The organism is Streptomyces olivochromogenes, assembly GCF_001514115.1.
GTDB classification, from domain to species: Bacteria; Actinomycetota; Actinomycetes; order Streptomycetales; family Streptomycetaceae; genus Streptomyces; species Streptomyces olivochromogenes.
Genome location: NZ_KQ948453.1, coordinates 277,462 through 389,428 on the forward strand (window position 1 = coordinate 277,462; position 111,967 = coordinate 389,428).

A 111,967-nucleotide genomic window follows, 5' to 3' on the forward strand; every position below is an offset into this window, starting at 1 on the left:
CGGATATGCGTGGAGGCGTACGAGCTCATCAAGGCGCTCGACCTGCCTGACGTCTACTGGCCACCGGACGATGACGAGGTCGACGAGTGAACGCCGCCGAGCGCCTGCACGGCCGCTGGTTCGCGACGGTCACCGAGGCCGCCGAGGTGCTGCACGTCGACCGCCGAACGGTCTGCCGCGCGATCGACCGGGGTGAGATCCCCGCCGTGCGCGTCGGCCAGCAACTGCGCGTGCCGGTCGCGTGGATACGAGAACGCGCGATGCTTGAGGGCTGGCCCCCAACGCCCGCCGCGCCACACGAGGTTCAGGAAGAGACAGAGGAAGCCGCCCTCAACGGGGCGGCTTCCGCCGTTTCAGGCGGTGTTAGCGGCACCGTCCTCAACTTCATCAATGGGAGCTGATGATGACCCAGCGTAACCTGCTCGCCCCCGCCGCGAACCTCGTCACCGATGAGGCCCTGGCCAAGGCTCACCGACAGGCCGTCGTGGACGAGGCGGAGACCGCCGTGTCCGTGGAAATGCTGCGCCTGACGCTGGCGCAGCTCGGCAAGGTGCTGCGCCTGACCGAGGAGGCCGACCAGTGAGCCGCGGGGTACACGTCAACCTCGACACCGTCGCCCGCTACTGCGCGAAGGCTGGCCTCGGGTCCGTCGCGCACTGCCGAGACTGGCTTGAGCGGGAGTTCAAGGCGAAGCGCCGCGTCGTCATCAACGGCCGCTCCCTCGCGGGCTACCGGGACGTGAAGGGGAAGTGGTGGTGCCTGACGAGCCGCATGGTCAAGGTGTTCGGCCTGACGCTGAGCCAGGCGAACGCCCTGCGAGGGATCGCGGAGTCACGGCGTGCCCCCACGTTCCCGCCGACCACGAAGCGCCTCAAGCGGGGTGACTGCGTGGCCTGCGTCGGGACGTGCAGGCAGCGGGTGTTGATCGAGATGGACGCGGACCTGTCGTGGGACGGCCGGCCAAGCGCCTCCCTCGTGGCGGAGCTGACGTATCACCGCACGGTGCCGCGGGCGATGACGGTGCGGATATCGCCGCGCTGAGCGGAATTGGTAAAGGCATATCGCCGATATGCCTTTACCGTGAAAATTGATAAGCGCTGGTCACTGTATTCCGGGTTTTCCCGATCACTTGCAGGATAATATAAATCTCGAAGGAGGCCACCAATGACCACCCGAGTAAACGCCCGCGGCGTGACGGTCTATCACGTCAACTTCGACCTCGCTGAGGACGTCGTCAAGGACCTCGACGCGGAGGCCGGTCGCACCGGCGACACCCGAGCGGCCGTGCTGCGCCGCGCCATTCACGAGTGGCTGGAGACGCGACCGAAGCGAGAGGCGCTCAGCGTCTAAGACCCCCCGCGCCCCACTACGGCGCGGCAGCAGTACCCAGGAATGCGGAAGGCCCAGGAATCGACCGGTTACCAGCCGGTCGGCCTGGGCCTTCTCTCGTTCTACGACACCACCAAGTTCAACCACCGCGGCGAGCCACCACAACTCACCCGACAGCCGCGCTCACACCCGTCATCGCTCAAGGCGAGAGGACGACCGACCCGGAAAGGGAGGCGCTCATGTAGCCACCGCCTCAGCGAAGAGAAGCAGTGACCGTATTCAGTTGAAAGGGAGACTTCATGTCTTCAATCACGCTCTGTGCCCATTTTACCGCGTTTCGGGCGCAGTTGAACATCCAGGGGCGCGAGGTGACCGCGTGAGCACTCACTCGCAGCCGCGTCACTGGGACTTGTCATGGTCACACATCCCGGTGAGCCGGAAGACAGAGAAGCATGCCCGGCAGGCACTGGTGAAGCTTCCAGGACGTGCCCCCAAGGACAAGGTCAAGTACGCCAAGCTGTACTGGTCCGGAGACGTCCGCGCCACCTGGCCAGACCTGCAGACCGAGGTGCGGCGAGGCCGTGACGTCGGCATCCTCTCTGGTCAGTCCGGGTTGGTCTTCGTCGACTGCGACGTCAAGCACACCGACGCCACCTTTGAGGGCCAAGGCAACACCCGTCGGTTGATCCCCGGAGCCACGCTCAGCGGCCTGGACGACCTTCACCGAGTCGCCGCCGAGCACGGTGAGACGGTGCCGGAAACGTACGTCATTCAGACGCCAAGCGGTGGCACGCACCTCTACTTCCGGCAGAACCCTGGCCAGGAGGTGTCCACCAAGCACCACCGCCGGGGCTGGACGATCGACGTCATCGCCGGTCAGAACCTGTGGGTAGCGGCGCCCCCAACTCAGGGCTACGAGGTCGCGAGTGACCGCGAGGTGGCCGAGCTCCCGCTCTGGCTGGCCCAGTTCATCCAGGGCGTCAATCAGCGTCTCCTGCCCGTCGGTGGCCAGCGTCAGCAGGCTCTCCTGGACGCGGCCCGGGAGGCACGGAGCGCCGTCAAGGTCGGGACCACGGGCTCCCTGCTCGACCGCTGGGTACGGGCGGAACTGGACGTCGTCGCGTTCGCCCAGGAGATCCGTCGCGGTTGGAATCTCGCCATATTTCAGTGTTCATGCAACTTGTTCGAGTACGGCTACGCCTATGAGGACGTCAAGAAGGCGGTCCTCGACGTCGCTGAGCCCGACAACGACCACGAGGCCGACAAGGCCATCGACACCATCGACTCCGCTTGGGATCGCAAGAAGGGCGGCTACGCGCTGTGACTGAGAACGTGAACCCGCTGGCGGCCGCCCTCGTCCTGCCGCCGACGCCCGGCACGGAGGCGGAGGTTGCCCTGATGTTCGCCACCGAGTGTCTCCAGGGCCGCTACGTCCACACCACCACGCTCGGCTGGCTGATGGACGACGGCCAGCGTTGGAAGCCCGTCGCCGACAAGACGGCGCGGGAAGCCGCTCGGCAGTGGGTGGCCAGCGTCGTCAACCAGGCGCTGCGGGTCGAGCTTCAGGCTCGCGAGAACGGTGACCAGCCGACGGCCTCCGCCGCAGCCAGCGTGGCGGGCATGTGGCGCCGCTACGAGACCGCCGCCAAGCTCAGCAACCTGGTCTCCCTCGCCAGCGCAATCGACGGCGTGGCGGGTGACGCCTCGGACTTCGACTCGCACCCCGACCTGCTGAACACGCCGAGTGGAGTAGTGGAGTTGAAGACCGGTGACCTGCTGCCGTATGAGTCGTGCTACAAGTTCACGAAGATGACCGGCGTCGCGTACTTCCCGGGTGCCAGGCACAACGACTGGCGGGTTGCCCTCCAGGCGATTCCCAAGGACACCCTCGCCTACATGCAGCTTCGCCTCGGCCAGGCGATCACCGGCCACCACGTCAACGACGACACGGTGTTCTTCGGCACCGGCGGCGGTGCCAACGGCAAGTCCACCCTCTACCAGGGCGTCATGGGTGCGATCGGTGACTATGCGGTCATCGTCAACGAGGTCCTGATCGGTGCAGAGTCGGACAAGCAACACCCCACCGAGATCATGGACCTCTTCGGCGCGCGTCTGGCGTTGATCGAGGAGCTGCCGGAGGGCAAGCACCTCAGCGTCCGCGCGATCAAGAACCTGACCGGCAGCCAGCTCAAGGGCCGACGGATGCACAAGGACTGGCTGACCTTCAGCAGCAGCCACTCCCTGTTCGTGAACGCGAACTACCTGCCGATGGTCTCGGAGACCGACCACGGTACGTGGCGACGACTGCTCCGTCTCCACTTCCCGTACACGTTCCGCAAGCCGTTCGACTACGACCGTCTCGCCGAGCCCAGGGTCACCGATCGGCGAGGCGATACCGGCCTTCGCGACCGCATCAAGGACGGTGGCAACGGCCTGTGGGAGGCGATCCTGGCCTGGTTGGTGGAGGGCGCGGTGCGGTGGTACCAGGGTGACGAGGACCGCGAGCTTCGGAGCCTGGGTGAGCCGTCCCAGCGCGTCATCCGAGACAGCGAGACGTGGCAGGAGCGCTGTAACCCGCTGGTGGCGTACGCGAAGGAGTACCTGATGCCCGACCCAGGGCGGCACGTGCACGCCGAAACGGTGGCGGCAAACGTCAACGCCTTCATCGAGGGACGCGGCCACCACCGTTGGTCAGCCCCAGTCGTCAACGAGCGGCTGGCGGCGTACTTCGCGGCCCAGGGCGTGGATGTCGAGAAGAGGAAGGTCAAGAAGTCCGGCAAGCTGTCCACACTGATTGCGGACGCGGACCTGCCTCCGAGCTACCAGGCGTGGGTGGGCCTCCGCTGGCGGACCCCAGTCGATGACGCCGAGACGGTCGAGAACGCGACTGGCGAAACGGCCCAAGAGGTGCATTGAGCGAAAAAGGTTCCAGCGGTTCCAGCGCTTTAGGTAATTCCTCCTGTTCGCTCTACGGGAGGAGAAACCTAGAGGCTGGAACCGCTGGAACCGCTGGAACCGAGCTGGAACCGGACCAGTGCCGTCCACATCCTTACCGGGTGGGACGGCACTTTGATGCGTAGGCCGACCACGCCCCGTATCACTTGAAGTAACCCTGGCCAGCCACGTAGCCGCCACCCCTGGCGAAAGCCATGCGGCACCGCCGTCACGACGGCTTCACCCCCAACGCCCGTGCTGCGCCCGGTCGCCAGCCACAGGTTGCTGAGGCACCTGCCGCGCAAGGCGACCACGTGACCGTGCAAGATGTCCCCCATGGCACAGCAGTGGGGAACCGTGGTGGCCGCTCTCATCGGCGTGGGTGGCGCCTTCGGCGGCATCTTCTTGGGGCGGAGACAGGTCACCGACCAGGCCGCGGTGGAGCACGGCCAGTGGCTTCGGGGGCAGCGCCAGGAGGCGTACGTGGCGCTGTTGGAGGCCTGGGACACCGGCGTGAAGCGGTTCGACGAGCGGGTTGAGAACTGGGAGGACGAGCACTACGCCGCGGAGAACTTCGAGGGGAACGGGTGGGAGGAGAGCGAGAAGTCGATCTACCACCGCACCCACGAGATCGCTGAGACGGTGCAGCGGGCGATCGAGCGAGTGGAGCTGCTGGGCCCCAAGAGCGTCGATGACGCCTCCGTTCGCCTCACAGACGCGCTGGGCGCGCTGAAGGACGCCGTGCGCTCGAAGGCGGGTGGCGAGGAGTGGCCGGACTGGACGGCGTACCGCGAGGCGACAGAGAAGACAGACGCGGCGCGTCGCGGCTTTCTGATGGCCTCGCGAGAGACGATGCGCGCGGCCCCGCGGCCGTAGGCGGCGGCGCTACCGCTGCGCCCTGACCCTGGTTCGTTCGAGTAACCCGAGGGCAGGCACCGAGCGCCGCCCCCTCCAACGGTTCGTATCCGTACAAGCGATACGGAGCCGGTCAGGGGTCCGTTGAACGGACACCTGGCCACGCAAGCGACCGTCGCCGTGACGGTCAGCGCTCGACCGCCCCGCTCACCGCCAGCCTCGCACCAACGGGACGCTGCGCCCTCCTGGCCGGCCAACCCCTGGTGACGGCTCGTCAGGCCCGCTCGGGCCACTCGCGGGCATCTCGCCGCGTCACCTGCTCGCCCTGGGGTTACAGACACAGGCCCGTCGAGAGGGACTGAGAGGGGCACGAGGCGACTTGGCAGCTTTGGTATACCAAGCAGGTTGCTACGCGCAAGGTTCTTCGCCACGCTCACGGCCGCTCAGGCGGTCTCGCCCCTCACGACCCTCCCCCTCGTCCGCTCTCGCGTCTCAGTCGTGAGCACCCCGTCAGATCAATGCCGCCGCCGTGGCGATCAGCGTGAGACCCGCGATCACCGCGGAGACGAGGGCGATGCGGTCCCCGCTGGATAGCCGCGACCAGGTCGACCCCCACTGGACGTCTTCCGTCACCTTGAAGACGGGGCGGTCAGCCCGGCCGTTCACCCATTCCCTCACCAGCTGCGTGCCGCCAAGGACCAGGACCCCGACGCCCGAGATCTGCGTCAGGTAGTCGTAGAAGTCGCGGGGCCCGGCATACGTCATGGACGGGACCCAGATCATCAACACCAAGGCCATGAGGAGAGCCGTTTGACGGACCTGGGGTATGCGGTAGCGGTGCTCCGCGGCGCCGTGGGCCTCCTCCAGGATCTCGCCCAGCCGGTGGGCCTGGCCGTGGGTCCAGATGGGGTCGCCGGAGCGCACCGTCACCGTGACGACGCCGTCCTCGAACTCGATGCTGACGTACCTGGCTGCTCCCTCGTCCCGCTCGAAGGTAAGCGCGGTCCACGGTGTCCGGTCGGACACGTACGGCAGCGCCGCGCGGGCGGCGTTGAGGTCGTCGAGCGTGTCCTCCTGGAGATGGGCGTTGCCCACGGTGCACCTCACCGACACCGTTCCCGCGGGCGCGCCCTCACCGGCCACCAGGAACACCTTGTCGAGCTCGGTCCGCCCGACGCGGGCGTGAAAGTAGGTGGCGGTTCTCGCGATCACGGGTGGAGCGGCCATGACAGGAGTATGCCGATCTGACGGTCCGACCGCGTCCACGTGACCACTCCAAGCGGCGGCAGGTGACCGTTTCGTTACCGACTGGCCACGGGTGAGGCTGAGTTGCGCCGGGCGTCGCGCGTCCCGCAGTCGGATCGGTCGGTGACGCTCAGCGCCCCGCGCTGTCACCGGGGCTCTCAACTCCCGCTACGCTCCCGCCTCATGGGAACACCCTGGGCCTCGATCATCGCCGGGACGACGGCCGTCTTCAGCGCGGTCGCCACAGGCGGCGCCTGGCTTGCCGCTCGCCGGGCCAACGCCACCGCGGACGCGGTCGCCCGCATCGAGCGCGATCGCTGGCACGCCGAGCTGACGCCGCAGTTCCGGATCACGCTGGAGCGCACCAACAACCGCACCGACAGGTTGAGCGTGCACCTGGCGGGCCCACTGTCCCTCGGGTCGCTCGACGAGATCCGTGTGGTCGTCATGTCGAGCGACGACATGGACCGTGCGCCCCGGCTTGCTGGGCCACCCACCCAGGACGAGGTGGACGCGCAGGTGTGGGGTCCGTACAGGTTCACGCACGGCGCGGACGGGGCGGACGTCGACGGCCGGACCATCGCGCCCTTCGCCCTGCGAGTTGGCGCGGGCCGGCCGTTCAGCATCGAGAAGACGTCGCCGCCGCCCTGGCAGGAGGGCAGCGACCGGGTGGAGCGCTGGCGGGACCAGTGGCTCAACAAGCCGATGCGCCTGGTCCTCACCTGCCGCCGGGGTGGCCTCGACCCGTGGGTGGTCCCGTACGAGGTGGAGGTGCCCCAGGCGCCGCGGGTGCGAACCCTGTAGCTGGCCGACCATCGGCCGGTGAGGGGTCCTCCTCAGGCCCGTTCCGCAGACGGCGAGACGTGAGGCGGTGGTTGAGCACCACGCGCCACCACTCCAGCCGGTCCGCCGACTCCTGCGGCAGGGCACGGACGAGGAGACGCGCCAGGGTGACGAGCGCGCCGGTGATGGTGGTGAGGACGACGAGGGACGCCGCGGCCCAGGATGGGACCGCTGAGAGGTCGGGCAGCACGGGAGGTCGGCTTTCCGGAGGCACGTTGGCGAGGCCTGCGACGGGCCTCACACGGTCTTGCCGAGGAGCGTGGTGCTGGCCGAGCGGTAGTGCTGGGTACGCCCATGCTGTCGGGAGATCGCTCGACTCGGCCCCGCTTGCGGTGGCCCGTCACCGGGTTCGGCATGCCGGTGACGCCGTTGGCGCCACGCCCGCCATGCCAACCCCCGGATCTCTCACTGTCTCCGTCGCCCGGTGCATTCCCCGGGCGGGTGATCCCTACACTCCCGCCGCTGACCGGTACCGCGCACGGCACCATTTCCCGCGTGGGAGAGCAGTGGGGCCACGTCGTGGTCGCCGTCATCGGGCCGGGCGGCATCGTCCTGGACTGTTGGCTGGCATCCAGCCAACAGTCAGTCGCGTGAGCTGCCTTGGCCGTCGCCGTCGTCCGCGCTGATGCCTGCCTCGTCCGTCTCAGGAGAACGCGATTGACTCGCGTCCTTAAGCCGACGCTCCATCAATACGGGGGTAGCGCCAGCATTCAGCCACGTCATAGCCACGAGATTCACGAGGCAGAAGAATGACAGAACGACGGCAATTGGGACCCTCAATACGTCGGTGACGCTAAGGACAATTAGAGCGAGGGAGACCCCGAACTCGACGGTGAGCGCCACGCTCGCGCGGCGTCCCCGCCTGCCTGGCCGTCGCTTCAGCTGCCGGTCGATCGCCGCCGCCCAGCTGATGACCTCCCGTCGGGAGCGCGGTTGGAAGGCCGGTGCCTGGCGCGTGTACACGGCGATGACTCGTCGGGCAAGAGAGGTCGTCATGGCGTTCAGCTCCCTTCCTGCCCACTCGGGTCCGGGGAGGCGGCGGGCGGGCGAGAGCCCGGCTGCGCCTGCCTTTCAGCCGCCGCCTGTGCCTGCATCACCTTGAAGCCTTCCCGCGTCACGCCGACGAGGAACGGCACGAACAGCGTGATCTTCTCCAGCATGAACGGCACGGCGCCACCCACGATGAAGGCAAGCCACGGGGTCATCGCGTCGCCGCTGGAGGCCGTGATGGCCGCGGCGCCAACGAAGCCCACCGCCACCCTGAGCCCCGCGGCGATCAGGTAGGCAACGACTCCGGGGGAACCGTCGTCACTGGCCGCGCTCTGAGGCGCGGGCGCGGCCTTGGGGTCGTTCAGGCTCGGCGCGCCCACCTTCCACGGCAGCTTCCGCCAGCGCCTCACCGCGATCATGTAGTCCACGGCTTCCACGGCGAAGCCCCCGACCGCGCCCCATAAGGCGCCCTCCAGCCAGTCCATCCGCTGAGCGTAGGGGTGACGAGGTCACCCTCACCACCGGTTCATCCCGGTTCCTGCGAACTGCCCTGCTCTGCGGCGCACGTTGAGAACGGACATCTCTCGCAGTGTGGTACAGACTGGCCCATCAGGGTAAGATCGACTTGTCATGAACGCGACGACAAGTGAGGTGATGGCGACGAACACGACGGACGGCGCGGGCAGCGTCCTCGTCCGGCTGACGACGTACGTGCCGGTTGAGCTCCGGAACCGCATCGACGCCCAGGCGGAGCGGGAGAACCGCACGCGGGCGAACCTCACCCGCCGCCTCCTGGCCGAGTGGGCGAGCGAGGTCCCCAGCGGCACCGAGGGGAGGAACGCGTGAGCGACGACGTCATCCAGACCCACCGTGAGTGTGGCCTCACGGTCTACCGCTACCCCGTGAACGCGGCGCGCTCCACGGTCACCTGGCGGCGGGTCAACCTCGACGCGGTGGCGCTGCCGGAGCCGGTGGGGGACGCGGATCTCACCGCCGAGGATGAGGCGGTCGTCGGCAACACCGGGACGGGGATCTACACCACGCACCAGTGCCCGGCCCGCGTCGTGCCCTGCCGGAGGTGCGGTGACCCGATCATCAAGGTGACCCGCCGCTACGACGGCTCTTCCTGGCGCTTCACGCTTCTCGACGCCACTCCCGACCCCAACGGGACGGTCACCCTCGACGAGAACGGCCACGCCACCACGGACCTGGCCGCCTACCCCGACGGCGAGCGGTACCGCGTTCACCGCGACCTCCCGACGCAGCAGCGGCCGCCCACCTCGCCCAACCGGAGCCTCCGATGACGCTGACGCCTGACGCCCCACCACTCACCTCACCCCTGCCACCCTCGGTCACCGCGGACCCGCGCCGAGCCGAGGGCCTCGACCGCGTCCGCCGTCAGGTGCTCGCGGGCTCCACCAGTCGCCGCGTGGAGACGCGCGCCGACGAGGCCGCGGCGATGAGCCTGCTCCTGGCGGCTGCCGCCGACGGCGATGAGGCCGCCCGGACGACGCTCGCCACGCTCGGCCAACTGCCGTGCACCTGGCGGGAGCTGCGGGCACGAGTGACCGCCTCGCCGCCCCGAAAGGGCAGCCCGGTAGATACACCTGCCCTGGCCGGCTCGCGCCCGCTCGCGGTCACTCGGCCCCGTTCTCGGGTCAGTGGCAGCCAGTTGCCAGCGGGGGTGACCGCGTGAGCGCCGCCGTGACCCGGGAGGTCTACGCCCTGGTCGACGAGAGCGGGACGGTTCGCTACGTCGGGCAGTCCGCCAACGCCAGGGCGCGGACGGGCAAGCACCGCTGGGACGCCCTCCACAACCCCGGGGACGGCCGCCCCGTGGCGGCGTGGCTGCGCTCCCTGGACGCGACGCCGACGGTGCGAGTGCTCGCCACGGTTGACGCGGCTGACGCCGTGGCCGTGGAGAACCGGTGGATCCGCCAGCTGCGGCGGGACCCAGCCGCCCAGCTGTTGAACCTCCGCCCCTACGAGGACCTGGCCGGCCTTCCCGGCGTGGACCCCGCAGCCGTGGCGCGGATGCGCTGGTCCCTGGCCAGGGTCCCGAGCGCTCAGCGCCGCGCGCGGGTCAGCGCCGTTCTGCGCGGTCACCGGGTCAGTGCCGAGACGCGGCGCCGGATCGGCCTCGCCACGCGGGGCCGTCCAAAGTCCCCCGCGCACCGGGCGGCGATCTCAGCGGGCGTCACCAGCTGGCACGCCCGCCGTCGTCTCAAGGAGGCGCGCGTCGACGCCCGCTAGGCCGGCCACCCGGCCCCCGCCGACCTACACGCCCCACCGTCCGTTCCCAGCGGACGCGCTCTCAGGAGAAGAACGTGACTCTCCCTCAGCCCAACTCCGCCATCACCACGGCCAACCTCATCCCCGTCCCGTCCAGCGCCACGAACGTGACCCTGTTCCCATAGGCGGGGTCCGGCAACGCCCGCGTCGTCTGGAACGACTCCACCGCGACCCTCTACCTGAAGTTCGGCGCCACCGCCGCCACGACGGACTTCACGGTGAAGCTCGCTCCGGGCGCCTACTACGAGTTCCCGCAGCCCCTCTACGTCGGCCGCGTCGACGGCATCTGGGACAGCGCGAACGGCTTCGCGCGTCTGACGAGCTGGTAAGGGAGAACGAACATGCCTCTGTACCCAGACCAGTTCAACGGCGCCAGCATCGCTGGCAACCTCACGGTCAACGGCAGCTCAACCCTGACCAACCCCGTCACCGTCAACGGCCAGCAGGTCGCCCGTACCGTCGACCTGCAGATCTTCACCGCCAGCGGCACCTGGACCAAGCCCACCAACGCCACGTCCGTCTCCGTCCTGCTCGTCGGCGGTGGCGGTGGCGGTGGCTCCGGCCGCCGCGACGCGGCAGGCACGGTCCGCTGTGGCGGTGGTGGCGGTGCCGGTGGTGGTGGCTTCCTCAAGGTCTTCCACGCCTCCGACCTCGGCGCCACCGTGTCCGTCACCGTGGGTGCGGGCGGCGGCGGTGGCGCCGCTCAGACCACCAACGCCACCAACGGCAACGCCGGTACAGCTGGTGGTGTCAGCAGCTTCGGCACGTTTGCCCGCGTCGGCACCTCCGGCGCGGGAAGCGGTGGAACCGGCGCCTCGGGAACCGGTGGTTCCGGGGGCGTTGGCACCTCGGCAAGCGGCGCTGGTGGAGCCGCGTCGACCACCGGTGGTGTCGGCGGCGTCGGCAACCCGGGGGTCATGCCCGGCGCGGGCGGTGGCGCGGGTGGTGGGATCACCTCCGGCGACAGCGCCTCAAACGGCGGCTCCGGTGGTGGAAACGCGGCCAACCAGAACGGAAGCGGTGGCGTCGTCGACAGCACCGCACCCACCTCACCCACCGACGCGGCTGCCAACTCCGGTCTCCCTGGCGGTGGCGGCGGTGGCGGGGCCGCGTCCATCACGACCGCGGCGCAGGCTGGCGCCAACGGTGCCCTGTACGGCGGTGGTGGCGGCGGTGGTGGCGCGTCCCTGAACGGCAACAACAGTGGTGCAGGCGGAGCCGGGGCCAACGGCATCGTCATGGTCTTCACGTACTTCTAGGAGGAACGCGGTGAACCACTACGTCGTGTAAGACGAGAGGGTCACGCCCCACGGCGTGGCCCTCTTCGCGTCTGAGCACCTCAGCCCGGATTTCCCTCGTGATCAGCGATCTCACCGATCGTCTGCTGGATCATGTTGTCGACCACCGGTTCAGTGATCCCGTCGCAGGCGCGGTACACCGGCTCTCGGTGCCAGTTGGTCGGGTCGATGAGTTCAGCCCGAGCCTCGTCGATGATCAGCGTGCTGCACCCTGGGGTCTTCTCCGGGGGTGGCGGCGTGCTGCAGTCCATCAGCCTCGGGTTGCATCGCTCACCTGCGCCATTGTCACCCCCAGTCGACGCGCAGCCGGTCAGGCTGAGCGCCAGGGCGGCCACCGCGACCCACTTCAACCGTCTTCGGTTCACTTTTCGTCCTCACGTGACGACCGGCTGACCATCAGCTGTCCCCGTTGTTCCAGTCGTCCCCGAGAACCCAGCGCAGCGCCGACAGCTCGCCGAGGAGGTACGCGACGTTCCACTGCTCGTGCTCGTCGGCGGCGATGATGAAGCTCGGGTCGTCGGCGTACTGCTTCTCCGTCGTGCGCATCGCGGCTCTCATCACTCGGTCGATCTTCGGTTTCAAAGGTTCTCGTTGACCGGTCTCGATCCGGTTGATGAGTACCTCCTTGCGGTAGTACCAGAGCTTGTCGTTCCGCATCTCCTCCGCCGCGAGGATCTCCGCCTCAGTTCGGGGCCGGGCGTCGACGTAGCGAGCCACAAACTCGGGGACGTTCTCCAGCAGTTTCCCGAGCTGCGGGCGCTCCCAGTGCTTGACGCGGAAGGGCGGACGGTTGTTCTCCTCGTACGCCCTGATGAAGTCCTTGCAGGGGTTGGAGAGGAAGCTGCTGGCGATGACGAGGGCGACGTTCGCCCGCTCCGCGGTGGCCCAGGCGAGCAGCCCGGTGATCTTGTCCGGCGGGACGCCCTTCGTGTACTTCTTGCAGTCCACGAACCAGCGCTCCACGTGCACCGAGCCGTCGACGTCCGTGACGTGCCGCTCAGCGACGATGTCCCGCCCGCTGTCCGAGGGACTCGCGTTCAGGCCGGTCCCCTTGCGCCAGTCGACGTTCACGAACCCGAGCTCCTGCATGAGCTCAAAGCAGAACTTCTCGAAGTCGGTGTCCGTCATGTCGTCGTACGGCATGTATGCGTCATCTGCCACGCGATAAGCGTAACGATCGCCACTGACAACGCGCCCCTCTCAACCGACAGCGTTTGAGGACACGAGCGGTGGCGTGAGCTGAGTGATCGTCGATGCAGTGACCAATGCTTATCGACTTCGTGAAACCAGGTGACACTGTGTGGTTATTGGTGACGCTCAGTGATATAGTTCATGTCATGGACATGATGACGACAGAACTGATGACGCGTCAGCAGGCTGCTGACCGCCTTCACCTGTCGCTCTCGACCGTCAACCGGATGTGCTCTGACGGACGGCTGACCATCGTCCGCCCCAGCGGAGCTGAGGGCGGACGGGTGTTTGTCACCGCCGAGAGCGTCAACAAGGCACTGACACCCGTCATCACCAAGGCTCAGACGACTCATCCGGAGGGTGAGACCGCATGAGGTTGCGATGCCCACGTGGCTGCGCTGGCAGCCGCAAGACCAACCGACTTCGCCAGTGCCCGCTGTGCGGCATGAAGCGGACACCGGTAGTCAAGAAGTCCCACCCGATCGCGTCCGATTCCTGGCTTCCACTGGCGGTGCCGGTGCGAGTCCCGAAGCCGCTGGTGGTGCCAGCGCACGAGGCGCGACGAACCTGAGAGCCAACCCCAGCATGACCCTGCCGCCAAGCGGTGAGAGGGGATCAAGTGAGCAGCAAGAAGAGCAAGGGCGCGCTCAGCAGGCGCCAGCGGATGATTCAGAAGAACATCCGAATCGCCATGCGAGAGTGCGTCAACGGCTGCGGCCGGGGCAAGGCTGGCGCCCGGTACTGCGTTGACTGCGGCACCGCGCTTCCCATCGCGGGTGGCGTGACCAAGAGCGTGCCCGCTCCCACGCCTTCCGCCCCCGCGTTCCTCGCCAAGAGCCGGGCCTCCACCGACGCGCTGTGGTTCGGTCACCGCGACGACAACGACCCTGACCCGGCGGCCCGCGAGGCGGCCTGGCAGCGACAGTTCAACGGTCTCGTCATCAAGTCCCAGGCGCCCGTGGCTGAAGACGCGCCACTCCGCTGGGACCCCAACAGCGCCGACCCCGCTGAGCGTGAGCTCGCGTGGCAGCAGGTGTACACCCACGCATCGAAGGGACGGTGACCAGCCATGATCGGACTCGTCACTGAACTCGCGCGCCAGCAGCTGGCCGCCCAGGAGGCCGCCCTGAAGGGCGCCCGATACCGCGAGGTCGAGGAAGCGGACGGCACCACCCGTCTCATCCCCGCCCGGATGGGCACCGCGCCCCTGCTCGCCGCCAGCGACCCGGAGGCGGACGAGGAGATGGACGACAAGGCTGAAAACGGCGCTTTCAAGGCCATGGCTCCCGGCGTCTCGTCCAACCCGCGCGCCACCTTGGTGATGCAGGGCCACGGCCCCGCGGTCGACGCGATGGCCGGCCACGTCTACCGCATGCAGCGCAACGCGCAGATGCCCACCCCCCTGGCCGACCTTCAGACCACCGAGCCAGCCGCGTACGCCGGACCCACGTTCGCACCGGGCACTGCGACCGTGCAGCAGCAAAACCACCGCACGCCGACCGGCGTCTTCCCGCAGGCTCACGCCCCGGGCCAGGTCCCGTTCCACGTCGCCCCGAACAACATCGGTGGTGCCCGATGAGCGAGACTCCCACGCAGGACATCTCCAAGGTCATCGCCTCAACCGCTGAGCTCGTCGAGGCGGCAAGCAACGTCGCTCGCAGCAACGGCGCCAACGCTCGCGACGTCGAGTGGTTCAGTGACACCCTCACCCCGAACCTCCTCCGCGCCGAGGCGGTGAAGCGGCAGCTGGAGGCGGGAACCCTTCTGGACCGTGCCGACGAACTGGAGATCAGGGCCAAGCTTCGCGAAGCCGTCCTCCAGCTCGACGCGCCGTTCGAGGCGGCCCTCCAGGAGGAGGACCGACTGGTCAAGGCAGTTGAGGCGGCGATTCAGGCTGAGCGCGAGGCGGAGGACGAGGCTCGCGACGCCGCGGAGAACTACCGCCTGGCGACTGAGGCAGAGCGCGAAGGTCAGCTCCGCAAGCTGTCGGCCGCGGACGAGACCGCGCTTCTGACGATCAAGCGCGCAGCGGCTGACGTCGCCACTCGGCGTCAGGCCACCGCGGAGGGCGCCAAGACCAACCGTGAGTCCCTGGAGCGACGGCTCACCGCCGCGCGCCAGGAGGTGCGAGACCGCGAGGCAGCGTGCAACGCCGCCAGTCAGTTGGCGGCGAACCCACCGATGGTGCCCACGTCCGCTGTCACTGCCCTTCTCGACGGCGTCCGACGACTGATGTGGGGGCTGCCGCTCGACGAGACAGCGACGGCCGTCGTTGCCGAGCTCATCGGTGCCGCAGCGGGCATGACCGGCGTCGCCCGCCAGATCAAGGCGAAGGCCGTCGATGAGCACGACCGGGAGCTCGCCAACCGCGCCTTCGAGCGGAACATGCCCGCCAAGGGCCACCCGTTCCGTCCGAGCAACCCCACCTCCCCCGTCTTCGCGGTGAGGCCACCCACCGGGTGAGAGATCGTCCGCGGGCGGAGCTGCCACTCGGCTCAGTCCGCGGATGCGTGGACCACGACCCACGCACCGCCGTTCCCGTCCCGATCCGTTCTCCCTTTCGTCGGGAGTCGGGACGGGAGCGGCACCACCCTTCGCTCAGAGACCCACGGCGACAGCGCCCTCGTAGAGACCAGTGAAGCCATGCCATATCTCGTCGGATTCAAGACGCCGCAGGACTTCGGCGCGGTCGGCGACGGGGTCACCGATGACACCGCCGCCTTCCAGGCTGCCGTCACCGCCATCGGCAACACGGGCGGTGGCGTCCTCTTCATCCCCGCCGCCACGTACGCGCTCAGCGCTGCGATCAACGTGCCCAACGAGGTGTCGCTCCTCGGGCAGGGCCAGGGTGCGAGCATCCTCAACCAGACCAGCACGACCGCCAACGTCCTCAGCTACGCGGCAACCAACCTCGGCAACATCCAGGTTGAGAAGCTTCAGATTCTCGGCCCGGGTTCCGGTACCGGCAAGGGCCTGGTCATGTCCGCCAACGGTGGCGTGAACCCGGTCGTGAGCTGCGCGTTCCGTGACCTGGTCATCGAGAACATGGGTGGCAACGGCGTGGACATCGCCGTCTTGATCACCTCCACGTTCGAGAACGTGGAGGTCGTGACGTGCGGCAACCACGGCTTCCAGCTCAGTGGCGGCGGGACCAGCGTCGCCATGCTGAACTGCTACGCCAACGGATGCGGCAGCCACGGCTACAACCTGGCTCAGATGAACTACACGAGTCTTAACGGCTGCGCCGCCGACTCGTGCGTCACGGCGTACTTCCTCGATACCTGCAACAACGTCGGTCTCTACAGTTGCGGCGCCGAGGCGAACAGTGGCAACGCCTACGTCGTCACCGGCGGCGTCGGCAACAACCTCGTGTCGTGCTTTGTTGCCCAGAACAACGCTATCGGCGCCTACTTCACCGGCAGCGCGCTCTCAGCCTTCATCACCGGCTTCCGGGAGAACGCCCCCACCGGCAGCGCCACGGCTAGCGTCAAGGTCGACAGCGGCAGCCGCGTCCTGTACGGCGCGAACACGGTCGTTACCGCGACGAGCCTGGACGTCAACGGCACCAGCCAGGTCAACGGCAACGAGTTCTACTGCGCGGGCAACGGTGGCACCTCGTCCTTCCAGCTGAACCGCGGCGCCACAAGCAACTTCGCGACCTATCAGCTGCTGACGAACGGCGTTGAGGAATGGGTCGTCGGCGGCTTGATCAACGACGGCACCAACGACCTGCACATGCAGGACGCGGTGAACGGCAAGGACGTGTTGATCGCCACCCAAAGCGCGACGAAGCCGAACCTTCAACTGCTCAGCGGCACCAAGGCTTTCGGCGGTGGCGTGGGTGTGGTCGGCTTGGCCAACGCCAGCACCGTCCCGAGCACCACGATCAGCGGTGGTCTCGCGTTCTACGGCAGTGGAGGCCAGCTCGCGCAGGCCAACAGCCAGGGCCTTCCGCAGGTGCTGGGCGGCGTGGTCCAGTCCCAGACCTCCACCGTCACCGTGGCGAACACCGTGAGCGCCACCGCGCTCACGAGCTTCACGTTCCCGGCAAACGACGTCGCCGCAGGCACGGTCTACCGGCTCACCGGTTACGGCGTGTACTCCACCACCGGTACCCCCACGCTTCAGTTCATCCTGTACTGGGGTGGTACCGGCGGCGTTGCCCTGGCCACGATCCCCGCCATCACGACTGCCACGCTCACCAGCGCACCGTTCTGGTATGACGCCGAAGTCACGTTCCGCTCCACGACCAGCGCCTTCGGCGCCCTTCGTCTCGAACTGGGCACGTCCACGACCACGGACGCCATCTCAGCGTTCGTCAACACGCCCAGCGCGTCCACGACGATCGTGTCGAACGTCACCAAGTCCCTCGTGGTCGGTGTCACGTGGGGCACCGCCAGCGCCTCAAACACCATCAGCCTGCTCGGCGGTCACGTGGAACGCATCGCGTAACCCGCACCACCCGAGGCTGGCCTCATCCCTCTGGGAGATCACCGATGACTACCCCCGCCACCTACCGGGATCGCCTGGCCGGCCACCTGGCCCAGGTCGAGAGCTGGATCCTGGGCGCCGAGTTCGATGTTCAGGAGTTTGAGAGGCAGATCACCGAGGCCGGTCAGCACCTGGCCAACGCCACTCGTCAGTTCGAGGCTGCCACGGCGAACGTGCACACCCTCCTCAGTGACGGCCCCGACTCCGTGACGTTCCGCAGTGACGTGGATCGCCAGGTCGCCACCCTCCTGGCGACGATCCAGCTGCGCACCACCAAGACCAACCTCCGCACGTGCCAGCAGGCCCTTGAGACGCTCAAGGCAAAGCAGGCGAACGCCGGGGCAACCCTGCCGCAGGCGCAGGCGCTCAAGCGGCGGATCGAGCTCGCGATGCAAGCGGACGAACTGCCATCCATTGCCGATGAGCTCGAAGCGCTGCTGGAGGACTGATGACGTTCAATACCCCCGCCAGCGCGGCTGAGAACGGCCTCCCGGGCAACCTCGACGCCATCAACCACGCCAGCCAGCTGAACCAGTTCCTGGGCACTCCCCACGTCAACGTGATCTACCACGGCACTGAGATCGTCACTGCCGATCCCGTCTTCTCCTCCTGGACCGGTGACAGCACGCCGAACGAGTACACCCAGCCGTTCACGATGCCGATCGGCCACACCAGCATCGGCCGCGTGACGGTTCCCGTCCGGCCGGTTGGCGCCGGGGCCGACCTGTTCGTCGCGCTGTACCCGGATGACGGCAGTGGCAACCCGAAGACCAGTAGCCCACTCGCCTCAACGGTCGTGCCAGCCTCCTGGATCACCGACCTCGCGGGCGAGACAACCGTGAACGGCGGCTCCCCGAACGCGACCGCGCTCTTCAACAACATCCAGAACGACAACCTCACCCTGGTGCCCTGGAGCACGCCCCTGGTCACCAGCAGCAGCGAGCTGAACTCGGCGACGACCGTTCCGAGCGGCAACTACATCATCCTCGCTGGCGGCGGTGACCTTTCCGGCAACAGCCTCACCGACGTCGTCCTGGTCTTCTACGACGGTGACGTGCCCACGGCGGTACCCGCCACGCGTCTCCCCGTCGGTCTCTACCACGCGGCCCTGGCGGCAACCAGCAGCACGGTCGCCATCATCGGTGGCTCCACGTCGGTGGGCTCCGGCTTCGTCTCCACCACGTACACGGCGTCCTGGGACCCGAACACCGGTGCCCTCGGCGCCTGGAGCCAGCAGGCGTCGCTTCCCGTCGCCCTCAGGGAGGCGAGCTCCTGGGGCCACACCAACAGTGCTGGCGCCGAGATGATCTACGTCGCCGGTGGCACGACGAACACCGGCATGACCGCGGTGAACACGGTCTACTACACGCCGGTCTCAAACGGACAGCTCACCGGTTGGGTGGCCGCCCCGTCGTTGCCCACCGCGGTCTTCTGGCCCGTTCTCTTCGCGGTCAACGACTGGCTGTTCTGCGCGGGTGGCCTCGTGAGCGGTGGCGCGTCTGCCACAAACGCCTCGTTCTACGCCAAGATCAATGACGACGGCAGCATCGGCAGTTGGCTTCCCACGAACAACAAGATGCGACAGGCTGTGGGCAGCTTCACGGCGTACGCCACGACCGGCAACGGCGCCATCGTGGCTGGCGGTCTCACCGACCAGACGGGCCCGACGTTCGTCAACGGCATCCAGACGCTGACCGTCTACGAGAACGGCCCCGGCGAGTGGCAGATCAGTGCAGACGTTGGTGGCGGGTTCGACCTCGCAACTCTCGTCGTCACCACCGAGGACACCAGCGACTACGTCCTCTTCCTGCTTGGCAACCTGGGTGGCGTGGAGTCGTACGTCACGATCCCCGAGTACAACGTGCCCACGATGTCGGTGCCGCTCAGCGTCAGCGGGCTGACCGCTGGCAGCACCTACCACGTGTTCATGCGGCAGACGAACCAGCCCGGTCCCGGTAACGACCCGACCAGCTACCTGGAGTTCCTCAAGGGCTCAGCCGGTCTGCCGAGCCCCTTCAAGTCCCGCTCCCGCTACGGCTCCGGCGCCTGGACCGCCGACACGTTTTCCCTCAACGTCAGCGTCTACGACCAGACCGCTGGTGGCAACTTCCTGCACTTCTGGCAGGACCCGAGCAGCTCCAACCTCGCGGCGGCGACCTCCACGTTCGCCTGGAGCTGGCAGGGCCAACTGCTCGGGTGTCTGGAGGCGATCCTCTTCCCGAACGACCCGCTGAACTCGAACCCGACGTTCGTCAGTGGCACCTCACCGTGGACGGCGACGAACTGCACGCTCACGCAGTCGAACGCCCAGGTTCACGGCGGCTTCACTGAGTCGGGGCTCATCACCCCGAACGGCACCTCAGCCACCGTCTACGCCTCGTCGGAGCTGATGAGCGTCACCCCTGGTCACTGGTATCAGGCTCAGGGCTGGCTCTACTCGCCGCCCGGCTGGTCGAACGTCTCACTCAGCGTGAACTGGTTCGACGCCAGCCAGACTTACCTTGCCACGTCGAGCAACACCGTCTCACTGGCGGCGGCCACCTGGACCCAGCAGGTGAACAACTTCCAGGCACCGAACGGAGCCGCGTACGCGACGCTGGTGCCGACCGAGGATGGAACCCCGAGCGCCGCGACGACGCTCTTCCTGTCGAACCTCACGCTCGCCAACGCCGACCCGAGCGCGCTCGCCAGCGTCGCGCAGCTGAACCGCGACAACCCCACCTGGCCGCCCACGGGTCTCACGCAGTTGGACTGACGACCGGTCAAGCCCTCTCAGCCCCATCTCAGGCCCGCTTCCGGCGGGCCTGACTGGTTCCCAGGTTGAGCCCGGCCACAGCCGCTCGCTGTCACTCAACCCCGTTCTCGGGCTGTCCCCGGGCTAGGCCGGCCAAGCGTCCGACGCGCGGCAAGTCCAGGTGACGACGTTCGTCTGAAAGCGCCTATGGATGTTGTCGGTTAAACCGGGTGTCTTGAGGCATCTGGGACTGCGATGCTCTGTGGATGCATCCGCTGTTTCACGTGCCTTCCACTGAGGTCACCCTGGACCTCGTCCAGGACTTCATCAACCTAAAGATCCGGGAAAGCCTCACGGTCGAGTACAAGCGCGCCGGTGACAAACCGATCGAAGCTGTAGCCGCGCTCGCGAACACGTACGGTGGCCTGCTTTTCGTGGGCGTCGACGAGGGGGAAAAGGGCGTGCCCTCCGAGATCAGGGGCGTGCCTCTCGGCGAGAAGGAAAAGCTGGTTAACCAGATGGGTACGGGCTTCGACCCGCCGTGGTCACCCGAGGTGATCGAGGTGCCCTGCAACGAGCAGGGTGACAAGGTCGTCCTGGTCGTCCGCATCGACCGGGCAACCGTCCCGCGGCCCATCGTCCTCAACGGCTCGATCTTCGTGCGGCTGGACGCCCGCAACGAGAAGGCGAACCGGCAGATGATGCGGATGCTGCTGGATGACCCGAACTCGCAGCCTGAGCCCCGGCCATCGACGGCCATGCGGGGCCTCAACAGCCACGAGTCCCCGTTCCGACACGACGCCAATGACCCTGACGTCGTCCTGCGAGCCGTGAGCGTGATGAAGCTGTGGAAGGGGGAGGAGCGTACGCGGTTCCCAAGCGGGCTGGCGGCGGGGGTCATCCAGGCCTTGCACGGGACACGCGCGCACCCGTTGCTGAGCCGCTTGGGGCTCGACCTGGTGGGTGGCGGGCAGGTCGTCACGACGCCGTGGCAGCTTGTGGACGCCACGAGCCGACGGCTGCGGCTACGAATGTCCACCTGCGGCACGGACGGGTCCGCTCCCTCGCGCCCAGGCGCGCAGATGATCTGCACGGTCTCCCTGGCCGGTGGTGAGCCAGCTTCCGAGCTTGAGGTGTTGTTTGACACCGCCGTGTGGCTTCTCGACGGTATCCCTCTGGGGCTGGACTACTTCCTCCAGGTGTTCTACGACAGCGTTCCGATCGTGGCGAACATGCTCCTGCCGCTCGTCGCCGAGGCGACAGTCGGCCTCAAGGCGATGCCGACCCCGGTTACTGAGATCCACGCCGCAGCGGGGGACATACCCAACGAGTATGGCGATCCGACTGACTCCAGCTTGGAGGACGTCGTGTCGATGACCTCGCTGGGCCAGAGGGTCGGAGGGCGGTCTATCAGTCAGGGTGGTGAGGTGCTGTTGCGCAGCTTGGTGGACCCGCCGCGGTGGGATGAAGCCGTGCGGGAGGCGCTGGTCACGATGGCGATGGACTGGGGGTTCCCGGAACCCAAGTTCCCCTGACCGCGTTTTCGCGACCCGAGCTTGAGGGAGTGCGCGGCTGGCCGGCCCCAGGACCAGGGGTCGGCCTTCCCCTGTCTGCGGGGTCGAGCGCCCGTCTGAGGCCCTTGACCGGCTGCGCCCTGGTCGCGGTCCCAGGACCGCTCGCCCGGCCCGAGACGGGCTTGAGTGACCTTCGGGAGCGATCAGGTCACCGCACCACGTCACCGACGATGCGTGACTGATGAGCCACGTCACGGTGACGGTTCGTGATGACTCGTCACCGGCTGTACATGCGGTGAGCAATTGGGTTCAATTAGTCGCATGAGCACAGAAGATGAGCGGAACCAGGGTGAGTTGGGTGATTCCGCTCACGATGCCCGAGGTTCAAGCCGAGCACGGTCCGTTGAGGCCACGTGGCGGGACTCGGAGGTGCGCGAGCGCCGCCAGTCGGCCATGCGCGCCAGCAGCCGCAACCCGGAGACGGTGGAGCGCCGTTCGGCGGGACAGCGAGAGAAGTGGCGCCTGGCCAGGGAGCGTCTCGTCACGTGCTTCGTCTGTGGGCGTGGTCCGGAGAATGACGACGTTCGCGTCCAGGGCATAGACGGTGAGGTCTCGTGATGGCCTCAGCGCACGCGAAGCCCAGGGGGCGGTGGAGGCGTCGCGTCGTCGCCTGCGTGACCGTCGCAGTCGTCTCGCTGTCTGTGGTGTCCGCGAGTGCGGCGGTCAGCAATCACGCCGCACAGCCACGACCCGTTGAGGACGAGTGGCACTACGTCTCCCACCCCGACCTGACCCAGAGCCTGCCGTACAACTGCATCCCCACGTCCGCGTCGATGGCGCTGGCCACCCTGGGCGTGCACCTGACGCCCACCGAGCTCGGTCGGCAGATGCGCATCATCCCCAACTGGGGTGTCAGCGGCGACCACTTGATGCGGGTCTTCAACGAGGTGCAGCCGAGCGGGCGAGAGCTCACGTACGAGGTGGTGACCAGCGGCAGGCAGGTCGAGGCCGACCTGTCGGTTGACCTGCTCCACCACGTGGCGGTTCCGGCGCTCGTCATCGCAGCCGGTCTTCCCTGGCAGGGCGGCGAGATCACCGGTCACGCGGTCGTCGTCGACGGCATGAACCCAGCGCGCCACCTGGTCAGGGTCTTCGACCCAGCACCGCGCAACGGTGGAGAGCACGTTCTCACGAGTGAGCAGCTGCTGAACGCGCTCCAGATGGAGTCGGGCGTCCGGCACCTGCTCGTCGACTAGGGGTTGTCATGGACCTGATCGAAACAAGTGACCTGAAGCTGAGGCTGCTCGCCCGCGAGGTCATGGCCATGCGCCTGGGCCTCGCACCGGAGGCCGCGCTGAGCGTCACCAGGGCGGCCGCCAGCCGCCTGGAGGCGGACGCGCAGGCTGGCCGGCCGCTGACCGCGCTCAAGGCCGCCGTGCTGGACGAGGTGTAGCAACGGCAGGCCGCGTGCGCGGTGGAGGTCGCCGACACCCTCCAACCCGGCGACGGCTGGGATGAGTTCACGGCCAGGCTGCGGCCCGCGTATGAGCGGGTGGTGGGCTACGTCCCGTCACCGGAGGCGATGCCACGGCTCATGCACCGCCTCGTCCGAGAGGGCGTCCTCGTGGTGGCAGACGACGGGGACTGGAACGTCTCGCCCAGGGCGCGGAAGGCTGCCAGCGCACTGCCATCAGCTGCCAGGGGGAGCAAGGCAGCGGTGCCAGGCCAGCCGACGGTCTCAGAGGCCGCGAGGCGGGCCCTCGTTGAGGCCGACCTGCTGGCCCACCCCGACGACACCGTGGCAGCCCGTGCCAGGCGCCTGGGCGCGCAGATGGGGCTGAAGGACCGCGCTGCCAGGGGGCGGATCAGTGCCATAGTCAGTGCCTTGCGGACTGCCACGTAGGTAGCTGTTGTGCTACCGATCTTGGGGTCTGCCGGTCGATGGGAGTCCCGTCCGGGTGGTCGCGGAGACGGCGCATACGAGCAGGGGTTGCTGATCCGTTCGTTGACGGGGTTCCCGGACCGCCCGGCTGCGAACCGGGTAAGCAACAATGCCGCTGTCGACGCAATGAGCGGGCGCCCCGAGGAGCAGCAGTGGCAAGAGATCGCAGCGGCCGTAAAGGCAGAATCGCGCATAACCAGCTGGTGGCTGGTGCGGATACCAGCCAGATAGTTGGCGCGGCAGTCTTCTTCGGGTTCTTCGCGTGGGGACTGGCCGACCTGACGCACGACTACTCGTGGGTGGCGTTTGCCTCGCTGCTCGTGGCCGGATGGGTGTGGGATACCCGCATGCACAACCGTGTGGTGTTTGCGTGGAACCGCCGTGTTGTGGCGGATAGCGCCATCGGTATAAGTGGCGCTCCGACTCCCGCGGCTTGCCTGGACGCCAAGATCGGTGAGCGGCATGCCGTCGGGACGGTCGTGCCCACATATACGGGTGGCTTCCACTTCTTCGCGGAGCGCGGCGGGTCCCATCAGTTCCCGCCTGTGGAGATCGTCAAGATCGACCGGAGCTTGCCGTACAACCGGATCCAGATCACCACGACCAGCACGGTATGGAAGACGATCGTGGTAGAGCCGCAGACCTGGAACATCAAGGCGTGGGAGCTTCTCAAGGACCGGAAAACCTACCAGGCAGACCAGTAGGACCCGCCACAAGAGCGGCTTCTAAGAGGCGCAGACACGGAACTGGCCGGCCTCCACCTGGAGTCCGGCCAGTCGTCGTTTCGTGCCGCTACGCCCCCGATCCCACCAGGCACCGGTACTCGTGTCCGCTGTCGGCGTCGACGAGCGTGCCCTCGATGCTCTTGAGAGCGGTGAGCGGCACCGGCACGTTCATGCCGGTGACGTAGACCGTGCGGTTGTGGCTCGTGTCGGCGTACCAGGACTTGTCGTAGGTGTGGCCGTTCAGCGCGGTCGCCAGCAGCTCTACCGTCCCGGCGCGGGAGGCGAACACCGCCCAGCCAGCCGTGGAGTGGTCACCCGCCCGGTAGCGGATGACGCAGTTGGTCAGCCCGTCGCCCTGGTGGTCGAGGCGCGGCAGGTCGCTGGGCTGCGCGCTGGGTGTCGGCTTGGCCGCCGCGTGAGCGGACGGTGACGGGTGGCGCGCCACGTGGGTAGTGGCGGCAGTGGCGGTGGTGACGCTGGGCGTCGCGCTGCCGGTCGCGTCCTCGCTGCCGTCCCGCTTGGCCACCCTGGAGTAGATGACGCTGACCACGCAAAAGGCCACCACGCAGGCGATGACGGCCGTTCGTCGGTTGACGCTCACGCTTCCGGGCTCCCCTCAGGCGCTGAGGCGCGTCGCGCCTGCCGCCACGCCTGGTAGAGCTCCTCGGCCTCGTCACACGTGGCGTTCGCCCGGTGGTCGTAGTCCTCGACGGTGCGGCAGGCCAGGCAGGCGACGCAGTGGCCAGCGAGACGGGCCCAGGCCGCCTCAACCGGGCCCGTGGGGTCCGCGGGGTTCGCGCTGACGGGCTCGGCCGGGTCGTCGTGGACCTGGACGCGCTGACGGTACGCGGGCCCGGAGGGGCGGTCCCGCCACTGCCACTCGATGCGAGAGCTCATCGGTCGCTCCCGCTGAGGTTCTCGTAGTGGTCAACGAGCGCGTTAACCGAGCGGGCGAGCCGCTGCGCGTGCGCGATCCCGGCGGGCAGACCCGGACCGGGTTCGAGGCTGAGCCGCATGCGGGCCTCACCGACGCAGGCCAGCGCGCAGGCCCGCGGCACGTCGTCCTCGGGGAGGGCGAGGGCCATCGTCTCGACGTCCGGCACGGCGACCGCAACGTGGCCGCGGAGCTGAGCGGTGAGCGTGCTCAGCTCGTCGGCGGTGAGCGGCTCGGCGTCCTCGACGAGGAGGCGACGCGCGCCCTCCCTCATGGTGTCGACGTCCAGGGGGTGATGCCCCTGGCCTTGGACGGGTGGTGGTTGGACGGTACGTTGCGTCACGTTGGCGCTCCCATCAGCGTCAGCCACGCCCCCGGAGGTCTAGTCCACCTCGCGGGGGTCTCTCCTTAGAACTGCCGAGGCTAGAACCTGGGGCTGGCCAAAGCCAGGGATGTGCAGAAGTGTGCAAGGACCCTCACCAGGCTGGAGGTTGACGGTGCATCGGGGGTTGACCAGCTCCCCACGCCGGGGAGACTGGGACGCACACATCTGCACACCCGAGGTGAGGGAGGCCACCGTGCCGCTACGGTTCATCGGCATCGACCCGACCACCGGCCAGGACAAGAGTCCGACCGTGTTCATCGACGAGGAGACGAACGACATCGTGATCCAGGGCTTCAAGCCGGGCGGGGAAACGGAGGCGGAGGTCGCCGCGTTCGAGGTGCCGGGCCACGCGGTCGGCATCCCCGACGACGAGGCGGTCATCCGCGTCCCCGCCCGCATGGCGCCGTTCCTGAGGGAGGCCTGTGATGCCGTCGAGCGAGCCGACGTTCGCTGAGCTCCTCGCCAGCTGCGAGCGGTCCGCCGTTCACCTGGAGATGCGCGACAGCTACGCGGTGGACGAGGAGGCGGACGACCTCGACACCTGGCGGCGCACCGGCCAGCGCGACGCGGACCCCGCCTCCGCGTACTGGGCACCCTGGGTCGACCTCATCACCGGCGCGGTCACGCGCGGGGTCACCGTCCGCCGCGTTCGCGTCGTCTCCGAGCCGGTGAGCGAGTACATCCGGTACGAGCACGCCGCCACCGGCGTCAACGTCGCCGCGGGGGAGCGGGTACGGTGGCTGCCCCGTCGCCGGGCGTCCGACCTCGCCCTGCCCGGCAACGACTTCTGGCTGCTCGACGACCGCCTGATCCGCTGGCATCACTTCAGCGGTGACGGGGTGTGGGTCGGCCAGGAGCTCGCGGCGGACCCGGCGGCCGTCAAGCTGTGCGCGGACGCCTTCGAGGGCGTCTGGGCCCGCGCCACGCCCCACGACCAGTACGAGATCCGCTAAGAGCAGGGAACGTTAGGCCAGAGCTGATGTCCGTCTCCCCGTCCTCCTCCGCCCAGGCCGCGCGTGAGGCCGTCGCCCGACGCCTGCGTGACCTCCGGCGGGAGGCGGGGCTGACGGTCAAGGAGCTGGCCGCCGCGTGCGGCTGGCACCACGCCAAGACCTCCAGGGTGGAGAACGCGCTCACCGCGCCGTCCGCCCGGGACATCCGCGCCTGGTGTGAGGCGACCGGCGCGGCCGGCCAGGCCCAGGACCTCATCACCCTGTCGCTCAACGCCGAGTCGATGTACCGGGAGTGGCGGCATCAGGTCCGCAACGGCCTGCGGCACCTCCAGGACAGCGCGGCGCAGTTCTACCGGGAGACGGAGCTCTTCCGCCTCTACTCGTCCACCGTTGTGCCAGGCCTCCTCCAGACCGAGGGCTACGCTGCCGCCGTCCTCCGCACCGCCGCGCGCTTCCGGGACCTGCCGGAGCACGACAGCTTGGACGCGGCGCGGGCCAGGGTGGAGCGCTCCCGAGTGATCCACGAGCCGGGGCACCGCGTGGTCGTCGTGCTAGAGGAGCACGTGCTCCACTGTCAGATGGCGGACGCGGAGGCGATGGCGGCGCAGCTCGGCTACCTCCTCACCGCCGGGGCGCTGCCTGCGGTGTCGCTCGGGGTCATCCCGACGGCGACGAGGGAGCGCGCCCAGTGGCCGGAGGAGTCGTTCCACGTGTACGACGACAGGCTCGCGTCGGTGGAGCTGGTCTCGGCTGAGGTGAAGGTGACCCAGCCCTCGGAGGTCGCGCTCTACGTCAAGACGTTCGAGCTGCTGCGGGGCATGGCCGTGTACGGGGCGGAGGCCAGGGAGCTCGTCCTCCGGGCGATCGAGGCGCTGTGAGGCAACGTGTGGACGCGCTTACGTGCACGGGGCGAGCACCGAGAGATAGCGCGAGAGGGGCGACGGTTCGTGCACGGTGATATGAGCTGATCACGAATTAGGTCTTTCAAGATCCGAGATGCAATTTCCGGGAGGTGTCCAGCCTCCACAGCGCCCTACAAGATCACTGCCTGGGCCCTGCGCCACACTCACCGTCTCGCTGCTCGCTGCCTCACCTTCTCGCGCATCGTCGCCTCACCACGCTCGTCTCACCCGACCACGATCAGCGCGTGAAGCCGTGAGCCTCAGCTTCTCCTCGCCTCGGTCTCGTCTCACTCTCGCTGCGTGTGTGCGTGCGTGCCCAGCCAGGGCGCGCCGCCCTGTACCCACTCGCTCACCGGCATGGTCGGCGATGTCGGTGGTTCCCACCTCTCCGCGCAACGAGAAGCGGCGTGACGCGCTGCTCCGCGTCACGCCGCTTGGGAGGTGGGTGCTACTTGCTGGTGCGCTTGGCCGCGATCTTGTCGCGGACGCGGTACACCAGCTCGTTCGGGTTGTCGGTGCGGCGACGCTGGAAGGTCAGCTTGGTCTCCCGGTCGAAGCAGTAGCGACGAGCCTGCTTGAAGACGCGCTCAAGCGCCTCGGGGCTGCTGAGGGTCACGATCTGCCACGCGTTCTTGTCCTTCTGCCAGGCCTCGTAGGCGTTCTCCACGAAGGTGGCGACCTCCTGGGGGACGGTGTTTGCGCCCGCCTCGTACCGCTGGGGGGTCAGCAGGGCGGTGAGGTCGTCCGCGACCGGCGCGGCGGGCGTCTCGGGGGCGGCGGTGTTCTTGGTGGCCTTGGCGGCCGGGGTCTTGGAGGCTGCGGTCTGCGTCATCGTCTCTTCCTCTTCCTGTTCCGGGGCGGTCACCGCTTGGTGACTGCCTGTAGTTAAATATTACGGTGAGTAGTCACGAGAGTCCACACCAACTGCCGCTTCGTTCACGGGAGTTGACGGGAATCCGCAGGCCAGGCCGTGATACCGGGCGTGATACCAGTCGGCCGAGGTGGGCCACGGCTGAGGCGGGTCCGGGAGGCGGCTCGCTCTGCCGAACTGCCTGGTCAGGGTGCCTCTGGGTGTCCTCGCTGGTACCGGTCTGCCGACCGGAGGCATAAGCTGGCTTTATGGGTGTGAGTGCTGAGGGATCGACGGAGGCCGGCCGGTCGGGGGAACCGGTCGCGGTCGGGATCGCGCATCGGGTGCCCGACCTCGGGGCGCTGGAACTGCTGCTCGCGGTGGCGCGGCTCGGGAGTCTCGGGCGGGCGGCGCGGGAGCTGGGGATCACCCAGCCCGCGGCCAGCAGCCGGATCCGTTCCATGGAACGGCAACTGGGTGTCGCGCTCGTCGACCGCTCGCCCCGTGGCTCGCGGCTCACCGACGCCGGGGTGCTGGTCACGGACTGGGCGCGGCGGGTCGTGGAGGCGGCGGAGGCGTTCGACGCGGGGGCGCAGGCGTTGCGGGACCGGCGGGACTCCCGGCTCCGGGTGGCGGCGAGCATGACGATTGCCGAGTATCTGCTGCCGGGGTGGCTGCTCGCGCTGCGCGCGCAGCGGCCGGACACGGCGGTGTCGCTTCTCGCCGGGAACTCGACGGCCGTGGCGGAACGTCTCCTCGCGGGCGAGGCGGACCTCGGTTTCGTGGAGGGACTGTCCGTGCCGCCCGCCCTCGACTCGACGGTCATCGCTCACGACCGGCTGATCGTGGTGACGGCGCCGGGGCATCCGTGGGCCCGGCGTCGCGCGCCGCTCGCGGGGGCGGAGCTGGCCGCGACGCCGTTGATCCTCCGGGAGGAGGGGTCGGGTACGCGGCAGGTTCTCGACGCGGCGTTGGGTGGGTTGGCGCGGCCGTTGATCGAGCTTTCCTCGACCACGGCGGTGAAGGCGGCGGCGGTGAGTGGGGCGGGGCCCGCAGTCCTGAGCGAGCTGGCCCTCGGCGAGGAGCTGTCGACGCATCGCCTGGTGAGCATCCCGCTGTCCGACGTCCAGCTCCGCCGGGCCCTCCGGGCGGTCTGGCCCACGGGTCACCGCCCTACGGGCCCGGCACGGGAACTGCTCTCACTGACACGGGGCTTGTAGGCCACCGGCCTGAACGGCCTCGTCCTCGAACGCCGGACGGGCTGAGAACGAGGGCGAGCCGAGGCTTTCAGGGGCGCGGCGAACTGCGCGCCCAGCCCCCGCGGCCCGCAGCCGACACACTCACCCGGGGGGTCCGGGGGCGGAGCCCCCGGGAACGGATGGGACGGGTAGGGGCGGCGGGGGGCGGAGAATTTGGTGGCGGTCGGGGGCAGGGGCCCCGCAGGATGCGGGGCATGACTCCGACCGCTCCGCCCGCCGCGGGCCCCCGCACACCCTGGGAAGAACTCCCTCGCACGCTCCGGGACGCCGTCGCGGACGTGCTCGGCGCGCCGGTGCGGACGGCCGTCACGCAGGAGGGCGGGTTCTCACCCGGTGCTGCCGCCCGCGTGACCACCACGGACCACCGCCGTGCGTTCGTGAAGGCGGTCAGCGCAGAGACGAACCCCGACAGCCCCACCCTGCACCGAACGGAGGCGAGAAACGCCTCCGCGCTCCCGGCGAACACCCCCGCTCCCAGGCTCCTCGGCACCTACGACGACGGCACCTGGGTTGCCCTCGTCTTCGAGGACGTGGCGGGCCGTCAGCCTCATGTCCCTTGGCTGGAGGGTGAGTTCAGACGCGTGCTCGACGCCGTCGAGGAGTTGGGTCGCGCCCTGACACCGGCACCGTTCGACGCCCCGACCGCCGCACAGTCCCTGGCCCACGCCTTCCAGGGGTGGCGCCAGCTCGTCGACTCCGGGGACACCGGGGGCGAGGGCCTCGACCCGTGGACCGCGGCGCATCTGCACGAACTGGCCGAACTCTCCGCCCCGTGGACCGAGTTCGCCACCGGCGAGACTCTCGCGCACGGCGATCTGCGCGCGGACAACGTCCTGCTCACGGAGGACGGAGGGGTCGTCTTCGTCGACTGGCCGCACGCCGTGCGTGCCGCCCCGTGGTTCGACCTGCTGCTGATGCTCCCGTGCGTCCGCGCCCAGGGCGGCCCCGACCCGGAAGAGGTGTTCACCGCCCACCCGCTGGGCCGCGACGCCGATCCGGAAGGCGTCACCGCCACCCTGGCGGCCCTCGCGGGCTACTTCGTCCGGCAGTCCCGTCAGCCGGCGCCCCCGGGACTGCCGACCCTGCGCGCCTTCCAGCACGCCCAGGGCGCCGCCGCCCTCGACTGGCTCAGGAAGCGGCTCGCACCAACGCCCGCATGACCCGCAGGTCCTCGCCCATCTCGGGATGCCACTGCACACCCAACACCCAGCGGGAAGAGGGGAGTTCGATCGCCTCCACCGTTCCGTCGAGCGCGTGCGCCGAGGCCGTCAGTCCCTCTCCGAGGCGTTCGACCGCCTGGTGGTGATACGTCGGCACGGCGCATGTCTCCGGCACGACATCCCCGTACAGACTCCCCGCCACCGGCGTCACCTCGTGCCGACCGAAGACCCCGACGTCCTTCACATGCCCGTCGATGTGCTGGACGAGCGTGCCGCCGAGGGCGACGTTGAGGAGCTGCATGCCCCGGCAGATGCCGAGGAGCGGGGTGCCGGCCGCCAACGCGGCGTCGATCAGGGCGAGTTCCCAGGCGTCACGGGCCGCGGCCGGCGGTCCGGTCCGCGGGGAGCGCTCGGCGCCGTAGTGGACCGGGTCGACATCGGGGCCGCCCGCGACCACGAGGCCGTCGAGACGGGCGACGGTCGACGCGGCGTGCGAGGGGTCGTCCGGCGGCAGCATCGCGGCGAGACCCCCCGCCGCCTGGACGAGCCGCGGATAGCCGGCCGGCAGTAGAGCGGCCTCCAGCTCCCACACACCCCAGCGCGCCCCGGCCTCCAGATACGTACTCACGCCGATCAGCGGTCTGCCCACGCCGCTCACACCGCCCACGCCGCCCGCACCGTCCGTACCTCCCACGCCGCGCTCCCTGTGAATTCAATGGAATGCAGTCATACCTTTGAAGTCTTTGTACGGTACCGGCAGAGGGCTCACGCCAGGAAGCCCCGCAGAAGCGCCGCCGTCCCCGCGCAGTGCTCCCGCATCATCTCCCGCGCCCCGTCCGCGTCCCCGTCGAGCACCGCCTCGACCAGCGCGGTGTGCTGGCGCTGGGAGTGCTCGAGGTTGCGGACCAGGAGGGGGATGCAGTCGAGCAGGTCGTTGACGGAGGCGCGGACGGCCGCGTACTGGGCCGTCAGCGACGGCGAACCGCTCAGCTCGGCGAGGGTGAGGTGGAGCAGGGTGTCCAGGCGCCGGTAGTCCGCCAGCGGCGCCTCGTGCGTGCGGGCCAGCGCCTCGCGCAGCCGCTCCGCCTGCTCCGGGGAGAGCCCGTGCGTCGCGCACAGCCCCGCCGCCCCCACCTCCAGCACCTCACGGAAGCGCAGCACGTCCTCGATGTCGACCTCGGCGAACCGGCGCCGCAGCTCGTCCTCGCCGGGGGTCTCGGCCCTCGGCGCCACGAACGTGCCGCCGTACCGGCCGCGCCGCGACTCGACAAGACCCTGGTCCTGGAGCACCTTCAGCACCTCGCGCAGCGTCACCCGGCTGATCCCCAGCCGCTCCGCCAGCTCCCGCTCCGCGGGCAGCCGTCCGCCGCCCGGCACCAGCCCCAGCCTGACCACCTGGAGGATCTGCTCCAGTGCCTCCTCGAAACCGTTGCCCGCCCGCACCGGCCGCAGCACCGGCGTCAGTCGGTCGTCCACACCACCGTCGGCCTCCGCCCGCGTCATCTGGTCGTGCCCCCTTCCCAAGCAATGGTTCTCCGCAATACCTTATGGCTCTCGGCTGACCCAAGGAGGCTTTTCCGGTGGCAGACCGCACACCCCCGCTCGCCGTCGAGGAGCTGCACGCCCTCGTCGCGGGCGGCGAGATCGACACCGTCGTCCTGGCCTTCCCCGACATGCAGGGGCGGCTCCAGGGCAAGCGGTTCGCCGCGCGCTTCTTCCTCGACGAGGTCCTCGAGCACGGCACGGAGGGCTGCAACTACCTCCTCGCCGTCGACACCGAGATGAACACGGTCGACGGATACGCCATGTCCTCCTGGGACCGGGGCTACGGCGACTTCGCAATGCACCCCGATCTCAGCACCCTACGGCGGGTGCCGTGGAACGAGGGCACCGCCCTGCTCGTCGCCGACCTCGCCTGGAACGACGGCTCCCCGGTGGTGGCCGCGCCCCGCCAGATCCTGCGCCGCCAGCTCGACCGCCTCGCCGAACTCGGCTACACCGCCCAGGTCGGCACCGAGCTCGAGTTCATCGTCTTCAAGGACACCTACGAGCAGGCCTGGGACGCGCATTACAAGGGGCTCACCCCGGCCAATCAGTACAACATCGACTACTCGGTCCTCGGCACCGGGCGCATCGAGCCCCTGCTGCGCCGCATCCGCAACGAGATGCAGGCCGCGGGGCTGACCGTCGAGTCCGCCAAGGGCGAGTGCAACCCCGGCCAGCACGAGATCGCCTTCAAGTACGACGAGGCCCTCGTCACCTGCGACCAGCACGCCATCTACAAGACCGGAGCCAAGGAGATCGCCTCCCAGGAGGGCGTCTCGCTCACCTTCATGGCGAAGTACAACGAGCGCGAGGGCAACTCCTGTCACATCCACCTCTCGCTCACGGACGCGGACGGCACGAACGTGATGGCCGGCCCGGCGCAGGACCCGGGCGGCATGTCCGAGGTCATGCGGTACTTCCTCGCCGGGCAGCTGGCGGCCCTGCGCGACTTCTCGCTCCTCTACGCGCCCAACATCAACTCCTACAAGCGCTTCCAGCCCGGCTCCTTCGCGCCGACCGCCGTCGCCTGGGGATACGACAACCGCACCTGTTCGCTGCGCGTCGTGGGCCACGGCCGCTCGATGCGCTTCGAGAACCGGCTGCCCGGCGGTGACGTCAATCCGCACCTGGCCGTCGCCGGGCTCGTCGCGGCCGGCCTGTACGGCATCGAACAGAAACTGGAGCTGCCGGAGCCGTGCGCGGGCAACGCGTACACCGCCGAGTACGCGCACGTGCCCACCACCCTGCGCGAGGCCGCCGAGCTCTGGGAGAACAGCCCCATCGCCAAGGCCGCCTTCGGCGACGAGGTGGTCGCGCACTACCGCAACATGGCCCGCGTCGAGCTGGAGGCCTTCGACGCCGCGGTGACCGACTGGGAGCTGCGCCGCTCCTTCGAACGCATGTGAGAGGTCCTTCCTTGTCGAACGAGATCGATCTCCAGGTACTCAACCCGGCCACCGAGGAGGTCCTCGCCACCGTCCCGGCCGCCACCGCGGCCGACGTGGACGCCGCCGTCGTACGCGCCGCGCGGGCCCAGGCGAAGTGGGCGGCCCTTCCGCCCGCCGACCGCGCCCGCCTGCTGCGCCGCTTCGCGGCCGCCGTCGACGGACACCTGGAGGAACTCGCCGGGCTGGAGGTGCGCGAGGCCGGACACACGGTCGGCAACGCGCGCTGGGAGGCGGGCAACGTCCGAGACCTGCTCGACTACGCGGCCGGGGGAGTGGAGCGGCTCACCGGCCGCCAGATCCCGGTTCCGGGCGGCCTCGACGTGACCATCCTCGAACCGCTCGGCGTCGTGGGCGTCATCGCGCCCTGGAACTTCCCCATGCCGATCGCCGCCTGGGGCACCGCCCCGGCGCTCGCGGCCGGGAACGCCGTCATCCTCAAGCCCGCCGAGACGACCCCCCTGACGGCGCTCCGGCTGGCCGAGCTGGCTCTGGAGGCCGGTCTGCCCGAGGGGCTCTTCCAGGTGCTCCCCGGCCACGGCCCGGTCGCGGGCAACGCGCTCGTCGAGCACCCCGGCGTCGCGAAGATCGTGTTCACCGGGTCAACGGCCGTGGGCAAACAGGTGTTGGCGAAGGGCTCGGCCCTGCTCAAGCGCGTCACCCTCGAACTCGGCGGCAAGAGCCCCAACATCGTCTTCGCCGACGCGGATGTCGAGGCCGCCGCCGCAGCGGCTCCGATGGCCTTCCTCGACAACTCGGGCCAGGACTGCTGCGCCCGCACCCGCATCCTCGTCCAGCGCTCCGCCTACGACCGCTTCGTCGACCTCCTCGCCCCGGCGATCGAGTCCGTCGTCGTCGGCGACCCCGCCGACGAGCAGACGCAGATGGGCCCGCTGATCTCCCGGGTGCAGCTGGAGCGCGTGCGCTCCTACGTCGCCGCCGACACCCCCGGTATCCGCGGCAAGGCCCCGGAAGGCCCCGGCTTCTGGTTCCCGCCCACCGTCCTCACCGGTGTCGAGCCCCACGCGCGTGTGGCCGTCGAGGAGGTCTTCGGCCCCGTCGCCGTCGTCCTGCCCTTCGAGGACGAGGCGGACGCGATCCGGCTCGCCAACGCCACCGAGTACGGCCTCTCCGGCTCCATCTGGACGCGTGACGTCGGCCGCGCCCTGCGCGTCTCGGGGGCCGTCCGCGCCGGGAACCTGTCCGTCAACTCCCACTCCAGCGTCCGCTACTGGACCCCCTTCGGCGGCTTCAAGCAGTCGGGGATCGGCCGCGAACTCGGCCCGGACGCGCTCACCGCCTTCACCGAAACCAAGAACGTCTTCATCAGCACGGAGGGCCCCGCACAGTGACCGAAGCCACCGCAGGCACCGCAGGCACCGAAGCCACCGCGGACGCCGAAGGAATCATCTGCCGCCGCCTCGTCGGCCGTACCGCCGTCATCACCGGCGCCGGCAGCGGCATCGGTCTCGCCACCGCCCGCCGGCTCGCCTCCGAGGGTGCCCACGTCGTCTGCGGCGACGTCGACGACGCCCGCGGCAAGGCCGCCGCCGACGAGGTCGGCGGGATCTTCGTCAAGGTCGACGTCACCGACCCCGAGCAGGTCGAGGCGCTCTTCAAGACGGCGTTCGACACCTACGGCTCCGTCGACATCGCCTTCAACAACGCGGGCATCTCGCCGCCCGACGACGACTCCATCCTGGAGACCGGCCTGGAAGCCTGGAAGCGCGTCCAGGAGGTCAACCTCACCTCCGTCTACCTGTGCTGCAAGGCCGCGATCCCCTACATGCGGCGCCAGGGCAAGGGCTCCATCATCAACACGGCGTCCTTCGTGGCCCGGATGGGCGCGGCCACCTCGCAGATCTCGTACACGGCCTCCAAGGGCGGTGTGCTGGCCATGTCCCGTGAACTGGGCGTCCAGTTCGCCCGCGAGGGCATCCGGGTCAACGCCCTGTGCCCGGGACCGGTCAACACCCCGCTGCTCCAGGAACTGTTCGCCAAGGACCCCGAGCGTGCCGCACGCCGGCTCGTCCACATCCCCGTCGGCCGGTTCGCCGAGGCCGAGGAGATCGCCGCGGCGGTCGCCTTCCTCGCCAGCGACGACTCCTCCTTCGTGAACGCCGCCGACTTCCTGGTGGACGGGGGGATCTCGGGCGCGTACGTCACGCCCCTGTAGATCACCCCGGTGTATGCGCGTTCCATGCGACATCGATCCGTTCATGTCACTTTCGCGTGGACCCTGGTCGCGGCCGCCACCCGGGCGGCCGCGCCACCCGCCTCCTTCGGCACCCGTCCCGACTGCCCGCGGCTTTCCGCGCGTTGGTACGGCGACAACCGCGCCCACAAGACCACATCCCTCGGGTGCGGCAGGAGCCTGCGAAGCAGGAACCCGTGGTGGCACCGCCAGCGCCTACAACGCGACCGGCGGCCGCGCGGAACCCGTCCTCGGGGACGACGGTTCGGTCGTACCCGACCAGAAGGACACCGTCCACGGAACAGCCGTGTACTGGCGTTCGGGGCGCGCCTAGAGTGCCGGAATGAGCATGACGCCTCCGCCCGGCTGGTACCGCGACCCCTCGTACCCGCTCGTCGAGCGCTGGTGGGACGGCACCGCCTGGACGGACCACCGGCGAGGACCCGAGGCACCCCAGGTGCCCCCGGCACCGCCGCGACCCGTCGGCGGCGGCTCCGGGCGTGCCAAGGCCGTGGCGCTCGTCACCGCCGGAGTCGTCCTGGTCACCTCGATCGTCACGGGCGCCTTCGTGCTCGGCAGGGAAGGCGGCGGGGGCACGGCGGCGACACGGACCACCCCGCCCGCCGCTCCCGCACCCGCACGGACCACCGGCTCCCCGGCAGGCCCGTCCTCAGGCGACCCGTCCGTCGTCGTGGACGAGCTCAACGGCATCACCCTGCCGCTGCTCGACGGCTGGGTCCGTGCCCAGGACGTCGCCGAGGACGACGTCATGATGACCACCCCCGGCACCTACGACTGCCCGGGCGACCCCGGTCTGTGCCGGCACGGGCGGGTCATCTCGCGCACCGTCACCGCGAACGACGAGAGGTCCCCGCAGGCCCTCGCCGAGCACGACATCGCGGACGCCGCGAGCTCCGCGTACGACCGAGACCTCCTCGACAACCGGCCCTTCCACGGCGTCACGTCCCACCGGCAGCTGCGGGCGAGCCCGGTCGCCGTCGCGGGCAGCGTCGGATACCTCGTGCGCTGGCAGGTGAAGACGGGGGTGGGCCCAGGAGGATACGTCGAATCGCTGGCGTTCCCCTCCGGCGTGGGCTCACGGGCCCTCGTCATCGTCCGCTTCGTGTTCGACGCGGGTGCGGACGGGCCGCCGCTCACCGACATGGACCGGATCACCGAGCGAATCCGGCCGGCGGGCACGCGGTGAGCCCGGCTACAGGGGTGAGCCCGGCTACAGGAAGGTGTGGCCCTCTCCCCGGTACGTCGGGACGGTCGCCGTCACCCTGTCGCCCTCGACCAGGTGCAGCGCGTCGAACCGCTCGCACAGCTCCCCGGCCTTCGCGTGCCGGAACCACACCTTGTCGCCGATGAGCAGGTCGTCCGCGGGGGCGCCGAGCAGCGGCGTCTGCACCTCGCCGGGGCCCTCCTGGGGGTCGTAGCGCAGACCCTCCGGAAGGTAGGGGACCGGCAGCCGGTCGGGGCCCGCGGCGCCCGAGGCCGGGTAGCCGCCGCCCAGCACCGTGACGACCCCGACACCCGGCCTGCGCACCACCGGCTGCGCGAAGAGCGCGGCCGGACGCCCGCTGAACGACGTGTAGTTGTCGAACAGCCGAGGAACGTACAGCCCGGAGCCCGCCGCGATCTCGGTGACCGCGTCCTCGGCGGCCGTGTGCTGCACACTGCCCGTCCCGCCGCCGTTGACGAACTCGAGGTCCGGCTCCACGGCCCGTACGGCACGGACCACCTCGGCGCGCCGCCGCGCGAGCTCCTTGCGGGCGCCGGCCTGCATGAGCCTGACCGCACGCGACCGGAAGGGCCGCCCCGCGACGGCGTCACCGACACCCGCGACGTGCCCCTCGTACGCCATGATCCCCACCAGCTTGAACCCGGGCCGACGGACCACGGCGCGGGCCAGGTCGGCGACCTGGGCGGGCGAGTGCAGCGGCGAGCGCAGCGCCCCGACCCGCACCCGGCCGCCGAGCAGCTTGAGGGAGGTGTCCAACTCCAGGCACACGCGCACCACTTCGGTGCCGTCCCCGCGGGCCGCGTCGATCAGGTGGAGCTGGGCGGGGTCGTCGACCATGACGGTGACGGCGGCGGCGAGCTTGGGGTCGGAGGTCAGCTCGGCGAAGCCCCGGGTGTCCGCCGAGGGGTAGGCGAGCAGGATGTCGTCGAAGCCGGAACGGGCCAGCCAGATCGACTCGGCCAGGGTGAAGGACATGATCCCCGCGAAACCGTCCCGCTCCAGGACGCGCTCGAGTAGGGCGCGGCAGCGCACCGACTTGCTGGCGACCCGGATCGGCTTGCCGCCCGCCCTGCGGACGAGGTCGTCCGCGTTCGCGTCGAAGGCCTCCAGATCCACGATCGCGAGAGGGGCGTCGAGATGAGCTGTGGCCCGGTCGTAGCGGGCCCGGTCTGCGGCGCGGGCAGTCATGACCGAAGCCTGCCAGACTCGATTACCGCAGGGTAGGGGGATGTTCCGGGCAGATGCCGCGGGCGCGCGGACTGGTTCCCTCCCTGCCCACGTCAACCCGTAGAGTGACGCGCACGCAGGGAGGAACGACCTTGTCCGGGCGGGTCGTGCCCGGGATGACGGTCCGTCGGTACGGGTATGGGTGCTCGTGACGGGTGAGTCGCCGAGGTGGTTTCTTCCGTACACGTGAGCGGCCCGGCGGATTCCGGGCCGGGTCGGTAGCCCGGGTACGAGGAAACGGGGGGTGCATGAGCACGGAAGCGCGCCGCGCCTCCATCCCGCCACGCCCGGCCACCCCACCCCGCCCGGCACAGCCACCGGGAGAGTCCCCCGAGGGCACCGGCCTCGCCGAGGGAGCGGCGTCTCCCGCGCAGGACACCCCACCGCCTCCCACGGAGGGCCGCACCGGCTCCAGGCCCTCCCGCCCGGCGACCCCACCACGGCCCGAACGGGCCCCGACGAGCGGGGAGCGCGTGCCGTCCGTCCCGGCGACCCCGCCGCGACCCGACCGGTCTCAGGCGAGCGGGGAGCGCGAGCCCTCCTGGTCGGCGACCCCGCCCCGGCCTGAACGGTCTCCGAGGAGCGAGGGCGGTGTGCCCTCCCGCGCGGCGACCGCACCGAGGCCGCAGACGTCTCCCGGGCGTGGGAATCCGGTGCCCCCGCAGAGGCCCGAAGCGTCGCCCGTGGGGGGCGTCACGCCGTCGCCGCGTCCGGCGACCCCGCCGCGACCCGAGCAGTCCCCCGTGGGCGGGGACGCGGTGCCGCCCCGCCCGAAGTACCTGCCCTCGGGCGCCACTTGGCGGCCGCGTCCGGCCGAGCCGCCCGTGGGCGGCGAGCCCTGGTCGCTGCCGAGCCCGCAGGAACCGCCGGCGGCCACCGCCCCGGGACCCCGCCGGACGGACCCGTCCGTGGTGGGCGAGCCCTGGACGCTCCCCGACTCCGGGGACCTGCCCCCGACAGGCACCCCGCGCCGCCCGGCGGAGCGGCCCACCACCGCCGACACACCCGCCGCGCGCGCACCCCGCCAGAGCCGCCCGTCCCCGGCGGACGACGCCATGACGCCGCCCCGCGCGAGCGCCGCCTCCCAGTCACCCGGCCCGTCCACCGCCGGGACACCGCGGTCGGGCGGCGCGTCCCGTACCCCGTCGTCGCCCGACGCTGCCGGGGCGCCCCGCGCGGGCGGTGGCTCCCGGCGACCGGTGTCGACCGGTTCCGCCGCGGACGCGGTCCCGCGCTCCGGTGAGGCGTCCGACGCCTCCGGCGATGTCATGGCGCGCCCGGACGCCGGCGGTACCCGGGCGGCGCGCCCCTTCCGGCTCGCGCACGACCCGAAACCATCGGCGGGGTCGTCCTCCGCCGCTACGACGCCCGCACAGGCGCCAGGTGCCACCGGCACCCCTGAGCCCCCGCGCCACGAGCCGACGCACCCCCGCTTCCCAGGCCGGCGCACCACCCCCGCGTCCCCGCCTCCGCCCCCGGCCTCCGCCCGCTTTCCCGACGCCCCGCCGGCCGGTCGGCACCCCGGAGTGCCGCACCCCGGCCCGGCCCGGCGGACCCCCGTACCCGAGGAAGGGATCACGGAGACGACCACGCGGCTGCGCCCCGTCCCCGCGGAGCGGCCCGTCGCACCGTCCGCCCCCGCGAGCCCGGCCCCCGGCACGGCACGCCCGTACGTCTCGTTCGCGGAGCCCGACACCTACGACGACACCACGCGCCCGCGCCACGTCGGCGCGCGCACCCGGCCCCGGGCGGCAGCGGCCGCGGCCTGCGTCGTGCTGGGCCTCGGCCTCATCGGCGGCGCGGCGGCCGGAAGCTGGCTGACCGGCGACGGGACGGGCACGGACGGTGCGCGCAGCGCCTTCGTGGCGGCCGGAAGCCTGTGGCACAGCGTGCCCGTGGACCAGCTCTTCCCGCCCACCGTGCAGGGCCAGGGCGCGGGCCCCGGCGGCGCCGACCGCACCTGGACCCGACTCGCCGTCGCCCCGGACAGCGGCTGCGTGAACGCCTTCGATCCGCTTCTGAGCAAGGCGCTCGCCCCGGCCGGCTGCCTACGGCTGCTGCGGGCCACGTACATGGACGCCACCCGCAGTCAGGTCACCACCGTGGGCCTGCTGTTCACCAAGGCGGACCCGGCGGCCATGACCGCGCTGAAGAACCGTTTCCAGCAGGAAGGTCTCGACCGGCGCACCGATCTGATGCCCCGTCCGTACGCCGCCAGGGGCACCGTCGCCGCAGGGTTCGGCGACGCCCAGCGCGCGTCCTGGACGGTGTCGGTGCTCACCGACGCGCCCGTCGTCGTCTACGCCGTCTCCGGCTTCGCCGACGGCCGTATCGTCACCGCCCCGCAGCCCGCCGCGGACGCCATCAAGCCCGGTGTGACCACGGCCCCGGCCCAGGCGGGCCTGGGCCACGACGCGCAGGGCCTCGCCGACCGCATCGAGCGCAGCCTCCGCAAAACCGTCGGCTCGGCCACGGAGAAGCCGTCATGATCCGCAGGGCCACCAGCAGCAGGGCCACCAGCAGCAGGGCCACCACCAGCAAGGCCACCCACGCGGCCGCCCGTAAGGCAGCCCGCAGGGCCACCCGCAGGGCCGGAGCCCTGAGCGTCCTGCTGGCCGCCTCCCTCGCCCTGCTCCCGTCCACCGCCGCGCACGCCGACGGCATACGCGCCCAGCAGTGGGCCCTCGACGCGATGCACACCCAGCAGGCCTGGCGCACCACGAAGGGCCAGGGCATCACGGTCGCGGTCCTCGACACGGGCGTCGACGACCAGCATCCGGACCTGGTCGGCAACGTCCTCGCCGGAAAGGACATGGTCGGCTTCGGAGCGCAGCGCGGTGACCGCGCATGGGCCCGGCACGGCACCGCGATGGCCGGGATCATCGCCGGTCACGGGCACGGCGTCGGCAACGGCGACGGAGTCCTGGGCATCGCCCCCGAGGCGAAGATCCTCCCCGTCCGCGTCATCCTCGAAGACGGCGACTCGGCCCGCACGAGGGCCCGCAACACCCGTGGCAACGCCCTCGCCGAGGGCATCCGCTGGGCCACCGACCAGGGCGCCGACGTCATCAACCTCTCCCTCGGCGACGACTCCAAGTCCGCCCATCCCGAGCCCGCCGAGGACGCCGCCGTCCAGTACGCCCTGAAGAAGGGCGCGGTCGTCGTCGCCTCGGCAGGCAACGGCGGTGAGAAGGGCGACCACATCTCGTACCCGGCGGCCTACCCGGGCGTGATCGCGGCCACGGCCGTCGACCAGAACGGCACCCGCGCCTCGTTCTCCACCCGCCGCTGGTACGCCACGGTCAGCGCCCCCGGCGTCGACGTCGTGATCGCCGACCCGGACGACAAGTACTACGAGGGCTGGGGCACCAGCGCCGCCTCCGCGTTCGTCTCCGGCGCGGTCGCGCTCATCAAGGCGGCCCACCCGGGCCTGTCTCCGGCGCAGATCAAGAAGCTCCTGGAGGACACCGCCCGCAACGCCCCCAGCGGCGGCCGCGACGACTCCCGCGGCTTCGGCTTCATCGACCCCGCGGCGGCCATCGAGGCCGCCGGCCGCCTCAAGCCGGACAGCACCCACGCGGCGGCGTACGGCAAGAAGTACTTCGGTACGGGCCCCGACGCCGCCCCGGACGACAGCCAACCGTCCGGCTGGGTGGGCCCGGCGGCGGGCGGCGCGGGCGTGGTCCTGCTGGCCGCGTCGGTGATCCTGTGGCGAGGCCGCAGGTTCTCAGCGCAGGACGCATCGGGCGACATGCCCCTTTAGGGGCGCGGGGCTGTGACCTGTGCGGCCCCGCCGCGCGGGCGCGCCCAGCCACGACGCACCCGCACCCGAACGGACACCCCGCACCTTTACGGACCCCCCGCACCTTTACGGACCTCCCCGAACTCACGCGGAGCGGAACGCGGCCACCGCTGCCTTCGCCGCCGCCTCCACCACCGAGATCCCCTTGGCCTTGGTCGTGTTGCCGTTGGACAGCGTCGCCACCAGGTACTCGTCCCCGTCGACAGTGACCCGGCCGATGCTGTTGATGTCCCACAGCACGGTCGAACTCCGCGCCAGCCACCCGTTCTTGAGGGCCCACTGCGTGCCGTCGGCCGCCGCCGACACCCCCCAGTGCTGATCGGCGGCGATCTCGCCCATCAGCCCCTGGAGATACGTGCGCGAGGCCTTGCCGAGTTCGGAGTCGTCCCCGAACACCTGCTGGAGCAGGGTCAGCTGGTCGGCCGCCGTGGTCTGGGTCAGCCCCCACAGCGCACCGTCCCCGCCGGAGGTACCGGTCAGCCCGAACCGCTTGTTCGCGGCGTCGAGACCGTCCGCCTGCCCGATGATGTCCCACAGCGCGGACGCGGACGTGTTGTCACTGTTCGTGATCATCGCGGTGGCGTACGTCTTCTCCGCCGCCGTCAGATGCCGGTCCGCGTCCTGCGCCTGGAGCAGCAGCGTCGCGAGGATGTCGACCTTGACGATGCTGGCGGTGTCGAAGGCCCCCTCGCCGTAGGCGGCGCCCTCGCCGGAGTCGATGTCGAACACCGCGACCGAGACCGCTGCGCCGTTTTCCAGCGCCACGGCCTTCATCGTCTTGGCGAGCTGGGCGTCCCGGTCCACCGTGGGCTCCGTCACAGGTTCCACCGATGCCTCCTGGCTGGGGGACGACGACGCGGCCGAGGCCGGCGACGACGTACCCGGCGATGCCGAGGGGGAGGATACGAGGCTCCCGCGGTCGTGCGCCTGTGCCTTCACGTACACGGCACCCGCCGCCGTACCGCCCACGAGGACGGCGGAAGCCACCACGGTGTAGACGAGGGTCCTGCGTCCGGAGCGGCGGGTGCGACGCCGACGAGCTCTGTGAGGGGCCATCCCGCGATGCTCGGGGCGGTGCCTGTGCCCGGCGTTAGACGCATGTTAGAGGTGTGTCAGCGAATGCTGAGAATCCCGTGAAAGCTGTCAACGCCATGTTTCAGGGCCCGCACAAGCCCAGCAGCATCCCCCCGATAGGGTCGGGGACCGTGGCGAACAAGAACATTCCCGACTCCGGCTTCCCCGACGACGACGGCTCCGCCGATCCCCGGCTGAGCGCGGCACTCGCGGCCTGGGCCGAGGACCGCACCGCCGTGGGGCCGGTCCTGGAGGCGCTCAAGGGCGCCCGGCTCCTCGTGCCCGTCGTGGCCGTCCTCGGCGAGGTCGAGGAGGACAGCAAGGAGGGGCGCGAAGCTCCTTGGAGGGGTGGTGGCGGGAGACGGGAGGGCGGGCTGCGTCACGAGAAGACCAGTGATATGGCGGTGCCCACCCTGAAGGCAGGCCACCGCACGGCCCTGCCCGCCTTCACCTCCACCGAGTCGCTGGCTCGCTGGGACCCGGCGGCCCGCCCGGTCGCCGTACCCCTGCACCAGGCCCTGCAGGCCGCCGCGCACGAGAAGGCCGACACGGTCGTCCTCGATCTGGCCGGTCCGGTGCCGTACGAACTGACCGGCTCGGCGCTGCTCGCCCTCGCCGAGGGGCGTACGACGGCGGACCCGCTCGCCGATCCGGCCGTGGTCGAGGCGGTACGCGCCGCGGTGGCCGCCGAGCCCGCCGTACTCCGCGCCCACCTGGGCCCCGGCCAGGCCGACGGCACGCTCGCGCTGGTACTGGACCCGACCGCGGCCCCGGCCGAAGCCGCCCGCGCGCTCGCCGGGCGGCTCGCCGCCGACGAAACACTGAGGGCCCGCCTGGTGCGCGGTCTCGACCTGGCACTGCTGCCGGCCGGGACGACGCCACCGGGCGAGCCCTTGTACGTACGTCAGTAGAAAGCGGGAGAGGAAGAGGAAGAGGAACCGAGGCCTCTCCGGCGGATAAGGCCCTAGCCGTAGATCGGGCCCGTGTACTTCTCGCCCGGGCCCTGGCCCGGCTCGTCCGGGACGATCGACGCCTCGCGGAACGCCAGCTGCAGCGACTTCAGGCCGTCGCGCAGCGGGGACGCGTGGAAGGAGCTGATCTCGGTCGCGCTCGCGTCGAGCAGTCCGGCCAGCGCGTGGATCAGCTTGCGCGCCTCGTCGAGGTCCTTGTACTTGTCGCCCTCCTCGGTCAGACCGAGCTTCACGGCGGCGGCGCTCATCAGGTTGACGGCGACCGTCACGAGGACCTCGACCGCGGGGACCTCGGCGATGTCGCGGGTCATGCTGTCGAAGTCGGGGTTCTGGGGAGGGGTGTCACTCATGTCCCACACGATAGGCCCCGGCACGCAGGCACCCGTCCGCGGGAGCGCGGAGGCGCTCGGTTAGCGCGGGCCCGGGGGAGCTGCTAACCTTGTGTAACGACCGGCCGGATGCGCCCAGACATATGTCAGCGTGCTCGGCCCACAAGTGGAGGCTCCGATCTCCCACCCGACCGTCCTCAGGGATGGCGGGTCACCCGGTCAGGCGGCCACCACCGTTCCGTACGGACGGTGGAGTCGCCCGAATGTGCGCCCCGCGGTTCACCGCGGCGGTGTTCCGGTATTCCTTGGAGCCCCGCCTGTGTACCGTCCGGGGCATTTTTCATGCCCCGCGGTGGTTGGTCCAATGTCATCAGAGACATACGCGGCTGTCCGCCAGACCGCCGTGTGGTGCTACCGAGGAGGATCCATCAGCACCGAGCCCCGCATTAACGACCGGATTCGCGTTCCCGAGGTGCGACTTGTCGGTCCCAGCGGCGAGCAGGTCGGGATTGTTCCGCTTGCCAAGGCGCTGGAGCTTGCGCAGGAGTACGACCTCGACCTGGTCGAGGTGGCGGCGAGCGCGCGTCCGCCGGTCTGCAAGCTCATGGACTACGGGAAGTTCAAGTACGAGTCGGCCATGAAGGCCCGTGAGGCGCGCAAGAACCAGGCGCACACGGTCATCAAGGAAATGAAGCTCCGGCCGAAGATCGACCCGCACGACTATGACACCAAAAAGGGTCACGTCGTCCGGTTCCTCAAGCAGGGCGACAAGGTCAAGATCACGATCATGTTCCGCGGTCGCGAGCAGTCCCGGCCGGAGCTCGGCTACCGACTGCTGCAGCGTCTGGCTTCGGACGTCGAGGACCTCGGGTTCGTCGAGTCGAACCCGAAGCAGGACGGCCGAAACATGATCATGGTTCTCGGTCCGCACAAGAAGAAGACCGAGGCGATGGCCGAGGCCCGTGAGGCCCAGGCGGCTCGTAAGGCAGAAGCGAAGGCCAACCCCGGTCGCTCGCAGAACGCCGCCGACGGTGAGATCGCCGAGGGCGAGATCGCTGAGGGTGAGATCGCTGAGGGTGAGATCGCCGAGGGCGAGACCTTCGAGGCCGAGACCGCCGAGGCCCCGGCCGAGGCTTCCGCCGAGGCCTGATCCCAGGGTGAAGGCTCCGGGGAGTCCGGGACGAGAGTCCATGGAGTCCACGGGACGTGAGCCCGGGGATGTCAATCGATACATACATGACGTTCCACCGTGCCCGGTTTAACGACCGGGCATCGGAACGCCACTGACGAGGAGAGAACGGCGCTATGCCGAAGAACAAGTCGCACAGCGGTGCCAGCAAGCGCTTCAAGATCACCGGCTCCGGCAAGGTGCTCCGTGAGCGTGCCGGCAAGCGCCACCTGCTCGAGCACAAGTCGTCGCGCCTGACGCGCCGCCTCACCGGCAACGCCGAGATGGCCCCGGGCGACGCCAAGAAGATCAAGAAGCTTCTCGGCAAGTGACGTCGGGCGCGCACCGCGCGCCTGACCTCCGACCGGGACCCAATCGATTTCGGGTCGTGTGACGACAGCCACGGCCCCGCTACAAGGAGTTAAAAAGTGGCACGCGTCAAGCGGGCAGTCAACGCCCACAAGAAGCGCCGGGCGATCCTCGAGGCGGCCTCCGGCTACCGCGGTCAGCGTTCGCGCCTGTACCGCAAGGCCAAGGAGCAGGTCACCCACTCGCTGGTCTACAACTACAACGACCGCAAGAAGCGCAAGGGCGACTTCCGTCAGCTGTGGATCCAGCGCATCAACGCTGCTGCCCGCGCCAACGGCATCACGTACAACCGCTTCATCCAGGGTCTGAAGGCCGCGAACATCGAGGTCGACCGCAAGATCCTGGCCGAGCTGGCCGTGAACGACGCCGGTGCGTTCGCCGCGCTCGTCGAGGTCGCGCAGAAGGCGCTGCCGTCGGACGTCAACGCGCCGAAGGCCGCGTGACGCTCGCGCTCGCCTGAGCCGTACGTCGCTGTGGACCCGCTTGCCTCACGGCTTGCGGGTCCCGGTGCGTTTGGGCTCCGCCGGTCGCTCTGGGCACGCTGCGCGTCGGCGATGCCGGTTCGGCACCGCCGGATCCCGCCGTCGCGGCTGAGCGCCGCGGCGGCGGGAGAAGCACCTGCGGCGCCGTACGGCACGTCGGCCGCGAGGGAATCCCGGCCCGGATCGGCACCGAACGCCACGCATGACGTGCCGTGTCCGGCGCCCCCACCGGGAAGACGAAGCCCACGCGCAACGCCGAGGCCCTCCGGCCGGGTCGCCCAGCCGGTCGGCCCCGGGTCCGGCGGCGGGTTTGTGTCCTGGCGGACGCGGCCTTCGGCGGGGACGTCCAGCTGGTCGGTTCTGGGTTCGGCGACGGGTTTGTGTCCTGGCGGACGAGGCCTTCGGCCGGGGGCACCCAGCCGCTCGGTCGCGGGTCCGGCGGCTGGACGTCCCGGCCGACGGGGACGCCCAGCCGGTTGGTCCTGGGTCCGGTGGCGGGGTTCCGTCCAGGCGGACGCCGCCTCTGGCGGGACACCCGACCTGTCGGCCCCGGGGCCTGACGGCGAGGTCTCGTCTCGGTGGACGCGGTCTCCTGCCTTCGGCGGGGATATCCGGCCGGTCAGTCCCGGGCCTGGTGGCAGGGTTCCGTCTCGGCGGACGCCTGGCCTCCGGCGGGATATCCAGCCGATCGGTCGCGGGTCCGGTGGTGGGGTTCCGTCTCGGCGGACGCCTGGCGTTCGGCGGGATATCCAGCCGGTCGGTCGTGGGTCCGGTGGCGGGGTTCCGTCTCGGCCGATGCCTGGCGTTCGGCGGGATATCCGGCCGGTCGGCCCCGGGCCCGGCGGCGGGATTCCGTCCCGGCGGACGCGGTGTGCCGGGTCGGTGTCCTGCGTCGGGGCTCTGCCGGACCGAGAGCCCCGTACCGGCTCGTCGGGGTTCTGCCGGAGCGGCCGTCCCGCTCCGCCAGGACCGTGGTCGGTCGACGTTGGCCCGGTCCCCGAAGCTCCGGACCCGGCCGTAGTCGGCATGGACACACAGACCCCTTTCTCGTCGTCTTCTCCGAGGGGATCCGGCCCCGCCCCACCCCAAGCCGACCCTCCGCAAACTCCCTGAGGTGACCCCATGCCCGCCGCCCCCGAGCTGATCTCCCCGCGCTCGCCGCGCGTAGCCGCCGCGCGGCGGCTCGCCCGGCGGAACTTCCGCGGCAAGGAGCGGTTGTTCCTCGCCGAGGGACCGCAGGCCGTGCGCGAGGCGGCGGCGCACCGCGTCGACGGGGCGGCCACGCTCGTCGAACTGTTCGCGACCGTCGAGGCCGCGGAGCGCTACGCCGACATCGTCGTGGACGCCCGGGCCGCCGGAGCCCGGGTGCACCTCGCCGACGAGGAGGTGATCGCCGACATCTCGACCACCGTCACTCCCCAGGGACTCGTCGGGATCTGCCGGTTCCTCGACACCCCGTTCGAGGAGATCCTCGCGGCCCGCCCCAAGCTCGTCGCCGTACTCGCTCACGTCCGCGACCCCGGGAACGCCGGAACGGTGCTGCGGTGCGCCGACGCCGCCGGCGCCGAGGCCGTCGTACTCACCGACGCGTCCGTCGACCTGTACAACCCCAAGGCCGTACGGGCCTCGGTCGGTTCCCTCTTTCACCTGCCGGTGGCCGTCGGTGTGCCCGTGGAGGCAGCCGTGCGGGGCCTCAAGGACGCGGGCGTACGGATCCTCGCCGCCGACGGAGCGGGCGAGGACGACCTCGACGACGAGCTCGACAAGGGGACCATGGGCGGCCCCACCGCCTGGGTGTTCGGCAACGAGGCCTGGGGGCTCCCGGAGGAGACGCGCGCGCTGGCGGATGCCGTCGTGCGCGTACCGATCCACGGAAAGGCCGAGAGTCTGAACCTCGCGACGGCCGCCGCCGTATGTCTCTACGCGTCCGCCCGTGCACAGCGCGCCTCCGGAGGGTGCCGCTCCGTCACCGACAGCTAGTAGGGTGACGGGCTCGGGGGCCCACTGCGCCAGACGAGAGGTGGGGTACGGGGATGGGTGTCGGCACGAGCGGTGCGAAGAGCGCACCGCGCGCACGGGACGTGCGCGACGCACCCGCGCCCCGGCGCGCAGGTCAGCACGATGATCGACTCGATGCCGATCATGACACCGATCTCGATGCCGATCTCGATGCCGATCACGGTGCCGGTCCCGGGTCGGAACCGGGGGACGAACTCGGTATCGACCCCGACGACCTGCCCGACGGACTCGTCATCGCCGACGAGAACGGCCGGGTCATCTGCTTCAACGCCGCCGCCGCCCGCATCACCGCCGTCCCCGCCGCCACCGCCCTCGGACGCCACCTGGAATCGGCCCTTCCCCTGGAGGACCTCGAGGGCCGTCGCTGGTGGCAGCTGACCGACCCGTACGGCGGCCTCGCGATCCGCGTCGGACAGCCCGAGCGGAATCTGCTGCTCCCCGGGGGACGTGAGGTGCTCGTCACCGCGCGCTACGTACGCACCGCGCCCACCGGCCCCGTCCGCCGTGTCGTCGTCTCCCTGCGCGACACCGAGGCCCGCCGCCGCACCGAGCGCAGTCACGCCGAGCTGATCGCCACGGTCGCCCACGAGCTGCGCTCCCCGCTCACCTCGGTCAAGGGCTTCACCGCCACCCTGCTCGCCAAGTGGGAACGCTTCACCGACGACCAGAAGAAACTCATGCTGGAGACCGTCGACGCCGACGCCAACCGCGTCACCCGGCTCATCGCCGAGCTGCTCGACATCTCCCGCATCGACTCCGGCCGACTGGAAGTGCGCCGCCAGCCCGTCGACATCGGCGCCGCCGTCGGCCGCCACATCCAGGCGTACGTCACCTCGGGCCAGCCCGCCGACCGCTTCCTGCTGCGCATCGAACAGCCCCTGCCGCCCCTGTGGGCCGACCCGGACAAGATCGACCAGGTGCTGAGCAACCTGCTCGAAAACGCGGTGCGACACGGCGAGGGAACCGTCACTATTGACGTCACGCCCTCGGCGTCCCCGCGCGAGCGTGAGGACGGCGAGAACGCGGCCACGTCGGTCACCGTGAGCGACGAGGGCACCGGCATCCCGGAGGAGTCCATGAACCGCGTCTTCACCCGCTTCTGGCGGGGCAGCAAGCGCGGCGGCACGGGCCTCGGGCTGTACATCGTCAAGGGCATCGTCGAGGCCCACGGCGGCACCATCACCGTCGGCCGCGCCCCCGGCGGCGGAGCCGAGTTCCGATTTACCTTGCCCGTGGGCACCCCGGCGTACCTGCTGTAACGCCGAAGAGGCCCCACGGGCGCACACGTACCGGAGCCACCCCTCGGACTGCGCGTCCGAGGTCGGCTCCCACCCCGTTAGACTCGGCCTTTGGCACCTTTGCGTCCCCGTTTCAGGGACCATGCGTCCCCCGAGTCGGGACGGGGACCATCCGCCAGCCAACGGAAGCACGGGAAGAGATGTCGGCACCGAATAAGTCGTACGACCCTGTAGAGGTCGAGGCCTTGAAACCGGAAGAGATCGAGCGCATGCGGGACGAGGCGCTCGCCGCCTTCGCGGCCGCCGGTGACCTCGACGCGCTCCAGGAGGCCAAGGTCGCCCACACCGGCGGCACCTCGCCGCTGGCCCTCGCCAACCGCGAGATCGGCGCCCTGCCCCCGCATGCCAAGGCAGCCGCGGGCAAGCTGGTCGGCCAGGCGCGAGGCGCGGTGAACAAGGCCTTCGGCGCCCGCCAGGCCGAGCTGGAGGCCGAGCGTGACGCCCGGGTGCTGGTCGAGGAGGCGGTGGACGTCACGCTGCCGTACGACCGCGTACCGGCGGGCGCCCGCCACCCGCTGACCACCATGATGGAGCGCGTCGCCGACGTCTTCGTGTCCATGGGATACGAGATCGCCGAGGGCCCCGAGGTCGAGGCGGAGTGGTTCAACTTCGACGCCCTGAACTTCACGCCCGACCACCCGGCCCGGCAGATGCAGGACACCTTCTTCGTGGAGGGCCCGACGGGCGACCACGGCGAGTCCGGTGTCGTGCTGCGCACCCACACCTCGCCCGTGCAGGCCCGCGCCATGCTGGACCGCGAGCCGCCGGTCTACGTCGTCTGCCCCGGCCGGGTGTTCCGCACGGACGAGCTGGACGCCACGCACACCCCGGTCTTCCACCAGATCGAGCTCCTCGCCGTCGACGAGGGCCTGACCATGGCCGACCTCAAGGGCACCCTCGACCACATGGTCCAGTCGCTCTTCGGCGCCGACATGAAGACCCGGCTGCGCCCGAACTACTTCCCCTTCACCGAGCCGTCCGCCGAGATGGACATGCTCTGCTACGTCTGCAAGGGCGAGTCCGTCGGCAACCCCGACCGCCCCTGCCGGACCTGCTCCTCCGAGGGCTGGATCGAGCTGGGCGGCTGCGGCATGGTCAACCCGCGGGTGCTGGTCGCCTGCGGCGTCGACCCGGAGAAGTACAGCGGATTCGCCTTCGGGTTCGGCATCGAGCGGATGCTGATGTTCCGCCACAACGTCGAAGACATGCGAGACATGGTCGAGGGTGACGTCCGGTTCACCCGGCCGTTCGGGATGGAGATCTGATGCGGGTCCCGCTTTCTTGGCTGCGGGAGTACGTCGACCTGCCGGCGACGGAGACCGGCCGCGACGTCCAGGCCAAGCTCATTTCGGCAGGCCTCGAGGTCGAGTCCGTCGAGCAGCTCGGCGCCGACCTCAAGGGCCCCCTGGTCGTCGGCCAGGTGCAGTCCATCGAGGAGCTGGAGGGCTTCAAGAAGCCCATCCGCTTCTGCCTCGTCGACGTCGGCACCGCCAACGGCACCGGTGAGCTCCAGGAGATCGTCTGCGGCGCCCGCAACTTCGCCGTCGGTGACAAGGTCGTCGTGGTCCTGCCCGGCGCCGTGCTGCCCGGCAACTTCGCGATCGCCGCGCGCCAGACGTACGGCAAGACCTCGCACGGCATGATCTGCTCCGGTGACGAGCTGGGCATGGGTGACGACGGCAGCGGCGGCATCATCGTCCTGCCGCCGGAGATCGAGGTGGGCACCGACGCGATCGAGCTGCTCCAGCTCGTCGACGAGGTCCTCGACATCGCCGTCACGCCCGACCGCGGCTACGCCCTGTCGATGCGCGGTGTGGCCCGTGAGGCCGCCATCGCCTACGGCCTGCCGCTGATGGACCCCGCGCTGCTCGACGTACCGGCCCCGAACGCGTTCGGCTACCCGGTGCGGGTCTCCGACCCGATGGGCTGCGACCGCTTCACCGCGCGGACGGTGACGGGCCTCGACCCCGAGACCCTCTCGCCGATCTGGCTGCGCCGCCGCCTCCAGAAGGCGGGCATGCGCCCGATCTCGCTCGCCGTCGACATCACCAACTACGTGATGCTGGAGCTCGGCCAGCCCCTGCACGCGTACGACCGCACCCGCGTCCAGGGCGCGATCGGTGTGCGCCGGGCCGAGCAGGGCGAGAAGCTCACCACCCTCGACGGCGTCACGCGCACGCTGGACGCCGAGGACCTGGTCATCACCGACGACCGCGGCCCCATCGGCCTCGCGGGCGTCATGGGTGGCGCGAACACGGAGATCGACGACACCGAGGGCACCACCACCGAGGTCGTCATCGAGGCCGCGCACTTCGACGCGCTCTCCATCGCCCGCACCGCCCGCCGTCACAAGCTGGCCTCCGAGGCGTCCAAGCGCTTCGAGCGCGGCGTCGACCCGCAGGCCGCCTCCGCCGCCGCGCAGCGCACGGTCGACCTCCTCGTCCTCCTCGCCGGCGGCACCGCCGACGCCGGGGTCACCGAGGTCATCGCGCCCTCCGCGCCGCACAGCATCACCATCCCGGCGAACCACCCGGACAAGGTGGCCGGCGTCGACTACGGCCGCGAGACCGTCGTCCGCCGCCTCCAGCAGGTCGGCTGTGACGTCTACGGGCAGGACGAGCTGATCGTCACCGTGCCGTCCTGGCGGCCCGACCTGACGGACCCGAACGACCTGGCCGAAGAGGTCATCCGGCTCGAGGGCTACGAGAACCTGCCCTCGACCCTGCCGAAGCCCCCCGCGGGCCTGGGCCTGACCGGCCGGCAGCGGCTGCACCGCCGGATCGGCCGCGTGCTGGCCGGCGCCGGATACGTCGAGGCGCTGAACTACCCGTTCATCGGCGAGCACGTCTTCGACCAGCTCGGCCTCGCCGCCGACGACCCGAAGCGCAAGGTCGTCAAGCTCGTCAACCCGCTCTCCGACGAGGAGCCCGCGCTCCGTACGACGCTGCTGCCGGGCCTGCTCCACGCCCTGCGCCGCAACGACGGCCGCGGCAGCCACGACCTGGCGCTCTTCGAGACCGGCCTGGTCTTCCAGCCGCAGGACGAACTGCGCGTCGCGGGCCGCCTGCCCGTCGACCACCGTCCCACCGACGAGGAGATCGCGTCCCTCACGGCCGCGCTCCCCGTCCAGCCCCGGCACGCCGCCGTCGTCCTCGCGGGCGCTCGCGAGCAGGCCGGCTGGTGGGGCAAGGGCCGCCCGGCCGACTGGGCCGACGCGATCGAGGCCGCGCGCTCGCTGGCCCGCGAGGCGGGGACCGAACTCCTCGTCCGCTCCGGCCAGTACGGGCCGTGGCACCCGGGCCGCTGCGCCGAACTGGCCGTCGTCGTCGACGGCCAGGAGAAGGTCATCGGGTACGCCGGTGAGCTGCACCCCGGCGTCCTGAAGACCCTGGGTCTGCCCGCGCGCACCTGTGCGATGGAGCTCGACCTGGACGCGCTGGAGCAGGCGAGCGCGGGCCTCCCCAAGGGCCCGAAGATCTCGACCTTCCCGGTCGCCACCCAGGACGTGGCCCTGGTCGTCGACAAGACCGTCCCGCACGTGGACGTCGAGGCGGCGCTGCGCGAGGGCGCGGGTGAACTCCTGGAGTCCATCCGGCTGTTCGACGTCTACGAGAACGGTGAGCAGCTCGGCGAGGGCAAGAAGTCCCTGGCCTACGCGCTGCGGTTCCGCGCCGACGACCGCACGCTGACCGTCGACGAGGCCTCCGCGGCGCGTGACGTGGCCGTGGCGCTCGCCGCTGAGCGCACGGGGGCGGTGTTGCGGAGCTAGCTCCGTCGGCAGTGCCGGGGAACTGCGGGTTGTCCTTCGGCCGCGCGTATGTCGTGGCTGGGCGCGCAGTTCCCCGCGCCCCTTTCGGGGCGCTTTCCCCCGGCCGACCTGCATAAATGCAGGTGTCCGAAGCTGTGTCACTCATTCGGGTGGCAAGTCGGGGCGATCTGGCCCGATCGGGGCATGCGGTCGACAGAATCGGACCGGCCTCTTGGAGGTCGTCTGCGCTGTCAGGGCCTATTGGGGGGCCAATCGGCATGATCCGTATCAAGGCTGGGGCTCCCCGCAGGGCGACGTCCCGGACGAATTCGCGGGGGCCGGCCCGAGTGGGCCTCCGGGCGCGACCCCGGGGGAGCGGTCTGCGGGCCGGGCTCGTCCGGGCGGTGAGCCGGGGTGGACCGCGCGTGCGACCGGCCCGGACGGTCCACGTCGGCGGTCCGCCGGACGGCCTCGACCGCACGGTGCGCCGGGCCGAGCGGCGGACCCTGCGGCGGGTACTGAGCCTGGGGCTGCCCACCGCCTGGGGCGCGTTTGCCATCACGTACAGAATGACCTGCCCGCTCGCCCAGCGGGACGGGCTGGAGGCGCGGATCGTCACCAGCGCCGTCTTCTTCGCCGTCGGCACCGGGCTGATCCTCCACGTCAGACGGGCGCTGCTGCGGGAGCTGAGGCAGATCCGCGAGGTCGCGGGCGCCGCCCAGAGCGTGCTGCTTCGACCGCTGCCTCCGCGCATCGACGGCCTCAACATCGCCGCGGCCCAGCTCTCCGCCGACCATGGCGCGAACATCGGCGGCGACCTGTACGAGGTGATCGCCACCGAGCACGGTGTACGGGTCGTCATGGGCGATGTGCGCGGACACGGCCTCGGCGCCATCGGAACCGTCGCCGCCGTCCTCGGCAGTTTCCGCGAGGCCGTGCACGACGAACCCGAACTCGATTGTGTGCTCCGGCGGCTGGAACGCGCCCTGGCCCGGCATCTGCGGGAGCGGGCGCGCGCCGAACACCCCTCGGCGGGGCCGGAACCCGACAGTCTGGTCGCCGAGGAGTTCGTCACCGTACTGCTCCTGGAGATCCGTCGTGACGGCGAGGTGTACGCCCTCAACTGCGGTCACCCGTCGCCGTACCTGCTCGGCGCCGGTCGTGTGGAACCACTCACGGGAGCCGAACCGCTGCCCCCGCTAGGCCCGTTCCCGCTCCCCGCCGAACTGGCGGCCAGCCGGTGCGGCCGACTCCTCCCCGGCGAGGCCCTGTTCCTGCACACCGACGGAGTGGAGGACGCCCGTGACCCCCACGGCCGCTTCTTCCCACTGCCCGCCACCCTGAGCAGAGCTGTCCGCGTCCAGCCGCTCTCACCCCAGTCCGTCCTGCGCACCGTCTTCACCGACCTGCTCCGCCACAGTGGCGGCAGGCCGGCGGATGACGTGGCCGTCCTGATCCTCCGGAACGACCGCAGCCGGGTCGCTCCGACGCAGCAGGGCCACTCCGTGGCGCAGCACGTCACGCGAGCGCAAGGTTCTTAGGGGCGCGGGGACACACAACCCGCAGTGACCCCGCTCAACCGGCGGGGCCGAGCCGCCGCACTGTACGAGGGGGAGCCGGCGGCCCGGCCGGCCTCTTGCGAGGCATTTCAGTCAACCGGTAAGGAACTCTGCGCGACAGTGTGCACACGGTACGGATACGGGCATTCGGTTCACACCCCGTGTGAAGGGGGACCCACAAGTACAGGGGACGGATTACTCTGACCGCACTGTCGCCACCGAGCCATCCGGGGGCCCGAATGCAGCCCAACACTCTGCTCGACGCGATACTCGACGAGGCCGGCGTCTCGCACGCCGGACTCGCCGCGCATGTCAACCAGGCGGGGAGGGCACGCGGCCTCGCGCTGAGATACGAACACACGGCGGTGGCACGGTGGTTGAAGGGCCAACGCCCGCGCGGCCAGGTGCCCGACCTGATCTGCGAAGTGCTCGCGGGGCGCCTGCACCGGCCCGTCACCCTGGACGACATCGGCCTCGGCGTGCCCGGCGAGTCGTCGGCCCCGCACGGCACCTCGCTCTCCGGTTTCGTGGAGCGCGCCACCGCCCTGTGGCGCTCCGACGAACAGCAGCGCCCGCATCTCCTCGGGGCCCCGGCCGTCACCGGAACGCCCGCCGTGATGCCCGTGTGGGAGTGGGAGAACCCGCCCGAGGACGTGGACGTCTCACGCGGCGGCCGCCACCACGTGAGCATGGCCGACATCGAGATGCTGCGCGCGGCCCGCGCCCACTACGAGCAGATGTACCGCAAGGCCGGCGGGGTGGCGACCCGCAGCCGGATCGTGGGTTTCCTCAACGCGGAGACCGCGCCCCTGCTGCGCGGCAGCTACCCCGACGCCACCGGCCGCCAACTCCACCGTGCGACGGGCGGCCTCGTCGCCATCGCGGGGATCTGCGCCTACGACTCCGACGCGCACGGGCTCGCCCAGCGCTACTTCCACCAGGCGCTGAGGCTGGCGAAGGCCAGCGGGGACCGGGGTCTTGGGGCGTACGTCATAGCCCTGCTGGTCAACCAGGCACTGTTCATGCGCGAGCACCGGCAGGCCGTCGCCTTCGCGGAGGCCGCGCTGCGCGCCGCCGGGCGGCACATCACCCCGGCGCTCGCCTCGGACCTCTACGCCATGCAGGCGAAGGCGTACGCACACCTCGGCGACGGCAGCAGTGCGCTGTCCTGCATCCGGCGTGCCGAACAGGCCGCCGAGCGCATCCGGCGCGGTTATGAACCGGACGAGACCGGCTATGTCCAGCCCGGTCTGGTCAACGTACAGGTGGCGGAGGCACTGCTGAGCCTCGGTGACCTGGTGGCCGCCGCGGCGCACGCCGAGGCGGCCGTGGACACTCCGGCGCACGACCGGGGGCGCGTGCACCGTCTCGCGATGCTCAGTCAGATCGAGCTGCGGCAGGGGAATGCCGACAAGGCGGTGGCCACCGCCGTCCAAATGGCCGAGCAGGCCCGGGGAATGGAGTCCCAGCGGCTGCGCGACAGACTGCGCGCGGTACGCGAACACCTGGTGCGCAGCGGCTGTGCGGGTACGGCCGAGGCCGCCGAACTCATCGACGGAGCACTGCGCGTACCGCTGTAGACCACCAAGTCCCGCCGCCGCACCGTGCACTGTGCGCTGCTGTGCGCCTGCTGTCAGGACGCTCCTGCTGCGATATTGCCATCTACTCGGCGGAAGGTGGCAGAACCGTGCAGTGGACGAAACAGAACGAACAAACTGTGTACGCAAACCGCTGGTTCAGCGTCAATCTCGCAGATGTCGAGCTGCCGGACGGTCGGCACCTCGATCACTTCTTGATACGGCTGCGTCCCGTGGCCGTGGCCACGGTGGTGAACGAGGCCAATGAGGTGCTGCTCCTGTGGCGGCACCGCTTCATCACCGACAGCTGGGGCTGGGAACTCGCGGCGGGCGTCGTCGAGGACGGCGAGGACATCGCCGTCGCGGCGGCCCGCGAACTCGAGGAGGAGACCGGCTGGCGACCGGGACCCCTGCGCCATCTGATGAGCGTCGAGCCCTCCAACGGGCTCACCGACGCCCGGCACCACATCTTCTGGGCCGACGAAGGCGCGTACATCGGACACCCCGTGGACGACTTCGAGTCCGACCGTCGGGAATGGGTTCCCCTCAAGCTCGTCCCCGACATGGTCGCCCGCGGCGAGGTCCCGGCCGCCAATATGGCTGCCGCGCTACTCCTCCTGCATCACCTCAGGCTCGGGCAGGACGCGTTGCCCCGGTCCATCCCCCCACGGCGTCCTGAGCGTTAGTGCCCGAGAGCCTGCCAGACCGCCACGGCGAGTGCGCCCACGGCCGTGAGGGCCGCGATCGCGGGCAATGGCCAGCGGGTGTGTTCCAGGGCGACGACCCGTGCGCTCAGGTCGTCGAGCTCCTTGGCGGTCTGTTCGGCGCGGTGACTGAGCAGGGCATGCCCTCCCTCGACGCGTGCGTATGCCACGTCGAGGCGACGGCGTAACTCTGCGAGTTCTCCATGGACCACGGGATGCTCCGGGTCGGCGGTCACGGGTCCGCTCCTTTCCGTAGTCGTCACATCCCTTGGATGCGCACGGAAAGTCAACTCGCCTGGTGGACACGTGGGGAGCGTGTGCGAGGGGCATATGCGAGCCCGGCGCGCACACGGCGTGTGAATGGCGCGGGCCCGACACCGAAAGGGGTGCCGGGCCCGCGTGTGCCTGAGTTTCACCGTACGTAATCAGGCGACGGTACGAAAGGGGGCGACCGTACGCAATCAGGCGTAGGTGTAGAAGCCCGAGCCGGACTTCCGGCCGAGCCGGCCCGCGTCCACCATGCGCTGGAGCAGCGGGGGAGCGGCGTACAGCGGCTCCTTGTACTCCTCGTACATCGAGTAGGCGACCGAGGCCACCGTGTCCAGGCCGATCAGGTCGGAGAGCTTGAGCGGGCCCATCGGGTGGGCGCAGCCCATCTCCATGCCGTTGTCGATGTCCTCGCGGCTGGCGATGCCCGACTCGAACATCCGGATCGCGGAGAGCAGATACGGGATCAGCAGCGCGTTGACGACGAACCCGGAGCGGTCCTGGGCGCGGATCGCGTGCTTTCCGAGGGCCTTCTCGGCGAACAGCTGAGCCCGGCCGAGGGTGCCCTCGGAGGTGGTCAGCGCCGGGATCAGCTCGACGAGCTGCTGCACCGGAGCCGGGTTGAAGAAGTGGATGCCGACGACCTGGTCGGGGCGCGAGGTGGCGACCGCGAGGCGCACCAGCGGGATGGAGGAGGTGTTGGAGGCGAGGATCGCGTCCTGCCGGGTCACCACCTGGTCGAGCACCTGGAAGATCTCGGTCTTCACCTGCTCGTTCTCGACGACCGCCTCGATCACCAGATCGCGGTCGGCGAACTCGCCGAGGTCGGTGGTGAAGCTGAGCCGCTCCTGGGTGGCGGTGAGCTCGTCCGCGGAGATCTTTCCGCGCTCGGCGGCCTTGGTGAGGGAGTTGAACAGCCGGGTACGGCCGATCTCCAGGGCCTCACCGGTGGTCTCGGCGACCTTGACGTCGAGACCGGCGCGGGCGCAGACCTCGGCGATGCCCGCTCCCATCTGGCCGCAGCCCACCACTCCGACGCGTTCGATGTCGGTCACATCGTCCCCTTCGCTGATCTACGGCTGTCGCAGGGCCCCCGTTGTTCGGTGCCTGCTCCGATCGTGCACGTCCCGTGCACGTTACTCCGAAGTATCGATGATCGATCGCCCGGGTGGGGCATGCTGGCCGAGGAGACGATCCGTGACCGGACGGATCCGGAGCGTGGAGGAGCGGGGCGCAGTGGGGCGGCTGACGGCGGGGACGGCAGGGACGGGGCGGGGGTCACGGCGGGCGTTCACCGTGGCGGCGATGGCGACGCTGACGGGTCTCGTCACGACGGGGGAGCCGGGTCTCGTCGCGACGGGGGAATCGGGTCTCGGTTCGGCGGGGGACCCGGCTGCCGTACCCCGTTCCGGGGCAATCCGAGGGCCCGGTCGGCCACGGACGGACTCCGAGCTGCGGGGCATGTGGCTGTCGACCGTCGTCAACCGTGACTGGCCCTCGCGGGCCGGCCTGTCCGTCGCCCGGCAGCGCGCCGAGCTCCTCGCCCACCTCGACAGGGCGGTGGACCGCCGCCTGAACGCCGTGTTCTTCCAGGTCCGGCCCACGGCCGACGCGTTCTGGCCGTCGTCGTACGAGCCGTGGTCGCAGTACCTCACCGGCGTCCAGGGCAGGGACCCCGGCTGGGATCCGCTCGGCACGGCGGTGCGGGAGGCCCACGCGCGCGGCCTCGAACTGCACGCCTGGTTCAACCCGTACCGCGTCGCGAACCACTCCGACCCCGGCAGGCTCGTGGCGACCCACCCGGCCCGCAAGCACCCCGACTGGGTCGTCCCCCATGGCGGCAGGCTCTACTACAACCCCGGGCTGCCCGAGGTCCGCGCCTTCGTCCAGGACGCGATGCTCGACGCGGTGCGGTCGTACGCGATCGACGCCGTGCACTGGGACGACTACTTCTACCCGTACCCGGCCCAGGGGCAGGTCTTCGACGACGACGCCGCGTACCGGACGCACGGCGCGGGCTTCGCGGACCGGGCGGCCTGGCGGCGCGACAACATCGACAGACTGGTGCGGGAGACGGCCGCCCGCATCCCGCTGATCCGGCCCGGCACCCGCTTCGGGATCAGCCCGTTCGGGGTGTGGCGCAACGGCGCCACCGACCCGCGGGGCTCGGACACCAAGGCCGCCGTGCAGACGTACGACGATCTGTACGCCGACACCAGGAAGTGGGTCCGCGAGCGGTGGATCGACTACATCGTCCCGCAGGTCTACTGGAACCTCGGTTTCGCCGCCGCCGACTACGCGCGGCTCGTGCCCTGGTGGGCGGCGGTCACACAGGGCACGGGAGTGCGGCTGTACATCGGAGAAGCGCTCTACAAGGCCGGTGACCCCGCGCAGCCCGCGGCCTGGCAGGACCCGGCCGAACTCTCCCGGCACCTCACCTTCGCGCGCGAACACACTCAAGTGCGCGGGCACGTCTTCTTCTCCGCCAAGGAGGTCGACGGCGACCGTGCCGGAGCGATGGCGCGGGTCGTTGCCGACCACTACCAGCGGCCGGCGCGACCCGCGCGCTGAAACTGCCGAATGTCTACAGCGGGTTCTTGTGCCCGAATGTCTACAGCGGGTCCTTGTGACGGATTTCCGAGTCGGGGCCCGGTGAGCAGACCGCCTCGTGCCCGTCCGTGAAGCGCACGCGGTACGGGGGCGTGCCCTCCGTTCCTATTACTTCGGTGATCTCCGCGACCTTGTCGTGCTGTCCGACAACCCTGCCGTGCTGCACGAGCTTGTCGCCCACGTCTGCATGCATCTGAAGGGTCTCCTCGTCATCTGCGGGAGTAACGGTCCTGGGGCTCAGCCCCGCGCTCGCTGGGTGAGCGCGATGCAGATCAGCACGGCCGCGGCCGTGAGCGGCGCGGCCGGTGTGAGCTGCTCGCCGAGGAGCAGTACCGACCACACCAGTGTGAGCAGCGGCTGCGCGAGCTGCAACTGGCTGGCCTTGGGAATTCCGATCGCAGCCATTCCGCGGTACCAGACGACCAGGCCCAGGAACTGCGATCCGGCGGCCACCCACAGCAGTCCCGCCACGCTGTGCGCCGACAGGTGGACCGGCTCGTACGACAGCGCCACCAGCGCGCCCGGCACCGACAGCGGCAGACACAGGACCAGCGCCCAGCCGATGACCTGCCACCCCGGCATGGTCCGGGCGAGCCGGCCGCCCTCGGTGTAGCCGGCGGCGCAGATCAGCAGCGCTCCGAAGAGATAGGCGTCCGCGCTGCTCAGCGCCCCACCGCTCTGCTGCACGGTGAACGCGATCACCGCGGCCGCGCCCGCGAGGGCCGCTCCCCAGAATGTCCGCGAGGGCCGCGCGCCGGTCCGCAGTGCCGACAGCAGCGCGGTCGTCAGCGGCAGCAGCCCGACGACCACGGCCGCGTGGGCGGTGGTGGACGTCTGCAGCGCGAGCGTCGTCAGCAGGGGGAAGCCGAGCACGACACCGGCGGCCACCACGGCGAGCCCCGCCCAGTGCCGACGGGCCGGTACGGGCACGCGCAGCGCCAGCAGGCAGCTCCCCGCGATGAGGGCGGCGAGGACGCTGCGCACGGCCACCAGCGACCAGGGGCCGAAGCCCTCAAGCCCCCAGGCGGTGGCGGGGAAGGTGAGGGAGAAGGCGGTGACGCCGAGCGCGGCCTGGAGGGTGCCGGAACGGCGGTCCGCCGGGAGCCCCTGCGCGGGCGTCCTGGGCGTGCTGACCGCTATCCCGATCTCATCAATAGCGCTACTCTGTGTTCTCATGCAAGAGCGTAGCAGTGTCGGAGATCTGGCGAATCAGCTGCGACAGGAGCTGAACCGCTACTCGCCCGGTGGAAAGCTGCCATCGAGCCGGGCACTCGTCGAGCGGTTCCGGGTGAGCCCGGTGACGGTGTCGCGGGCACTGGCTCAGCTCGCCGCCGAGGGGCTGGTGGTGACCCGGCCGGGCGCCGGCGCGTTCCGCGCGCACCCGCGTACGTCCGCCGCGCCCGCCGGGGACACCTCCTGGCAGGAGGTCACGCTGAGCGCGGACGCCGCGACGGAACTCGTCCCGCGCACGGTGGACGCCTCCGGGGTCCTCGCCTCGCTCGCCGCCCCGCCGCCCGGCGTCATCGAGTTCAACGGCGGCTATCTGCACCCCTCGCTCCAGCCCGAGCGGGCCATGGGGGCGGCCCTGTCGCGGGCGGGCCGGCGTCCCGGCGCCTGGTCGCGGCCGCCGATGGAGGGGCTGACGGAGCTGCGCGAGTGGTTCGCGCGGGGGATCGGCGGTGCGATCACCGCCGCGGAAGTGCTCGTCACGGCCGGCGGCCAGTCCGCGCTGACCACCGCGCTCAGGGCACTCGCCCCGCCGGGGGCCCCGGTCCTGGTCGAGTCGCCCACGTACCCGGGCATGCTGGCGATCGCCCGCGCGGCGGGCCTGCGGCCAGTACCCGTACCGGTCGACGCGGACGGGGTGAAACCGGACCTGCTCGCCGACGCCTTCAGGGCGACCGGCGCCCGGGTGTTCGTCTGCCAGCCGCTGTTCCAGAACCCGACCGGCGCCGTGCTCGCCCCCGAGCGGCGCGCCGAGGTGGTGCGGATCGCGCGCGAGGCGGGCGCGTTCGTCATCGAGGACGACTTCGTACGACGTCTGGTGCACGAGGACGCGGGGCCACTGCCGCGTCCGCTGGCCGCGGAGGATCCCGACGGGGTCGTCGTGCACGTCTCCTCCCTGACCAAGGCGACCTCGCCGAGTTTCCGGGTCAGCGCGCTGGCCGCGCGCGGTCCGGTCCTCGAACGACTGCGTGCCATCCAGGTCGTGGACACCTTCTTCGTGCCGCGTCCCCTTCAGGAGGCCGCGCTCGAACTGGTCGGCTCGCCCGCCTGGCCCCGTCATCTTCGGGCCGTGTCCGCCGAGTTGAGGAACCGCCGCGACACGATGACGACCGCGCTCGGGCTGACGCTCCCCGAACTCGCCCTGCCCCACATCCCCTCCGGCGGCTACCACCTGTGGCTCCGCCTGCCCGACGGCACCGACGAGTCCGCCCTGGTCTCAGCGGCCCTCAGGGAGGGCGTGGCCGTCACACCGGGCCGCCCCTACTTCAGCGCGGAGCCCCCTGCGGGGCACCTCCGGTTGAGTTTCGCGGCGGTCGGAGGGACGGGGGAGATCGCGGAGGGGGTACGACGGCTGAGGGCGGCGTGCGACGGGGTGCTGCGGTGACTGGCGCCGACGCGGACGCGTTGACACCCGAGAGTGTGAGTGGTTGAGTACTCACATGAAGAACGAACGACCCCGCCAGCTGTCCACCGCCGAGGAACGCCGGGAGACGGTGCTGCGCACCGCCATCGGCGCCTTCGCGGCGCGTGGCTACTGGGGCACCACCACGACCGAGGTGGCGAAGGCGGCCGGCATCTCGCAGGCGTACGTCTACCGGTTGTTCCCGAACAAGGAGCTGCTGTTCACGGCGGTGGTCGAGCACTGCTTCGTGCTGGTCCGAGCCAGTCTGGAGCGGGCGGCGGCTGAGGCGAAGGGCAGCTCCGCCGAGGTGGTGCTGGAGGCCATGGGAGATGCCTACGCGCGGCTGATCAGCAATAACGACCTGATGCTGATTCAGCTGCACGCCCAGGCCGCGGCCGTTTCCGAGCCGGCCGTACGTGAGGCGGTCCGGCATGGCTACGCCCGGCTGGTGGAGTACGTGCGGGGTGCCTCCGGCGGCACCGAGGGGGAGGTCCAGGAGTTCTTCGCCCGCGGCATGCTCTGCCACCTCATCGTCTCCATGGCGGCCGACGAGGTGGATGCCCCCTGGATCCGGACGCTGTCCGCGGGCATCACGCACTACTGACGCCCGGCGCGCCTACCGACGCCCGGCGCGGTCGCGCTGCCGGGCCTGTCGGCGGGGCACGCAGCCTCGCCATTTTTTGGGCGTCAAGTGTGAGTGGTTGACCACACAAGGAGGATGTCATGAGGATCACGCACACCACCCGAGGCCCCGGAGCGGCGCTCGCGGCTCTGGCGGCGGCGCAGTTCACCGTCATGCTCGCCACCTCGATCGTGAACGTGGCCCTGCCGCAGATCCGCGCCGGCGTCGGGCTGTCGGACAGCGGCACCACCTGGGTGGTCAACGCCTACGGCCTGGCCTTCGGCGCGCTCCTGCTGGCCGGCGGAAGGGCGGCCGACCTGATCGGCCGGCGCCGGGTGCTGCTCGCCGGGCTCGCGGTGTTCGGCGCCGCCTCTCTGGCGGCCGGGCTGGCCGCCTCGTCCCCGGTCCTGATCGCGGCCCGTGCGGTGCAGGGCCTGGGCGCGGCGGCGACGGCCCCGGCGGCCCTGGCCCTGGTGATGGACCTGTTCCCGCCAGGGCCCGGGCGGGGGAGGGCACTTGGCGTGTGGGGTGCCGTGTCCGGGGCGGGCGGCGCGGCCGGAGTCCTGCTCGGCGGGGTCCTCACCCAGGCGTGGGGCTGGCAGTGGATCTTCTTCGCCGTCGCCATCGGCGCGTTCCTGGTGCTGGTCGGCGCCGCCGTCAGCGTGCCGCGGGCCCCGGTCACCGGCAACGGCCGGTTCGACCTGCCCGGCACCGCCACCGTCACCCTCGCGCTGACCGCCCTGGTGTGGGGCCTGACCACCGCCCGCGGCTCGGGCTGGACGGACACCGCCGTCCTCGGGGCCTTCGCCGTCACCGCCGTACTGGCGGCCGTGTTCGTCCTGGTCGAGCGCCGCCACCCGAATCCGCTGTTGCCGCCGCGCCTGTTCCGCGCCGGTCGCGTCACCGTCGGCAACGGGCTGATGGCGCTGCTGGGTTCGGTGTGGATCGCCCTGTTCTTCTTCCTTCCGCTCTACCAGCAGCAGGTCCTCGGCTCCAGCCCCCTGGTCACCGGCCTGGGTCAACTCCCGCTCGCCGCGGCCAACATGCTCGGCTCCACCCTCGCCCCGCGGATCTCCCGCCGGATCGGCGCCACCGCGACGGTGACCGGCGCACTGCTGACCGAGGCCGCCGGACTGCTGTGGCTGTCCCGGATCAGCGCCCACGGCAGTTACCTCGCCGACGTCCTGGGCCCCAGCATCCTCATCGGACTGGGCCTGAGCATCGCCTTCGTCCAGCTCACCGCCCTGTCCGTGGAGGGCGTCGCCCGGCAGGACGCCGGGCTGGCCGGCGGCCTGGTGAACACCACCCGGCAGGTGGGCGGCGCGATCGGCCTCGCCGTCCTGGCCACCCTCGCCGGCACCACCACCGCCCACGCGGCCGCCCATCAGCCGCACCTGGAAGCGCTCACGGCCGGCTACCGCGGCGCCTTCGGCATCTCCGCCGCCGTCCTGGCCGCGACCGCCGTCCTCGCCGCCCTCCTGACCCGGCGAGGCCGCACCCCGGACGGGGAAACCCGGGCCACCGCCGACCCCGACCCGTCCGCCATCCGTACCCGCTGACCCATCGTCAGATCCACCGAAGATCCACCGAAGATCGACCGAAGATCGACCGAGAGGAACAAACGCCAATGTTCACCATCGACGAGACCGCCCCCGTCGTCGTCCGTCTGTCCACCACGATCGTTGCCCCGCTGGAGCGTGTCTGGGCCCTGCACACCGACATCGACGCCTGGCCGAGCTGGAACGCGGACGTCGACCAGGCCACTCTCAACGGCCCTCTGCTGCCCGGCACTTCCTTCACCTGGAAGACCCACGGCCTGGACATCACCTCCACCGTCCGCGAACTGATACCCGGCGAGCGGATCGTGTGGGGCGGCCCCGCGAACGGCATCGACGGCATCCATGTCTGGACCTTCGAGCAGTCCGACGGCCAAGTCACCGTCCACACCGAGGAGTCCTGGAGCGGCGCCCCCGTCGACGCCGCGGTCACGGAACTCGGCCAGGCCCTGCACCAGTCCCTGACCGCCTGGCTCGCCGCCCTCAAGGCCCGCGCCGAGCGGACCGGCTGACACCACCTCGTCCCCGCCCAGCCATCACCACCGATCCGAGAAGCGAGGTTCCTGCCATGACCAGCACCGACAAGCCCTACCTGATCGGCCACTACACCCCGGCCGTCGACGAGATCACCGCCACCGAGCTGACCGTCGAGGGCTCCCTGCCGCCGGAGCTGACCGGCCGGCTGATCCGTAACAGCCACAACCCCAAGCCCGGCGTCACCCCCACCCACTGGTTCAAGGGCAGCGGCATGGTCCACGGCATCCGGCTGCGCGAGGGCCGCGCCGAGTGGTACCGCAACCGCTGGGTGCGCACCCCCGCCCTGGACGGCGCCCCCTACATGACCGAGCAGGGCCCGGACCTGACGGCCAGCCCCGCAGGCACCCACGTCATCGAGCACGCCGGACGCCTGCTGGCGCTGTGCGAGGCGAACCTCCCCTTCGAACTCACCCGGGACCTCGACACGGTCGGCGCCCACGACTTCGACGGCAAGCTGCGCGGCGCGATGACCGCGCACCCCAAGACCGACCCGGTCACCGGCGAGCTGCACTTCTTCGGCTCCTCGCCGTTCCCGCCGTACCTGATGTACTACGTCGCCGACGCCGAGGGACACCTCACCCACAGCGCCGAGGTGCCGGGGGCGACCGCCTCCCTCAAGCACGACTTCGCCGTCACCCGCCACCACGTGGTCTTCGTCGAGGGCACCGTCACCTTCGACCCGGGCGAGCACTCCGGCATCCCCTACGGCTGGAACGACGCGCAGCCGGCGCGGATCGGCGTCATGCCCCGCGGCCCGCAGGGCGCGGCGAAGATCCGCTGGTTCTCCGTCGAGCCGGGCAACATGCTGCACGCCGCCAACGCCTACGAGGACGCCGAGGGCCGCATCGTCCTGGAGGGCCCGACCGTGGACCGTGAGGGCTTCCAGCTCTCCTGGAACTGGTGGGTGGGCGCTCCCGGCCGCGGCACCGAGCCCAACACCCGCTCCTACAACCGTCGATGGGTCATCGACCTGGCCGCCGGCAGTGTCGAGGAGCAGATCATCGACGATCTCGCCGTCGAATTCCCCACCCTCAACGAGGACTTCCTCGGCGCCGAGCACCGCTACCAGTACGCGGTCTCCTTCCCCGACCAGCACGGCTACGGCGGCTACGGCATCGTCAAGTACGACCGCACCACCGGCGCCCGCCGCGTCCACCGGGCCGGCGACGCCCGCCTGCCCAGCGAGGCGGTGTTCGTCCCCGCCGCGGGCGCCACCCGCGAGGACGACGGCTACCTGCTCACCGTCGTCTCCGACCTCAAGCAGGACGCCTCCCAGCTCCTGGTCCTGGACGCCTCAGGACTCGACCGGATCGCGACCGTGCACCTTCCACGCCGGGTCACCGGCGGCATCCACGGCTCCTGGATCCCCGACACCGGCCTCGACACCTCCGACAGCTGAGACTCCGTGGCTCCCGGGGGATACCTCCCCGGGAGCCCGGCCCCGCCCCTCCGCCGGGTCCGCTTCGGCAAGAACACTCCGCCAAGCCTGCGTATACCTTGCGTAACGCCTCTTGACCTGCGGAGTCCCGCACTCCACGATCGCCGCATGCATCTTCGGGTCACTTTCGTCGCCGCCGCTCGCAGCTCCTCGCTGCTGGCCGAACGCTTCGAGGACGACCGGCCGCTGGACCAGGCCGGCTGGGACGAAGTACAGCGCGCCGCCCCGGAACTGGTGTCACTGGCGGCGGCCGAGCTGCGCTACTGCTCGCCGACCCCGCGCAGCCGCGCCACCGGCGACGCCCTCGGGTACGCGCCGCTGGCGCAACCCGCACTGCGCGACTGCGACATGGGCCGCTGGCGCGGCTTCACGCTGGGTGAGGCGATGGCCCGCGAGCCGTCGGCGGTCGACGCGTGGCTCGCCGATCCGCGCTCCGCCCCGCACGGCGGCGAGTCGCTGACCTCCTTCATCTCCCGCGTCGGCGGCTGGCTCGACACCCGCCCGGCGGACGACGGCAGCCGGATCGTCGCGGTGGCCGAACCCTCGGTGGTGCGGGCCGCGCTCGTCTATGCGCTGAAGGCCCAGCCGTCGACGTACTGGAACATCGACGTCCGCCCCTTGTCGACCATCACCCTCACAGGCATCAACGGCCGCTGGAACCTGCGCCTGGAAGGCGTGCCGCAGTACGCCTAGGGCAGCCGTGTGTAGTCGGTCGTGAGGACCAGGTCCTTGGCGGGGCCGCCCACCCGCCACACCGTGCGCCAGCGGTTCTCGTCCCGCACCGTGAACTCGCCCCGGTAGAGGTCCGCCGCGCACGGGTGGTCGGCGACGTACCGGCCGGTGCTCAGGTCCAGGTCGTGGAAGGGGCGGCCGTCGGAGAACTGGACGAGGGCCCTCGCCGGGCTCGGCCCCGGCAGGAACCGCAGCGTCCGTTCGGCGGGCCGGGGCGTGCCCTGCCACACGAACGTGCCGGATTCCTGGTGCAGAAGTCCGTGCGGAGCTCCCGGCTCCTCCAGTGGGCCGAAAACCGTCGTCCCCGTGAACCGGCCCTCCGCACCGCTCGCGAGATCCCGCACCGAGCGCTCCACCCGCCAGCTCCCGCCCAGGTGGGCGAGCACGTCCGTCACTGGCCAGAACTCGCCCATACCGTCCTGCTCTCCGTCCCATGCGATGCCGCGCGACCCATTGACGCGCTCTGCCCCCCTCCCTATCTTGCCGTTCGAAGTGCTGATCATTGTCCGAAATTTCGAACAACTCAAGACCTGGAACAACTCAACATCACAGAGCCGCGGAGTATCCATGCCACGCACCCGCACCCGCACCCGTTGGAGACTCGGACTCACGGCCACCGCGCTCCTGGTGGCCTCAGCCGTCGTTCCCGGGCCCGTCCACGCCGCCGCCGACGTCACCGACTACGCGATCACCGTCGACCCGAAAGGCTCGGGCGCGAAGATCGACGACACCATGTACGGCGTCTTCTTCGAGGACATCAACCGCGCCGCGGACGGCGGACTGTACGCGGAGCTCGTACAGAACCGGTCGTTCGAGTACAGCACCGCCGACAACAGGTCATATACGCCGCTCACCTCCTGGGCCACCACGGGCACCGCGACGGCCGTGGACGACGACGGGCGCCTCAACGCCCGCAACCGCACCTACCTCGCCCTGGACGCGGGCTCGTCCGTCACCAATTCCGGCTACAACACCGGGATCAGGGTCGAGAGCGGCAGGACGTACGACTTCTCGCTCTGGGCCCGCGCGGACGCGAGGACGCCGCTCACCGTGACCCTGCACGACGCCGACGGCGCGCTCGCCGAGGCCCGGCAGGTCACCGCGCGCGGCGGCTGGGCCAAGTACCGCGCCAGGTTCACCGCCACCCGCGACAGCACCACCGGGCGCCTCACCGTCGCCACCGACGCTCCCGTCGCGCTCGACATGATCTCGCTGATCCCCCGGGACACCTACAAGGGCGACGGCCTGCGCAAGGACCTCGCCGAGAAGATCGCCGCCCTGCACCCCGGCTTCGTGCGCTTCCCCGGCGGCTGCCTGGTCAACACCGGCAGCATGCAGGGCTACGACGAGGCCTCGGGCTATCAGCGCCGGCGCTCGTACCAGTGGAAGGACACCATCGGCCCGGTCGAGCAGCGGGCCACCAACTCCAACTTCTGGGGCTACAACCAGAGTTACGGGCTCGGCTACTACGAGTACTTCCAGTTCGCCGAGGACATCGGCGCGATGCCGCTGCCCGTGGTGCCCGCGCTCGTCACCGGCTGCGGCCAGAACAAGGCCACCGACGACGACGCGCTCCTCAAGCGCCACATCCAGGACACCCTCGATCTCATCGAGTTCGCCAACGGGCCGGTGACCAGCGAATGGGGCAGGAAGCGGGCGGCGATGGGCCACCCGAAGCCCTTCCACCTCACCCACCTCGAAGTCGGCAACGAGGAGAACCTCCCCGACGAGTTCTTCGCCCGCTTCAAGCAGTTCCGCGCCGCCGTCCAGGCCAAGTACCCGAACATCGAGGTGATCTCGAACGCCGGACCCGACGACTCCGGCACCACCTTCGACACCGCCTGGAAGCTCAACAAGGAAGCGGACGTCGACATGGTCGACGAGCACTACTACAACAGCACCCAGTGGTTCCTGCAGAACAACGACCGCTACGACTCCTACGACAGGAACGGCCCCAAGGTCTTCCTCGGCGAGTACGCCTCGGGCGGCAACACCTTCAAGAACGCCCTCGCCGAGGCCGCCTACATGACCGGTCTTGAGCGCAACGCGGGCGTCGTCAAGCTCGCCTCGTACGCCCCGCTGCTCGCAGACGAGGACTACGTGCAGTGGCGGCCCGACATGATCTGGTTCAACAACCACGCCTCGTGGGGCTCGGCCGACTACGAGGTGCAGAAGCTGTTCATGAACAACGTCGGCGACCGGGTGGTGCCGTCGACGGCCACCACCACGCCCTCGCTGAGCGCGCCCATCTCCGGCGCCGTCGGCCTGTCGACCTGGGCGACCACGGCGGCGTACGACGACGTGACCGTGACCGGCGCCGACGGCACCACGCTGCTCGGCGACGACTTCAGCGGTGACGCCTCCCGGTGGACCCACACGGGCGGCGGGAGCTGGAGCCTCCAGGACGGGCAGTACGTGCAGACCGACGTGGGCGCCGAGAACACCATGGTGTCGGCGGGCGACCCGGCCTGGCACGACTACGACCTGCGGGTGAAGGCCACCAAGAAGGCGGGCAAGGAGGGCTTCCTCGTCGCCTTCGGCGTCAAGGACACCGGTAACTACTACTGGTGGAACCTCGGCGGCTGGAACAACACCACCACGGCCGTCGAACAGGCCGTGGACGGCGGCAAGTCGACCCTGATCTCCAAGCCCGGCACGATCGAGACGGGCAAGGCGTACGACGTCGACATCAAGGTCCGCGGCCGTCAGGTGACCCTCTACCTGGACGGCCAGGAGTGGGGGAGCTTCAAGGACGACAAGCCCGCGGAGCCGTTCCGTCAGGTCGTCACGCGGGACGCGAGGACCGGCGACCTGATCGTCAAGGTCGTCAACGCGCAGGCGGCGGACGCCCGTACCGCGATCGACCTGGGCGGGGCGAAGGCGGGCCGCAAGGCGGCCGTCACCACCCTCCAGGCCGCGCCGGAGGCGGTGAACTCGGAGACGGTGACCGCGGTCGCCCCCGTGAAGTCCACCTTCGACGGCGTCGCCGACAAGTTCACCTACACCTTCCCGGCGAACTCCGTGACCTTCCTGCGGATCAGGCAGCGGTAGCCGGAGGCGTGGGCTGCTGTCCGGCGGGCAGCAGCCCACGCTCGGCGAAGACCTTCTTCGCGACCAGGCTCGCGTTCATCGCCTTCGGTATGCCGCAGTAGACGGCCGAGTGCAGCAGCGACTCCACGATCTCGTCCGGAGAAAGACCCACGTTCAGGGCCGCGTTGACGTGCACCTCCAACTGGATCTCACAGCCGCCGAGTGCGGTGAGCATGCCGAGCGTCACCAACTGGCGGTCGCGCGGGGCGAGTCCGGGCCGGTCGTAGATGTCGCCGAAGGCCCAGGAGACGATCTGGTGGCCGAGTTCGGGATTGATGTCGCCGAGCGCGTCGACGACGCGCTGTCCGGCCTCCCCGTCGACGCGCTTGAGGACCTCCAGGCCGTGCTCGAAGCGCTCCTCGCGCGTGGTGGCGGTGTTCGTGAGCGTCATGAGAGTTCGTCCGATCCCGGCTGGTCGAGCAGCCGTTCGTAGTGGTCGATCTTGTCGTCGAGGGAGGCCGCGTTGCGGCGCAGCGCCCGGATGCGGTCCGCGAGGTCGGCGCGGTGCTCCCGGAGCATCGCGAGCCGGTCGGGGACCGTGGCGTCGCCGCGCGCCCGCAACGCGGCGAACCGCTGCATGTCCGCGATCGACATGCCCGTCTCGCGCAGCCGGATGAGGAACTCCAGCCAGGCCAGGTCGGCCGCCTCGTAGCGCCGCTGGTTCCCGGTGGTCCGGCCGACCCGTTGGATCAGGCCGGCCTTCTCGTAGTACCGCAGCGTGTCGTGCGAGAGTCCGGTGCGCTCGACGACCTGGGCGATCGTGAGCGTCGGCTCCTGCGGGAGGGGCTGTTCGCTGGTCATGGAGAAACCGTAGAACCTGGAGTGTGCTCCAGGTCAAGCTTCATGTGTCGGACGGTCCTGGGCTTCATCTGCCGGACAGTCCTGGGCTCTGTCTGCCGGGCGGTCCCGGGCTTCATCCGGCGGGCGGACCTGGGCTTCGTCCGCCGGGCGGACCTGGGCTTCGTGCGCCGGGCCGTCCTGGAGAGGGGCCGACGGCGTTTCGGCCCGGGTCAGGCCCGGGTCAGGAACGGGTCAGGCCCGGGCCGGGCCCGGGTCAGGAACGGCGGCGGGGCTTGCCCCGCTTGGCGCCGCCCTTGGCGCCTCCGGAACCGCCGCCGCGGGGGTTCCTGCCGGTCGTCGACTTGCCGGACGACTTGCCCGCGGCGGGCTTGCGCCGTGCGCCGCCACCCGTCTCGGGACGCTTGGCCTTCGTCGGGGCCTCGGGCGCCGCCGGGGCCTGGGCGCGTCCCCGTGAGCTGTTGACGGTCCGGCCGCGGACGATCCCGATGAAGTCCTCGACCAGGTCGGTGGTCGCGTCCTGCGGCCAGGACAGCGCGACGCGTGACTCCGGGGCGTCCGTGACCGGCCGGTAGGTGAGGTCCTTGCGGTGGTGCAGGCGGGCGAGGGACTGAGGGACGACGAGGAGCCCGATGCCCGCCGCCACGAGTTCGACGGCGTCCTCGGTGGTGGCGGGGCGTTCGAACGCGGGCTGCCCCGGCGGACGCTCCCAGTCGAGCGTGTCGTCGAGGGGGTGCAGCACGATCTCGTCGGCGAGATCCTCGCAGGTCACCTCCTCGACGGCCGCCACGATGTGGTCCTTGGGGACCACGACCACCGTCGTCTCGGTGTAGAGCGGGATCGCGCTGAGGTCCTCCTGGTCGACCGGCAGCCGGACGAATCCGGCGTCGGCGCCGCGGCCCCGCAGCACGTCGAACGCCTCGTCGGTGGAGACCGCGACGAGCGTGAGGGGGATGTCGGGCAGCCGCTCGTTCCAGATCCGCACCCACTTCGTGGGCGTCACTCCCGGGACATAGGCGAGCCGGAACGAAGGGGGTACTTCCGAGCCTGTCACCTCGCCAGGCTATCGGTCGTGGTCGGAGGTCGCGCACACGCTCGATACCCTTGACGCATGACGTCGCACCAGACCACCCAGACCATGAAGCCCGCCACCGCGGCGAAGAAGCTGGGTGTGTACCTCGAGGCCACCCCCGCCGAGTTCCAGGAGGGCGTCGTCTCGCGCGCCGAGCTGAACGCCCTGCAGGCCGATCCGCCCGCGTGGCTCCAGGAGCTGCGGCGCACGGGTCCGCACCCCCGGCCCGTGGTCGCCGCGCGGCTTGGCATCTCCATCGCCGGGCTCGCCCGCGGCGGGGTCACCGAGGCCCTCACCACGGAGCAGATCGACGCCCTGAAGCAGGAGGACCCGGGATGGCTGCGCCGGGAGCGCGCCACGCAGGCCGAGGTCCGCAAGGAAGAGGTCCGCATCAAGGAGAAGCGCGCGGAGGAGCACGCCCAGCAGAACACGGAGCGCGCCGCCCAGCCCCGCACCTCCCGCCCCTGACCCGGCCCCACCCGCGTCCGCCGCCCGGCGACGCCCACCTCTCACTGCCCCGCCACTCTCACTGCCCCGCCTCGCTGCCGGCGGCCCTGTCCCCGATCCTGCCGAGTCGTCGGGGCTCCGCGTCAGGACCGGCCGAGGACGCAGAACTCGTGGCCTTCCGGGTCGATCAGGCACGTCCACGAGACGTCGCCCTGGCCGAGGTCGAGGTCGGCGGCGCCGAGGGCCCGCAGCCGGGCCACCTCCGCCTGCTGATCGTCACCGGGGTATGGCAGCAGGTCGATGTGGACGCGGTCCGGCACGGTCTTCACGCCGGGCGTGCGGAGGAACTCGAGATACGGGCCGACACCCTTGGCGGAGCGCAACACCGCATGATCGTCGGTCACCTCGTGCAGGGTCCAGTCCGTCGCCTCACCCCAGAACCGGGCCATGGCCTGCGGATCCACACAGTCGACCACCACCACGGCGATCGGCCCGGTGTCCCGGTAGATCTCCCGGGGCTCCAGCACGCAGAACTCGTTGCCCTCCGGGTCGGCGAGGACCGTCCACGGCACATCGCCCTGGCCCACGTCGACGGGCGTCGCACCGAGAGCCTTCAGGCGCGCGACCAACTCCGCCTGATGGGCCGCAGAGGTGGTGGCGAGATCGAGGTGCACACGGTTCTTGGTCGTTGTCTTGGGTTCCGGGACCGTAACGACGTCGATGCAGACGGCGACAGGGTCCGGCCAGACGAAGCCGCCGCCGGGTTCGACGTTGGTCACGCCGGGTCCCTCGCTGGAAACGCCCCAGCCGAGCGCCTCCGCCCAGAACCGGCCGACCGCCGCGTCATCAAGGGCTTTTATGTTCACCTGAACAGGTCGCAGTGCCATGCCGATGATCTTATTCGTCCGCTATTGGCGCGCCCAGCCCCGCCAGGTGAACTGCTCACTCGCCGGATGAAGTGCTCAGTCACAATGGGCCTGTGACCGAGAATTTTAGTTGGCGGATCATGAGCTGACTGAGCAGGTCAGGAGCGCCTGGAGAATTCTTGTTGGCGGATCTTGAAAGGGTTAGTTGGCGGATCATGATTGTGGACGTTCACTGTGCGTGAATGTCTGGTGAGGCGGTCTGACGTCCTGCATGGCCTGACCGGGCGCTATCAGCACCTTGATGGAACCGCCCAAGCCTCTGGCGCGCCATCCGCCTGCCCTGGGAATCGGCGACTCGGGCACAATCAGGAGCCGTGACTACACCTCCCGATCCCTCCGTCCTGTACCCCGACGTTGCGGCCTGCGGCAGCCTCGCCGCAGCGCTCCGGGTCGAGGCGGACGGCTGCCTCGGTGCCGTCCCCGTCACGTCCCCGGACTTCGCTCCGCTGCGCCACGCGGCTGTCGCAAGTACCCTGCCGCACCGCGAGCCGCTGGCGATCAGCGCCTGGTCGCACGAACGGCGGTGGTCGATCCGCGGCGAGGAACCGTTCCAGAGCATGCCTCTCATCGACGGCAGGACGGGCGACCTGGCGGAGGTCGCCAGGGCCGCCCGAGCTTGGCACGACGGGGCGACTCTGGACGACATCCGACAGGCGGCACCCTTCGTGCACCTGACCGGCCGGTTCGAGGTGCCCGACAACGATCCCGCGCGCTTGACGGAATCCGAATGGCAGGGCAAGCGCCGGGAGGCGGCCGAACTGGAATACGCCTGGCAGGAGACGTACCACAACCTGATCGAGGCGGCGCACGCCGAGCCGGCGCTGCGCGCTCTCTACCCATTCACGAGCCACTGGGCACTGCGCTTCTCGACCACCACCCGCCCGGACCTGACCGTCGTCGGACCGTGCCTGAGCGCCAACAGCGACGGCACGTACGGAGTGGGTAGGGGCCTCATCAGCCAGGACCTTGGCCAATTCGCCACAGCGCAGGAGGCCGTGGCAGTGGCAGTGCGCCAACTGCCGTCCGGACTCGGCCCAACCACGCTCGGCGGATGATCCCGCCTGGCAAACGGCTCGGTCGACAGCGCAGGAGCGGACTGCGCACCGTACTTGGCGAACGGTGCCACCTGTGACCGAGAATTTTTGTTGGCGGATCTTGAGAGGATTCTGGCGTGGCGCTCGCTAGGGATACTCATGCTGATCTCGGGCGGGTCTCCGTTGTATGTAGCGTGCGGACATGACAAGAAGCGAGCGGCTCGCGGAGCAGTTGGACTGGTACTGGCACAAAAACCTGCGGCCGCGGCTGGACGGTCTTACCGATGAGGAGTACTTCTGGGAGCCGGTGCGTGGCTGCTGGAGCATCCGCCCACGTGGCACGTCGGCCGCACCGATGTCGGAAGGTTCGGGGGAATGGACGATGGACTCCGCGTCCCCTGGCCCGGTGCCGGCGCCGGTGACCACGATTGCCTGGCGGCTGGCGCACATCATCGTCGACTGCCTGGGCTATCGGGTCGGATGGCACTTCGGCGGCCAGGACGTCGACTCCGCGACATTCGCCTACGCGGGGACCGCTGACGAGGCGCTGAAACAGCTCGACGAGATGTACGGGAGATGGAACGCGGGGGTCCGCGAGCTCTCGGACGCCGACCTGGAGAATCCGCCCACGGTGGGTCCCGAGCGGTTTCCCATGGAGAACAGGGTCCTGCACGTCAACAGGGAGCTGATCCATCACGGCGCCGAGATTTCCCTGCTGCGCGACCTCTACCGCTGGCAGGACGGAGCCGTACCGCGCCGAATATGACTTTCCGGTAACCGGCGATCGAGCTTCGGAAACCTACGTGGACTCCGTGACGCTCCGTGGCTGCTAGCTTCACTGTTTTGGGAGCGACTCCCCGGCATCGATGCTCCGGGCCAGCTGGCATGCGTACTCGGTGAGGACCTTGCGCAGGTCGGCGTAGTGAGGGGCGGCATCGGGGCGGGTCAGATGGCACCACGTCGTGTTGCGCGTGAGCCCCCACTTGCGCTGGACGTCCGGCGTCTGAGCGGCCTCAATCGGCCTCGGGGCGAAGACGTGTTCGCCTTGGGTCACTTGAACCCAGACGAAGACGGAGGCTACTTGCCGCTTGCGATCGTCGAACGCTGGTGGATGCCAGCTAGCTGGGGCCGGCGTCAACTGCTTGATGATGTTCTCCCAGGCAACCTGATCAAGTGCCCAACCTCCGTTTCACCCGCGAGGTCTTCTTTTTGCTGGTCGGCGGGTTGGCTGCGATCACTGGCTCGTCAGGCGGCTGCTCGGGCTCGTCCCGGCGGAGCACGATCTCAGCCATCCCCCCGAGCCCGGGGCGATGCCCCTGCTTTGCCCGCCACGTGAACCCCCGCATCGGCCGGGACGACAGCACCGGCACGTGAGCCATATCCCGGATCGGCCAGCAGACCTCGCCAACACCCACCCGTCACGTCGAACTCCACCGACGCGGCCAGCCGTCCCCGAGCCGCAGCCGATCCCGCAGCCCGGCGTCCCCCTTGTACTCCGCGATCAGCTGGTCCAGGTGACTTGAATCCGACGGGATCTTCGCCCTCGCTACCTCGCCCACTCACCAACCACAGCACCCGCCGCCCGGCTACGGGGTCATACTTCGGAACTGATCGCAACGCAGCGTTATGGGACCAAGATCCGCAAGTTAACTATCTCGTCCGCAAACTAAAGTCCTCGGTCACAGGGCCCGCCCTGGGATCACCACGGGTGGATTGCATAAACGTGCAGCGAAACGTATAGTCATGCCATCTAGGAGGAGGGTTCCATGGTGGTACGCGCAGCAGTGGCGGGAGCGAGTGGGTACGCGGGCGGCGAAGCCCTGCGTCTGCTCCTGGCGCACCCCGAGGTCGAGATCGGCGCCCTGACCGGCAACTCCAACGCGGGCCAGCGCCTCGGCGCACTGCAGCCGCACCTGCTGCCGCTCGCCGACCGGGTCCTCCAGGAGACCACCCCGGACGTCCTCGCCGGCCACGACGTCGTCTTCCTCGCGCTGCCCCACGGGCAGTCCGCCGCCGTCGCCGAGCAGCTCGGCCCCGACGTCCTCGTCGTCGACATGGGCGCCGACTTCCGGCTCAAGGACCCGGCGGACTGGGAGAAGTTCTACGGCTCCGCGCACGCCGGCACCTGGCCCTACGGCCTTCCCGAACTGCCGGGCGCCCGCGCCGCGCTGGAGGGGTCCAAGCGCATCGCGGTGCCCGGTTGCTACCCGACGGCCGTCTCCCTCGCCCTCTTCCCGGCGTACGCGGCCGCACTCGCCGAGCCCGAGGCCGTGATCGTCGCCGCGTCCGGGACCTCCGGCGCGGGCAAGGCGGCCAAGCCTCACCTGCTCGGCAGCGAGGTCATGGGCTCCATGTCCCCGTACGGAGTCGGTGGCGTCCACCGGCACACCCCCGAGATGATCCAGAACCTCGGTGCGGCGGCGGGGGAGCCGGTCACCGTCTCCTTCACACCCACGCTCGCGCCGATGCCCCGGGGCATCCTCGCCACGTGCAGCGCGAAGGCGCGTGACGGGGTCACCGGCGACTCCCTGCGCGCCGCGTACGAGAAGGCGTTCGCCGACGAACCCTTCGTCCACCTGCTGCCCGAGGGGCAGTGGCCCGCCACCTCGTCCGTCTACGGTTCCAACGCCGTTCAGGTCCAGGTCGCGTACGACGAAGCGACGCACCGCATCATCGCGATCAGCGCCATCGACAACCTGACCAAGGGCACGGCCGGCGGGGCCGTGCAGAGCATGAACATCGCCCTCGGGCTTCCCGAGGAAACGGGTCTTTCCACGATCGGAGTCGCACCGTGAGCGTCACCGCTGCCAAGGGCTTCACCGCCTCCGGCATCGCAGCAGGCATCAAGGAGAACGGCAACCCCGACCTGGCCCTCGTGGTCAACAACGGGCCCCGCCTCGCCGCCGCGGGCGTCTTCACCTCCAACCGCGTGAAGGCCGCGCCGGTCCTCTGGTCCGAGCAGGTCCTCAAGGGCGGCCAGGTCTCCGCCGTGATCCTCAACTCCGGCGGAGCCAACGCCTGCACGGGCCCCAAGGGCTTCCAGGACACACACGCGACCGCCGAGAAGGTCGCCGCGGTCCTCGACGTCAACGCCGGCGAGGTCGCCGTCGCGTCGACCGGGCTCATCGGCGTACTCCTGCCGATGGACAAGCTGCTGCCCGGGGTCGAGTCGGCCGCCGCCCAGCTCTCCGCACACGGCGGCGAGAAGGCCGCCATCGCCATCAAGACCACCGACACCGTGCACAAGACCTCGGTGCACACGGGCGACGGCTGGACCGTCGGCGGCATGGCCAAGGGCGCGGGCATGCTCGCCCCCGGCCTCGCCACCATGCTCGTCGTGCTGACGACGGACGCGGACCTCGACCCCGAGACCCTCGACAGGGCACTGCGCGCCGCCACCCGCACCACCTTCGACCGCGTCGACTCCGACGGCTGCATGTCGACCAACGACACCGTGCTGTTGCTCGCCTCCGGCGCCAGCGGGATCACGCCGCAGTACGCGGAGTTCGCCGAGGCCGTACGCGCGGTCTGCGACGATCTCGGGCAGCAGCTCATCCGGGACGCCGAGGGCGCCAGCAAGGACATCAAGATCGAGGTCGTGAACGCCGCGAGCGAGGACGACGCCGTCGAGGTGGGCCGCTCCATCGCCCGCAACAACCTCCTCAAGTGCGCGATCCACGGCGAGGACCCCAACTGGGGACGCGTACTGTCCGCGATCGGCACGACCGGCGCCGCCTTCGAGCCCGACCAGCTCAACGTCGCCATCAACGGCGTCTGGGTCTGCAAGAACGGCGGCGTCGGCGAGGACCGCGAGCTCGTCGACATGCGCTACCGCGAGGTCCACATCGTCGCGGACCTCGCCGCGGGCTCCCGGACCGCCACGATCTGGACCAACGACCTCACCGCGGACTACGTCCACGAGAACAGCGCCTACTCCTCATGAGCAATGTGACGCGGAAACACACCGCACTGCCCAAGGCCCGGATCCTCATCGAGGCACTCCCGTGGCTGACCCGCCACAACGGCAAGACGGTCGTCATCAAGTTCGGCGGAAACGCCATGGTGAACGAGGAGCTGAAGGCCGCCTTCGCCCAGGACGTGGTGTTTCTGCGGCAGGCCGGCCTCAAGCCCGTCGTCGTGCACGGCGGCGGCCCGCAGATCAGCGCCGCCCTCGACCGGCATGGCATCGTCAGCGAGTTCAAGGCGGGCCTGCGCGTCACCACCGAGGACGCCATGGACGTCGTACGCATGGTCCTGGCCGGTCAGGTGCAGCGTGAGCTGGTCGGACTGCTCAACCAGCACGGACCGCTCGCCGTCGGCATGACCGGCGAGGACGCGCACACCATCACCGCCACCAAGCATCAGCCCGAGATCGACGGGGAGTTGGTCGACATCGGGCGGGTGGGCGAGATCACCGCGATCGACACGGGCGCGATCGAGGCACTGCTCGCCGACGGCCGGATCCCGGTCGTCTCCTCGATCGCCCGGAGCCAGGACGACGGACATGTCTACAACGTCAATGCTGATACGGCGGCTGCGGCTCTCGCTGCGGCACTGGGCGCCGAAACCCTCATGGTCCTCACGGACGTCGAGGGCCTCTACGAGGACTGGCCCGACAGCGACGAGGTGATCAGCCGCCTGACCGCCTCCGAACTGGAGAAGCTGCTGCCGGAGCTGGCCAGCGGCATGGTGCCGAAGATGGAGGGCTGTCTGCACGCCGTGCGCAACGGCGTCACCACCGCCCGCGTCATCGACGGCCGGGTCCAGCACTCGATCCTGCTGGAGATCTTCACCGACGAGGGGATCGGCACGATGGTCGTGCCGGACGCACGGCCCGATGAACAGGGGGACGCCGAATGACCGGGACCAACGCGGAGCTCACCCAGCGGTGGCAGGGCGCGCTCATGGACAACTACGGCACCCCGCGGCTGCCGCTCGTCCGCGGCGAGGGCACCCGGCTGTGGGACGCCGACGGCAAGGAGTACCTCGACTTCGTCGGCGGTATCGCGGTCAACGCGCTCGGCCACGCCCACCCGGCGATCGTCGAGGCCGTGAGTCGGCAGATCGGCTCCCTCGGCCATGTCTCCAACCTCTTCGTCGCCGAGCCGCCCGTCGCACTCGCCGAACGGCTGCTCCAGCTCTTCGGCCGCGAGGGCCGGGTCTACTTCTGCAACTCGGGCGCCGAGGCCAACGAGGGCGCCTTCAAGATCGGCCGGCTCACCGGCCGGGGCCACATGGTGGCCACCCACGGCGGCTTCCACGGCCGCACCATGGGCGCCCTCGCGCTCACCGGCCAGCCCGGCAAGCAGGAGCCGTTCCTGCCGCTGCCCGGTGACGTCACGCATGTGCCCTACGGGGACGCGCAGGCGCTGGCCGCGGCGGTCACCGAGGACACCGCCCTCGTGATCATCGAGCCGATCCAGGGCGAGAACGGCGTGGTCGTCCCCCCGCCCGGCTACCTCAAGGCCGCCCGCGCGATCACCGCCGCCACCGGCAGCCTCCTCGTCCTCGACGAGGTGCAGACCGGCATCGGCCGCACCGGACCCTGGTTCGCCTACCAGGACCACGAAGGTGTCCTGCCGGACGTCGTCACCCTCGCCAAGGGCCTCGGCGGCGGACTGCCGCTCGGCGCGACCGTCGCCTTCGGCCGGGCCGCCGAGCTGCTGAAGCCCGGACACCACGGTTCGACCTTCGGCGGCAATCCGGTCGTCTGCGCCGCCGCACTCGCCGTCCTCGACACGATCGCGTCCGAGGGGCTCCTCGAGAACGTGAAGGCCGCGAGCGAGAAACTGCGGGGCGGAATCGAGTCACTCGGCAACCCGTTGATCGACCATGTCCGGGGTGCGGGCCTGCTCCTGGGTATCGTGCTCACCGAGCCGCTCGCGCCCCAGGTACAGCAGGCGGCTCAGGACGCCGGTCTCCTGGTCAACGCGCCCGCCCCCGATGTCGTACGGCTGATGCCCCCGCTGAACCTGAGCGACGACGAGGTGGACGCGTTCCTCCAGGCCCTTCCCGGTGTCCTCGACGCTGTAGCCAACGGGGACGGACGAGCCAAAGAATGAGACGACGACGATGAGCCAGGCGCAGGATCACGAGCACGTCGGGCCTGCCGTGCCGCAGACCCGCACCGCACGCCACCGCCGGATCGTGGACATCCTCAACCGGCAACCGGTGCGATCCCAGAGCCAGTTGGCGAAGCTCCTCGCCGACGACGGGCTGAGCGTCACGCAGGCGACGCTCTCCCGGGACCTGGACGAGCTGAACGCGGTGAAGATCCGCAACAACGACGGCGACCTCATCTACGCGGTGCCGAGCGAGGGCGGTTTCCGCACCCCGCGCGCGCCGCTGGGGGAGTCGGCGAAGGAGGAGCGGATGCGGCGGCTCTCGGCGGAGCTGCTGATCTCCGCGGAGGCGTCCGCGAACCTCGTGGTTCTCCGTACCCCGCCGGGGGCGGCGCAGTTCCTCGCCTCCGCCATCGACCAGGCCGAGCTGCAGGACATTCTCGGGACGATCGCGGGTGACGACACGTTGCTGCTGATCAGTCGTGACCCGACGGGTGGGCAGGCTCTGGCCGATCATTTGCTGCGGTTGGCTCAGAACAATCATTGAGCTGTACGTCGGTGGAGGCGCACCCCGGGTTGGGGTGCGCCTCCACTTCCGTGTGTTTGAGTTTTGGGTGCGGCCCGGTTGTGGCTGGTCGCGCAGTTCCCCGCGCCCCTAAAGACGGACACTCACCCCAGGCGCTGTGCCAGGCCCCCCGTGCACCGCACCTCGTCTCCCGCCGTGATCAGTAAGGCCTCGATGTCGGGGAGGGACTCCAGCCAGGTCAGGCCCTCTCGGGAGCCCATCGCGAAGGCCGCTGTCGCCCAGGCGTCCACCCAGGTCAGGCGGGGGCCCACCACGGTCACGGCGACCAGGTCGGTGACCGCGGAGCGGCCGGTGCGGGGGTCGACGATGTGCGCGCCGCGCTCGGCGGTGCCGGAGGTGGCCACCGACAGTTCGTCGACACCGGCCGCGGAGACCACGGCCGCGAGCGAACCGGGACGCAGCGGGTCCGAGACGCCGACCCGCCACGGGCGGTGCGTGCCGGGCGCGCCGAGCAGTTGGACGTCGCCGCCGCCGTTCACGCTGACTCCGGTCGCGCCGGCCGCCGCCAGGTGACGGGCCACGCGCTCGGTCGACCAGCCCTTCACGATCCCCGTCGGGTCGAGCCGGCCCTCGTACGTCGAGCTGAACCAGCCGTCGCTGACCCGCTCCGCCTCGGCACACAGGCCGAGCACCTCGGCGACCTCCGGATCGCACTCCTCGACCGTCAGCTCACCGCGCGCGAGGCGCGAGATCTGGCTGTCCTCCCGATAGGTGCTGAACACCTTGTCCACCCGGTGGAGTTGGGCGACCGCCTCCTCCAACGCGGTCCGCACGGCCTCGGGTTCGCCGCCACGCACGTCGAAGGAGAAGACGGTGCCCATGACTTCTTCCGCGTGCCGCAGGGCAGGCGGCTCCTGGTCCGGGTCAGCCACCGGCCTTGTCCAGGGCCGACTGCAGGGACTGCTTGTAACCGGTGCTGGTGTAGGTGGCACCGGAGACGGCGTCGATGTTCGCGTTCCCGGCCGCGACCGCCTCCTGGTTGAGCTTGGGCACGGCCAGCGCGGTCTTCTGGTCGCTCAGCCCGCCCTTGGGCGCCTGCACGGCCTCGGACTTGGTGATCTTTCCGCCGCTGACGGTGATACGGACCTGGACCGCCCCGTACTGGGTCTGGGCGACGCTTCCGGTGACCGTCTTGGCCTGAGCGGCGGGCGCCTGGGACGAGGAGCCGGCGGAACCGGAGGAGCCCGCACCCGCGGACCCGGTCGATCCCGCGGAACCGCCGCCGCTCGCCTTGGCCTTGTCGAGGGCCGACTGCAGCGACTTCTTGTATCCGGCGCTCGTGTAGCTGGCACCCGACACCGCGTCGATGTTCGCGCTGCCCGCGGCGACGGCCTCCTGGTTCAGCTTGGGCACGGAGGCGTTGCTGACCTCGGTGCTGCGTCCGCCGCTGGGAATCTGGACGACCTCGGACTTGGTGATCTTTCCGCCGCTGACGGTGATACGGACCTGAACGGGCCCGTACTGGGTCTGCGCGACGTCGCCGGTGACCGTCTTGGCCCCCGTGGACGACTGCTGCGCGCTGCCGCCCTGGGGCGACTCCTGTCCCGCCACCGACTGCTGGGGCGCGGCACCCTGTGCCGACGCGGACGCCGGATCGGAGGCGGGCTTCAGCGACAGCAGCAGGACGATTCCGGACACGGTGGCGGCGCCGGCCAGCACGACACGCCGCAAGGGGTGGCTCTTCTTCATCGCTCCTGACTCCCGTCGCTCACATCTCGAACGACTCGTGATGGATGCGGCGGGCGGGAACCCCCGCGCCGCGCAGTGCTTCGTAGACCTGCTGCGCGAAGCCGGGCGGCCCGCACATGAAGACGTCGTGGCGGTCGATGTCCGGCAGCTTGCGGCTCAGCGTCTCCGCCGAGATGTCCGGGCGCTCGCCCTCGGGGCTGTTCACCGCGTACATCAGCCGCGCCCCGCGCTCCTCGGCGATCGCCGCCAGCTCGTCCCACAGGGCCAGGTCCTGGGTGGTGTTGGCCCGGTAGAGCAGCGTCAGGTCGCCCGCCGCGCCGGGCAGCGTCTCGAACAGCGCCCGCATCGGAGTGATGCCGACCCCGCCCGCCACCAGCAGCACCTTGCCGCGGCTGCGCTTGCCCGCCGTGAGCGCCCCGTACGGGCCCTCGGCCCAGACGCGGGTGCCGGGCCGCAGGTCGCGCAGCGCCGAGCTGTGGTCGCCGATCGCCTTCACCGTGATGCGCAGCATGTTGGGGCGGGGCGCCGCCGACAGCGAGTACGGGTGCGAGCTGAGCCGCATGCCCGGCGCCAGGAAGCGCCAGCGGAAGAACTGCCCGGCCTCGGCGCCCATGCGGTGCAGCTTGCGTCCGCTGATCAGTACCGAGACGATCCCGGGGGTCTCCTCGATCACGGCCTCGACCCGCATCCGGTGCTTCAGGTTCAGCCGGATCGGCGAGAGGATGCGGTACCAGATCACCAGGGCCGTCACCGACCCGTACAGCCCGTACCAGACCGTCTTGGCGGTCGGTTCGACGGCGAACTCGTTGCCCGTCGACAGCTGGTGCCAGAACGTCAGGAAGACGGCGGCGTAGGTGAGCAGGTGGATGTGGTACCAGGTGTCGTAGCCCATCCTGCGGCGCACCGGGCCCATGGAGAGCAGGCCGATCAGGAACAGCAGACCGGTGCCGATCGCCGCCTTGCCCATGTCGGGCAGCTGGTTGATCGAGTCGATGGTCTGCTGCACGATGTCGCCGAAGCTCTTGCCGGCCTGCAGCGCGTAGCCCCACATGATCAGCACGAGGTGCGCCAGCACCAGGGAGATCGTGTACCGGCCGCTCATGGCGTGCCAACGCGCCACCCGGTCCGAGCCCACCCGGCGCTCCAGGGCGGGCACCCGGGCCATCTGCAGGACCACCAGCGCCATCAGATACCCCGCGAGCAGTCCGGTGATCCGGCCCGCGTTGAGGATCTTGCTGTTGTCGTCGGCGATGGACGGGGTGTTGCTCCACCACAGCCAGATGACCCCGGCCGCGCCCGCCCCGACGGCGAGCAGCAGGGGGACGGCGGGGGAGCGTCGTGGGCGAATACGGCGCAAGGTCTGGCGCCGCGCGGCGCGGCCACCGGCGATCGTGGACACGGTTCCTCCGTGGTCGTCCGTGGGACGGGGCTGGGGAGAGGCCCCTGGCCCAGAGATACGGCGCTCGACGGCCGTGCGTTCAGAGGCCTGCCGAGTCCAGTGCCGATTGGAGGGACTGCTGGTATCCGTCGCTGGTGTACGTGGCCCCCGAGACGGAGTCGATCTGGGCGCTCTGCGCGGCCAGCGCCTCCCTCCTGAGCTGGGGAAGGGCGTAACTGTTGATCTCCTGGTCCCGTGGGTTGTCCGAGGGATAGGAGACCGCGGTCACATCGGTGATCTTGCCGTTCTTCAGCGTGACGCGCACCTGGACGGGTCCCCAGCGGGTCTGGATCGTGTCACCGGTGACGGTCTTGGTGCCGGTGCTCCTCGTGCTCCCGGACGAGCCTGCCGAGGAGCTTCCTGAGGTACTTCCCGACGACGGTGACCGGGAGGGCGACTGGGACTGTCCGGCGGACGACGACGCCTGCGCCACGGTCGGCGCCGTGTGCGGCTTGAGCGACAGCAGCAGGACGAAACCGGTGACGGTGGTGGCCGCCGCCAGCGTCACCCGGCGCAGCGGACGGTGCTTCTTCAGGGCGTGCACGGTGACCTCACAGCTCGAACGACTCGTGGTGGATACGGCGGTCGGGGACCCCGGCCGCGCGCAGCGCCCCGTACAGGTCCCGCGCCATGGCGGGCGGACCGCACAGATAGACGTCGTGCCCGGCGAGACCGGGCACGCAGGCCCGCAGGGAATCGGCGGTGAACCGCGGACGGGTCCCGTCGGCGCCGTTGACCGCGTACAGGACGCGCGCCCCGCGCCACTGCGCTATCGCCTCCAGCTCGGCGCCGAGCGCGAGGTCCTCGGCCGTGCTCGCCCGGTAGAGCAGCGTCACGTCGCCGGGCCCGCCGGGCAGCGTCTCGAACAGGGCGCGCAGCGGTGTGATGCCGACGCCGCCGGCGATCAGCAGCGCCTTGCGTCCGGTGTGCCGCTCGGCGGTCAGCGCGCCGTAGGGGCCCTCCGCCCACACCCGGGTGCCGGGCCGCAGCAGCCCCACGGCGGCACTGTGGTCGCCGAGCGCCTTCACGGTGATCCGCATCCGGTCGGGGCGCGGCGGCGCCGACAGCGAGTACGGCGTCGAGGTCCACCGCATCCCGTCCGAGAGGAACCGCCAGCGGAAGAACTGTCCGGCCTCGGCGCCGAGCTCGTCCAGCCGCTCCCCGCGTACGACGACGGAGAAGACCCCGGGTGCCTCGCGGTACACGGACTCCACGCGCAGCTTGTGCCGCAGGTTGAGCCGCACCGGGGCGAGCAGCCGGAACCACACCACCAGCGCCGCCGTGCCCAGGTAGAGCACGTACCAGGCGGCCTGGGCGGCGGAGTTGCCGACGAAGTCCGAGCCCAGCGCGAGCTGGTGGAAGAAGGTGAGGAACACGGCCACGTACGTCAGTAGGTGCAGGTAGTACCAGAACTCGTGGCTGATCCTGCGGCGGGCCGCGCGCGCCGAGGTGATGCCGACCGCGAAGAGGATGAGCGTGCCGGTCGTGGCCTTGAGCATGTCCGGGTAGTCGAACACCACGCTGAGCGTCTCGTGCACGATGCCCGCCCCGTCCTGGGCGGCGTACCCGAACAGGATCAGCGTGACATGCGCCACCAGCAGGCTGACCGTGTACCGGCCGGCCATGGCGTGCCAGCGGGCCACCCGGTCGGAGCCGATCCGCCGCTCCAGCAGGGGCACCCGGGCCATCAGCGCCACGAGCACCGCGCAGCTGTAGCCGCACAGCAGCCCGGCGATCCGCCCGGCGTCCGTCAGCCACCCGGCGAGGCCCACCACCGACCGCGTGTCGTACCACCACAGGGCGACGACCGCGCCGGCCCCGGCCCACAGCAGGGCCAGCAGGGGTCCGACGGGCGAGGGACGCGGTCGTCCGCGTCCGCGTGACGGGCGAGGGACCGCTGTCCGCTCGTACACCGTGGTCATATGTCCGTCCTTCCGGCTGTCCGGGAGGAAACTGTGCTTCGGCAACTTCTGAGCAGCCTCTGAATGGGCGCTCTCGTCGCGGATTCACAGGAAACGCAGAGCGGCGCACGCGGCCCACTCAGAGGAAACTCAGAGGCGGGAGGGGTGCTGCCGGCTCCGGCGAGGGGTGATCCTGGAAGACGACATGAACACTCCCCGCTCCCGAGGCACCGGCCTGCCCGCGCTCACCCGCCCCGACGGCACCCCCGTACGCGTCCTGGTCGTCGACGACGATCCCGACCTGGCCGAGGTGCTCTCCGGCGCCCTGCGCTACGAGGGCTGGGAGGTCCGGACGGCGGGCGACGGGGCCTCGGCCGTCACCGAGGCGCGCGAGCTGATGCCGGACGCCGTCGTCCTCGACGTGATGCTCCCGGACACCGACGGCTTCGCCGTGCTGCGCACCCTGCACACCGTGCACCCCGAGGTCTGTGTGCTCTTCCTCACCGCGCGGGACGCCGTCGAGGACCGCATCGCGGGCATCACCGCGGGCGGCGACGACTACGTGACCAAGCCGTTCAGCCTGGAGGAGGTCATCGCCCGGCTGCGCGGCCTGCTGCGCCGCGCGGGCATGGCCCGGCAACTGGACGAGGGCCCGCGCCTGACCGTCGGCGACCTCGTGATGGACGAGGAGGCCCGCGAGGTGACCCGGGGCGGCGAGCTGGTCGAGTTGTCGCCGACCGAGTTCGAACTGCTGCGCTTCCTGATGCGCAACCCGCGCCGGGTGCTCAGCAAGGCGCAGATCCTCGACCGCGTCTGGTCCTACGACTTCGGCGGCCAGGCTCATGTCGTGGAGCTGTACATCTCGTACCTGCGCAAGAAGGTGGACGCGGGCCGCGAGCCCATGATCCACACGGTGCGGGGCGCCGGGTATGTGATCAAGCCGGTGACCGGACGATGAGCCGCCGCCGGTGGCCACGGGTGCGGGCGTGTGTACGTCGGCTGCCGCTCGCGCGCACGATGCGGGCCCGCCTCACCGCCGGGCTCCTGGTGCTGCTCGCCGTCAGCTGCGCCGCCGTCGGGGTGGCCGCGGTGTACGAACTGAACGGCTTCCTCACCGGCCGCCTCGACCAGCAGCTGCACGATGTGGGAGTGCGGTTCCCCGCGAGCCTGGAGCACGGCGCCGTCAAGCCGTCGGACCATGACGGCGACGAGCACGGCGACACCCGGCGGCAGAGCACCGGCACCTTCGGCGCGCGGCTGGTCGGCCGGGACGTCACCAACGCGGCGGTCGTGCCCTCCGGCCAGAACCTCACCGACCTGAACGTGTCCCTGACCACCTCCGACCGGCAGACCCTGGCCGGCATCCCCACCGACGGCCGCGCCCACACCGTCTGCCTGTCGGCACTCGGCGACTACCGCGTGCTGGCGGCGCGCGGACTGGACGGCGACGTCCTGATCACCGGGCTGCCGATGGAACCGGTCACGGCCGCCGTGCACCGTCTGGAACTGGTCGCCGGCTGTGTCTTCGGCCTGGCCCTCGTGGTCGCCGGAGTCGCCGGAGCCCTGTGGGTGCGCTGGTCGCTGCGCCCACTGAGCCGGGTCGCCGCGACCGCGACCCGGGTCAGTGAGCTGCCGCTCGCCAGCGGTGAGGTGGCGCTGCCGCCGCGTGCGCCGGAGCAGGACCCGCGCAGCGAGGTGGGCCGCCTCGCCGGTGCCTTCAACCGGATGCTCGGCCATGTCGAGGACGCCCTGACCAAGCGGCACGCGAGCGAGGAACGGCTGCGCAGCTTCGCGGCCGACGCCAGCCATGAGCTGCGCACGCCGGTCGCCTCGGTCCGCGGCCACGCCGAGCTGGCGCTGCTGCACCCGGACCCGGTGCCGCCCAAGGTCACCCGGGCCCTCGAACGCATCGCCGCCGAGTCGGCGCGGATGGGCGAGATGGTCGACGACCTGCTCCTGCTCGCCCGCCTCGACGCGGGCCGCCCCCTGGAGCGCCTTCCGGTCGACCTCACCCACCTCGTCCTCGACTCGGTCACCGACGCCCGCGCCGCGGGCCCCGACCACCGCTGGACGCTGGAACTGCCGGAGGAACCGGTCACGGTGACGGGCGACGCCCACCGGCTCCAACAGGTGTTGGCCAACCTGTTGGCCAACGCCCGTTGGCACACGCCCGTCGGCACCAAGGTCACGGTGTCCCTGGAGACCGACGCCAAAACGGCCGTCCTGACGGTCCACGACGACGGCCCGGGAGTTCCGGAGGACGTCCAGCCCGGCGTCTTCGAACGCTTCACCAGAGCCGACCGCCGCCGCAGCGGTGGAGCGGGCGGTGGCGCGGGCCTCGGGCTGGCCATCGTGGCGGCCGTGGTGGAGGCCCACGGCGGCACCGTCGGACTGGAGAGCCGTCCGGGGGCGACGACGTTCACGGTTCGTCTCTCGAGCAACGGTGGCGGAGGCGCCCCCTGAGGGGCGCGAGGAACCGCGCGACCAGCCACGGACGACCGGCAGACGCCCACGACCCTGGCTCCGACGGCGCTCAGTACCGCGTGATCGCCGTTACCCCACTCACCGTCCCGATCGACATCCGCGGCCCCCGCGCAGGATCGACCCACCCGAGAACCCGCCGCATCGCGTCCGCCGACACCGACACGCAACCAGCGGTCGCCGCCCGCCCGTTGACGTGCAGGAAGATTCCCGCGCCGCGGCCTCGCACGGGCCGCTCGTAGTTGAACCCCACGACCAGCGCGTACGCGTACTGCGTCGCGTACGCGATCAGATGCTCGGACTCGGACGCTCGGCAGTCGGCCGGCCGCGGCTCGGTCCACCGGTTGTAGGAACGGGAGTCGTTGTCCTGGCACCACCAGGACTCCTCCCGCACCCGCCGGTAGGGAACCGCGGTGCCGTCCGGCGCGGCCTTGATCCCGAAGGCGAACGGAAGGTCGTACAGCCCCGTGGGTGTCGTGTTCGACCCCTGCTTGCGTGAGCCCCCCTCCACCAGCCCCTTCGCCCCGAAGCGCGCCGCCGCCGAACCGGCCTTCACCCAGTGCCCGTCCCGCCGGTCCCACCAGGTGAGCGTGCCCGACGTCGAGTCCCCGCGGGGCGCCTGAGCCGTGATCAGCTGGCTGCCGCCACCGGTGTCCGCCATCTGTTCAGGGAGAGTGGGGGGATCGCTGGGGGCCAGGACGAGCAGGGACGCGGACGCGAGGGCGGCGGCTGCGAGGCGCATGGCTCAGACCGTACGGGGAGGCAGCGGGAGCGGCAGCCCGGGCAGGCCGTCCAGGCTCGTCGCCACGTGGTCCTTCTTGGTGAAGTACTCGCTCAGCGAGGCGTCGTCCTCGCGCGCGAAGCGCTTGCCGTGCAGGTCGCGGTCCGCTTCGTACGACATGAAGGGCACCGCGTAGCCGCAGGTGTCCCGGACGAGTTCGGCGGTCACGACGATGATCGCGCGCAGACCGTGCGGGGTCGGGTCGATGCCGGGGAAGTGCGTGAGCAGTTCCTCGAAGCGGGGGTCGTCGCGGAAGACGGGCTCGCCGTGGCCGTGCACCCGGACGATGTTCGGCGGGCCCTGGAAGGCGCACCACATGAGGGTGATCCGGCCGTTCTCCCGGAGATGGGCGATCGTCTCCGCGTTGCTGCCGGCGAAGTCCAGGTAGGCGACGGTGAGTTCGTCGAGCACGACGAACGAGCCGGTGAGGCCCTTGGGGGAGAGGTTGACCGTGCCGTCCCCGGACAGGGGTGCGGTCGCGGTGAAGAAGAGGGGCTGCGCCTCGATGAACGAACGCAGCCTGCCGTCTATGCGCTCATAAGTCTTTCCCATGTCTAATGATTATTGGGCAAGACCGTTCGCCTGTCTAAGGAATTCACCCGTCCGGCGCATTCGTTCACGTGGCGGACGGCCCCGTGGCCGCTGCGCCCCGGTCGGCGGACGGGGAGCAGCGGCCACGGAAGACGTCACTTGTTGAGCGTGCAGGTCGCGAGGGAGTCCAGACCCGTGGGCTTGGCCGCGGTGCGGCCGATGGAGATGGCGATGCGGTCGATGGTCGACTTCCGCTTGTCCGCGAGGGGGCCGAGGATCGCGTTCTGCACGAAGTTCGGGCCGCCCTGGCCGACGGTGTTCGCCAGTCGGGTGTTCGCCTCGGTGATCTGGGTGTTCAGGAGCGTGAGGTTGCGGGTGACCTCGGCCTGCGCGGAGGCGGGGATCGCGGGCAGCTTCGACGCGACGTCCGGGCAGGTGATGGTGCCGGCGGCGGTGGTGCTGCCGGTGTTGCCCGTGGCGCCCGTGTTTCCGGTGTTCCCCGTGTTGCCGGCCTGCTGGGTGGCCGTCGCGCTCGGGGCCGCGGTGGCCGCGGCGCCGCCCGTGTTCACGCCGTTCGCGTTCAGGGTGCAGGGCGCGAGCGAGTCGAGACCCGTGGGCTTGGCCGCGGTGCGGCCGATCGCGGTGGCGATGCGGTTGATCGTCGCCACCCGCTTGTCCTTGAGGGGGCCGAGGATCGCGTTCTGGACGAAGTTCGGGCCGCCCTGGCCGACGGTGTCGACGAGCCGCTTGTCGGCCTCGGCGATCTGGGTGTCCAGGAGGGTGAGGTTGCGGGTGACCTCGGCCTGCGCGGAGGCGGGGATCGCGGGCAGGCTCGGCGCGACGGCCGGGCAGTTCACCGTGCCCGGGGAGGTCGCGGCCTTGGTGGTGGCGTTCGTGCTGCTCTTGGACGTCTCCCCGGCCAAGGCGTTGCCGGCGATCACGGCTCCGGAGAGCACCACCGCGGCGGTGCCGCCGATCATCAGGACGCGGCGCTTGTTGTACTTCGGAAGGGCCCTGGACATGCGGAAGCCTCACTCGGTTCGGGGGTGGGGGACCGTCCGGTGGTCGTCCGGGCGGTCCGTTGCTCGTCGCGCCTCGGTCTGCGAAGACCTCGGCGGCTAAGACCTCTGTGTACGAAAACCTCGGTGTACGAAAACGCGGCGCCTGCGTTCGGGGAGAAGTACGAGAAAGCGCGTTCCATCGTTCAAACAGCCTCAGACATTTTCGATCAGGGTTCCCCATGGCTCCTTCGAGGGGGACCGCGATTGACGAATCATGCGGAGTGCTGCATACTCATGCATACCAGCGAATGCAGTGTGAGGAGAAACCCGTGACCGAGCGCGTCGTACTCGCCTACTCAGGCGGTCTGGACACCTCCGTCGCCATCGGCTGGATCGCCGAGGAGACGGGCGCCGAGGTCATCGCCGTCGCGGTCGACGTCGGTCAGGGCGGCGAGGACCTGGACGTCATCCGCAAGCGCGCCCTCGCCTGCGGTGCCGTCGAGGCCGAGGTCGCGGACGCCAAGGACGAGTTCGCCGAGGAGTACTGCCTCCCGGCGATCAAGGCCAACGCCCTCTACATGGACCGCTATCCGCTGGTGTCGGCCCTTTCCCGGCCGACCATCGTCAAGCACCTCGTCGCCGCCGCCCACAAGCACGGCGCCACGACGGTCGCCCACGGCTGCACCGGCAAGGGCAACGACCAGGTGCGGTTCGAGGCCGGCATCGTCGCCCTCGCCCCCGACCTCAAGTGCATCGCCCCGGTCCGCGACTACGCGATGACCCGTGACAAGGCGATCGCCTTCTGCGAGCAGAAGAACCTCCCGATCGCCACCAGCAAGAAGTCCCCGTACTCCATCGACCAGAACGTCTTCGGGCGCGCGGTCGAGACGGGCTTCCTGGAGGACATCTGGAACGCGCCGATCGAGGACATCTACGAGTACACCTCGAACCCGGCCCAGGCCCGCGAGGCCGACGAGGTCGTCATCTCCTTCAAGGAGGGCGTCCCGGTCGCCATCGACGGCAGGCCCGTCACCGTCCTGCAGGCCATCCAGCAGCTCAACGTGCGCGCCGGCGCCCAGGGCATCGGCCGGATCGACATGGTCGAGGACCGGCTCGTGGGCATCAAGTCCCGCGAGGTGTACGAGGCCCCGGGCGCGATCGCGCTCATCACGGCCCACCAGGAGCTGGAGAACGTCACCGTCGAGCGTGAACTCGCCCGCTACAAGCGGCAGGTCGAGCAGCGCTGGGGCGAACTGGTCTACGACGGCCAGTGGTTCTCCCCGCTCAAGCGCGCCCTGGACGGCTTCATCGACGAGGCCAACCAGCACGTCAACGGCGACATCCGGATGACCCTGCACGGCGGCCGCGCGGTCGTCACCGGACGGCGCTCCGAGACCTCGCTCTACGACTTCGACCTGGCGACGTACGACACGGGCGACACGTTCGACCAGGCCGCCGCCAAGGGCTTCATCGACATCTACAGCCTGTCGTCGAAGATCGCCGCGAAGCGGGACCTGGCGTAACGGCTCGCACAGCGGCTCGCGTACGACGAGGTCCACCCCCAACGCACTAGCCTGACAGCCGCCTCCTCACTCACGGGTGGGGAGGCGGCGGCACATCCAGACCTTCCGAGGAGCAACGCAAGTGAGCAGCAACAGCGGTGACGTCCGGCTCTGGGGCGGCCGTTTCGCCGACGGTCCCGCCGAGGCGCTGGCCAAGCTGTCCGCGTCCGTCCACTTCGACTGGCGGCTCGCGCCGTACGACATCGCCGGATCACGTGCCCACGCGCGCGTGCTGCACAAGGCGAACCTCCTTGACGACGACGAGCTGACGCGGATGCTCGCGGGCCTCGACCAGCTCGAAGCCGACGTGGCGGACGGCTCCTTCGTGGGCACCATCGCCGACGAGGACGTGCACACGGCCCTGGAACGCGGGCTGCTGGAGCGCCTCGGCCCCGACCTCGGCGGCAAGCTGCGCGCGGGTCGCTCCCGGAACGACCAGGTCGCGACGCTCTTCCGCATGTGCCTGCGCGACCACGCCCGTACGATCGGCGGTCTGATCGCCGACCTCCAGGACGCGCTGATCGGCCTCGCGGAGGCGCACCCGGACGTGGCGATGCCCGGCCGTACGCACCTCCAGCACGCCCAGCCGGTGCTCTTCGCCCACCACGTCCTGGCTCACGTCCAGCCCCTGTCCCGGGACGCGGAGCGGCTGCGCCAGTGGGACGAGCGGACGGCGGTCTCGCCGTACGGCTCCGGCGCGCTCGCGGGCAGCAGCCTCGGCCTGGACCCGGAGTCGGTGGCACGGGACCTCGGCTTCGAACACGGCTCCGTCGCCAACTCGATCGACGGCACGGCCTCCCGCGACTTCGTGGCGGAGTTCGCCTTCATCACCGCGATGATCGGCGTGAACCTCTCCCGGATCGCCGAGGAGGTCATCATCTGGAACACGAAGGAGTTCTCCTTCGTCACCCTGCACGACGCCTTCTCCACCGGCTCGTCGATCATGCCGCAGAAGAAGAACCCGGACATCGCCGAGCTGGCGCGCGGCAAGTCGGGGCGTCTGATCGGCAACCTGACGGGCCTGATGGCGACACTCAAGGCGCTTCCGCTCGCGTACAACCGCGACCTCCAGGAGGACAAGGAGCCGGTCTTCGACTCCATCGACCAGCTCGAGGTCCTGCTCCCGGCCTTCACCGGCATGATGGCCACACTGACCGTGCACCGCGAGCGCATGGAGGAACTGGCCCCGGCCGGCTTCTCGCTCGCCACGGACATCGCCGAGTGGCTGGTCAAGCAGGGCGTGCCGTTCCGCGTCGCCCACGAGGTCGCCGGCGAGTGCGTCAAGGTCGCCGAGGCCGACGGCAAGGAGCTGAACGACCTCACCGACGAGCAGTTCGCGAAGATCTCCGCCCATCTCACCCCCGAGGTGCGATCCGTCCTGAACGTCCCGGGTGCCCTCGCCTCCCGCGACGGCCGCGGCGGTACGGCCCCCAGCGCGGTCGCCGTCCAGCTCGCCGAGGTGAAGTCGGACGTGGCGGCCCAGCACGCGTGGGCGACGGCCAAGAAGAAGCGGTAAGAAAAGCGCCCCGCAAGGGGCGCGGGGAGCTGCGCGACAAGCCACGACGAACTCGCACTCGCCGAAGCACCGCACGCAACGAGCTCTGAGGCGAGAGCCGAAGGTCATCGCGGGTTACGTTGGTCAGGAGCCGTACCGGAGCCGACCGAACGGAGCCCGCGATGCCCTTCGCCCGTCTCGCCACCGCCACGACGCCCACCTGCCACATCGGCCTGGGCCTCGCCGCCGTCGGCCGCCCGGGGTACATCAACCTCGGCCGGGACCATGACCTCGGAGAGGACCGCAGCGTCGAAACGCTGCGCGCCCGCACCCACGAACTCCTCGACGCCGCCTACGCCCAGGGCGTGCGCTACTTCGACGCGGCCCGCTCCTACGGCCGTTCGGAGGAGTTCCTCGCCGACTGGCTGAAGAGCCGGCCGGATGTCGACGACGTGGTCATCGGGAGCAAGTGGGGCTACACCTACACCGCGGACTGGACCACCGACGCCGAGAAGCACGAGGTCAAGGACCACACCCTCGCCACGTACGAGCGACAGCGCGCCGAGACCGCCGCGCTGCTCGGTGACCGGCTCGACCTCTACCAGATCCACTCGGTGACCCCGGACAGCCCGGCCCTCACCGACAAGGAACTCCACGCGAAACTCGCCGAGGCGGCCGCTCAGGGCCTTTCGATCGGGTTCTCCACGAGCGGACCCGCTCAGGCTGACGCCATCCGCGCCGCGCTCGCCGTGACGGTCGACGGCGAGCCTCTCTTCCGTACCGTCCAGTCGACGTACAACGTCCTGGAGACCTCGGCGGCTCCCGCCCTCGCCGAGGCGCACGACGCCGGGCTCACGGTGATCGTCAAGGAGGGCATGGCCAACGGCCGCCTGGCCGCCGAGCACGCGCCGGACGCGGTGCGGGCGATCGCCGAGGAGACGGGCCTCGGCGCCGACGCCGTCTCCCTCGCGCTGATCCTGCGGCAGCCCTGGGCCGGAGTCGTCCTCTCGGGCGCCGCCACCTCCGCCCAGCTCGCCTCGAACCTGCACGCGGCCGTCGTCGACCTGGACGAGGACCAGCTGACCCGCCTCGCGGCGCTCGCGGAGGACCCGGACGTGTACTGGGAGCGGCGCGGGCAGCTGCCCTGGCACTGACCGCGGCGGAAATCCCGGCACCGCAAAAGTCAACAAAATGGGACGCGGGTGAGACTCGCACGCTCCTGATGAGACAAGTATGTCTCACATGGGGTACCGTTGTCTCATGGCCGTCGACCGTGACCACGTGCTGCGCAGCGCAGCCGCCCTGCTCACCCGCAAATCCACCGCCACCATGGACGAGGTCGCCCGGGCGGCCGGGATCAGCCGGGCCACGCTGCACCGCCAGTTCGCCGGACGGGACGCGCTCGTCCGCGCACTGGAGGCCCTCGGCATCGAGGAGTGCGAGGCGGCGCTCGATGCCACCCGCCTCGACGAGGGCACCGCTCAGGAGGCCCTGCGCCGCCTGGTGAAGGAGCTCGAACGAGTGGCCGGTCTGCTCGCCTTCCTCTACACCGAGAACCAACTGTTCGAGGGTGAGGGGCAGAACGAGGGCTGGGCCCGGCTCGATGCCCGGATGGCCGCCCTGTTCCGGCGCGGCCAGGAAGACGGCGAGTTCCGCATCGACCTCAGCCCCGCCTGGCTCACCGAGGCGCTCTACGGGCTGATGGCCTCGGGCGCGTGGGCCGTGACCGAGGGCCGCGTCGCCGCCAAGGACTTCCACTACATGATCGTCGAGCTGCTGCTCGGCGGCGCACTACGGAGAGAGTGATCATGACCAGCACCCTGCAGCCGGTGTTGACGGCGGAGGTGGAGAAGCGTCCGGGCCGTTGGCTCGCGCTCTGCGTCCTCGTCCTCGCCGTGCTGTTGGTGGCCGTCGACGCGACCGTGCTCGGTCTCGCGACCCCTTACATCAGCGAGGACCTGAAGCCCTCCGGCACCCAGCTTCTGTGGATCGGTGACGTCTACTCGTTCGTCATCGCCGGTCTGCTCGTCTCCATGGGCAGCCTCGGCGACCGCATCGGCCGCAAGAAGCTGCTGCTGATGGGCGCCACGGCGTTCGGCGCGATATCGGTGCTCAACGCGTACGCGACGAGCCCGGAGACGATGATCCTGGCGCGGGCGCTGCTCGGCGTCGCGGGCGCGACCCTGATGCCCGCCACGCTCGCCCTCATCCGTAACCTCTTCCACGACCCGCGCGAGCGCAGCCTCGCCATCGGCATCTGGGGCGCCACGGCCTCCGCCGGCACGGCGGTCGGGCCCGTCGTAGGTGGCTTCCTGCTCGAACACTTCTGGTGGGGTTCGGTCTTCCTCATCAACGTGCCCGTGATGCTGATTCTCGTCCCCGTCGGCATCAAGCTGCTGCCCGAGTCCCGCAACCCGAACCCCGGCCCCTGGGACCTGGCCAGCGTCGTGCTCTCCCTCGTCGGCATGATCGGCATCGTGTACGCGGTGAAGGAGGCCGCCACGCACGGGTTCACCTGGGAGCCGATGGCCGTCGGCGTGCTCGGCGCCGGAGCCCTCTACGGCTTCGTACGCCGTCAACTCGCTATGCCCGTACCGCTGCTGGACATGCGGCTGTTCCGCAACCGGGGCTTCTCGGCGGCGGTGCTCGCCGATCTGCTGACCGTCTTCGGCCTGTCCGGACTGGTCTTCTTCCTGTCCCAGTACCTGCAACTCGTCCAGGGCAGGCCGCCGTTCCAGGCGGGGCTCGCCGAACTGCCCGCCGCCATCGGCGCGGTGGGAGCGGGTCTGATCGCGGGCTCGGTCGCGCGCCGCTACTCGGTGCGTGCCGTGGTCTCCGGCGGTCTCGCCGCCGTGGGCCTCGCGCTCGGTGTACTCACCCTGTTGAACCAGTCCACCGGGTACTCGGTGCTCGGCTCGGCGCTTCTGATCGTCGGCATCGGCGCGGGTTTCTCGTTCACCGTCACCGCCGACGTGATCCTCTCCAGCGTGCCCAAGGAGCAGGCCGGCGCCGCGTCCGCGGTCTCCGAGACGGCGTACGAGCTCGGCGCCGCCCTCGGCATCGCCCTGCTCGGCTCCATCGTCACCGGTGTCTACGCGGGCTTCACCGGCCCCGCGGGCACCCCGGCAGGGGCCCACGACTCACTTGGCGGCGCGGTGGAGGCGGCGGCAACCCTGCCCACCCACACCGCGGAGGCCCTGCTGACCGCGGCTCGCACCTCCTTCGTGGACGGCCTGGCACTGGCGTCCGGCATCGGAGCGGCGGTACTGCTAGCCACGGCAACAGCCGCATGGTTCCTGCTGAAGGACCAGAAACTGGAAAACGGGGCTTGAGGGGGGCGTCCCTCAGGGGCGCGAGGAACTGCGCGACCAGCCACAACTCACCCGCAGGCAAGACACGGCCGAACCGCCGGAGGCGCTACGCGGCCTTCGCCTTCGTGGCGTACATGTCCACGTACTCCTGCCCCGACAACCGCATGACCTCGGTCATCACGGAGTCGGTCACGGCCCGCAACACATACCGGTCACGGTCCATGCCTTCGTACCGCGAGAACTCCATCGGCTCACCGAAGCGGAGCGTCACCCGGCCGGGCCGCGGGAACCCGGCCCCACCGGGCTGGACCTTGTCCGTGCCGATGATGGCGAACGGGATCACGGGCGCGCCGGTCATCAGGGCCAGCCGGGCGATGCCGGTACGACCGCGGTAGAGCCGGCCGTCGGGGGAGCGGGTGCCCTCCGGGTAGATGCTGAAGACCTTGCCCTCCTCCAGCACCCGGCGGCCGGTCATCAGCGCCGCGACACCGCCGTGGCCGCCGTCACGGTCGACGGGGATCATCCCGGTGCCGGTGAAGAACCAGGCCATCAGCCGACCCTTGATGCCCTTGCCGGTGACGTACTCGTCCTTGCCGATGAAGAAGACCTGGCGGTCGCAGAAGAGCGGCATGATCATCGAGTCGATGAACGTGAGGTGGTTGCCGGCCAGGATGACCGGGCCGTCGCCCGGGATGTGCTCCACGCCTTCCACCCGTGGGCGGAACATCAGGCGCATGATCGGTCCGAGCACTGCCTTGATGAGCGCGAAGCGGGACAACGGGCCCTCCGGTGTCAAGGGATCGGTATGAAGTCTGTGCAGGTGAGGACGATACTCGCGGCCCCCCGGTGATTGCACATCGGGTTCACCGACTGGATACGGACTGTTGACCAATGTTTACCTGAGGTGGCGGGCTGTTGCGCGTTCGTCACACGGACGGAAGCATGTGACGTATCTCGCGACGGCTTCGGCCGCCACGCCGAACGAGATGCACAGGTTCGCCGAACGAGTCGCGCATTTCGACCGGGTCGACCGGGTCGACCGGGTCGACCGGATGGAGCGGGGATGGTGGGATACATGATCGTGACGCTCGCCGCCTTGGTCCTGGTCCTCGGGAGTGCCGCAGTGGTCCTGATCCGCAGGGACCGCCGCCGCGTCTACGACAGCCCCGACTCGGCGCGGATCGAGGCGCAGGCGACCAAGGGCCTGCGCGACGCCCGCGGCCGCGCCCACGCGGCCCAGCACGTCAGCGACTCCGGGGCCGTCAGTGCCGCCCGGGACCGGGACCCCGGAATCGGGAACCTCTGACCGCGTACCCGGACCGCGTACCCGCCACCGTCACCCCGAAACTGACGGATTGCCAGCCCCCTTGTTCCGTACAGCTGTTCCGTACGCCATCCAGTGGCACCCACGTGTTCCGCCACAGGTCTCCCTCCCGTCACGGAAGGGAACCTACGATCGACCCGCTTTGACAGGTACGGGGCGGTACGGCGGGAGGAGCGCTCATGGGGACGCAGGGGACGCAGGGGACATCGCAGTCGCGGGAGCCGAACGGGCAGGACCGGGGCACGGCGCGACGCGCGCTGCTCGGGGCCGCGGTGCTCGGCGCGGGCGGAGCGGTCCTCGGGCTGCCGGGTGCGGCGAGAGCCGACGAGCGGCACGGGAGCGGCGGGCACGGCGGTGGCTACAAGAGCCTGCCGAAGCCGACCGTCATCGGGCACCGGGGCGCCAGCGGCTACCGGCCCGAGCACACCTTCGGCTCGTACCAGCTGGCCCTCGACATGGGCGCAGACGTCGTCGAGGCCGGTGACCTGGTCCCCACCAAGGACGGCCACCTCGTCTGCCGGCACGAGCCGGAGATCGGCGGCACCACCGACGTGTCGGCGCACCCCGAGTTCGCCGACCGCAAGACCACCAAGACCCTCGACGGCATCCCCACCACGGGTTGGTTCACCGAGGACTTCACGCTGGCCGAGCTGAAGACCCTGCGGGCCGTCGAGCGCATCCCCGGCAACCGCCCGCACAACACGCTCTACAACGGCCGTTGGGAGATCCCCACCTTCGAAGAGGTGCTCCGCTGGCAGGACGAGCAGACCCGCAAGCGCGGCAAGCAGGTCTGGATCTACCCCGAGACCAAGCACCCCACCTATTTCCGGGCGCTGGGCCTCGGCCTGGAGGAGCGCCTCGCCAAGGTGCTCCGCAAGCACGGCAAGGACAAGAAGAACTCGCCGGTCATCATCCAGTCCTTCGAGCCGACCAGCATCCAGCGCCTCGACAAGCTGGTCGACAACCCGCTCGTCGTGCTGCTCTCCGCCGCGAACACCCGCCCCTGGGACTTCGTCACGACGGGTGACCCGCGCACCGTCGCCGACCTCGTCAAGCCCGAGGGCCTGAAGTGGATCGCCTCGTACGCCCAGGGCATCGGCCCCACGCTCGACCTGGTCATCCTCAAGGACGCGAACGGCGCCCTCACCACGCCGACCACGCTGGTCGCCGACGCGCACCGCGCGGGTCTGATCCTGCACCCGTACACGATGCGCAACGAGAACGCCTTCCTGCCCGCGAACTTCCGGCAGGGCACCGACCCGAACGCCTACGGCGACGCCTTCGGTGCCTTCAAGACCTACTTCGCCACGGGCATCGACGGCGTCTTCTCGGACAACGCGGACACCGCGCTGCTCGCCCGCGAGGACTTCGTCAACGGATGATCCACTCACCCCGATGGGGTGACAGCGCCCCGCCCCGGCAACCCTGTGCCGGGGCGGCGGCGTCCCGCCGCATATGACCCACGAGATGGTTTCCACCCTGCGTCCGCTGCTCGCCGCCGAAGCCTCCGCGGAAGGCTTTGCGTCCGGGACCGAACCGGGCGACCTCGAACAGGCCGTCTGGCTGCGCCTCCTGGAGCGCCTCGACTCGGACGGGCCACCCGTCGACCCGCAGGCCTGGTTGCGCCGAGCCGTGCGCTCCGAGGTCCGCCGCACCCGCCGCACGGCCCGGCACGAACGGCCGTACGTCCGCGAACCCGCCGACGAGAGCGGGCCGGACCCCGAGCAGCAGGCGATGACCGCCGACAGCCGGCGCGCCCTGCACGACGCGGTACGGCGGCTGCCCGGCCGCTGCCCCGGTCTGATGGCGGCACTGCTCTCCCCGAAGGACCTCACCTATCGGGAGATCGCAGGCGAGTTGGGTATCTCACAGGGCAGTCTGGGTCCGGAACGTTCCAGATGCCTGGGATGTCTGCGTCGATTGCTCTCCCCGGTGGTTGCGGCCCGCGCACCACGGGGATAGGAGTGGGGGACGACCGGTGGAACAGGTGAGCGGGAGGCATGCACACATGGGCATGAGCGTGACCATCTCGGCGGCGACCGAGCAGGACGCAGAGCAGATCCTCAAACTGCAGTACCTCTGCTACCAGAGCGAGGCCGAGCTGTACGGGGACTACGGCATCGAGCCGCTCACGCAGCCGCTCGACTCCCTCAGGGCGGAGTTGGCGGACGGTACGGTCCTGGTGGCCAGGCTGGGCGAAGAGGTGGTGGCCTCGGTCCGCGGAGCCGTGGACCCGGACGGCACGGCCCGCATCAACAAGCTCATCGTCCACCCGCGCATGCAGCGCCACGGCCTGGGCGGGCGGCTCCTCGACGCGATCGAGGCCAAGCTCGCGACGGACGGCGCGGCCAAGTCCTTCCAGCTCTTCACCGGCCACCGCAGCGACCGCAACCTGCGGATGTACCGCAAGCACGGCTACGCGCAGGTCTCCACGGAGCGCGTCGACGAGCGGCTCACCCTGGTGACCCTGCAGAAGGGCGCCGACGCGGGCGCGTTCGTGACCAGCGCCTGACCAGTACCCGCGTTCCGGGCCCGAGCTACGGCCACGGGCCCGAGCTACGGACCCGGGCTACGGTCCCGGGCTACGGCTACGGTCCGAGTTACGCCGACCGGTCGGCCGTACGCGCCTTGCGCAGCCAGTACATGGCCGACAGCGGCAGCAGCACCGGGATGAACAGATAGCCGATCCCGTAGTCCGACCACACGGTGGCGTCGGGGAAGGCGGACGGCTCGACCAGCGTCCAGGTCCCGACGGTCAGCACGCCCACGAGCTCGGCGGCGCAGCACACCAGCGCCGCCCTGCGGGCCGTTTCGCCGCCGCGCACGAGTGAGTACGTGATGAAGCCGTAGACGAGGCCCGCGACCGCCGACAGCGAGTAGGCGAGCGGGGCCTTGTCGAACTCCGTCGAGATCTGGACGGCGGAGCGCGACACGGCGCCGACGACCATCACGCCGTACAGCCAGAGCAGCAGCATGCCGGGGCCGCTGATCAGCCGGGTGCGCTTCTTCTCCGGACCCTCCTGGCTCTCCCGGCTCTCCTGATTCTCCTGAGGCGCGGTCCCGTTCTCCTCCGTGGCCGTCATCTCAGCCTCCCCAGATGTCATAGAGCCGCACCTCCAGTACGGCGAGGACGACACCGCCGGCCGCCACCGTGATCGATCCCCAGCGGGTGCGCTCCGCCAGCGACATGAAGCCCGCGGCCGGAATGCACGCGAAGGCACCGAGCAGATACGCCACGAAGATCGTCGTGCCCTGGTCGGGCTTCTCGCCGCGCGCCAGCTGGACGATTCCGACCACCAGCTGGATCAGGGCGAGCAGGGTCACCACGGCCATGCCGATGAAGTGCCAGTCCTTGGTGGGCTGATCACGGTAGGCGGCCCAGCCGCACCAGGCGGCGAGCCCGAGCGCGGCGACGGCGGTCGCGACCGTCAGGGCATCAAGCATGCCGTGACCCTATTACGGGCCAAAAGGCCCGACGCCCTCGCCCCCGGGCTGCCCCGTAGGGTCGAGGGCATGAAGATCCACGCTGATGCCCTGCTGTTCGACAACGACGGGACGCTCGTCTCATCCCTCGAGTCGGTGAACCGGTGCTGGACACGATGGGCGCGCGAGTACGGGATCACCGCGGAGGACTTCGCCCGGATCGAACTGCACGGCCGCCCCGCCGTCGAGATAGCCGCCGACCTGCTGCCCGCCGACCTGGTCCCCGAGGCGCTCGCGCGCATCGAACTGCTGGAGGTCGAGGACGTCCCCGGCGGCGTCGTCCTGCTCCCCGGCACCGCGGCGTTCCTCGACGCGCTGCCGGCCGACCGCTGGGCCGTCGTCACCTCCGCCACCCGGCGACTGGCCGAGGCCCGGCTCGCCGAGGTCGGTATCCGGCCCAAGACGCTGATCTCCGCCGACGACATCACCCGCGGCAAGCCCGACCCCGAGCCCTACCTCCTCGCCGCCCGTGAACTGGGCGTCGACCCGGCCCGCTGCGTCGTCTTCGAGGACGCCCCGGCGGGCCTGCAGGCAGGCCGCGCCGCCGGGATGACCACCGTGGCGTTGGCCACAACCCACGAGGCGTCCGAGCTGGACGCGGACCTCGTGGTGAAGGACCTGTCGGCCCTGTCCGCACTGGTCACCGGCGGGGGAGTGGAGATCTCCACCCGCGGCTGAGATGTGTCCACCGCTGTCCGCAATGCGGACAGCGGTTCTGGGTCCCGCCTGTACGTCTGCTTTACTTGATCCCATGACCACGACGAGCAGCCGCATCCTTGCGACCGAGGCGACCATGACGCCCGGTGCTCGCTGTATGTGTCGAATGTGCGCCTTCTAGAGGGCCCCCGCACCACCGCCCCGTCTCGCGCCCCGAAGCGAGACAGCCGCGCCCTGTCCGTACTCCGTACGTGAGCGGCGTCGCCCCGCGCGCATGTTCTCTCCGGATTTTTCCGGTTCCATCGCCACCGCGAGAACCGTGTCGCGTTCCCGACCGAATGCACCCGTGCCGGCGCACACCCGCGCCCCGCACTCGACAGTGACGGAAACCCCCAGTGATCACGACAACGGGCCTCACCAAGGTCTACCGCTCGCGCGGCCGCGAAGTGACCGCCCTCGACGGCGTCGATCTGCACGTCCGCGAAGGCGAGGTGTACGGCGTCATCGGCCAGTCCGGCGCCGGCAAGTCCTCCCTCATCCGCTGCGTCAACCTCCTGGAGCGTCCCACCGCCGGCACGGTCACCGTCGCCGGACAGGACCTCACCGCGCTCGTCGGCCGCGGTCCGCGCGCGGGCAAGGAGCTTCGCCAGGCCCGCAGCCGTATCGGCATGGTCTTCCAGCACTTCAACCTGCTGTCCTCGCGCACCGTGCAGGACAACGTCGAGCTGCCGCTCGAAATCCTTGGCCTGTCGGGGAAGGAACGATCCTCCAAGGCGCTCGGGCTGCTCGACCTGGTCGGTCTCTCCGACAAGGCCAAGGCCTACCCGGCCCAGCTCTCCGGCGGCCAGAAGCAGCGCGTCGGCATCGCCCGCGCCCTGGCCGGCGACCCCAAGGTGCTGCTCTCCGACGAGGCCACCAGCGCCCTCGACCCCGAGACCACCCGCTCCATCCTCCAGCTGCTGCGCGACCTGAACCGGCAGCTGGGCCTGACCGTCCTGCTCATCACCCACGAGATGGACGTCGTCAAGACGATCTGCGACTCGGCCGCGCTCATGGAGAAGGGCCGCATCGTCGAGTCCGGCACCGTCAGCGAGCTGCTCGCGACCCCCGGCTCCGAACTCGCCGGGGCGCTCTTCCCGGTGAGCGGCGAGCCGTCCGGCGACGACCGCACCGTGATCGACGTCACCTTCCACGGCGAGGCCGCCACCCAGCCCGTCATCTCGCAGCTCTCGCGCACGTACAACATCGACATCTCGATCCTCGGCGCCGCGATGGACACCGTCGCCGGCAAGCAGGTCGGCCGGATGCGCATCGAACTGCCCGGCCGCTACGAGGAGAACGTCGTGCCGATCGGATTCCTGCGCGAGCAGGGCCTGCAGATCGACATCCAGGGCCAGCAGCCCGTGCTCGTGAAGGACGGTGCCAAGTGACCTGGTCGGAGATGCAGCCCCTGCTGTCCCAGGCGTGTTGGGACACGCTCTACATGGTCGGCTGGTCCACGCTGATCGCGATCGTCGGCGGTCTGCCGCTCGGCGTTCTGCTCGTCCTGACCGACCGCGGCGGACTCCTGCAGAACGTCGTCGTGAACAAGGTCATCGGTCAGGTCGTGAACATCGCCCGCTCGCTGCCGTTCATCATCCTGATGGTCGCGCTGATGAACTTCACGCGCACGATCACGGGAACGACCATCGGGCGCGAGGCGGCGATCGTGCCGCTCGCCGTCGGCGCGATCCCCTTCTTCGCGCGTCTGGTCGAGACGGCGGTCCGCGAAGTGGACGGCGGTCTCGTCGAGGCCGTGCAGTCGATGGGCGGCAACACCTGGACCATCGTGCGCAAGGTGCTCGTACCGGAGTCGCTGCCGTCGCTGATCTCCTCCGCGACCACCACGATCGTCGCCCTCATCGGCTACTCCGCGATGGCCGGCACCGTCGGCGCCGGCGGGCTCGGCGACATCGCCATCCGCTACGGCTACCAGCGCTTCGAGACCGGACTGATGTGGATCACCGTGGCGATCCTCGCGGTCGTCATCTCCGTCATCCAGTTCGCCGGCGACTACGCGGCCCGTACCCTGCACCGGCGCGGCGGCCACTCCGGCGCCGCACCGAAGCTGCGGCTGCTGAAGGCCAAGGAACCCGCCACCGCGGAGGTCGGCGAGGTCGCCTGAGACCGCCCGAACACCCCCTCCTGGTTCTCCCCCCCCCACCCGCAGATTTCCCCGTAACCACCCACCACGGGGTCGCTCCACCCTTAAGGAAAGGCACTTTTCGTGCGTAACACCGCCAAGATCACCACCGCAGTCCTCGCCGCCGGAGCCCTCACCCTCGGCCTCTCCGCCTGCGGTTCGGACAAGAGCAACAGCGCCTCCGACACCAGCGGTCCGCTGGTCGTCGCCGCGAGCCCCACCCCGCACGCCGAGATCCTCGACTACATCAAGGACAACCTGGCGAAGAAGGCCGGCCTCGACCTGCAGGTCAAGGAGTTCACGGACTACGTCACGCCGAACACGGCGACCGAGGACGGGTCCGTCGGCGCCAACTACTTCCAGAACCAGCCGTACCTCGACGACTTCAACAAGAAGAACGGCACCCACATCGTGCCCGTCGTCACGGTCCACCTGGAACCGCTCGGTCTCTACTCCCACAAGATCAAGAAGACCGACGAGCTCAAGAGCGGTGCGACGGTCGCCGTCCCGAACGACACGGTCAACGAGGCGCGGGCGCTCAAGCTGCTCGCGTCCAAGGGACTCATCACGCTCAAGGACGGCGCGGGCAACAGCGCGACCACCCAGGACATCGCGAAGAACCCGAAGAACCTCAAGTTCAAGGAGCTGGAGGCGGCCCAGACCCCGCGCTCCCTGGACGACGTCGACGCCGCGGTGATCAACGGCAACTACGCCATCTCGTCCGGCCTCAAGCCGGCCAAGGACGCGCTCTTCCTGGAGTCCGCGACGAACAACCCCTACGGCAACTTCCTCGCCGTCAAGAAGGGCAACGAGAGCGACCCGCGGGTGAAGAAGCTCGCCAAGCTCCTGACCTCGCCCGAGGTCAAGAAGTTCATCGAGGACAAGTACGCCGGCTCGGTCATCCCGTCGTTCTAGTTCCGGTCATCCCGTCTTTCCGGTCGGGTCACCGTACGGGGTCCACTCCATCACTCGGAGTGGACCCCGTGGTGCAGTTCGGTGGCCTCATGCTGCATGCTGGGCAGTTCAGCGGGCCCGAAGGATCCGAGGGCCCGACGTCCCCGACGGTTACGGAGCGGCGCATGACCAGCACCTTCCCCGACATCTCCATCAGCACGGAGCGGTTGGTCCTGCGTGCGCTCGACGAGGACGACGTCCCCTCCCTGGCCGCGATGATGAACGACGAGCAGGTCGGTGCCTGGACCGACGTGCCCCAGCCCTACACCGAGGACGCGGCCCGCACCTGGATCACCGAGTACGCGCCCACCGAACGCACGGCGGGCCGCGGACTCGACCTCGCCGTCACCGAGTTCCTCACCCAGCGCCTGGTCGGCATCGTGCAACTCGCCAAGACCAACTGGCATGTGCGCTCCACGGAACTGTCGTACGTCATCGCCCCCTGGGCACGCGGCGAGGGCTACGCCTCCGAGGCGGCGCTCGCCACCGCCCGATGGCTCTTCCGCGACCAGAAGTTCGAGCGCATCGAACTGCGCACGGCGGCCGACAACACCGCCTCCCAGCAGGTCGCCCAGAAGATCGGCTGCATCAGCGAGGGCGTCCTGCGCAACGCCTGTATAGCGCACACCCGCACCGAGGACGGCCGCTGGGTGGACGTGCGCACCGACTTCATCGTCTGGAGCCTCCTGCCGGAGGACCTCGACGGAGTCGGCGACCAGCTCGCCGACACGGGTGGTTTCACGTCGTTCTCCGACTGGAACTGAACCGGCGGGATTCCCCGCGCCGCATGCGGGGGACGTCCCGCACCGCGTCGGGAAGAACCGCTCCCACCCGGCAGAGACCTGTGCGCCCGCACCCAGCAAGACCAGGTACCCTCACGGAGCCCGCCCGCGGGCTGCCCACCGACGACCTGCGAAAACCTTCTGGAGACTGACGACGATGGCCGACCGGGTCACGGTGATCGGCTGGGACGGCTCGCCCTTGACCGCCGCGGCGCGCTCCGCCCTCGGCGCGGCCACCCTGGTGGCCGGAGCGGCGCACCACCTGGCGCTCCCCGAGGTACCCCGGGCCGCCGAACGCATCCGCCTCGGCAGCGTCTCCCTCGCCGCTCGCCGCATCGCGGGCCACCGTGGCAGCGCCGTCGTCCTCGCTGACGGCGACCCCGGCTTCTTCGGAGTCGTACGCACCCTGCGTGCCCCCGAGTTCGGCCTGGAGGTCGAAGTCGTGCCCGCCGTCTCCTCGGTCGCCGCCGCCTTCGCCCGCGCCGGCATGCCCTGGGACGACGCACAAGTGGTCGTGGCGCACCGCCGCACCCTGCGCCGCGCGGTGAACGTCTGCCGCGCCCACACCAAGGTCGCCGTCCTCACCTCGCCCGGCGCCGGCCCCGCCGAACTCGGCCTGCTCCTCGAAGGAGTCCACCGCACCTTCGTCATCTGCGAGGAACTCGGCACCGCGAGCGAGCGGGTCACCATCCTCACCTCCGACAAGGCCGCCGACCACACCTGGCGCGACCCCAACGTCGTCATCGTCATCGGCGGTTTCGTGGCCACGGCCGAGGACGGCGGCTGGATCGCCGGACGCGACCCGGGCACCGGACCGCGCGGCTGGGCGCTGCCCGCCCAGGCGTACGGCGGCGCGCTGGGCGAAGGCGAAACGGATCTGCTGCGCGCCGCCCAACTCGCCCGGCTGGGCCCGCGCGTGGGAGACCTCGTGTGGGACATCGGCTCCGGCAGCGGCGCCTTCGCCACCGAGGCGGCGCGCACCGGCGCGGCGGTCATCGCCGTCGACCGCAACCCCGGCTCCTGCGCCCGGACCGAGGACTCCGCGCGCCGCTACGGCGTCCAGATGCAGATCGTGCACGGCACCGCGCCGCACGTCCTGGAGAACCTCCCCGAACCCGATGTCGTACGCGTCGGCGGCGGGGGAGCGCAGGTCGTCTCGGCCGTCGCCGACCGCCGTCCGCAGCGCATCGTGACGCACGCGGCGACCCGCGACGCGGCCGAACTCGTGGGCCGTGATCTCAGCGAGCACGGATATCAGGTCGAATGCGCCCTGATTCAGTCCGTCGAACTCGACACAAGGGCTTGGACGGAGACCGAGCGGAGCGTCGCGTTCCTGCTCACAGGCCGTCTGCCCGATCGCAACCCGTGATCCTGTTGTCGTACTGCGCGCGGTAGGCTGGCCGATCGTTGTACCGCTCCAGGGCGATCGGTCTTTCGTAGGCCAATGTCCGGAAAACGCGCCCGTTTTGAGGCGTGTGTGGTACGGCAGAACCTGAGGACGCGCAACGTGGCGCAGTCCACAGCGGGCCGTCGCGGATCAAGCTGTCGCGAGGGTCGGACGACCGGGACAATGCCTGTTAATGGCTTTGTCGCCTTTGTTGGCCGGTCGTTCGTGCCGCTGGGCACGCACGCTCGTTCTTCACTGCGGGGCGGTCGGTGCGCCGTTCCGGGCGAGCAGGACTTGGAAGCACTAACCGATGGGCGAGGGGTACGCATGACCGACACCGGCCAGGTCCCGGGCGAGGGACTGCCGGAGAACGCAGGCATGGTGGAGCAGCCGGGCGTCCCCGCCCCGGGCGCGTACACCTTCCTCGACCCCTCCGAGAACCCCGCCGAGGACGACGACCTGCTTCTCATGCCGGGCGCACAGGGAGCGTGGGGCAACGAGGTGGCCCCGCCGCCCCCGCAGCCCCTCGTCGACGAACAACCTCTCGTCCATGAGCCGGGTCCGCACGAGACGGCCGGCCGGGACAGCGGTTCGCTCGACCTCAGCGGCGTCCGCGTACCTGGTCCCGCTCCCGCCGCGCAGCCGACGGCTCCGCGCCGCCCGCTGCACCTCGGGCCGCCGACTCCGGACGGCTCCGCGAGCCCGGTGCGCTCGCTCGCCGACCGCGGCCCCGCCGCCGCGCCCATGGCCACCCCGATGAACCCCGTGACTCCCCCAACTCCGGTACGGCACGCGGGTCCCCCGACGACCGGTCCCGAGTACCTCGACGTATCGCAGCTCTCCGAGACCCCGCCCCAGGGCGCGGTGCCGTGGGGAGCGCCGCCGGTGGGTCCCGAGGGGACGGCTGCAGAAACGGTCGTCCCGTCGGCCGTCCAGGGCCCCGAGACCGGAGCGGTCGCCGAGGCGCCGACGACGCCGGAGACGGCGCCGGTCGCGGAGGCCGTCGAGCCCGCGGGATTCGCCCCGGTTCCCCAGGCCGCGGAGGCGGTCGAGGCGGTCGAGGCTCAAGGATTCGCGCAGGTGCCCCAGGCTCCGGAGGCCGCCCACGCGCCCGAGGCGTCGGAGGGTCACTTCGTCCAGCAGGCGGTGGAGGTCGCGCCGGGCCCCGAGACCGAGCAGCGCCTTGAGGCCGAGCCGGGCTTCGAGCCCGACCCTGGCTTCGAGGTGGCGGCGGGCCCTGAGGCCGAGCCGGGCTTCGAAGTGGCGGCGGGCCCTGAGGCCGCGCCCGCGCCGGACGGCTTCCCGGCCCCCGAGGGTCCGGCGGTCACCGCCGCTTCGACGCCCTTCCCGGTCGCCCAGGACCTCCCGCACATCGCCCCGACCGTGGACGACACGGCCGGGCACCTTGCCGACATCCCGGCACAGGTTTCCGAGGCGGGGGAGCCCATGGCGACCGAGCAGGTGCTCCAGCCCGCGCAGGACCCACAGTCGACACCCGAGGCCGAGCCGCAGCCCACCGAACAGGCACCCCAACTCGCGGACCAGGCCGCCCACCTCGCCGAGCCCGTCGCCCACGCGGTCGACCAGGCGCCCCGGTTCCCGGCTCAGGACGCCCGGTTCCAGGAAGCCGGTGTCCACACCCCGGAACCCGTGGTCCAGTTGGCGGACACCGGCGTGGAGCCCGCGTCCTTCGCGGAGGCCGCGCAGCCCGAGTTCGCCCCGGAGCCCCTCGTGGTGTCCGCCGCCCACGCCGCCGCCGAGGCCCAGGCACAGGTGGCGCACGCCGCGGACGACTCGTACGGACACGCGGTCCCCGGCGTCGAGGCCTTCCCGGTCCAGGCCGCGCAGTTCGCGGCCCCCGCCGAGGCCCACGCCGCGTTCGCCGAGGCCGGTGCCGGTGTACCGGTCGGCGTCGCCGCCCACGCACAGGCGCCGCACGCGGCCACGAACCAGTCGCACGGCGAGCACCGCCCCGGTGACACGGCAGGCGCGGCCGGATTCCAGGGCGCCCCCCTGGACTCCGTCGCGGACCAGCCCCTCGGCCAGTTCGTGCCCGTCGAGGGCACGGTGCCGACGACCCCGCACCTGGCCCCGACCCCGCCGCACGCCATGACCGTGCCGCCGCTGCCCACGGAGGAGCGGCCCCCGGTCGAAGAGCCCCCGGCGATGGTGGAAGCGGTGGCGGTGGAGAGCCAGGAGGCTCCCCTCGCCCCTCTCGCCGAGGCGGAGCCCGCCATCGAGGCGGAGCCCGTTGCCTCGGTTCCCGCACCCCGCGAGGCCGAAGCCGAGACACCCCCCGTACCGGAGCCGTTCGAGGCGGACCCGGAGCCCGTAGTAGTCGCACAGCAAGCGGACGACCTGGACACCCAGGTCGCCGATCAGGAAGAGAGCACGGCCGCAGTGGAAGACGTACGAGAGTCCACCGGCCCGGCGGCCCCCGGCTACGACGACGCCGAGCGCGAGGCCGTGCTGCGCGTGATGCGCGAGCGCCGCGACATCCGCAACGGCTTCCGCAGCGACCCGATCCCGCACGACGTGCTGCTGCGGGTCCTCGAGGCCGCGCACACCGCGCCGTCCGTCGGCCACTCCCAGCCCTGGGACTTCGTCGTCATCCGCTCCGCCGAGACCCGGCGCACGATGCACGAACTGGCCGCCCGTCAGCGCGAGGCGTACGCCAAGTCGCTGCCCAAGGGGCGCGCGAAGCAGTTCAAGGAACTGAAGATCGAGGCCATCCTCGACACCCCGGTGAACATCGTCGTCACCGCCGACCCGACCCGCGGCGGCCGGCACACCCTGGGCCGTCACACCCAGCCCCAGATGGCCCCGTACTCCTCGGCGCTCGCGGTCCAGAACCTGTGGCTCGCGGCCCGCGCCGAGGGCCTCGGCGTCGGCTGGGTCAGCTTCTTCGACGAGCGCGAGATGGTCCGCGCCCTCGGCCTGCCCGAGCACCTGGACGTGGTGGCCTACCTCTGCGTCGGCTACGTCGACGAGTTCCCCGAGGAGCCCGAGCTGATGCAGG

General features: G+C 70.4%; 117 protein-coding genes (2 of these 117 running past the window's edge). 82 read left to right on the forward strand and 35 right to left on the reverse strand.

Translation table 11 applies throughout. The features are described 5' to 3' along the window. The 8 genes from AQJ27_RS10835 to AQJ27_RS10870 form a co-directional block, all read left to right on the forward strand. Positions 1-90, forward strand: partial view of a hypothetical protein gene (locus tag AQJ27_RS10835; protein ID WP_067365477.1) — the 3' portion only. It extends 354 nt beyond the left edge of the window; 90 of the gene's 444 nt are visible here — the last part of the coding sequence; its start codon lies beyond the left edge, outside the window; its stop codon occupies positions 88-90. Next, a complete protein-coding gene (locus tag AQJ27_RS10840) occupies positions 87-401 on the forward strand; it encodes a helix-turn-helix domain-containing protein (protein ID WP_067365480.1) in 315 nt (104 codons plus the stop codon). Before AQJ27_RS10835 ends, AQJ27_RS10840 begins: the two co-directional genes overlap by 4 nt. A 2-nt stretch (positions 402-403) precedes the next feature. Then, a complete protein-coding gene (locus tag AQJ27_RS10845; protein ID WP_067365483.1) occupies positions 404-583 on the forward strand; it encodes a hypothetical protein in 180 nt (59 codons plus the stop codon). Next, a complete protein-coding gene (locus tag AQJ27_RS10850; RefSeq protein ID WP_067365486.1) occupies positions 580-1,041 on the forward strand; it encodes a hypothetical protein in 462 nt (153 codons plus the stop codon). Before AQJ27_RS10845 ends, AQJ27_RS10850 begins: the two co-directional genes overlap by 4 nt. A 123-nt stretch (positions 1,042-1,164) precedes the next feature. Next, entirely contained in the window at positions 1,165-1,350 is a 186-nt protein-coding gene (locus AQJ27_RS10855) for a ribbon-helix-helix domain-containing protein (RefSeq protein ID WP_067365489.1), read from the forward strand. 355 nt (positions 1,351-1,705) lie between these two features. Continuing rightward, positions 1,706-2,653: a bifunctional DNA primase/polymerase gene (locus AQJ27_RS56335; protein WP_268814588.1), complete on the forward strand. Its 948-nt coding sequence runs from the start codon at positions 1,706-1,708 to the stop codon at positions 2,651-2,653. After that, positions 2,650-4,245 carry a DNA primase family protein gene (locus AQJ27_RS10865; RefSeq protein WP_067365498.1) on the forward strand — a complete coding sequence of 532 codons (1,596 nt, stop codon included), beginning with the start codon at positions 2,650-2,652 and terminating at the stop codon, positions 4,243-4,245. The genes AQJ27_RS56335 and AQJ27_RS10865 overlap by 4 nt, the downstream gene beginning before the upstream one ends. A 354-nt stretch (positions 4,246-4,599) precedes the next feature. Continuing rightward, complete coding sequence (locus AQJ27_RS10870; protein WP_067365503.1) at positions 4,600-5,139, forward strand: hypothetical protein; 540 nt, start codon at positions 4,600-4,602, stop codon at positions 5,137-5,139. A 489-nt stretch (positions 5,140-5,628) separates the two neighbouring features. Here the strand turns inward: AQJ27_RS10870 and AQJ27_RS10875 are convergent, their stop codons facing one another. Then, positions 5,629-6,345, reverse strand: a complete 717-nt coding sequence (locus AQJ27_RS10875; RefSeq protein ID WP_067365508.1) for a hypothetical protein — start codon at positions 6,343-6,345, stop codon at positions 5,629-5,631. A gap of 201 nt (positions 6,346-6,546) precedes the next feature. On the opposite strand from AQJ27_RS10875, the gene AQJ27_RS10880 reads away from it, so the two are divergent. Beyond that, positions 6,547-7,167, forward strand: a complete 621-nt coding sequence (locus tag AQJ27_RS10880) for a hypothetical protein (protein ID WP_067365511.1) — start codon at positions 6,547-6,549, stop codon at positions 7,165-7,167. A gap of 621 nt (positions 7,168-7,788) precedes the next feature. Here the strand turns inward: AQJ27_RS10880 and AQJ27_RS10885 are convergent. Beyond that, the gene (locus tag AQJ27_RS10885; protein WP_067365514.1) at positions 7,789-8,202 is read right to left on the reverse strand and encodes a hypothetical protein; all 414 of its coding nucleotides are present in this window, start codon (positions 8,200-8,202) and stop codon (positions 7,789-7,791) included. Between the two features lie 5 nt (positions 8,203-8,207). Further along, positions 8,208-8,681 carry a hypothetical protein gene (locus AQJ27_RS10890; protein WP_067365517.1) on the reverse strand — a complete coding sequence of 158 codons (474 nt, stop codon included), beginning with the start codon at positions 8,679-8,681 and terminating at the stop codon, positions 8,208-8,210. Between the two features lie 145 nt (positions 8,682-8,826). Here AQJ27_RS10890 and AQJ27_RS10895 point away from each other — a divergent pair, with 145 nt between their 5' ends. The 5 genes from AQJ27_RS10895 to AQJ27_RS54645 all read left to right on the forward strand — a co-directional run bounded on the left by AQJ27_RS10895 (position 8,827) and on the right by AQJ27_RS54645 (position 11,747). Further along, positions 8,827-9,042, forward strand: a complete 216-nt coding sequence (locus tag AQJ27_RS10895) for a hypothetical protein (RefSeq protein ID WP_159064342.1) — start codon at positions 8,827-8,829, stop codon at positions 9,040-9,042. Continuing rightward, positions 9,039-9,500 carry a hypothetical protein gene (locus AQJ27_RS10900; RefSeq protein ID WP_067365523.1) on the forward strand — a complete coding sequence of 154 codons (462 nt, stop codon included), beginning with the start codon at positions 9,039-9,041 and terminating at the stop codon, positions 9,498-9,500. The genes AQJ27_RS10895 and AQJ27_RS10900 overlap by 4 nt, the downstream gene beginning before the upstream one ends. Beyond that, positions 9,497-9,892, forward strand: coding sequence for a hypothetical protein (locus tag AQJ27_RS10905; protein WP_067365526.1), 396 nt, complete (start codon positions 9,497-9,499; stop codon positions 9,890-9,892). Before AQJ27_RS10900 ends, AQJ27_RS10905 begins: the two co-directional genes overlap by 4 nt. Beyond that, entirely contained in the window at positions 9,889-10,449 is a 561-nt protein-coding gene (locus AQJ27_RS10910) for a GIY-YIG nuclease family protein (RefSeq protein ID WP_159064343.1), read from the forward strand. Before AQJ27_RS10905 ends, AQJ27_RS10910 begins: the two co-directional genes overlap by 4 nt. Before the next feature lie 380 nt (positions 10,450-10,829). Further along, positions 10,830-11,747, forward strand: a complete 918-nt coding sequence (locus tag AQJ27_RS54645; protein ID WP_067365531.1) for a glycine-rich domain-containing protein — start codon at positions 10,830-10,832, stop codon at positions 11,745-11,747. Between the two features lie 80 nt (positions 11,748-11,827). Here AQJ27_RS54645 and AQJ27_RS56340 read toward each other — a convergent pair whose 3' ends face one another. Next, entirely contained in the window at positions 11,828-12,121 is a 294-nt protein-coding gene (locus tag AQJ27_RS56340; RefSeq protein WP_162489348.1) for a hypothetical protein, read from the reverse strand. 61 nt (positions 12,122-12,182) lie between these two features. After that, the gene (locus tag AQJ27_RS10925) at positions 12,183-12,947 is read right to left on the reverse strand and encodes a restriction endonuclease (protein ID WP_235613611.1); all 765 of its coding nucleotides are present in this window, start codon (positions 12,945-12,947) and stop codon (positions 12,183-12,185) included. Between the two features lie 176 nt (positions 12,948-13,123). Between AQJ27_RS10925 and AQJ27_RS10930 the strand changes: the two genes are divergently transcribed. From AQJ27_RS10930 to AQJ27_RS10985, 12 genes are all read left to right on the forward strand, one after another. Beyond that, the gene (locus AQJ27_RS10930; protein WP_067365540.1) at positions 13,124-13,351 is read left to right on the forward strand and encodes a helix-turn-helix transcriptional regulator; all 228 of its coding nucleotides are present in this window, start codon (positions 13,124-13,126) and stop codon (positions 13,349-13,351) included. 245 nt (positions 13,352-13,596) lie between these two features. After that, positions 13,597-14,040: a hypothetical protein gene (locus AQJ27_RS10935; RefSeq protein ID WP_067365543.1), complete on the forward strand. Its 444-nt coding sequence runs from the start codon at positions 13,597-13,599 to the stop codon at positions 14,038-14,040. Positions 14,041-14,046: 6 nt separating this feature from the next. Further along, complete coding sequence (locus AQJ27_RS10940) at positions 14,047-14,556, forward strand: hypothetical protein (RefSeq protein ID WP_067365547.1); 510 nt, start codon at positions 14,047-14,049, stop codon at positions 14,554-14,556. Beyond that, positions 14,553-15,440 (forward strand): hypothetical protein, encoded by an 888-nt coding sequence (locus AQJ27_RS10945; RefSeq protein WP_067365550.1) that lies wholly within the window; start codon positions 14,553-14,555, stop codon positions 15,438-15,440. Before AQJ27_RS10940 ends, AQJ27_RS10945 begins: the two co-directional genes overlap by 4 nt. Positions 15,441-15,620: 180 nt before the next feature. After that, the gene (locus AQJ27_RS10950) at positions 15,621-17,429 is read left to right on the forward strand and encodes a right-handed parallel beta-helix repeat-containing protein (protein ID WP_067365553.1); all 1,809 of its coding nucleotides are present in this window, start codon (positions 15,621-15,623) and stop codon (positions 17,427-17,429) included. 44 nt (positions 17,430-17,473) lie between these two features. Beyond that, positions 17,474-17,917 (forward strand): hypothetical protein, encoded by a 444-nt coding sequence (locus tag AQJ27_RS10955; RefSeq protein WP_067365556.1) that lies wholly within the window; start codon positions 17,474-17,476, stop codon positions 17,915-17,917. Further along, complete coding sequence (locus AQJ27_RS10960) at positions 17,917-20,223, forward strand: Kelch repeat-containing protein (protein WP_067365559.1); 2,307 nt, start codon at positions 17,917-17,919, stop codon at positions 20,221-20,223. The genes AQJ27_RS10955 and AQJ27_RS10960 overlap by 1 nt, the downstream gene beginning before the upstream one ends. A 245-nt stretch (positions 20,224-20,468) precedes the next feature. Beyond that, the gene (locus AQJ27_RS10965; RefSeq protein WP_067365562.1) at positions 20,469-21,737 is read left to right on the forward strand and encodes an AlbA family DNA-binding domain-containing protein; all 1,269 of its coding nucleotides are present in this window, start codon (positions 20,469-20,471) and stop codon (positions 21,735-21,737) included. A 653-nt stretch (positions 21,738-22,390) separates the two neighbouring features. Beyond that, positions 22,391-22,972 carry a C39 family peptidase gene (locus AQJ27_RS10970; protein WP_067365565.1) on the forward strand — a complete coding sequence of 194 codons (582 nt, stop codon included), beginning with the start codon at positions 22,391-22,393 and terminating at the stop codon, positions 22,970-22,972. Between the two features lie 8 nt (positions 22,973-22,980). Continuing rightward, positions 22,981-23,169, forward strand: coding sequence for a hypothetical protein (locus tag AQJ27_RS10975; protein WP_067365568.1), 189 nt, complete (start codon positions 22,981-22,983; stop codon positions 23,167-23,169). 21 nt (positions 23,170-23,190) lie between these two features. Then, entirely contained in the window at positions 23,191-23,619 is a 429-nt protein-coding gene (locus AQJ27_RS10980) for a hypothetical protein (RefSeq protein WP_067365571.1), read from the forward strand. Between the two features lie 191 nt (positions 23,620-23,810). Further along, the gene (locus tag AQJ27_RS10985; protein ID WP_159064345.1) at positions 23,811-24,362 is read left to right on the forward strand and encodes a hypothetical protein; all 552 of its coding nucleotides are present in this window, start codon (positions 23,811-23,813) and stop codon (positions 24,360-24,362) included. Between the two features lie 88 nt (positions 24,363-24,450). On the opposite strand, the gene AQJ27_RS10990 is transcribed toward AQJ27_RS10985, so the two are convergent. The 3 genes from AQJ27_RS10990 to AQJ27_RS11000 are packed head-to-tail and all read right to left on the reverse strand — an operon-like array spanning position 24,451 to position 25,660. Further along, positions 24,451-24,984: a hypothetical protein gene (locus AQJ27_RS10990; RefSeq protein ID WP_067365577.1), complete on the reverse strand. Its 534-nt coding sequence runs from the start codon at positions 24,982-24,984 to the stop codon at positions 24,451-24,453. Further along, entirely contained in the window at positions 24,981-25,280 is a 300-nt protein-coding gene (locus tag AQJ27_RS10995) for a hypothetical protein (protein WP_067365581.1), read from the reverse strand. Before AQJ27_RS10995 ends, AQJ27_RS10990 begins: the two co-directional genes overlap by 4 nt. Beyond that, complete coding sequence (locus AQJ27_RS11000) at positions 25,277-25,660, reverse strand: DUF6415 family natural product biosynthesis protein (protein ID WP_079064928.1); 384 nt, start codon at positions 25,658-25,660, stop codon at positions 25,277-25,279. Before AQJ27_RS11000 ends, AQJ27_RS10995 begins: the two co-directional genes overlap by 4 nt. A 235-nt stretch (positions 25,661-25,895) precedes the next feature. Between AQJ27_RS11000 and AQJ27_RS11005 the strand changes: the two genes are divergently transcribed. The 3 genes from AQJ27_RS11005 to AQJ27_RS11015 are packed head-to-tail and all read left to right on the forward strand — an operon-like array spanning position 25,896 to position 27,533. After that, entirely contained in the window at positions 25,896-26,156 is a 261-nt protein-coding gene (locus tag AQJ27_RS11005; RefSeq protein WP_067366409.1) for a hypothetical protein, read from the forward strand. Further along, entirely contained in the window at positions 26,128-26,655 is a 528-nt protein-coding gene (locus AQJ27_RS11010; protein WP_067365584.1) for a DUF6879 family protein, read from the forward strand. Before AQJ27_RS11005 ends, AQJ27_RS11010 begins: the two co-directional genes overlap by 29 nt. A gap of 26 nt (positions 26,656-26,681) precedes the next feature. Then, positions 26,682-27,533 (forward strand): Scr1 family TA system antitoxin-like transcriptional regulator, encoded by an 852-nt coding sequence (locus tag AQJ27_RS11015; protein WP_067365587.1) that lies wholly within the window; start codon positions 26,682-26,684, stop codon positions 27,531-27,533. A gap of 472 nt (positions 27,534-28,005) precedes the next feature. On the opposite strand, the gene AQJ27_RS56345 is transcribed toward AQJ27_RS11015, so the two are convergent. Then, on the reverse strand, positions 28,006-28,389 hold the full coding sequence (locus AQJ27_RS56345; protein WP_067365590.1) for a hypothetical protein: 384 nt from the start codon (positions 28,387-28,389) through the stop codon (positions 28,006-28,008). Positions 28,390-28,676: 287 nt separating this feature from the next. Between AQJ27_RS56345 and AQJ27_RS11025 the strand changes: the two genes are divergently transcribed. Then, positions 28,677-29,627, forward strand: a complete 951-nt coding sequence (locus tag AQJ27_RS11025; RefSeq protein WP_067365594.1) for a LysR family transcriptional regulator — start codon at positions 28,677-28,679, stop codon at positions 29,625-29,627. A 233-nt stretch (positions 29,628-29,860) separates the two neighbouring features. Next, entirely contained in the window at positions 29,861-30,826 is a 966-nt protein-coding gene (locus AQJ27_RS11030; RefSeq protein WP_067365597.1) for a phosphotransferase, read from the forward strand. Here the strand turns inward: AQJ27_RS11030 and AQJ27_RS11035 are convergent. Continuing rightward, positions 30,795-31,520: a gamma-glutamyl-gamma-aminobutyrate hydrolase family protein gene (locus AQJ27_RS11035; protein ID WP_235613612.1), complete on the reverse strand. Its 726-nt coding sequence runs from the start codon at positions 31,518-31,520 to the stop codon at positions 30,795-30,797. The genes AQJ27_RS11030 and AQJ27_RS11035 overlap by 32 nt on opposite strands. A 71-nt stretch (positions 31,521-31,591) precedes the next feature. Beyond that, positions 31,592-32,329 (reverse strand): FadR/GntR family transcriptional regulator, encoded by a 738-nt coding sequence (locus AQJ27_RS11040; RefSeq protein ID WP_067365600.1) that lies wholly within the window; start codon positions 32,327-32,329, stop codon positions 31,592-31,594. A 77-nt stretch (positions 32,330-32,406) separates the two neighbouring features. On the opposite strand from AQJ27_RS11040, the gene AQJ27_RS11045 reads away from it, so the two are divergent. The 4 genes from AQJ27_RS11045 to AQJ27_RS11060 all read left to right on the forward strand — a co-directional run bounded on the left by AQJ27_RS11045 (position 32,407) and on the right by AQJ27_RS11060 (position 37,217). Next, positions 32,407-33,777, forward strand: coding sequence for a glutamine synthetase family protein (locus AQJ27_RS11045; RefSeq protein WP_067365603.1), 1,371 nt, complete (start codon positions 32,407-32,409; stop codon positions 33,775-33,777). Between the two features lie 11 nt (positions 33,778-33,788). Continuing rightward, entirely contained in the window at positions 33,789-35,168 is a 1,380-nt protein-coding gene (locus tag AQJ27_RS11050) for an aldehyde dehydrogenase family protein (RefSeq protein ID WP_067365606.1), read from the forward strand. After that, positions 35,165-35,992, forward strand: coding sequence for a 3-oxoacyl-ACP reductase (locus tag AQJ27_RS11055; protein WP_067365609.1), 828 nt, complete (start codon positions 35,165-35,167; stop codon positions 35,990-35,992). The genes AQJ27_RS11050 and AQJ27_RS11055 overlap by 4 nt, the downstream gene beginning before the upstream one ends. Before the next feature lie 361 nt (positions 35,993-36,353). Continuing rightward, entirely contained in the window at positions 36,354-37,217 is an 864-nt protein-coding gene (locus AQJ27_RS11060; protein ID WP_235613613.1) for a DUF2510 domain-containing protein, read from the forward strand. Between the two features lie 24 nt (positions 37,218-37,241). Here AQJ27_RS11060 and AQJ27_RS11065 read toward each other — a convergent pair whose 3' ends face one another. Together AQJ27_RS11065 and AQJ27_RS11070 are read right to left on the reverse strand one after the other, a co-directional pair. After that, positions 37,242-38,444, reverse strand: a complete 1,203-nt coding sequence (locus AQJ27_RS11065) for an amino acid deaminase/aldolase (protein WP_067365613.1) — start codon at positions 38,442-38,444, stop codon at positions 37,242-37,244. 553 nt (positions 38,445-38,997) lie between these two features. Then, positions 38,998-39,753, reverse strand: coding sequence for a hypothetical protein (locus tag AQJ27_RS11070; RefSeq protein ID WP_067365616.1), 756 nt, complete (start codon positions 39,751-39,753; stop codon positions 38,998-39,000). Here AQJ27_RS11070 and AQJ27_RS58570 point away from each other — a divergent pair. Together AQJ27_RS58570 and mycP are read left to right on the forward strand one after the other, a co-directional pair. Next, complete coding sequence (locus AQJ27_RS58570) at positions 39,752-40,972, forward strand: hypothetical protein (RefSeq protein WP_235613614.1); 1,221 nt, start codon at positions 39,752-39,754, stop codon at positions 40,970-40,972. The two genes, AQJ27_RS11070 and AQJ27_RS58570, sit on opposite strands and share 2 nt — an antisense overlap. After that, the gene (gene mycP, locus AQJ27_RS11080) at positions 40,969-42,246 is read left to right on the forward strand and encodes a type VII secretion-associated serine protease mycosin (protein ID WP_079064909.1); all 1,278 of its coding nucleotides are present in this window, start codon (positions 40,969-40,971) and stop codon (positions 42,244-42,246) included. Before AQJ27_RS58570 ends, mycP begins: the two co-directional genes overlap by 4 nt. A 123-nt stretch (positions 42,247-42,369) precedes the next feature. On the opposite strand, the gene AQJ27_RS11085 is transcribed toward mycP, so the two are convergent. Beyond that, entirely contained in the window at positions 42,370-43,341 is a 972-nt protein-coding gene (locus AQJ27_RS11085) for a serine hydrolase (protein WP_067365619.1), read from the reverse strand. A 149-nt stretch (positions 43,342-43,490) separates the two neighbouring features. On the opposite strand from AQJ27_RS11085, the gene AQJ27_RS11090 reads away from it, so the two are divergent. Continuing rightward, on the forward strand, positions 43,491-44,270 hold the full coding sequence (locus tag AQJ27_RS11090; protein WP_067365623.1) for an SseB family protein: 780 nt from the start codon (positions 43,491-43,493) through the stop codon (positions 44,268-44,270). Between the two features lie 53 nt (positions 44,271-44,323). Here AQJ27_RS11090 and AQJ27_RS11095 read toward each other — a convergent pair whose 3' ends face one another. After that, the gene (locus AQJ27_RS11095; RefSeq protein WP_054236133.1) at positions 44,324-44,680 is read right to left on the reverse strand and encodes a DUF1844 domain-containing protein; all 357 of its coding nucleotides are present in this window, start codon (positions 44,678-44,680) and stop codon (positions 44,324-44,326) included. A 382-nt stretch (positions 44,681-45,062) separates the two neighbouring features. Between AQJ27_RS11095 and infC the strand changes: the two genes are divergently transcribed. The 10 genes from infC to AQJ27_RS11145 all read left to right on the forward strand — a co-directional run bounded on the left by infC (position 45,063) and on the right by AQJ27_RS11145 (position 57,565). Next, the gene (infC, locus tag AQJ27_RS11100; protein WP_201264346.1) at positions 45,063-45,809 is read left to right on the forward strand and encodes a translation initiation factor IF-3; all 747 of its coding nucleotides are present in this window, start codon (positions 45,063-45,065) and stop codon (positions 45,807-45,809) included. A 155-nt stretch (positions 45,810-45,964) separates the two neighbouring features. Further along, positions 45,965-46,159 carry a 50S ribosomal protein L35 gene (gene rpmI, locus AQJ27_RS11105; protein WP_003947156.1) on the forward strand — a complete coding sequence of 65 codons (195 nt, stop codon included), beginning with the start codon at positions 45,965-45,967 and terminating at the stop codon, positions 46,157-46,159. Positions 46,160-46,255: 96 nt separating this feature from the next. Beyond that, complete coding sequence (gene rplT / locus AQJ27_RS11110) at positions 46,256-46,639, forward strand: 50S ribosomal protein L20 (protein WP_054236131.1); 384 nt, start codon at positions 46,256-46,258, stop codon at positions 46,637-46,639. Positions 46,640-47,800: 1,161 nt separating this feature from the next. Next, positions 47,801-48,658: a TrmH family RNA methyltransferase gene (locus AQJ27_RS11115; protein ID WP_067365629.1), complete on the forward strand. Its 858-nt coding sequence runs from the start codon at positions 47,801-47,803 to the stop codon at positions 48,656-48,658. Positions 48,659-48,711: 53 nt separating this feature from the next. After that, positions 48,712-49,956, forward strand: coding sequence for a sensor histidine kinase (locus AQJ27_RS11120; protein WP_079064911.1), 1,245 nt, complete (start codon positions 48,712-48,714; stop codon positions 49,954-49,956). A gap of 179 nt (positions 49,957-50,135) precedes the next feature. Next, the gene (pheS, locus tag AQJ27_RS11125; RefSeq protein ID WP_067365633.1) at positions 50,136-51,260 is read left to right on the forward strand and encodes a phenylalanine--tRNA ligase subunit alpha; all 1,125 of its coding nucleotides are present in this window, start codon (positions 50,136-50,138) and stop codon (positions 51,258-51,260) included. Next, a complete protein-coding gene (gene pheT / locus AQJ27_RS11130; protein ID WP_067365636.1) occupies positions 51,260-53,764 on the forward strand; it encodes a phenylalanine--tRNA ligase subunit beta in 2,505 nt (834 codons plus the stop codon). The genes pheS and pheT overlap by 1 nt, the downstream gene beginning before the upstream one ends. 548 nt (positions 53,765-54,312) lie before the next feature. Continuing rightward, the gene (locus AQJ27_RS11135; protein ID WP_235613619.1) at positions 54,313-55,284 is read left to right on the forward strand and encodes a PP2C family protein-serine/threonine phosphatase; all 972 of its coding nucleotides are present in this window, start codon (positions 54,313-54,315) and stop codon (positions 55,282-55,284) included. Positions 55,285-55,541: 257 nt separating this feature from the next. Then, complete coding sequence (locus AQJ27_RS11140; protein ID WP_067365639.1) at positions 55,542-56,882, forward strand: NsdA family TPR-like regulatory protein; 1,341 nt, start codon at positions 55,542-55,544, stop codon at positions 56,880-56,882. A gap of 107 nt (positions 56,883-56,989) precedes the next feature. Further along, the gene (locus AQJ27_RS11145; protein ID WP_067365642.1) at positions 56,990-57,565 is read left to right on the forward strand and encodes an NUDIX hydrolase; all 576 of its coding nucleotides are present in this window, start codon (positions 56,990-56,992) and stop codon (positions 57,563-57,565) included. On the opposite strand, the gene AQJ27_RS11150 is transcribed toward AQJ27_RS11145, so the two are convergent. Next, entirely contained in the window at positions 57,562-57,819 is a 258-nt protein-coding gene (locus AQJ27_RS11150) for a hypothetical protein (protein ID WP_067365645.1), read from the reverse strand. The two genes, AQJ27_RS11145 and AQJ27_RS11150, sit on opposite strands and share 4 nt — an antisense overlap. A gap of 225 nt (positions 57,820-58,044) precedes the next feature. Then, complete coding sequence (locus AQJ27_RS11155) at positions 58,045-58,905, reverse strand: 3-hydroxybutyryl-CoA dehydrogenase (protein ID WP_162489349.1); 861 nt, start codon at positions 58,903-58,905, stop codon at positions 58,045-58,047. Between the two features lie 250 nt (positions 58,906-59,155). Here AQJ27_RS11155 and AQJ27_RS11160 point away from each other — a divergent pair, with 250 nt between their 5' ends. Continuing rightward, positions 59,156-60,421 (forward strand): glycoside hydrolase family 10-like protein, encoded by a 1,266-nt coding sequence (locus AQJ27_RS11160; RefSeq protein ID WP_079064930.1) that lies wholly within the window; start codon positions 59,156-59,158, stop codon positions 60,419-60,421. Positions 60,422-60,461: 40 nt separating this feature from the next. On the opposite strand, the gene AQJ27_RS11165 is transcribed toward AQJ27_RS11160, so the two are convergent. After that, complete coding sequence (locus AQJ27_RS11165) at positions 60,462-60,653, reverse strand: DUF1918 domain-containing protein (RefSeq protein ID WP_067365648.1); 192 nt, start codon at positions 60,651-60,653, stop codon at positions 60,462-60,464. A gap of 44 nt (positions 60,654-60,697) precedes the next feature. Beyond that, positions 60,698-61,636, reverse strand: a complete 939-nt coding sequence (locus AQJ27_RS11170; RefSeq protein ID WP_067365652.1) for a DMT family transporter — start codon at positions 61,634-61,636, stop codon at positions 60,698-60,700. Here AQJ27_RS11170 and AQJ27_RS11175 point away from each other — a divergent pair. The 6 genes from AQJ27_RS11175 (at position 61,635) to AQJ27_RS11200 (ending at position 67,935) form a co-directional block, all read left to right on the forward strand. Next, positions 61,635-63,071, forward strand: coding sequence for an aminotransferase-like domain-containing protein (locus AQJ27_RS11175; RefSeq protein WP_067365654.1), 1,437 nt, complete (start codon positions 61,635-61,637; stop codon positions 63,069-63,071). The genes AQJ27_RS11170 and AQJ27_RS11175 overlap by 2 nt on opposite strands. A 55-nt stretch (positions 63,072-63,126) precedes the next feature. Then, positions 63,127-63,693, forward strand: coding sequence for a TetR/AcrR family transcriptional regulator (locus tag AQJ27_RS11180; protein ID WP_067365657.1), 567 nt, complete (start codon positions 63,127-63,129; stop codon positions 63,691-63,693). Positions 63,694-63,812: 119 nt separating this feature from the next. Continuing rightward, entirely contained in the window at positions 63,813-65,270 is a 1,458-nt protein-coding gene (locus AQJ27_RS11185) for an MFS transporter (protein ID WP_067365660.1), read from the forward strand. A gap of 68 nt (positions 65,271-65,338) precedes the next feature. Then, positions 65,339-65,779: an SRPBCC family protein gene (locus AQJ27_RS11190; protein ID WP_067365663.1), complete on the forward strand. Its 441-nt coding sequence runs from the start codon at positions 65,339-65,341 to the stop codon at positions 65,777-65,779. 56 nt (positions 65,780-65,835) lie between these two features. Further along, positions 65,836-67,203 (forward strand): carotenoid oxygenase family protein, encoded by a 1,368-nt coding sequence (locus tag AQJ27_RS11195; protein WP_067365666.1) that lies wholly within the window; start codon positions 65,836-65,838, stop codon positions 67,201-67,203. Positions 67,204-67,350: 147 nt separating this feature from the next. Beyond that, the gene (locus tag AQJ27_RS11200; protein WP_067365669.1) at positions 67,351-67,935 is read left to right on the forward strand and encodes a histidine phosphatase family protein; all 585 of its coding nucleotides are present in this window, start codon (positions 67,351-67,353) and stop codon (positions 67,933-67,935) included. On the opposite strand, the gene AQJ27_RS11205 is transcribed toward AQJ27_RS11200, so the two are convergent. Then, positions 67,932-68,387 carry a DUF6314 family protein gene (locus tag AQJ27_RS11205; RefSeq protein ID WP_067365673.1) on the reverse strand — a complete coding sequence of 152 codons (456 nt, stop codon included), beginning with the start codon at positions 68,385-68,387 and terminating at the stop codon, positions 67,932-67,934. The genes AQJ27_RS11200 and AQJ27_RS11205 overlap by 4 nt on opposite strands. 154 nt (positions 68,388-68,541) lie before the next feature. On the opposite strand from AQJ27_RS11205, the gene AQJ27_RS11210 reads away from it, so the two are divergent. Further along, positions 68,542-71,025 (forward strand): alpha-L-arabinofuranosidase C-terminal domain-containing protein, encoded by a 2,484-nt coding sequence (locus tag AQJ27_RS11210; RefSeq protein WP_067365676.1) that lies wholly within the window; start codon positions 68,542-68,544, stop codon positions 71,023-71,025. On the opposite strand, the gene AQJ27_RS11215 is transcribed toward AQJ27_RS11210, so the two are convergent. The 3 genes from AQJ27_RS11215 to AQJ27_RS11225 all read right to left on the reverse strand — a co-directional run bounded on the left by AQJ27_RS11215 (position 71,012) and on the right by AQJ27_RS11225 (position 72,916). After that, positions 71,012-71,455 carry a carboxymuconolactone decarboxylase family protein gene (locus tag AQJ27_RS11215; RefSeq protein WP_067365679.1) on the reverse strand — a complete coding sequence of 148 codons (444 nt, stop codon included), beginning with the start codon at positions 71,453-71,455 and terminating at the stop codon, positions 71,012-71,014. The two genes, AQJ27_RS11210 and AQJ27_RS11215, sit on opposite strands and share 14 nt — an antisense overlap. Next, on the reverse strand, positions 71,452-71,865 hold the full coding sequence (locus AQJ27_RS11220; RefSeq protein WP_067365682.1) for a MerR family transcriptional regulator: 414 nt from the start codon (positions 71,863-71,865) through the stop codon (positions 71,452-71,454). The genes AQJ27_RS11215 and AQJ27_RS11220 overlap by 4 nt, the downstream gene beginning before the upstream one ends. A 253-nt stretch (positions 71,866-72,118) precedes the next feature. After that, positions 72,119-72,916, reverse strand: a complete 798-nt coding sequence (locus AQJ27_RS11225; RefSeq protein WP_079064914.1) for a LysR family substrate-binding domain-containing protein — start codon at positions 72,914-72,916, stop codon at positions 72,119-72,121. Positions 72,917-72,973: 57 nt separating this feature from the next. On the opposite strand from AQJ27_RS11225, the gene AQJ27_RS11230 reads away from it, so the two are divergent. After that, positions 72,974-73,402 (forward strand): DUF5997 family protein, encoded by a 429-nt coding sequence (locus tag AQJ27_RS11230; RefSeq protein ID WP_067365688.1) that lies wholly within the window; start codon positions 72,974-72,976, stop codon positions 73,400-73,402. Positions 73,403-73,524: 122 nt separating this feature from the next. On the opposite strand, the gene AQJ27_RS11235 is transcribed toward AQJ27_RS11230, so the two are convergent. Beyond that, complete coding sequence (locus AQJ27_RS11235; protein WP_067365691.1) at positions 73,525-74,268, reverse strand: VOC family protein; 744 nt, start codon at positions 74,266-74,268, stop codon at positions 73,525-73,527. A 353-nt stretch (positions 74,269-74,621) separates the two neighbouring features. On the opposite strand from AQJ27_RS11235, the gene AQJ27_RS11240 reads away from it, so the two are divergent. From AQJ27_RS11240 to AQJ27_RS11280, 7 genes are all read left to right on the forward strand, one after another. Continuing rightward, positions 74,622-75,362: a DUF6193 family natural product biosynthesis protein gene (locus AQJ27_RS11240; protein ID WP_067365696.1), complete on the forward strand. Its 741-nt coding sequence runs from the start codon at positions 74,622-74,624 to the stop codon at positions 75,360-75,362. Positions 75,363-75,543: 181 nt separating this feature from the next. Then, complete coding sequence (locus tag AQJ27_RS11245; RefSeq protein WP_067365700.1) at positions 75,544-76,107, forward strand: DinB family protein; 564 nt, start codon at positions 75,544-75,546, stop codon at positions 76,105-76,107. A 1,000-nt stretch (positions 76,108-77,107) separates the two neighbouring features. Then, on the forward strand, positions 77,108-78,136 hold the full coding sequence (gene argC, locus AQJ27_RS11260; RefSeq protein ID WP_067365708.1) for an N-acetyl-gamma-glutamyl-phosphate reductase: 1,029 nt from the start codon (positions 77,108-77,110) through the stop codon (positions 78,134-78,136). Continuing rightward, positions 78,133-79,284, forward strand: a complete 1,152-nt coding sequence (argJ, locus tag AQJ27_RS11265; protein WP_067365711.1) for a bifunctional glutamate N-acetyltransferase/amino-acid acetyltransferase ArgJ — start codon at positions 78,133-78,135, stop codon at positions 79,282-79,284. Before argC ends, argJ begins: the two co-directional genes overlap by 4 nt. Beyond that, a complete protein-coding gene (gene argB / locus AQJ27_RS11270) occupies positions 79,281-80,201 on the forward strand; it encodes an acetylglutamate kinase (protein ID WP_067365714.1) in 921 nt (306 codons plus the stop codon). Before argJ ends, argB begins: the two co-directional genes overlap by 4 nt. Further along, the gene (locus AQJ27_RS11275) at positions 80,198-81,403 is read left to right on the forward strand and encodes an acetylornithine transaminase (RefSeq protein ID WP_067365717.1); all 1,206 of its coding nucleotides are present in this window, start codon (positions 80,198-80,200) and stop codon (positions 81,401-81,403) included. The genes argB and AQJ27_RS11275 overlap by 4 nt, the downstream gene beginning before the upstream one ends. Before the next feature lie 10 nt (positions 81,404-81,413). Next, complete coding sequence (locus AQJ27_RS11280; protein ID WP_067365722.1) at positions 81,414-81,950, forward strand: arginine repressor; 537 nt, start codon at positions 81,414-81,416, stop codon at positions 81,948-81,950. A 122-nt stretch (positions 81,951-82,072) separates the two neighbouring features. On the opposite strand, the gene AQJ27_RS11285 is transcribed toward AQJ27_RS11280, so the two are convergent. From AQJ27_RS11285 to AQJ27_RS11305, 5 genes are all read right to left on the reverse strand, one after another. Further along, complete coding sequence (locus tag AQJ27_RS11285) at positions 82,073-82,810, reverse strand: FAD:protein FMN transferase (RefSeq protein ID WP_067365725.1); 738 nt, start codon at positions 82,808-82,810, stop codon at positions 82,073-82,075. 43 nt (positions 82,811-82,853) lie between these two features. Next, on the reverse strand, positions 82,854-83,678 hold the full coding sequence (locus tag AQJ27_RS11290; RefSeq protein WP_079064916.1) for an FMN-binding protein: 825 nt from the start codon (positions 83,676-83,678) through the stop codon (positions 82,854-82,856). Between the two features lie 19 nt (positions 83,679-83,697). Further along, positions 83,698-85,077, reverse strand: coding sequence for a ferredoxin reductase family protein (locus tag AQJ27_RS11295; protein ID WP_067365728.1), 1,380 nt, complete (start codon positions 85,075-85,077; stop codon positions 83,698-83,700). A gap of 79 nt (positions 85,078-85,156) precedes the next feature. Further along, the gene (locus AQJ27_RS11300; RefSeq protein ID WP_067365732.1) at positions 85,157-85,660 is read right to left on the reverse strand and encodes an FMN-binding protein; all 504 of its coding nucleotides are present in this window, start codon (positions 85,658-85,660) and stop codon (positions 85,157-85,159) included. A gap of 7 nt (positions 85,661-85,667) precedes the next feature. After that, a complete protein-coding gene (locus AQJ27_RS11305) occupies positions 85,668-87,038 on the reverse strand; it encodes a ferredoxin reductase family protein (protein ID WP_067365735.1) in 1,371 nt (456 codons plus the stop codon). A gap of 184 nt (positions 87,039-87,222) precedes the next feature. Between AQJ27_RS11305 and AQJ27_RS11310 the strand changes: the two genes are divergently transcribed. Further along, positions 87,223-87,975 carry a response regulator transcription factor gene (locus AQJ27_RS11310; protein ID WP_067366434.1) on the forward strand — a complete coding sequence of 251 codons (753 nt, stop codon included), beginning with the start codon at positions 87,223-87,225 and terminating at the stop codon, positions 87,973-87,975. After that, complete coding sequence (locus AQJ27_RS11315; RefSeq protein WP_067365738.1) at positions 87,972-89,480, forward strand: sensor histidine kinase; 1,509 nt, start codon at positions 87,972-87,974, stop codon at positions 89,478-89,480. The genes AQJ27_RS11310 and AQJ27_RS11315 overlap by 4 nt, the downstream gene beginning before the upstream one ends. Before the next feature lie 70 nt (positions 89,481-89,550). Here the strand turns inward: AQJ27_RS11315 and AQJ27_RS11320 are convergent, their stop codons facing one another. The 3 genes from AQJ27_RS11320 to AQJ27_RS11330 all read right to left on the reverse strand — a co-directional run bounded on the left by AQJ27_RS11320 (position 89,551) and on the right by AQJ27_RS11330 (position 91,832). Further along, the gene (locus AQJ27_RS11320; RefSeq protein WP_067365741.1) at positions 89,551-90,240 is read right to left on the reverse strand and encodes a L,D-transpeptidase family protein; all 690 of its coding nucleotides are present in this window, start codon (positions 90,238-90,240) and stop codon (positions 89,551-89,553) included. Positions 90,241-90,243: 3 nt separating this feature from the next. Beyond that, entirely contained in the window at positions 90,244-90,831 is a 588-nt protein-coding gene (locus tag AQJ27_RS11325; protein WP_067365745.1) for a pyridoxamine 5'-phosphate oxidase family protein, read from the reverse strand. Between the two features lie 134 nt (positions 90,832-90,965). Next, positions 90,966-91,832 (reverse strand): hypothetical protein, encoded by an 867-nt coding sequence (locus AQJ27_RS11330; RefSeq protein WP_067365748.1) that lies wholly within the window; start codon positions 91,830-91,832, stop codon positions 90,966-90,968. A gap of 308 nt (positions 91,833-92,140) precedes the next feature. Here AQJ27_RS11330 and AQJ27_RS11335 point away from each other — a divergent pair, with 308 nt between their 5' ends. The 5 genes from AQJ27_RS11335 (at position 92,141) to AQJ27_RS11355 (ending at position 98,200) form a co-directional block, all read left to right on the forward strand. Further along, entirely contained in the window at positions 92,141-93,334 is a 1,194-nt protein-coding gene (locus AQJ27_RS11335) for an argininosuccinate synthase (protein WP_067365750.1), read from the forward strand. A 121-nt stretch (positions 93,335-93,455) separates the two neighbouring features. Then, entirely contained in the window at positions 93,456-94,889 is a 1,434-nt protein-coding gene (gene argH / locus AQJ27_RS11340; protein ID WP_067365756.1) for an argininosuccinate lyase, read from the forward strand. A gap of 161 nt (positions 94,890-95,050) precedes the next feature. Further along, positions 95,051-96,022, forward strand: coding sequence for an aldo/keto reductase (locus AQJ27_RS11345; protein WP_067365758.1), 972 nt, complete (start codon positions 95,051-95,053; stop codon positions 96,020-96,022). A gap of 106 nt (positions 96,023-96,128) precedes the next feature. Then, positions 96,129-96,674 (forward strand): TetR/AcrR family transcriptional regulator, encoded by a 546-nt coding sequence (locus AQJ27_RS11350; RefSeq protein ID WP_067365760.1) that lies wholly within the window; start codon positions 96,129-96,131, stop codon positions 96,672-96,674. Positions 96,675-96,676: 2 nt separating this feature from the next. Continuing rightward, the gene (locus tag AQJ27_RS11355; protein ID WP_067365762.1) at positions 96,677-98,200 is read left to right on the forward strand and encodes an MFS transporter; all 1,524 of its coding nucleotides are present in this window, start codon (positions 96,677-96,679) and stop codon (positions 98,198-98,200) included. An 85-nt stretch (positions 98,201-98,285) separates the two neighbouring features. Here AQJ27_RS11355 and AQJ27_RS11360 read toward each other — a convergent pair whose 3' ends face one another. Next, positions 98,286-98,975, reverse strand: coding sequence for a lysophospholipid acyltransferase family protein (locus tag AQJ27_RS11360; RefSeq protein WP_079064917.1), 690 nt, complete (start codon positions 98,973-98,975; stop codon positions 98,286-98,288). A gap of 267 nt (positions 98,976-99,242) precedes the next feature. Between AQJ27_RS11360 and AQJ27_RS11365 the strand changes: the two genes are divergently transcribed. The 4 genes from AQJ27_RS11365 to AQJ27_RS11380 all read left to right on the forward strand — a co-directional run bounded on the left by AQJ27_RS11365 (position 99,243) and on the right by AQJ27_RS11380 (position 102,015). Next, the gene (locus tag AQJ27_RS11365; RefSeq protein ID WP_159064346.1) at positions 99,243-99,485 is read left to right on the forward strand and encodes a hypothetical protein; all 243 of its coding nucleotides are present in this window, start codon (positions 99,243-99,245) and stop codon (positions 99,483-99,485) included. Between the two features lie 197 nt (positions 99,486-99,682). Further along, entirely contained in the window at positions 99,683-100,885 is a 1,203-nt protein-coding gene (locus AQJ27_RS11370) for a glycerophosphodiester phosphodiesterase (protein ID WP_067365776.1), read from the forward strand. A gap of 73 nt (positions 100,886-100,958) precedes the next feature. After that, the gene (locus AQJ27_RS11375) at positions 100,959-101,465 is read left to right on the forward strand and encodes a sigma-70 family RNA polymerase sigma factor (RefSeq protein ID WP_067365778.1); all 507 of its coding nucleotides are present in this window, start codon (positions 100,959-100,961) and stop codon (positions 101,463-101,465) included. 46 nt (positions 101,466-101,511) lie between these two features. Next, the gene (locus tag AQJ27_RS11380) at positions 101,512-102,015 is read left to right on the forward strand and encodes a GNAT family N-acetyltransferase (protein WP_067365781.1); all 504 of its coding nucleotides are present in this window, start codon (positions 101,512-101,514) and stop codon (positions 102,013-102,015) included. Between the two features lie 88 nt (positions 102,016-102,103). Here AQJ27_RS11380 and AQJ27_RS11385 read toward each other — a convergent pair whose 3' ends face one another. Continuing rightward, positions 102,104-102,478, reverse strand: coding sequence for a hypothetical protein (locus AQJ27_RS11385; protein ID WP_097288849.1), 375 nt, complete (start codon positions 102,476-102,478; stop codon positions 102,104-102,106). A gap of 109 nt (positions 102,479-102,587) precedes the next feature. Continuing rightward, the gene (locus AQJ27_RS11390) at positions 102,588-102,947 is read right to left on the reverse strand and encodes a hypothetical protein (protein ID WP_067365790.1); all 360 of its coding nucleotides are present in this window, start codon (positions 102,945-102,947) and stop codon (positions 102,588-102,590) included. A gap of 69 nt (positions 102,948-103,016) precedes the next feature. Between AQJ27_RS11390 and AQJ27_RS11395 the strand changes: the two genes are divergently transcribed. The 7 genes from AQJ27_RS11395 to cobT all read left to right on the forward strand — a co-directional run. Then, positions 103,017-103,664, forward strand: coding sequence for an HAD family hydrolase (locus tag AQJ27_RS11395; RefSeq protein ID WP_067365793.1), 648 nt, complete (start codon positions 103,017-103,019; stop codon positions 103,662-103,664). Between the two features lie 374 nt (positions 103,665-104,038). Further along, the gene (locus AQJ27_RS11400) at positions 104,039-105,073 is read left to right on the forward strand and encodes a methionine ABC transporter ATP-binding protein (protein ID WP_067365799.1); all 1,035 of its coding nucleotides are present in this window, start codon (positions 104,039-104,041) and stop codon (positions 105,071-105,073) included. After that, complete coding sequence (locus tag AQJ27_RS11405) at positions 105,070-105,807, forward strand: methionine ABC transporter permease (protein WP_067365802.1); 738 nt, start codon at positions 105,070-105,072, stop codon at positions 105,805-105,807. Before AQJ27_RS11400 ends, AQJ27_RS11405 begins: the two co-directional genes overlap by 4 nt. Before the next feature lie 102 nt (positions 105,808-105,909). After that, positions 105,910-106,740, forward strand: coding sequence for a MetQ/NlpA family ABC transporter substrate-binding protein (locus AQJ27_RS11410; RefSeq protein WP_054230613.1), 831 nt, complete (start codon positions 105,910-105,912; stop codon positions 106,738-106,740). 164 nt (positions 106,741-106,904) lie between these two features. After that, positions 106,905-107,543 carry a GNAT family N-acetyltransferase gene (locus tag AQJ27_RS11415; RefSeq protein ID WP_067365805.1) on the forward strand — a complete coding sequence of 213 codons (639 nt, stop codon included), beginning with the start codon at positions 106,905-106,907 and terminating at the stop codon, positions 107,541-107,543. Between the two features lie 175 nt (positions 107,544-107,718). Further along, positions 107,719-108,930: a precorrin-6y C5,15-methyltransferase (decarboxylating) subunit CbiE gene (cbiE, locus tag AQJ27_RS11420; RefSeq protein ID WP_067365808.1), complete on the forward strand. Its 1,212-nt coding sequence runs from the start codon at positions 107,719-107,721 to the stop codon at positions 108,928-108,930. Between the two features lie 345 nt (positions 108,931-109,275). Further along, positions 109,276-111,967, forward strand: the 5' portion of a protein-coding gene (gene cobT / locus AQJ27_RS11425) for a nicotinate-nucleotide--dimethylbenzimidazole phosphoribosyltransferase (protein ID WP_067365811.1). 1,139 nt of this gene lie beyond the right edge of the window; only the first 2,692 of its 3,831 coding nucleotides appear in the window; it begins with the start codon at positions 109,276-109,278; the stop codon falls past the right edge of the window.

Coding starts and splice junctions, on each gene's coding strand:
- AQJ27_RS11220 (WP_067365682.1), bottom strand. CDS start 71,865: ATGACCAGCGAACAGCCCCTCCCGCAGGAGCCGACGCTCACGATCGCC.
- AQJ27_RS11320 (WP_067365741.1), bottom strand. CDS start 90,240: ATGCGCCTCGCAGCCGCCGCCCTCGCGTCCGCGTCCCTGCTCGTCCTG.
- AQJ27_RS11350 (WP_067365760.1), top strand. CDS start 96,129: ATGGCCGTCGACCGTGACCACGTGCTGCGCAGCGCAGCCGCCCTGCTC.
- AQJ27_RS11190 (WP_067365663.1), top strand. CDS start 65,339: ATGTTCACCATCGACGAGACCGCCCCCGTCGTCGTCCGTCTGTCCACC.
- AQJ27_RS54645 (WP_067365531.1), top strand. CDS start 10,830: ATGCCTCTGTACCCAGACCAGTTCAACGGCGCCAGCATCGCTGGCAAC.
- AQJ27_RS11170 (WP_067365652.1), bottom strand. CDS start 61,636: ATGAGAACACAGAGTAGCGCTATTGATGAGATCGGGATAGCGGTCAGC.
- AQJ27_RS11285 (WP_067365725.1), bottom strand. CDS start 82,810: ATGGGCACCGTCTTCTCCTTCGACGTGCGTGGCGGCGAACCCGAGGCC.
- AQJ27_RS10965 (WP_067365562.1), top strand. CDS start 20,469: ATGCATCCGCTGTTTCACGTGCCTTCCACTGAGGTCACCCTGGACCTC.
- AQJ27_RS10895 (WP_159064342.1), top strand. CDS start 8,827: ATGAACGCGACGACAAGTGAGGTGATGGCGACGAACACGACGGACGGC.
- AQJ27_RS11380 (WP_067365781.1), top strand. CDS start 101,512: ATGGGCATGAGCGTGACCATCTCGGCGGCGACCGAGCAGGACGCAGAG.
- AQJ27_RS10875 (WP_067365508.1), bottom strand. CDS start 6,345: ATGGCCGCTCCACCCGTGATCGCGAGAACCGCCACCTACTTTCACGCC.
- AQJ27_RS10940 (WP_067365547.1), top strand. CDS start 14,047: ATGATCGGACTCGTCACTGAACTCGCGCGCCAGCAGCTGGCCGCCCAG.
- AQJ27_RS11025 (WP_067365594.1), top strand. CDS start 28,677: ATGGGTGTGAGTGCTGAGGGATCGACGGAGGCCGGCCGGTCGGGGGAA.
- cbiE (WP_067365808.1), top strand. CDS start 107,719: ATGGCCGACCGGGTCACGGTGATCGGCTGGGACGGCTCGCCCTTGACC.
- AQJ27_RS11015 (WP_067365587.1), top strand. CDS start 26,682: ATGTCCGTCTCCCCGTCCTCCTCCGCCCAGGCCGCGCGTGAGGCCGTC.
- AQJ27_RS10960 (WP_067365559.1), top strand. CDS start 17,917: ATGACGTTCAATACCCCCGCCAGCGCGGCTGAGAACGGCCTCCCGGGC.
- AQJ27_RS11180 (WP_067365657.1), top strand. CDS start 63,127: ATGAAGAACGAACGACCCCGCCAGCTGTCCACCGCCGAGGAACGCCGG.
- AQJ27_RS11060 (WP_235613613.1), top strand. CDS start 36,354: ATGAGCATGACGCCTCCGCCCGGCTGGTACCGCGACCCCTCGTACCCG.
- AQJ27_RS10855 (WP_067365489.1), top strand. CDS start 1,165: ATGACCACCCGAGTAAACGCCCGCGGCGTGACGGTCTATCACGTCAAC.
- AQJ27_RS11065 (WP_067365613.1), bottom strand. CDS start 38,444: ATGACTGCCCGCGCCGCAGACCGGGCCCGCTACGACCGGGCCACAGCT.
- argC (WP_067365708.1), top strand. CDS start 77,108: ATGGTGGTACGCGCAGCAGTGGCGGGAGCGAGTGGGTACGCGGGCGGC.
- AQJ27_RS10945 (WP_067365550.1), top strand. CDS start 14,553: ATGAGCGAGACTCCCACGCAGGACATCTCCAAGGTCATCGCCTCAACC.
- AQJ27_RS10870 (WP_067365503.1), top strand. CDS start 4,600: ATGGCACAGCAGTGGGGAACCGTGGTGGCCGCTCTCATCGGCGTGGGT.
- AQJ27_RS10880 (WP_067365511.1), top strand. CDS start 6,547: ATGGGAACACCCTGGGCCTCGATCATCGCCGGGACGACGGCCGTCTTC.
- AQJ27_RS11175 (WP_067365654.1), top strand. CDS start 61,635: ATGCAAGAGCGTAGCAGTGTCGGAGATCTGGCGAATCAGCTGCGACAG.
- AQJ27_RS11290 (WP_079064916.1), bottom strand. CDS start 83,678: ATGAAGAAGAGCCACCCCTTGCGGCGTGTCGTGCTGGCCGGCGCCGCC.
- AQJ27_RS58570 (WP_235613614.1), top strand. CDS start 39,752: ATGGCGCGCCCGGACGCCGGCGGTACCCGGGCGGCGCGCCCCTTCCGG.
- AQJ27_RS10845 (WP_067365483.1), top strand. CDS start 404: ATGACCCAGCGTAACCTGCTCGCCCCCGCCGCGAACCTCGTCACCGAT.
- AQJ27_RS11355 (WP_067365762.1), top strand. CDS start 96,677: ATGACCAGCACCCTGCAGCCGGTGTTGACGGCGGAGGTGGAGAAGCGT.
- AQJ27_RS11385 (WP_097288849.1), bottom strand. CDS start 102,478: ATGCTGCTGCTCTGGCTGTACGGCGTGATGGTCGTCGGCGCCGTGTCG.
- AQJ27_RS11310 (WP_067366434.1), top strand. CDS start 87,223: ATGAACACTCCCCGCTCCCGAGGCACCGGCCTGCCCGCGCTCACCCGC.
- AQJ27_RS11120 (WP_079064911.1), top strand. CDS start 48,712: ATGGGTGTCGGCACGAGCGGTGCGAAGAGCGCACCGCGCGCACGGGAC.
- AQJ27_RS11030 (WP_067365597.1), top strand. CDS start 29,861: ATGACTCCGACCGCTCCGCCCGCCGCGGGCCCCCGCACACCCTGGGAA.
- AQJ27_RS11330 (WP_067365748.1), bottom strand. CDS start 91,832: ATGTCCAGGGCCCTTCCGAAGTACAACAAGCGCCGCGTCCTGATGATC.
- AQJ27_RS11315 (WP_067365738.1), top strand. CDS start 87,972: ATGAGCCGCCGCCGGTGGCCACGGGTGCGGGCGTGTGTACGTCGGCTG.
- argB (WP_067365714.1), top strand. CDS start 79,281: ATGAGCAATGTGACGCGGAAACACACCGCACTGCCCAAGGCCCGGATC.
- pheT (WP_067365636.1), top strand. CDS start 51,260: ATGCGGGTCCCGCTTTCTTGGCTGCGGGAGTACGTCGACCTGCCGGCG.
- AQJ27_RS11390 (WP_067365790.1), bottom strand. CDS start 102,947: ATGCTTGATGCCCTGACGGTCGCGACCGCCGTCGCCGCGCTCGGGCTC.
- AQJ27_RS10885 (WP_067365514.1), bottom strand. CDS start 8,202: ATGACGACCTCTCTTGCCCGACGAGTCATCGCCGTGTACACGCGCCAG.
- AQJ27_RS10950 (WP_067365553.1), top strand. CDS start 15,621: ATGCCATATCTCGTCGGATTCAAGACGCCGCAGGACTTCGGCGCGGTC.
- mycP (WP_079064909.1), top strand. CDS start 40,969: ATGATCCGCAGGGCCACCAGCAGCAGGGCCACCAGCAGCAGGGCCACC.
- AQJ27_RS11095 (WP_054236133.1), bottom strand. CDS start 44,680: ATGAGTGACACCCCTCCCCAGAACCCCGACTTCGACAGCATGACCCGC.
- AQJ27_RS11165 (WP_067365648.1), bottom strand. CDS start 60,653: ATGCATGCAGACGTGGGCGACAAGCTCGTGCAGCACGGCAGGGTTGTC.
- AQJ27_RS11375 (WP_067365778.1), top strand. CDS start 100,959: ATGACCCACGAGATGGTTTCCACCCTGCGTCCGCTGCTCGCCGCCGAA.
- AQJ27_RS11275 (WP_067365717.1), top strand. CDS start 80,198: ATGACCGGGACCAACGCGGAGCTCACCCAGCGGTGGCAGGGCGCGCTC.
- AQJ27_RS11185 (WP_067365660.1), top strand. CDS start 63,813: ATGAGGATCACGCACACCACCCGAGGCCCCGGAGCGGCGCTCGCGGCT.
- AQJ27_RS11245 (WP_067365700.1), top strand. CDS start 75,544: ATGACAAGAAGCGAGCGGCTCGCGGAGCAGTTGGACTGGTACTGGCAC.
- AQJ27_RS11235 (WP_067365691.1), bottom strand. CDS start 74,268: ATGGCACTGCGACCTGTTCAGGTGAACATAAAAGCCCTTGATGACGCG.
- AQJ27_RS11305 (WP_067365735.1), bottom strand. CDS start 87,038: ATGACCACGGTGTACGAGCGGACAGCGGTCCCTCGCCCGTCACGCGGA.
- AQJ27_RS11395 (WP_067365793.1), top strand. CDS start 103,017: ATGAAGATCCACGCTGATGCCCTGCTGTTCGACAACGACGGGACGCTC.
- AQJ27_RS10930 (WP_067365540.1), top strand. CDS start 13,124: ATGGACATGATGACGACAGAACTGATGACGCGTCAGCAGGCTGCTGAC.
- AQJ27_RS11345 (WP_067365758.1), top strand. CDS start 95,051: ATGCCCTTCGCCCGTCTCGCCACCGCCACGACGCCCACCTGCCACATC.
- AQJ27_RS11210 (WP_067365676.1), top strand. CDS start 68,542: ATGCCACGCACCCGCACCCGCACCCGTTGGAGACTCGGACTCACGGCC.
- AQJ27_RS10975 (WP_067365568.1), top strand. CDS start 22,981: ATGGACCTGATCGAAACAAGTGACCTGAAGCTGAGGCTGCTCGCCCGC.
- AQJ27_RS11370 (WP_067365776.1), top strand. CDS start 99,683: ATGGGGACGCAGGGGACGCAGGGGACATCGCAGTCGCGGGAGCCGAAC.
- AQJ27_RS11135 (WP_235613619.1), top strand. CDS start 54,313: ATGACCTGCCCGCTCGCCCAGCGGGACGGGCTGGAGGCGCGGATCGTC.
- AQJ27_RS11085 (WP_067365619.1), bottom strand. CDS start 43,341: ATGGCCCCTCACAGAGCTCGTCGGCGTCGCACCCGCCGCTCCGGACGC.
- AQJ27_RS11160 (WP_079064930.1), top strand. CDS start 59,156: ATGGCGACGCTGACGGGTCTCGTCACGACGGGGGAGCCGGGTCTCGTC.
- pheS (WP_067365633.1), top strand. CDS start 50,136: ATGTCGGCACCGAATAAGTCGTACGACCCTGTAGAGGTCGAGGCCTTG.
- AQJ27_RS11140 (WP_067365639.1), top strand. CDS start 55,542: ATGCAGCCCAACACTCTGCTCGACGCGATACTCGACGAGGCCGGCGTC.
- rpmI (WP_003947156.1), top strand. CDS start 45,965: ATGCCGAAGAACAAGTCGCACAGCGGTGCCAGCAAGCGCTTCAAGATC.
- AQJ27_RS11040 (WP_067365600.1), bottom strand. CDS start 32,329: ATGACGCGGGCGGAGGCCGACGGTGGTGTGGACGACCGACTGACGCCG.
- AQJ27_RS10955 (WP_067365556.1), top strand. CDS start 17,474: ATGACTACCCCCGCCACCTACCGGGATCGCCTGGCCGGCCACCTGGCC.
- AQJ27_RS11415 (WP_067365805.1), top strand. CDS start 106,905: ATGACCAGCACCTTCCCCGACATCTCCATCAGCACGGAGCGGTTGGTC.
- AQJ27_RS10890 (WP_067365517.1), bottom strand. CDS start 8,681: ATGGACTGGCTGGAGGGCGCCTTATGGGGCGCGGTCGGGGGCTTCGCC.
- AQJ27_RS10905 (WP_067365526.1), top strand. CDS start 9,497: ATGACGCTGACGCCTGACGCCCCACCACTCACCTCACCCCTGCCACCC.
- AQJ27_RS11195 (WP_067365666.1), top strand. CDS start 65,836: ATGACCAGCACCGACAAGCCCTACCTGATCGGCCACTACACCCCGGCC.
- AQJ27_RS11200 (WP_067365669.1), top strand. CDS start 67,351: ATGCATCTTCGGGTCACTTTCGTCGCCGCCGCTCGCAGCTCCTCGCTG.
- AQJ27_RS11205 (WP_067365673.1), bottom strand. CDS start 68,387: ATGGGCGAGTTCTGGCCAGTGACGGACGTGCTCGCCCACCTGGGCGGG.
- AQJ27_RS11280 (WP_067365722.1), top strand. CDS start 81,414: ATGAGCCAGGCGCAGGATCACGAGCACGTCGGGCCTGCCGTGCCGCAG.
- AQJ27_RS11070 (WP_067365616.1), bottom strand. CDS start 39,753: ATGACATCGCCGGAGGCGTCGGACGCCTCACCGGAGCGCGGGACCGCG.
- AQJ27_RS11115 (WP_067365629.1), top strand. CDS start 47,801: ATGCCCGCCGCCCCCGAGCTGATCTCCCCGCGCTCGCCGCGCGTAGCC.
- AQJ27_RS11365 (WP_159064346.1), top strand. CDS start 99,243: ATGGTGGGATACATGATCGTGACGCTCGCCGCCTTGGTCCTGGTCCTC.
- AQJ27_RS11325 (WP_067365745.1), bottom strand. CDS start 90,831: ATGGGAAAGACTTATGAGCGCATAGACGGCAGGCTGCGTTCGTTCATC.
- AQJ27_RS11215 (WP_067365679.1), bottom strand. CDS start 71,455: ATGACGCTCACGAACACCGCCACCACGCGCGAGGAGCGCTTCGAGCAC.
- AQJ27_RS11010 (WP_067365584.1), top strand. CDS start 26,128: ATGCCGTCGAGCGAGCCGACGTTCGCTGAGCTCCTCGCCAGCTGCGAG.
- AQJ27_RS10995 (WP_067365581.1), bottom strand. CDS start 25,280: ATGAGCTCTCGCATCGAGTGGCAGTGGCGGGACCGCCCCTCCGGGCCC.
- AQJ27_RS56345 (WP_067365590.1), bottom strand. CDS start 28,389: ATGACGCAGACCGCAGCCTCCAAGACCCCGGCCGCCAAGGCCACCAAG.
- AQJ27_RS11230 (WP_067365688.1), top strand. CDS start 72,974: ATGACGTCGCACCAGACCACCCAGACCATGAAGCCCGCCACCGCGGCG.